Origin of the sequence: Kribbella pratensis (assembly GCF_004366075.1) — a bacterium.
Lineage (GTDB): Bacteria > Actinomycetota > Actinomycetes > Propionibacteriales > Kribbellaceae > Kribbella > Kribbella pratensis.
Genome location: NZ_SODU01000001.1, coordinates 677,943 through 793,285 on the forward strand (window position 1 = coordinate 677,943; position 115,343 = coordinate 793,285).

Consider the following 115,343-nt stretch of genomic DNA (forward strand, 5'->3'; position numbering starts at 1 on the left):
ACGGTCCTCGCCGACCCGGAGGGCAACGAGTTCTGCGTACTCGAGCCTCGACCGGTCTACAGCGACACCGGCCCGATCGCCGCTGTCGTCGTGGACTGTGCCGACCCGCGAGCGATGGCCCGGTTCTGGTCCGAGGCCATGGACTGGACGCTCCACGAGTCGACCGACAACTCCGCCGTACTGCGTTCCGCTAAGGGTGTCGGGCCGTACCTCGAGTTCATTCGCACTCCCGACGCGAAGGCCGGCCTGAACCGCGTCCACCTCGACCTCCGCCCGTACCCCGCCGACGACCACGCGGCGGAGGCGGACCGGCTGCGCTCGCTCGGCGCCACCGACCTGGACATCGGTCAAGGTGAGGTCCCCTGGACCGTTCTGGCAGATCCCGAGAACAACGAGTTCTGCCTCCTCACTCCTCTCTGAGCGCGGCGGTCGCGGTCGCGTTCTTGCGGGCCCTGGGCTTACGGGGCTTCGTGCGGTTGCCGTTGCCGTTGCCGTTGCCTGAGGATTCGGGCTCAGGATCGGGCGCGAACGGGACGAACGGCATGGTCAGCGGAAGCGCTGCCAGCCGCATCAGGAGCAGGACATTGTCGTCGCCGGCGGTCTTGTTGAGGCGGAGACGCCCACAGTTGGTGCACCGGTGGATGAGGACCCAGCGGCCCTCCCCGCGAACCGTGACCGCGATCGGCTCCATGCCGCCGGCACAGTCGGCCTTGCGATCACCCGGCACGTTGCGGTCGAGATGACGCGACCACAAGCAACTCGGGCAATGATTGCGATGGGTAGTTCCGGGGGCGTCGAGGGAGACCTCTACGCCGCAATGTTCACAGCTGAACGAACGTGCGAATGCCAAACCGAAGAACCTTTCAGAGCAAAGCTGCAGGACAGAGCAGACATACGCTTCCCTCCTCCCGGTCCGCACCGGCTGATCCGGCGCACGTCCCCACAGCAGACCAGCCCACCTCCAGCACCGTCAAACAAATAACCGCTGGGCCCGGCTTGACCTTGACGCAGGGTCAACCCCGCAGGGTTGGCTTCATGACAGTTCAATCGGCCGGTGAGCCGGCGATTCGGGTGCAGGGTCTGGAGAAGGCGTACGGGAAGAAGGCGGTACTGCGTGGTGTGGACTTCGACGTCGCGCGGGGCAGCATCTTCGCGCTGCTCGGCTCCAACGGGGCGGGCAAGACCACGACGATCAGGATCCTTTCCACGCTCCTCAAGGCGGATGCGGGAACGGCCGCCGTCAACGGGTTCGACGTCGCCACGCAGCCGGCCGACGTACGGGAATCCATCAGCTTGACCGGGCAGTTCGCCGCCGTCGACGAGATCCTCAGCGGCCGGGAGAACCTCGTACTGGTCGCGAAGCTGCGGCACGTCAAGGACCCCGGCGCGGTCGCCGATGACCTGCTCGACCGCTTCTCGCTGACCGAGGCGGCCGCTCAGCGAACAGCGACATACTCGGGCGGAATGCGCCGTCGCCTGGACATCGCGATGAGTCTGATCGGGAACTCGCCGGTGATCTTCCTCGACGAGCCGACCTCGGGGCTCGATCCCGAGGCGCGGATCGAGGTGTGGCAGACGGTCAAGGAGCTGGCCGGCCACGGTACGACGGTGCTGCTCACCACGCAGTACCTGGAAGAAGCCGAACAGCTCGCCGACCGGATCGCGATCCTGCACCAGGGCCGGATCATCGTCAACGGCACCCTCACCGAACTCAAGCAGCTCCTCCCACCCGCCAAGGTCGAGTACGTCGAGAAGCAACCGACCCTCGAGGAGATCTTCCTGTCAGTCATTGGAGACCAGCGATGACCATGAGTACTTCGTACTTCGTCGGCGACACCGTCGCCCTGACTGCTCGGACGCTGCGCCACGTCACCCGCAGCCTGGACACCATCATCACGACCGTCATCACGCCGATCGCGTTGATGCTGATGTTCGTGTACGTCTTCGGCGGCGCGATCGACACCGGGTCCACGGCGTACGTGAACTACATGCTCCCCGGCATCCTGCTGATCACGATCGCGTCGGGCGTGGCCTACACGGCGTACCGGCTGTTCATGGACCTGGCGACCGGGATCTTCGAGCGGTTCCAGTCGATGCCGATCGCCCGCTCGGGCGTGCTGTGGGCGCATGTCTTCACCTCACTCGTCGCCAACCTGATCTCACTGGTCGTCGTGGTGGGCGTCGCGCTCGTGATGGGCTTCCGCTCGGGTGCCGGCGTGCTGGCCTGGCTCGCGGTGATCGGCATTCTGTTCCTGTTCACCCTGGCGCTGACCTGGCTCGCGGTGATCCCCGGGCTCACCGCGTCGTCGGTCGAGGGCGCGGGCGCGTTCGGGTACCCGCTGATCTTCCTGCCGTTCGTCAGCTCGGCGTTCGTGCCCACCCAGACCATGCCCGGCCCGGTGCGCTGGTTCGCCGAGAACCAGCCGGTGACATCCATCGTCGACACGATCCGCAACCTGCTCGCGCAACAACCCGTCGGCAGCAGCATCTGGGCCGCGCTCGCCTGGTGCGTCGGCGTCCTCGTCGCGGCGTACGTGCTCGCGATGGTCGCCTATCGCCGCAAGATCGCCTGAGGCATCCCTGAGGGAACATGGACCCATGCTCACGATCAGCCAGCTGGCGGCGTACGCCGGCGTGACGGTGCGGGCAGTGCGCCACTATCACAAGATCGGGCTGCTGCCGGAGCCCGCACGCGACCACTCCGGGTACCGGTCGTACAACTCCGCTGCCGTCGTACGCCTGATCCGGATCCACACGCTCGCCGATGCCGGCGTACCGCTGGCCCGTGTGCAGGAACTTCTCGACGCCACTCCCGCGAAGTTCGAGGACGGCGTACAGGAGATCGACAAGTCGTTGCGCGCCGAGATCCGGCGGTTGCAGGTGAGCCGCCGCCGGCTCGCCAGACTTGTCGCCGGCGACCACCTTGCGCTCCCGCAGACCGTTGTGGACTATCTCGACCGGCTGCGCAGTTACGGCGTCAGCGAGCGCTACATCGTCATGGAGCGCGATGCCTGGATCATGATCGCCGCCCAGGTACCGGAGGTGATCGACGCCGTGATCGCCGCGAAGCACGAGCAACTGGACGATCCCGATGCCCAGAAGCTCTACAGCCTGGTGAGTCAGGCAGTCGACAATCCGGATGGCGAGGCCTTGCTGTTCGAGATCGCCGACATCCTGGAACGCATGTACATCCGTGCCTTCGAGGCCGGCCAGCTGGGTGACGAGCCCTTCGACGACCAGCTCGTCGAGCTGCTGGACGCAGTGATGCTCGAGTCCGCACCCGAGGCCGCGCGGCTGCTCACGATCCTGGAGGAACGCGGCTGGAAAGGCTGGACCCGCATCGAGCGCGTGCCCACCGACAGACTCGAAGCGCTACGAGATCCTGGCGGCAGCGTGGAGCGCGAGACCGTCGGTGGCTGCGATGTCGGCGCGGAACCAGCCTGCTGAGTCGACGGTGTACGTCGGACCGGTGCAGCCGCCCGCCGAGTGGTCGCCGTGGAAGACGTCGCAGTACACGCCGGCCGGAAGCTGGGTGTGGAAGCTCCGGCCGGTGAGCGCTGAACTCTCGTCGTTCAGGACGAGGTAACCCTTGTCGCCACGGCCGAACGCGATCGCGTCGTTCCCGTTGTCCCACCACTCGGTCACGGCGGTCCCCCGTACGGCTTGTGGAAGCCGACCATGTTGGCAATCACCCGCCACTCGTGCTCGCACCGCCAGCGGTTGCTGAAGCACGTCGTGTCGATCGTCCGTCCGCTACCGGTCGACGGCGGTCCCTCGTCGTTCGACATGTACTCGTAGCTCGACATCACCTTCGGCGTCCCGTACGTCCAGGCCAGCATGAACGCGTTCGCCATCGCATAGCGGCCGTTGTCGCGGAACGTCAGTACGCCGCTGCCGCGCTGGGTGTCATGGTTGTCGGTGAACACCACGGCACGATCTGACGCCAACGGCTCCGCGAACGTGCGCAGGTAGGCGAGGCGCTCGGTGTTGAAGATCTTGGCGAGATCCTTCCCGTACCGGAACTCGAGCACGTCGCCGTTCCCGACGTACTCGTCCGGGGTGATCGGCTCGCCGGCGCCGTAGATGACCTCCTGGTACAGGTACGCCGGACGCGCCAAGCGGGACTTGATCGCGGCGATGTCCGCGGCGGGCATGTGCTTCGAGGCATCCAGCCGGAACCCGTCGACGCCGATCGACAGCAGGTCGTTCAGGTACGCCGCGATCCGGCCGCGAACGTAGTCGGTACCGGTTGCCAGATCGGCCAGGTCGACGAGCTCACAATTCTGTACCTCGTACCGGTCGCCGTAGTTGACGATGTCGTCGTTCCCGTTGCGTCCGCAATGATGGAAGTCCTGCGTCTGGTACGTCCCCGGGTAGTCGTAGTGCGTGTACGACGACCCGGCGCTGCCGGTGCCGCCCGACGAGCCACCGGTCATGTGGTTGATCACGGCATCGACGTACACCTTGACACCGGCCGCGTGGCAACTGTTGACCATGGCGACGAACTGGCTGCGCGTGCCGCGGCGGGTGCTGTCCAGCTTGTAACTCACCGGCTGGTAGTCCTGCCACCACGGATACCCGGACCCCGGCAGCACGACATGCTCCTGCGGCGGCGAGACCTGCACTGCGCCGTACCCCTTCGGGCCGAGTACCTGCCCGCACTCCCGCCCGACCGACGTCCAGTTCCATTCGAACAACTGGACGATGACGTCCCGGTCCCCCACCGGCGCCGCCTGCGCACTCGCCCCGCTCAGTCCGGCCATCGACAGACCCAGCAACAGGACCAGTAATTTGCGCATCATCGGACTCCCTCGGGGCGGCGGGTACCTCATCAAACCACGGGGGCCGGTGGCTCCAAGGGGGTCCCGTGTCGCAGAGTCGGCGAAAACGGCGCATACTTGAGGTCTGATGCTGCCCTATCGCGCGACGACGCGTCGTCACCTGTCCACCAGTCCTTTCAAGGCCCAGGTTTCTGACTCGCTCAAGAGTTACGAAGTCGGTGAGCGGGTCTCTCACGACAGGGAAGGACTCGGCCGCGTCCATTCAGTCGAAACTGATGGCACGGTCGTCATCGACTTCGGGGCCGGACGGCTCCTGCGAGTCGTCGCCCCCTTCTCCAAACTCCACTCCCTCGGCCAGGCCGACGCCTGATCCACGCACGCTGCCCCTGACCCTCCCAGGTCAGTAACTCCGCGTAACCCAGACTCGCGGCTATTGCGACCCATCGCGTATCAGTCGCCGTTCTCAGCCCTCTTATAGATGAGAGGGGGTGGAGCAAATGGCGATTCTCCTGAAGCCGCCGGCCGACGGGCTCACCTCGGACACGGATGTCTCCTTCCACTACCGGGTGCGGGTGCTGCTGCTGATTGTGGGCGTCGGCGTCCTCGCGGTTGCGACTGTGCTCTTCGGAGACCGTGTCGGAGACGACGGGTTGCCGCAGGCGGTCTGGGTCGCAATCCTCGGGCTCGCCATCTTGGTGGTGGTCGTTCTGTTCGCCACCAACCTGCAGCGCCACCTGCGTGCCGTACTGCGCTGGCTCGCTCTGATCCTGAGTGCTCTTGCCGCAGCACATTTCGGCGACGCGGCGAGTCTGAAGGGCACGGCGAGGTCGATCGTCGACATCGAACTCGCCGGCAGCAGCGAGGCCTGGACGGCCTGCGGATGCGGTGATGCCTTCACGAGGGCCGTTCAACAGGACTTCTGGTTCATCGCTTCCTACGTCTTCCTGCTCGGCCTGCTGGTGTGGTGGGCCGGCAACTACTTCCGGCTGCCGGCGCTACGGCAGGCGCGTACCACGGTCGTCATCGCTGTCGTCGTCGCGGGAGCCTTCGACGTCGCCGAGAACATTTTGATGCTCACCGCGGGATCGTCGAACGGGCCCTGGCGGTTCGTCGCGGTCTGCGCCTGGGCCAAGTTCACTTTGCTCCTCGTCGCCATCGTCTACACCGCGGCAGGCGCCTTCGCCTGGTGGGCGACTCCACGCTGGGTCAGACTCGCCTCTTTGAAGCTGCCGACGTACGCCCAGAAGGCAGCCGGCATGAAGCCGTCCGAGGAGGTCGCCCAAGCTCCGGAGGGCACCCAGATGACACGCGCCGAACCCCCGCGCGGAGCGGCGAAGTACGGCATTGCGCTCTCCGGCGGCGGCATCCGGGCGTCGTCGATCAGCCTCGGCGCACTCCAGGCGCTCGACGGTGAGATCCTCAACTGGTCCGGGGCACGCGCGGTCACCGCCGTGTCGGGCGGATCGAACATGGCGGCCGGCTGGAGCATCTCGCGATCCAGCCTCCAGGCGACGGATGACGAGAGCCGTGAACGAGAGCGCCTCCGCCAGGTGGCACCTCGCCCGTGGCGGCAGCAGGAGAACGGGTGGCTCACCCCTGAGGAGCGCCATCTCGTCGACAACCTCGGGTACCTCGGGTCGAACCAGCCTCGAGGATCCGACACCGACCCGGCAGCCGCGAAGGCGACCAGGCAATCCGGCCCTGAGGGCAGTCAGACCTCCACCAAGGCGTCCTACCGGCCAGCCGTGTTCGCAACGGTGATCGCCGGGCTGACGGTCAACCTGGTGGTGCTGCTGAGCATGGGCTGGGCCATCACACGGCCTGTGGGCTGGGCATTGCGCGGCCTCACGAGCCAGGGCGGCGAGCTGCCGAGCGGCGCGATGCACCAGCTCGTCAAGGACCATTCGCTCGCGCTGCCCGGGCTCATTTTCCTCGCCGCCGGATTCGTCGTCCTGATGCTGTGGGTCCTCGCCGGTCAGTTTCTCGTCGGTTACGCCCAGAACAAGCTGGCTCCGCGCGTCACGCTGCAGACGCTGAAGAGGGCGTCGTACAGCGCGCTCGGCCTCGGCGCGTTCCTCGCACTGACGTTGTGGGGCTTCGTCGAACTGGTCGGCGCGGTCGCCCATCTGACGTTGCCCACGCTGATCGCTACGGTCGGTGCGAGTGCCGGTGTCGTCGGCTCGGTCGTCCGCATCCTCAGGAAGCCGGCAGCGCGCTTCGCGCCCATGCTCGGCGGCTTTGCCTTCGTCCTGGTCGCGCTGGGTCTGACAGCGCTGGCGACGTGGAACGCTGCCAAGCACGAGGTGACCTGGTCCGGGCACGATCTGGTGAGCTGGCAATCCGGCTGGAACTGGGTTCTTGCGCTGGCCATCCTCACTGTCGTGCTCCTGGGGCCGAGCTCGGAGAGCTGGTCGCTGGCGCCGTTCTACCGAGGCAAGCTGCGTCTGGCCTACGCGACGTACCGGACCAAGAACGGCGAGGAGGACGTCCGTGTGCAGCCGTACGACAACGATGCCCCCGGTACGGACGAATCCAAGCATGAACCCGGCCTGTTTGCCTTCAACTACGACGACACAGCGGTGCGTACGCCGCTGGTGGTGTGCACGACCAGCACAGTGACCTCGCGTGCGGTCCGCACCCGCTACGGCACTCCGGCTCTGAGCGTGACGTTCGACCCCGAGCGGACGATCTTGCATCTGCCTCAGGACGGACGTGGCAACACGTTGCAGTTCGCCGCGTCCACCCGGGTGCTCGACCGACTCGGCAAGAAGCTGCACAAGCGGATCACGACGATGATGGCGGTCGCCATCTCCAGCGCGGCGGTCTCCCCCGCGATGGGCCGCTACCAGATCGGGCCGACCAGCATGCTGCTGGCCTTCTTCAACATCCGGCTCGGCGTGTGGATCGCCAACCCGCGGTTCATCACCCAACTCGAGGCCGCCGGCCTGGACAAGGAGCTCGAGCTGTCGTACCCATGGACCGGCCTCGGGTACCTGTTCAAGGAGTTCTTCGGGATCCACGACCTCGACGATCCTTACCTCTACCTGACCGACGGCGGCCACTGGGAGAACACCGGACTCGTCGAGCTGCTCCGGATCCCCGAAATCACCGAGATCGTCTGTGTCGACGCCGACTCGGGACCGGGTGACGCGACGAGTTCGCTCGGCAAGGCCATCGCGATCGCCCCGAGCGAGTGCGACATCCGGATCGATATCAGCCTGGACCCGCTCCGGGCCACCCCGAGCACCTCGCGCGTCCCGGCGTACTCGCCCCGGACCGTCAACCTCGGGTTCTTCACCAAGGGCGCGGGATCGTTCACCGACCAGACCCCGGTCGGCGTCCTCTGGTACGCCAAACCCGGCCTGGCCAAGGAGATGCCCGCAGCGTTGCTCGCATTCCACGAGCGGTACCCGACCTACCCACGGGAGTCGACCCTGAACCAGTTCTTCGACACAGCCAGCTTCGTTGCCTACCGCAACTTCGGTCGTTACAACGCCCGCCAGATCCTGCTGGCGCGCCGAAAACTTCAGGAGGCCCTCGACGAGCTCCTCCTGATCACCGAACCCGTCCTTCTCGACAAGCGGCTGAAAGCGATGGCCTGCGACACAGAAGGCCACTGGGCCATCGCCGAACTGTCCCGCGCCGCCCACGGCGCCGCCGCCACCCCAGCTCTCATCGCCGCCTACTGCCGCGCAGTAAGAACCTCCCTCGTCGAACCCGCATGACCGACCTACCCGCACGTCACAGCGAGTGCGGCGAAACGCTCAGCCGGTCATCGGGGCGCGCGATCGCCACCGAGATCGCCGCCGAGGTGTCAGCCGAGGTATCAGCCGAGGCCGGAGCGGGCTATCACGTTGGTGATGCCGATGTGTACTGCGGTGAAGCCCCCTTGGAGGAATGACTCGGCGAGCTCGGCCGCGGGCTGGTCGGGGTAGTAGCGGTCGGCGATCGCGGTGGCGACGCGCTTGATCCGGTCCGGCTCGGCGGAGATCCGGGCCTCGCCTTCGATGGTGACGAAGCTGTAGGGCTGCTGATCGTCGCTGATGCAGACCGCGACGCGCCGGTCCCGCGCCATGCTCTTGCCCTTGACGCTGCCGGGCGAGAGGGCGAAGGCGAGTTCGTCGCCGTCGAGCACGAAGCAGATCGGGGTGACGTGCGGCCGGCCGTCGGCGCGGGTGAGCGAGAGGTGGGCGAGCCTGGTGCCCGCGGTGACGAAGGTACGCCACTCGTCGGCGGTCATGGTGGTCATCGGGTCTTCCCTTCGTTCGGGCTGATGGGCGATGGGGTGCGGAATCCGGTTTCCTTGCCGAAGGCAAACACCTGCGTCAGCTCGACGGCGTACACATGCCGCGGATCCTCCAGGAGGCTGTCGGCCGGATCGTGTGTGTCGCCATACCCTCTGACCCTAGGGTCGATCGGTGCATCGAGAAAAGCGATGGTTTTCGATGATGTTGATCGCCTCAGGCGTTGATCATCCCGCCGTTCGGCCTTGCTACGGGAGAACTCACAGGCTTAGTATCTGCGTATGCGCGCAGATACGCAGTCACGCAAGCAGTCGCCGGACGACGATCACGTGGCGCTGGCCGTGGAGGTGTTCCGGATGCTGTCCGATGCGACCCGGGTGCGGCTGGTCTGGGCACTGCTGGACGGTGAGAAGTCGGTCAACGAGCTGGCGGACGCGGTCGGGAAGTCGCCGGCCGGTGTCTCGCAGCACCTCGCCAAGTTGCGTCTGGCGCGACTGGTCCGGACGCGCAAACAGGGCAACCAGGTCTTCTACCGAATCGAGAACTCGCACGCCGGCCAACTGGTCGAGGACGCGATCTATCACGCCGAACACTCCAGCGGAGGTTTCCCCGACCACCACCGCCCCGTCGGCGCCGTACCCGACGCCGAGTCCGCCGCGGGCGCCCGACCGGCCCGAAGGACGAAGATCCGATGAGTACGGCGGACCACGAGCACAGTCACCCCCACGACAAAGCCGACGCCCAGACCCCACCGGCCGGACACACCCACGCAGCGCACGACACGAAACCGGACGCCGCCGCACACGGACACGGGCACGCGGAGCACCAGCGCGACGCGAAACCAGACGCCGCTGGACATGGTCATGGTCACGGGCATGCCCACTACGACGGCTTGCTCGGCAAGGTGAAGGAGATCTTTGTTCCGCACTCGCACGACAGCAGCGACAAAATCGATTCCGCGCTCGAGGCGAGCAAGGAAGGCATGCGCTGCCTGAAGATCAGCTTCGTCGGCCTGATCGCGACCGCGCTGATCCAGACCGTGGTCGTGTTCCTCACCAACTCGGTCGCACTGCTCGGCGACACCCTGCACAACTACGCCGACGCCCTCACCGCGATCCCCTCGCGATCGCCTTCATCCTCGGCCGCCGCGTCGCGACCCGCGCGTACACCTATGGCTTCGGCCGCGCCGAGGACCTGGCCGGCATCATCGTGGTCGTGCTGATCGCCGCGTCGTCGGCGTACGCCGGCTATGAGGCCGTCATGCGCTTCCTCCACCCCAGCGACGTGCGCAACGTCGGCGTACTGATCGCCGCCGGTGTGATCGGGTTCCTGGGCAACGAGATCGTCGCGCAGTACCGGATCCGCACCGGCCGGCGGATCGGCTCGGCCGCCCTGATCGCCGATGGGCTGCACGCCCGCACGGACGGCTTCACCAGTCTGGCCGTGGTCCTCAGCGCAGTCGGCGCCTGGCTCGGCTTTCCGTTGGCCGACCCAATCATCGGTCTACTGATCACGATCGCGATCCTGTTCGTACTGCGTGACGCCGCCCGCGAGGTGTACCGGCGCCTGATGGACGCCGTCGACCCCGCACTGGTCGACCAGGCCGAAGAGGTCATCCGCTCAACCCCAGGTGTCGTCGAGGTCACCGGCGTCCAGCTCCGCTGGGTCGGCCACGCCCTCCGCGCCGAAGCTCGCATCGCGGTGGACTCGGACCTGTCGCTGATCGAAGCCCACCACCTCAGCCACCAGGTCGAACACGACCTCGTCCACGGCGTACGGCGCCTGACCACCGCCACCATCCACGCCGAACCCTCCCCCACGACGCAACCGCAGCCCACAACCTCGTCAGCCACCACCACTAACCTACTCAGCCGCCGTCCGGCCTCAACCCAGTGTGTTCTCCGCTCGTGCCATGTCGGCCTCGATGCGTTCTGGTGAGAAGCCTTTCAGGATTGACTCGTGCACCTGGTCGACCATCCAATGCGCCTCGTAGCTGCGTCTCGTCTCCGGGCTGAGGTGCGCGAGCTTCTCCTCGACCTGCTTCATCTCCTCGGCGCAGACCGTCCTCCGGCCGATGCTGCCCCAGTGCAGCCCAAGAAGCGCGTAATACCGATCGCCGCGCACCGCGCCGCCGTTCCAATCGACCACACCGCTGACATTGCCGGCGTCGTCGAACAGCACGTTTCCCGGCGTGTAGTCGGTGTGCACAAGATCATCGCCCTGCATGCGAACGAGGCGCCCACCGTCAATTTCGAGCAGCCGCCCCAACAGCCGCCGGCCACGCTCACCATGACGGCCCACGGTGTTCTCGAACGTGCTGACGCTGGCGGGAAAGGCCCTTGGCTGCGGGACCTCTGGATGGTCTCGTAGCACCCCCGCGAAACGGTCGTTCATCGCGACGAACGCAGCAGCCGTGGTCGAGTTGAGTTCACCCACATGACGGCCAGGCAGCCTCTCCTGCACAACAGCGACGTACCCATCAGAAAGCTCCAGCACTAGCTGGTGCTCTGGAACGGGCAAGCCCTGCCCTCGTAGGTCGTTCAGCACACTCGCCGTCTGCCGCATCACGGCCAACGGCGTCCGAGTCCGTGTGAGCGCAGATTCACGCCCATCCGCCCACGCAACAAACGCCGCGCTGCTCGATCCACCCACCTGGTCGGCCAGCCCGGTCAGCACCAGCCCGCTGCCCGTGTGAGCGTTCACCTCTTCGATGACCGCAGTCGGCGCCCACGGATTCTCCGACAACCGAAACTCAAGCCTGTGCGACATCTTCACGCCCCTTCCTGTCCGGAGGGACCTGAAGGCGGGCCTCTCGCATCTTGACATGCCGCTGCAGGAGCCGCAAACACGTCAAATCCCCAGCGGGGTCAAGAGCCGAACAGTTCGGTCATCCGGCGTGTCAGGTCGTCGGGCGTTACGTCCTCGATGTGTGACGCTACGGTCCAGCCGTGTCCGAACGGGTCGATGATGTGGCCGTCACGGTCGCCGTAGAACTGGTCCTCCGCCGGGCGCTGCAGCGTCGCGCCGAGCTCCACAGCCCGCGCGATGACCGCGTCGACGTCCTCGACGTAGATGAAGAGCGAAGCGGGCGAGCCTGGCAACCCTTCGGATGGCGGCGCGGCGGTGCCCCGCTGGGGATCCTCGTCCTCGACGATGACGACCGAGTCGCCGATCTGGATCTCCGCGTGGGCGATGGTCCCTTGCGGACCCGGGAAGCGCATGCGCTCGGTCGCGCCGAACACCGAGCTGTAGAACTCGAGCGCCTTGACGGCGCCCGCAACGGTGAGGACGGGCGTCACCCGGCGGTACGTATCGGGGATCGGGTTGGGCTTTGCTGCCGGTGTCATCTGGTCATCCTCCGAAGGTGCTCTCTGCTGTATCCGGGCAGCTCGAATGCCGCCCTCTGTCAGTGAGACGATCGGAGGTACGGCGCATCCGACACGTTCTCGACCAGCCAGCGGGCCAGCGGGCGCAACTGGGAGAACGCAGCGAGCACCTGATCCGCCGCGGCGGGGGTGTGAATCCATTCCTCACAACCGAGCGGTCGCGTCGCGATGACCGACTTGTGCCGCAACAGCTCTGCCCGCGGATGATCAACGGGATAGCCGCGTAGCGGCCGCTTCAACAGGTCGCCTGAGATGACGTACCCCTCCCCCTCAAGCTTCCGCACAATGGCAACCAAACGCGGACCAGAACCGTCGTCCGCCACCGCAGCGCGATAGCGCTCGATCTGCGCCGACGGCGCATACCACCACGCCAAGCTGACCTCTAGCCCGTCCAGATCGAACCGAACTCCGAGCTCGACGTTCCGACCCAGCCGCACAATCGCACTCTGCCGTTGCCAGGCCCGCACCAGCACATCGCCGTACCCCCAGACCGAAAAGTCCTCGTACGCCGAATCCGCATCAGCCACCACGTTGAGCAGATCAATCATCGGCCGCCGAACCAGTGCCTCCCGATCTCGCCGACATTGCCGCCTTACCTCTGCCGAAGGCTCCCCTTCAAGCTGCAGCAGCACGTCGAAAGCACCCCGCGGCCACCCTTCGAAGTCCACCCAGGCAGCCTAGCGAGCCGTCATCGGTAGCGGCGCGACTTGTTCTCCGTCTTCGATTCGCCGGGGTGCCATTCGGCGATCCACGGGCCGGTTCCCTCCGAAGGATCCACGATGCCGTCCTCGAGCCAGGTGTGTTTCCCGTCGAGCACCTGCCGAGCCAGCCCTCGATCGGCGTCGTCAGTGTTGCTCCACAGCTGCTCGAACAGGTGGTCGACCCGGAGCCGCGCCTGCTCGCAGAACACCGCCGCCAGCTCGTACGCCGACTCACCCTCAGCGGCGCCGCGTAGCGTTGCGGCCCGCGAACAGGAGGCGGCCATCGCGAACAGTTCGGCGCCGATGTCCACGATCCTGGCCAGGAAGCCCTGCCTGTACTCGAGCTTCGCCTGCCATCGACCCATCCCGTAGAACGTCTGCCGCGCGAGCTTGCGCGACGACCGCTCGACGTACCGCAAGTGCTTCGCGAGCGGCCCGAACTCTCGGTACGACCTGGGATCGGATCCCTTGCCGACGGCGAGCTGCGGCAGCCATTTGGCGTAGAACCCGCTCGCGTTCACCGCCGCCCTCGCCTTTGCCTGGAGATCTGCGTCCGGTGAGGCCAGATCGCCGGCCGCGGCCAGGTGTGCGTCGACCGCCTCCCGGGCGATCAGCAGATGCATGATCTCGGTGGAGCCCTCGAAGATCCGGTTGATCCGCAAGTCACGCAGGATCTGCTCCGCCGGCACCGCGCGTTCACCCCGGGCCGCGAGCGAGTCGGCGGTCTCGTACCCGCGTCCGCCGCGGATCTGCACCAGCTCGTCGGCGATCCGCCAGGCCATCTCGCTGGACCACAGCTTGGCCAGCGCCGCCTCGATCCGGATGTCCTTGGTGCCCGCGTCGGCCAGGTTCGCCGACAGGTCCAGTACAGCCTCGAGCGCGAACGTGGTGGCCGCGATGAACGAGATCTTCTCGGCCACGGCCGCGTGGGCGCCGATCGGCCGACCCCACTGGACGCGCTCCACGGACCATTCCCGCGCGATCTTCAGGCACCACTTGGCGGCTGCGGTGGTAGTCGCCGGAATGGACAACCGACCGGTGTTCAGGGTGGTGAGCGCGATCCGCAGGCCGGCGCCTTCCCGTCCCAGCCGGTTCTCGACCGGCACCCGGACCTGGTGGAAACGAGTCACGCCGTTCTCGATCCCGCGCAAGCCCATGAACGCATTGCGGTTCTCCACCGTGATCCCCGGCGAGTCGGCCTCGACCACGAACGCGCTGATGCCACCCGGCTCGCCGTCATGCTCGGGTACGCGCGCCATCACCACGACCAGCTCGGCGATGACGCCGTTCGTCGTCCACAGCTTCACTCCGTCGAGGAGGTAGGCCGTACCGTCGTCTGTCGGGGTTGCGGTCGAGGCCATCCGCGCCGGATCCGAGCCCACATCAGGCTCCGTGAGCAGGAACGCGGTGACCGCACCGGCAGCGCAGCGGGGCAGGAACCGCTCCTTCTGCTCGTCGGTGCCGAACATCTTCACCGGCTCCGGCACCCCGATCGACTGATGTGCGGAGACGAGCGCGCTCATACTCGGATGCACCGACGCGACCAGCATCAGCGCCTTGCCGTAGTACGACATCGGCAGGCCCAGGCCGCCGTACTCGGTAGGGATCTTGATCCCGAAGACGCCCAGCTCCGCGAGCCCTCGCAAGTACTCGTCCGGGATCTTCGCCTCTCGCTCGATCAGCAGGCCGTCGAGGGTCGCGCAGTACGCCGCCAGCCGGGCGATGAACTCATCGCCGCGGGCAGCGTCGTCCGCCGCGATCGCGTGCGGTTGCGGGTGGATCAGCGACAGGTCGAAGTCGCCGAGGTACAGCTTCTTCGCGAAGCTCGGCCGGGTCCACTCGGTCTCCCGAGCCGCCTCCGCTACCTCTCGGGCCTCACGCTCGCCGACCTGCCGTGTCGTAGCCGTCACGGGTATCCCTCCTCGCCTGAGGACTCCTAACTACCCGTTAGTACCCCAAACGAGCTCGTGGCAACTCAGAGGCCGACCATCGCCATTCCGGCCGGGTTGTAACGGTCCCCCTGGACACCGATCCGAGCAGCGAGAGCGTCGAGATCGGCGATCTCGTCGGCCGACAACGCGACCTGGGTCGCGCCGGTGTTCTCGTCGATCCGCGGGCGGCGACGGGTTCCGGGGATGGGGACGATCCACGGGTGCTGGGCCAGCAGCCAGGCGAGGGCGATCTGGCCGGGCGTGCAGCCCTTCGGTTCGGCGAGGGCGCGGACGTAGGCAACCAGTGCCTCGTTGGCGCTCAGGTTGCCGGCCTCGAAGCGCGGGACCCGCGAGCGGATGTCGTCGGCGGTGAACTCCGTCGACGTACTCACGGTGCCGGTCAAGAACCCTTTGCCCAGCGGGCTGAACGGCACAAAGCCGATCCCGAGCTCGGCGCACGCCGGCAGCACCTTCGGCTCCGGGTCCCGCGTCCACAGCGAGTACTCGCTCTGCACAGCCGTGACCGGATGTACGGCGTGCGCCCGGCGAATCGTGTCCGCACCGGCCTCGGAGAGCCCGAAATGCCGAACCTTGCCGGCCTGTACGAGTTCGGCCACTGCCCCGGCGACATCCTCGATCGGTACGTCGGGGTCCACCCGGTGCTGGTAGAACAGGTCGATCACGTCGATCCCGAGCCGCTGCAGCGACTCGTCCGCAACCCGCCGGATCTGCTCGGGACGCGAGTTCGTCCCTGTCATCTTGCCGTCCTGGATGTTCCACCCGAACTTGGTCGCGATCACGACCTGGTCGCGCAGCGGCGCCAGGGCCTCGCCGACCAGCTCCTCGTTGACGTACGGCCCGTACACCTCGGCCGTGTCGAAGAACGTCACCCCGGCGGACTCCACGGCGTACCGGATCACACCGATCATGTCGTCGCGATCACCAGGGTTCGGCCCGTAGCTCTGCGACATCCCCATGCAGCCGAGACCGACCGCGGAGACCTCCAGACCTTGACCGAGCGTCCGTGTGTGCATGATGCCTCCTCAGGCCTCGGGGATTTCGATGCTGCCGAACCCTCGCGTGATGGTCTCCGGCGCCGGGCCGCCGCGGATCCCGGTCTCGAGGGCGTCGATCGCGGCGAGCTGCTCGCCGGTCAGCTCGAAGTCGAAGACGGCGATGTTCTCCGCGATCCGGGACGGGGTGACCGACTTCGGAATCGGCTGCCGCCCTTCCTGCAGGTGCCAGCGCAACATCACCTGCGCAGGCGTACGTCGGTGCGCCGCGGCGATCTCCAGGATCGTTGGATCCTCCAGCGTCGACCCCTTCGAGCCGCCCCGGTAGAAGGTGATCCCGCCGATCGGCGACCATGCCTGGTTCAGGATGCCCCGCTCGTTGTCATAGGCAAGCAGCTCGGGCTGCTGGAAGTAAGGGTGGATCTCGAGCTGGTTGACCGCCGGCACGACCCCGGTCCCGGCCAGCAGCCGGTCCAGGTGCGGCGGCATGAAGTTCGACACGCCGATCGCACGAACCTTGCCGTCGGCAAGCAACTTCTCCAGTGCCTGATAGGCGCCGATGGTGCGCTCGAAGTCACTCGGAACCGCCTGATGCAGGATCAGCAGGTCGATCTGCTCGACGCCGAGCTTCCCGGCGCTCTTGTCGAACGCGTGCAGAGTCTCGTCGTACCCGTAGTCGACAACCCAGATCTTCGTTTCCACGAACACGTCGTCCAGGCCCGAGCGCCGGATCGCCTCGCCGACCTCACGCTCGTTGCCGTACGCCGCCGCCGTGTCCACGTGCCGATACCCGACCTCCAGCGCGGTCTCGACAGCCGCGATCGTCTCGTCGGGCGGCGTCTGGAAGACACCGAACCCGATGGCCGGCATCTCCACACCGTTGTTCAACTTGATCGTCGGGACGTTCATGCCGCCACCGTAGGGCCGCACGCCGCGGCCAGGGAGTCACTGCCGTTCCAGGTACTGCCAGTGCCCCCTTGGTCCACCTACGCACGATGGCTTGACGTGGCCCGGTTTCCAGCGTCCCATGAGCTAAGGCAACGAGGCGCTGGGCCCCGGCCGGAGAGTTGGACAGGGTGAAGCTGCCGCGGATAGTGACTCCGTAGAAGAGCCATGTCCGGGCGCGCGCGAGCTTCTTGGACCATGAGTCCGCTCAGGCTGCGCCTACCGGCGGAACTGCGCCGCACCGTCGCGGCCATCGTTCTGGTCGGAGCGGCCTACTATCTCGGTGCGCGTCTGGGCCTGAGTCTGTCGCTGGTCGAGCGAAACGTCACGCCGCTGTGGCCGCCCAGCGGCATCGCGCTCGCTGCGTTCCTCGTTCTGGGTAGGTCGATGTGGCCGGCGGTCGCGCTGGCAGCTCTGGCCGTCAATCTGCCGATCAGCGCCGGTCCGTTGCCCGCGCTGTTCACCGCCGTGGGCAACACCCTTGCACCACTCGTCGCGGCGATCGTCCTCGAGCGCGTCGGCTTCCGGCGTCACCTGGACAGCCGGCGTGATGCGTTGGCGATCGTCTTCCTCGGTGCGCTCGCAAGCATGACGATCAGCGCGACCATCGGCGCCACCACGCTCGTAGCCTCGAACGCAATCAGCATCGATCAGCTCGCCGGTGCGTGGGCGGTCTGGTGGACCGGCGACGCGATGGGAGTGCTCGCCGTCGCGCCGTTCCTTTTGTGCATCCCTTTGTTCTGGGAGCTCGAGCCGTGGCCCGCCGCGCGCTGGCTCGAGGCCGCGGCAATCCTCGTGCTGACTACTGTGCTTGCGTTGTGGACTGCGTCCTCAGGCCTGTCATTGTTGTTCCTGGTGCTGCCGTCCCTGGGCTGGGCCTCGTGGCGTCTCCAGTTGCGCGGAGCCGCACCAGCCGCGCTGACAGCCTCACTGATCGCAACCTGGTCGGCCACACACGAATTCGGTCCCTTCGCGGGTACGTCGCTGCTGGAGAAGATGCTGACCCTTCAGGCGTTCAACGCCACCGTCGCGCTCACGTCGTTCTTCCTCGCCGCTCTCGTGACCGAGCGGATGCGATTTGCCCGCGCGCTGATGTCAGCGGCTGCGGACCTGGAGGAGCGCGTCAAGACTCGCACTGCGCAGCTGACGGCAACCAACGACCGGCTGCGCCGCGAGATTCACCAGCGGTACGAGACCGAACAGCAGTTGACCCTGGAAGAGGCGCGGACCCGGCGCGAGCACCAGATCGCGGAAACGCTGCAACGCAGCCTGCTCCCGGACCGGATGCCGGACATCCCTGGCGTGACCGTGGCCGCCCGCTACGTCCCAGCGACCGCGGACCTGCATGTCGGCGGCGACTGGTACGACGTGATCCCCCTCCGCGGAGGCCTGGTCGGTCTTGTCATCGGCGATGTTGCCGGGCACGGCCTGCAAGCCGCGGCCGCCATGGCACAGCTGAGGACGGCGGTCCGGGCGTACGCCGTACACGATCCATCACCAGTAGCGGTGATGAACGGAGTGCACGAGCTGGTCCATCAGCTGCCAATGGCCGAGATGGTGACCTTGCTCTATGTCCTGTATGACCCGGACGCCGGCACGATACGGTTCACGAACGCCGGACATCCGCCCGCCCTCCTGATCGACGGCGGAGACACGCGGTACCTCGAGGGTGGACTCGCCCCGCCGCTCGGCGTACTCGCGCAATGGGACTATGCCGAGGCAACCCAGGCTGTGCGGCCTGGAGCCACTCTGCTGCTGTACACCGACGGGCTTGTCGAGGAGCGCACTCTGTCGATTCAGGACGGACTCGATCGGCTGCTCGCCGAAGCGTCCGGAGGTCAGGCCGACCTCGAGGCTCTCTGCGACCACGTCCTGTCGGTACTCCCCGAGAGCGGCGACGTCGCCGACGACATCGCACTGGTCGCGCTCCGGCCATGGCCTGACACTGATCCGCGGCCCTGACGGCACAACAATCCTCATGCGCCGCAACGTGGTAGAGCCGAGGTCGGACGTCCGAGCGGCCTGGCGTTGGCCGGGCTGCGAACTCGACGTACACCGTCACATCGGCGGTGGTTGGTCCAGACCGAGGCGCGCAGCGATGGCCGCTGCTTGCACCCTGGTCTGTACCCCGAGCTTGTCCAGGATGTGGGTCACGTGGACGCTTGCGGTCTTGGGGCTCATGTAGAGGGCCTTGCCGATCTCACGATTGGTGAGCCCATCGGCCAGCAGTCCCAGGACCTGCCGCTCGCGGTCTGTCAGCGCGGGCCGACCCGCCGGGCCCGGCACCGGCTCCGGCTGATCGTCGGCCGTGGTGTCTCGTCCCGTGTCGATGCGCGCGAGTCGGGCGAGTTTGCCGATCTGCTCGAGCAGCGGAGCCGCGCGGAGGCGTTCGGCAAGGTGCCGCGCCGCGCTGAGTTGTTCGGCGGCTGTACGCCGGGCAGCGGCGCCGGGTCGGCCGGCGAGGACCGCCTCGGCGGCGCGAAGGCGTGCCTGCGCCTCCTCGTACGGCCGCCCGAGCGCGGACCATTCCCGCGCCGCGATCAGCCACGGATCAGGGTCGAAGCCGCCGACGGCGCGCGATCGCTCGCCATCGATCACGGCGGACACGGCCGCTCGGGTCCTGCTCTTGGTGACGCCGCCGAGTCGCGACACCAACTGCTCGAGGCGATCCGGCGCACCGACGGCCGCGGCCGCCTCGAGACCGGTGAGCAGGAGCTCGACCTCCACATCCTTGTCCGCGCTTGCGTGCACCGTGCCGGCCACTGACAACGCCAGTTCGAGCGCCTCCTCCGCATGGCCGGTCTGCAACAGCAGGCGTGTTCGGGCTTCGCCGTACCCTCCAACGAACAGTGGTTGATCACGTTCACGCAGGGATGCCGCCTGCAGCAGCGACTGCTCCGCCGCCGCGATGTCACCGCGGGCAAGGTGTACGTGGACCGCCATCACCTGGAAGAAGCCGAGGTCGGACGGTGCAGACGACTCGGGCATCCAGGCAACAGCCTCGTCCCACCGCCCGGACTCGTAGAGCGCCTGGACAACGTTGCCGTCCATGAGGTCTTCCAGCCAGTGCCGGCCCAGCATCAGCCGACGCACACGCTGCCCGACGAAGCCGGCGACCTGGATGGCTCGGTCCGGGTCACCCAGCCGCAGGTAGACATCGGTCAGGCCGGTCCCGGCCATCGCGAGATCCTCGGGTTCGGCCAGCTTGTGCGCGATCGCCAGTGCCGTCTGGTCGTGTCCGAGGGCTTGGGAGAGCAGGCCCTGGAGACTCGCCCTCATGCCGAGCAGCGCGTGAGCCTTCCCGACCGTGCGGATGTCCGAGTACTTCGTTCCGAGGTCGAGCGCGACCCGCGCCGGCGCCTCCGCCTCGTCCCACCGTGAGCAGGTGCCGAGCGCCATCGCCTCGCAAGCGCAGATCCTGGCCCACGTCGGCTCGTCGTCGACGGACGCCAACCGCTGAGCGAGCTCGACGTCGCGCAGTGCCTGCTCGGTATCCCCCACGGTGGTCCCAAGCCAGCAGCGTGTCAACGCAGCGCGCAACACGTCCTCGCGCGTAGTGGACATGGCTGTCAGATCGCCTTCCAGCAGTGCAGTAGCCGAGGCCGTTTGACCAACAGATCCCAGGTGCGTCGCCGCGGAGACGAGCAACGGCAATTTCTCGGGTACGCCGGCCGGCACCTTGCGGACCGAGCCCCACAAGGACGCGGCCACGGCGTACCAGTGACCCGCTTCGGCGATCGCATACCCCTGCTCGGCCGCCATGGCAGCCCGCACCGACCAGACAAGCCCGCGGTCGGGGTCTTCAGCGCGGTGATACTGCTCAGCGACTTCCGCGACTGCGACCGCGCTCGGCCGGCCGGGCAGCACCGCTTCCAAGCACCTCGCCAGCCTGCCGTGCAGCTGTCGCCGATCACGTGACAACAACCCCTCGTAGGCGACCTCGGCCAGCACGGGGTGACGGGCCATCGATCCACGTCCGGGCTCGCGCACCACGAGGCCTGCCGCGCACGCCTCCCAGACAGCGTCTGCGTCACCGGAGGCTGCGGCGAGCAACTCGTCGTCGGTCAAACCTCGGCCAAGGGTCGCGGCGGCAGCGACCACCATGCGTGCGGGCAACCCGACGGCATCCAGCCTCGATACCAGTACCTGGCGCAGCGACTCCGACGGTTCGGCACCACTGCCGGCCAGCTCGGCGTTGAGATAAGGGTTGCCAGCGCTGCGCGCGTACACCGCGGCCACGACCTCAGCGGAACACTCCGGAAGTTGACGAACGGTCTCCTCGAGAGTCAGCGGGCGGAGGTGTACGTCGGTGACCGACAGAAGGCGCAATTGTTCTCCGAGCCAACGCATGTGCTCGGGGTCAGGGTCCTCGTCCCGCCAGGTCAGCAGGACCAGCAGACCCTTCGGGGGGAGGTTCCGGCTCAGGTGCGCCAGGAAATCCAGGGTCGACGTATCCGCCCAGTGCACGTCCTCGACCACAAGTACGGCGCCGCCTTCGGCGATCTCGCCCACCGTACGCATCATGGACTCGACGGCCCACGCTCGACCCGCCGCGACGGACGTGAACACCTCGCCGTCGGTATCCCGGCCCACCCCGAGCGCCGCGTCGAGTCCGCCGTACGCCACCGCACCGGACAGCGGCGCGCAGGCACCGCTCAGGATCCTCAGCCCGGCGGAAGCAGCATCCGCCACGGCGGCACGCACCAGTGTCGTCTTCCCGATCCCCGCGTCACCGCGCACGATCGCGACGGCCGACACTCCAGACAGTCCAGCCGTCAGCTCCCCCAGCAGCGCGAGCTCCCTCTCGCGCCCGATCATCGCCCCACCCACTCCCCCATCATGCGCCCGAACAGAGGGGCCGGTAAGGCATCGGCAACGGCCGTCTAAGGAAACACCGCGGCGACCCGCGCGCGGATGCCCGATGTGCTGAACACTCCCGCCGACGGACTGTGGTCGAACCACCAACCTCTCCACAAGGAGAAACCATGAACCACAAGCGCATCATCATCACCGCACCCGTCCTCGCCGTCGCCGCGCTCGCGTTCACATCGGCGGAGTCGAACGCCAAGGACCTGCCGTACCCCGCTCCCGCCGCGGTCGCACCGCACGATCCCAACCCGTCGACCTACGCGGTCCCGACCCAGCCCGCCGCCACCACCACCATCGTCTCGGACGACAACGCAGCCGAAGCATTCCAAGCCGGCGCATCAGCCCTCGGCGGAGCCGGCATCGCCCTCGCCGCCATGTGGCTCTACCGACGCCGCCACATCCACACCGCCTAGAAGCGCTCCAGATCCAACCCCGGATCACCAAAGCCAACTGCCTAACTGGCGTATCCCATGGTCCAGTGACTGTTGACCAGGCAACGCCGCCGTCACAGGCCAATCAGGAAGAGTGCGCCTGCGGCGAGCAATCGGCTGCCGGCGAGCATCCGGGGCCGGACCTCCAGAAGCAGGGCACAAGTCTGTCCGATGCCTCCTGTAGCGTCGCCGGCGAGTTCGGACCCAGGACGACGGCGCAAGGGAGACCAGGATGGCCAGCCCCGGGACAGCGGACACGACGGAGGGGTCAGGGACGGCTACGGCTTGGTGCTCTGTGGTCGCGGCACAGTACAGGTCAACCCTCGATGACCTGGCGATCGTCCTGCGCGGTTGTCCAGATGCCCTCTGGGAGGCAAGCATCTACGAGGTAAAGAAGACCGACCAGTGGGCGTGGCCTCCGACCGATCGTGACGGGCAACCGTTCGATGACCCAGCGGTCCGGGAGTACAAGCTCCAGGCCTCCTCTGCCGTGTGGCGAACCGCCTCCCACGCGCTCTGGTTCACCGACCTCGACCTGTCCACCACCGAGACTGATTGGGCACCGCCAGCCCCGTTCTCGCGCGGCGACGAGGACGGCTACGTTGTCCCGCCGACGTACTCTCGCGACCAAGTGTTCGCCTACATCGACCGCTGTCGGCGGAAGGTCGACACGCTCTTCGCAGACCTAACCGACGATCAGGCCGCCGCGCACCTCGCCGAGCCGCACCGAAACGGCGGAACGTCGCTAGCGGCCGTCCTTGTTCAGGGCGTCGTCCATCTCCAGCTCCACTCCACCCAGATCCGCACATTCCTCAGAAGTCACGGCATCCGCTGCGAAGATGAGTAACCCACGCAAATGTCTGCGGCCGGTATCGGCGCCAAGTCGATGCCAGCGGCGTACGGCTGGACCAGCCCGGCGCGCGATGCCGGTGGGGCGTCGGCGATGCTGTGGGCATGGAGTACGTGTCCAGAGTGCCGCGACCGCCGCTGGACGGGCTGATCGACGACCTCTACTACCTGGAGGGAGCGCCGCCGTACGCCCGCCTGACCCTGCCGCCGATGCCGGCAGCGTTGCTCATCGTCAACCTCGGGGCGCCGTTCCGCATCCGCGCCGGCACCGACATCGAGACGACCGAGTACGCCGACGGCTGCGTGGTCACCATGCCCACCCGCGCGTTGGAGTTCGGCTACCCACTTCCGACCCGGTCCGTCGGCGTACACATCAAACCGTGGGGGCTGGCACCGTTCCTGCCGATGCCCGCGGCCGAGCTGTGTGACCGGCCGGTGACGGTAGAGCAGGTGTGGGGCCGGGCCGCCGTTGCTGAGCTGCAGGACAGGCTGGCCACTGCGGACGGCCCGCACGAGATGCTGACGCTGCTCGAGGAGGAGCTCATGCGACGGCTGTGCGAGACCGCCGGCCTGGGTCTGGTCCGCCATACGAGCAGTGTCATCGCGGCGACCAGCGGGGCGGTGGCGATCGGCGACCTGAGCGTGGCAGCCGGTGTCAGCAGCACTCATCTGACGCAGCGGTTCAAGGAGCTCATCGGCGTCACGCCGAAGCGGCTTGCCCGCACCTACCGCTTCGCCGCCGCCGTGTTCACGATCGACCCCGCCGGACCGATCGACTGGGGCGACCTCGCCGGTCGCGCGGGCTACTTCGACCAGGCCCACTTCGGACACGAGTTCCGGGAGTTCACCGGGCTCACGCCGACACGGTACGTCGAAGTCCGGCAGCGATTCCTGCGCGAACATCCCGGCCACGTGTTCGAAGGCTGGCCACTCCCGGCCGATTGATTTCTTACAAGAATGACAGCTCACGACACGCTAATTTGGGGACACCCTGAAGCAGAGGAGAGTCCCGTGGGCAAGGTGGTCATGTACAGCTCGGTGTCGGTGGACGGCTTCATCGCGGACGAGAATGACCAGCCCGGACCGCTGTTCGACTGGTTGTCCAGCGGCGACGTCCCGTTGGACGAGAGCGGCGTACTCAAGGTGTCGCAGGCGTCCCACGACTACACCCGGGCGTACTGGGACCAGATCGGGGTAACAATCGCCGGCCGCCACGTCTTCGACCTGACAGACGGCTGGGACGGCAAACCTCCAAGCGGGATCGACCACGTAGTCGTCGTGACACACCGACCGGCACCCGACGGCTGGAACCCCGAGGCACCGTTCCACTTCGTCGACGGCGTCGCAGCAGCCATGGCCAAGGCACAGGACCTAGCAGGTGACCGCACCGTCGAGGTCGCCGCCGGCAACGTCGGCGGCCAGATCCTCGCCGCAGGCCTGATCGACGAGATCCGCATGGACGTAGTACCCGTAGTCCTCGGCTCCGGCAAACCCTACTTCGGCCCAGTCAACGCACAGCACCTCTTGGAGAACCCCGACACGGTGATCCAGGGCAACCGAGTACTCCACCTCCGCTACCGCGTACGCCACTGACCGCACCAAGCGGCTATGCGAAGAAGCCCACCGCGAACACCGACACCAAGTCAAACCTCCAGCTGCGTTCGCGCATCGCCACCCCTGATAGGCCAGCCGACGCCGACTCACCCCAGCACCTCACCCGCGACAAAGTCCAACTCACGACCGGCAGTTGCGAACCAACCTCAAACCACGCCCTGCCCGCGCGAACACCCACCGGATACGCATGCCTGAGATCGCACGGGCGATCACCAACCGCTGGCTGTCGGACGTGCCTTCGAAGAAGGTGTAGATCTCCTCGGTGCTCGCCAGAACAGCCCAGCCCGAAGCACCGATCCGTCCCTGACCTGCGGCTTTGCCACTCGGCATTTGCCGTCGGTTCCCAATGCTTGCCGACGTCCCACGGAACTGTCACGGAGCACCGACCACCCTCGTTGCGACGATCATTCGAACCCAAGCTGCCTCCAGGCCCGCCCCAAAGCCAGCCCCGGCACCGACCGCAGCACCGACACCCACTACCGCGTGCTCCACGACATCTCAGACCCCGCCGGCAAACTCACCCTGCGCCGCGCCGGCCGCCTCCACCACATCCCCATCGGCACCGAACACGCCGAAACCCCCGTCCTCAAGCTCGTCGACGACCTCCACATCCGCATCATCAACGCCGCCACCGGAGAACTCCTCCGCGAGCTCACCCTCGTCCCCACCCGCGACTACCAACCCCCTCGGCCGACCCCCAGGACCACCCAAAAACAGAAAACCGGACCCCCGATAAGGGTCAGGTCTCTCCGGTATCTCCTGAGAGATCACACAAGCGCCGGTGAGGGGACTCGAACCCGTAACCCCCGCTTTACCAGGCCATGCCTGTCGTCGTGCCGCACCACTACCTGAAAGTTGCCGTTGACCTGCTTACTCCTGGACCCGACTCAGCGACATCGCCATGGCAACGCGGGAACTCATGACGAAGGACACAGCAACCCAGGGCGCGAGTACTTCCCCTGACAACGCTCCGCGTAGTGCAGCAGGCAGCCTCGATCCAGACCGCTCCGGCAAGCCACTGTGGCGCTGACCATGATCCGGTTCATCGGCAGCAAACAGGTCGTCGATGCCGCCGACCGATGTGCCGACGTGATCCTGAAACTCGGTGACACTGTCCACGTCGGCACCGCCGCACCTGACCGGGTGGAGGAGCTCCTGACGAGATGAACAAACGTCGCCACCGCTGTTCGACGTCGCGGGGGACCGAACTCGACGTCGACCCGCAACCTTTCGCGTGTTTCAGGGCTCCGTCGCAGCCGGGGTCCAAGGGATCGCACCGAGCAGCTCCAACTCCGGGCTGGTGTTGCCGGGCGACGTCCGGCAGGTCCCCGACATCGTTGTGCAGGGGTTGACGGGCGCCTTACCTTGTCACGATGCCCGCGACGAGGTTGATGGTCGCGGCGAGGATGACAGTTCCGAAGGCGAACGAGAGTAGGCAATGCCGTAGTACGACTGAGCGGATGTCTGAGCTGGCGACGCTCGTGTCGGAGACCTGGTAGGTCATGCCGAGGTTGTAGCTGAAGTAGAAGAAGTCACGGTAGGCAGGCGATTCGTCGCTGTTGAAGTCGATGCCGCCGGCGGGCTGGCGGTAGTAGAGGTGCGCGTAGCGGGCGGCGTACACCATGTGCAGGACGGCCCAGTTCATGAAGACGCCGGCGAGGCCGATAGCGGCGGCAGAATTCTGGCTGTGCGAGTCACCGAGTACAAGTAGTAGGGCGATGCCGGTCAGGCCGCCGAGTGTCGCCGCCACCACGGCCAACTCCTCGACGGCCGGCCGGAAGTCCTCGCGGCCGACGAAGCGGTGTGTGGCGTCCGATGTCATCGGCCACAAGACGAGTACGCCGGTGACGACGAACGCCGCAGCGATCGCCGCGATGCCCGACAGCACTCCCAAGGGCAGGTTCCAGATCAGCGCGACAACTGCTCCGAGGACGCACCCGGCGACAAGCGACACGAACAGCCGGGAAGCCGCCGTCGTCGGCAGGCCGCCTCTCACCATGGTCTCCGCGTCTTCACGGAATCAGTTGACGATCGCGATGTTGTTGATCACCTCGGTGACTCCTGGGGAGGCCCAGGCGGCCGAGGCGGCTTCGAGGCGTTCGGCCAACGAGGTCGCCGTCCCGCCCAGCACCACCGTCGTCCCGTCGATCTCGACCGTGATGCCCTTGGCATCGACCCGCGCATTGCGCTGCAGAGCGTCGACGATCGACTGCTTGACGTCGGGAGCGATGGGTTCAGTGATCACAAGCTCAACGTCGTTCGTGACGCCCTTCACCGACTCCATCTTGCTGACCACGGACACGGCCTCGTCGCGCTGGTGCTGCCAGCTCGCCGTGCCGGTCAACGTGACCCAACTGTCAGCGACCTTCGCGTCGATCGTCGACGGCACGCCGGCGTTGAGAACCAGGGCCTGCAGTACGGCGCCACGCAGGTCCGCATCGTCTCGTGATGCAGCCTCCAGTGGAGTCACCACCAGGTCGTTGTGTACGCCGGTGACTCCGGCGACATGCTGTACGTCGTTCTGTGCCTCGAGCTTCTCGCGCAGGCTGCCGACCGTGCCGCGCAACGTCACGACACCGCCCTCGACGGCGGATACGATCGCGACGCTGTCGACTTTCGGGTCGTAGAAGATCGCGTCGTTGACATCACGTTGCAACTGACCGTCAGTCATCTGCGGCTCCCGTCTTCTTCGGTTGGATGTCGCGCGATCGAGCTTTCCCTGGATAGACGCGCTCCTCCGGCTCCTCGGTGAGGGCCGCCACCGCCGTGGCACATTCCCGGCGGTGTTCGTCGGTGCGGGCGAGCAGACACGACAGCAGCAGCCGGATGTCCGGGTCGTCGCTACCGTCACGCAAGTCGCGAATGGCCGGACGGTGATCACTCTCGGCATGGGCGTTCGCAAGGAAGTCGGCGAGCAGGTTCTGCCGATCGGTCGTGCCCGCCTGACGCCACGGATTGGACAAGGCACCGGCACTCGCCGGCTCCTCAGGCTGCCGACCGGCCATTGACACGAGCACGCTCTCCAGGTCGGTTCCGCCCATCACGGCCGCGACCATCGGGTTCGCCCGTATTACCCGGTCAACGGTTTCCGCGGGTGCGCCTTCCAGTAGTCGCGCAATCATCGTGGCGAGCATCTCGACCATCGCGACCTGATCCACGCCGAGGTGAACGAGCGTGTCGCGGTAGCGGCCGGGAACCGGCGCGGTCCAGCCGCTCAGGTAGTGGGTGGCGACCGTGATCTCGTGATACTGATCGGCGAGAACGTGTTCCAGGCGGTCGGCGTACCGGAGATCAGGCCGGTCGGGCCGGCAAGCAAACTGTAGATCGCGTCGGTGGTTGAACATGTGCTGCTCCTGCGGTTCTGTTGGCCGGCCTGCCGGACCGGTGGGTCAGTGGACGAATCAGTTGCTCAGGGCATCCTCGAGCCAAGGACGCAGTACGGCGGCCGGCGCGGCACCGATCTGGGTGGCGACCGCTTCCCCGGACCGAAACACCATCAGGGTCGGGATGGAACGGATGTCGAACCGGCGCGACAGTTCCGGCGCATCGTCGGCGTTGATCTTCACCAGCTTGATGTCGCCGGCCTTCTCGGTGGCGAGTTGTTCGAGCACCGGGCTGACCATTCGGCACGGACCGCACCACGGTGCCCAGACGTCGACCAGAACCGGGATCCGGGACTGCTCGACAACCTTCGCGAAGTCCTGGTCGCCGGCGTTGACGACCCAGGGCAACGGCTTGCCGCACTTGCCGCAGACCGGCTTCCCGTCGCCGGTCGCCTGCACCCGGTTCTTCTGGCCGCAGTGCGGGCAACTGATGATTTCGGCTTCCGCCGTCATAGCCCCTCCTTCCTCAGACGTCCGGTCACCCGTTCCACTTGGCGCAGGTCGTCGCAGACGATCGCCGTGTACTGGACGGGGGAACCTCCCTGTCGTTGTGGGTTACTCAGCCGCGGCTTGTGGTGGGTTCTGGACGTCGACAACGAGTTTCTGGCCGTCGAGCGAGACCTTGACGACAGCTCCGTCGACGACGTCGCCGGTGAGCAGTGCTCGGCCGACGCGGGTCTCGACCTCGCGGGCGATGAAGCGGCGCAGCGGGCGCGCGCCGTACACCGGGTCGAAGCCTTGTTCGGCGAGGAAACGCAGCGCGTCGTGGGTGACGTCGAGGGTCATCTGCTGGTCGGCGAGCCTGGTGCGCAGGTCGCCGAGCATCAGTTCGGCCACTTGCTCGATCTCGGGCAGCGTGAGCGGCGTGAACAGCACGATGTCGTCGACGCGGTTCAGGAACTCCGGCCGGAAATGATGCCGCAGATCGGCCATCACGGCGTCCCGGGCGTCCTCCTTGATCTGGCCGTCCGGCGTGACGCCGTCGAGCAGGTACGACGACCCGATGTTCGACGTCATGATGATCACGGTGTTACGGAAGTCGACCGTCCGTCCTTGCGCGTCGGTCAGCCGTCCGTCGTCGAGCACCTGCAGCAGCGTGTTGAAGACATCCGGGTGCGCCTTCTCGATCTCGTCGAACAACACGACGGAGTACGGCTTACGGCGTACCGCTTCGGTCAGCTGACCGCCTTCGTCGTACCCGACGTACCCGGGCGGCGCGCCGACCAGCCGACTGACCGTGTGCCGTTCCTGGTATTCGCTCATGTCGATCCGGACGATGTTGTCCTCGGAGTCGAACAACGCCGCCGCCAGCGCCTTGGCCAGCTCGGTCTTCCCGACGCCGGTCGGCCCGAGGAAGATGAACGACCCGATCGGCCGTCGCGGATCCTTGATCCCGGACCGGGCCCGGATGATCGCGTCGGCCACGACGTTGACGGCCTCGTCCTGGCCGATCACGCGTTCGTGCAGGATCTCGTCCAGCCTCAGCAGTTTCGCGCGTTCGCCCTCCTGCAACCGCGTGACCGGGATCCCCGTCCACCGGGACACGATGGAGGCGATCTCCTCGTCGGTGACCACCTCGCGCAGCAGCCGTCGGCCGCCTCCCTGTTTGGTGGCGAGCTGGTCCTCTTCGGCCAGCAGCCGCCGTTCGAGCTCGGGCAACTTGCCGTGGCGGAGTTCGGCCGCCTTGTTGAGGTCGTACTCGCGTTCGGCCTGGTCGGCGTCGTGGCGCAGTTGTTCGATCTGCCCGCGCAGGTCCTGGGTGCGGTGCACCACCTGGCGTTCGGATTCCCACTGCGCCCGCATCGCGTCTGACTCGGCGCGCAGGTCGGCGAGTTCCTTGCGAAGTTCCTCCAGCCGGGACTCGCTGGCCGCGTCCTCTTCCTTGGAGAGCGCCGCGTCCTCGATCTCCAGCCGAGTGACTTTGCGGGTCAGTTCGTCGAGTTCGGCCGGCATCGAGTCGATCTCGGTCCGCAGCATCGCGCACGCCTCGTCCACCAGGTCGATCGCCTTGTCCGGCAGGAACCGGTCGGTGATGTAGCGATGACTCAGTACGACGGCGGCGACCAGCGCACCGTCCTGGATCTTCACGCCGTGGAAGACCTCGAGCCGTTCCCGCAGGCCGCGCAGGATCGAGATCGCGTCCTCGACCGACGGCTCGTCGACCACCACCGGCTGGAACCGGCGCTCCAGCGCCGCGTCCGGCTCGATGTGCTTGCGGTACTCGTCGAGCGTGGTCGCGCCGATCATGTGCAGTTCGCCGCGCGCAAGCATCGGCTTCAGCATGTTGCCCGCATCCATCGCGCCCTCGGTCGCGCCGGCGCCGACCACCGTGTGCAGCTCGTCGACGAACAACAAGATCCGTCCCTCGGCCGCCGCGACCTCGCTGAGCACCGCCTTCAGCCGCTCCTCGAACTCACCGCGGTACTTCGCTCCCGCCACCAGCGCCGCCAGATCGAGCGCAAACACCGCCCGATCCTTCAGTCCCTCCGGTACGTCGCCGTTCGCGATCCGCTGCGCCAGCCCCTCCACGATCGCGGTCTTCCCGACGCCCGGCTCACCGATCAGGACCGGGTTGTTCTTCGTCTTCCGCGACAGGATCTGGATCGTCCGCCGGATCTCCTGATCACGCCCGATCACCGGATCGAGCCGCCCAGTTCGGGCGTCGGCGACGAGTTCGCGGCCATACTTCTCCAACGCCTCGTAGGCCGCCTCCGGCATGGCCGACGTGACGCGCTGGTTCCCGCGAATTGCGGTCAGCGCCTGCAGGAACTTCTCCCGGGTCAGGCCCTGTTCGCGCGCCCGCCGTCCCGCTGCCGTCTCTGCGCCTTCGTCGAGCAGCGCCATCAGCAGGTGCTCGACCGAGACATACTCGTCCTTCAGCCGCTTCGCCTCGCGCTCGGCGGTGTCGAACACCTTCGACAGGCGCTGCGTGACGTACACCTGTCCCGGTTCGGCGCCGGGCCCCGTCACTTTGGGGCGCCGGCTGAGATCGGACTCGAGATCAGCGCGCAGCCGGTCCGGGTCGGTGCCGGACTGCGTGAGCAGCCGGGGAATCAGTCCGTCGGGCTGATCCAGCAGCGCCAGCAACAGATGCTCGCCGTCGACCTGCTGGTGCCCGAAACGGAGCGCCTTGGTCTGCGCGTCGTGCAAGGCTTCCTGCGACTTCTGCGTCAGGCGGTTCATGTCCATGATCGGCCTCCGGAATGTTTGGCACGAAGTGCTGATTCCTGGGCGGCGAGCCGGTCGAGCAGGTCGATCACCAGCCCGACCGCGGCGTAGTTGAGAGAGAACGCGGCCCGCAGCCGCTGGATGCGGGCCACGGCCGCGACATCGGCGTACGAGAACCAGAGTCGACCGGACACGTCCCGCGCGGGTTCGAGCAGTCCGAGGGCGACGAACCGCGCGACCAGATGCGGATGGACGCCGGTCAGCCGCGCGAACGCCTCCAGATCCAGCAGCAGCGGCCGGGCCAGTGCGTTACTCATCGCTGCCTCCTCGGGTCGAAGGTCGTGGCGGCGGCGAGCTGCTCGAACAGGTGCTGTTCCTCGTCGGAGAGCTTGTCGGGCATCACGATCCGGATCTCGGCGTACAGATCACCGGGCGCCCGTTTCGCCGGCAGGCCGCGGCCCTTCAACCGCAGGCGTTTCCCGCTCGACGTCCCGCCAGGGACACGGAGCTTCACCTCGCCGCCTGGCGTCTCGAGCGCGACACGCGCGCCGAGCGCGGCCTCGGAGGCGGACACCGGCAGGTCGACATAGATGTCGCGGCCTTCGACTCGGTACCGCTTGTCCGGGAGCAGCCTGACCACCATGTACAGGTCGCCCGCCGGCGCGTCGCCACTCCCCTGACCGCCCTGACCGGCCAGCCGGATCCGCTGACCGTCGATCACCCCGGCCGGGATCGAAACCTCGACCGTACGTTCGCCGTCAGGGCCGGAGATCGTCAGCCGCCGCTGCCCACCGTTGTAGGCCTCGGGGACGGTGAGCTCGAGCTCGACCTCCTGGTCGGCGCCCGGGATCGGTCCCCACTGCCGCCGCCCGCGGCCCCCGAACATGCCGCCGAGCAGGTCCTCCAGGTCCACGTCCCCGGCGCCGTCGCCCCAGCCCGGAGACCCGCTCCAGCCACCCCGGCTGCCGGTCGCCGCCGGGCCGTCCTGGCCTGTCCACCACCCGCCGGGCGCACCACGACCGGCTCCGGCGCGTTGCGCTCTTGCCCACGCCTCCGGGTCGACATCGGGCGGGACCCTGCGGAAGTCGTCGCCGAACGCGTCGTACCGTTTCCGCTGGTCGGGGTCCGACAGTACGTCGTACGCCTCGGAGACCTGCTTGAACTTCTCCTCCGCGCCGGGGTCCTTGTTGATGTCCGGGTGGTACTGCCGGGCCAGCTTCCGGTACGACCGTTGCAGCTCGTCGGCCGTCGCATCGCGACCCACTCCGAGCAGTTCGTAGAAGTCGGCCATGGCACTACTGCTTCGCGACGACGACCGAGGCCGGCCGGAGGGGCTCGTCCGCGGTCCCGTATCCCGGCCGGACCACGGCGATCACCGTGCCGGGTTCGGCGTTCGGGTCGGCGATCGTGCTGACGGCCTCGTGCACGGCCGGGTCGAACGGCTCACCAACCGGGTCGAACCTCGGATACCCGAGCCGGCCCAGCGCCGCGACGGCCTGCTCGTGGACCGCCTTGATCCCTTCGACGACCGCCTCCGCGCCGCTGTCGGCGTGTTGCAGAGCCAGCTCGAGGTTGTCGACGACCGGCAACCAGGTGGCCGCAGCCCGAGAACGCTCGGCGGACCGTTCCCGGTCCAGGTCGCGCTGGTACCGCTTCCGCAGGTTGTCCAGGTCAGCCGCCGTACGACGCAACTGATCGTCGAGACGAGCGATCTCCTCATCCTTGTCCGGCTCCTCGTCGACGACGGCTGCCGATTCTTCAGCTGAGGTGGCGGCCGTGTCCGACTGCTCGCCCGACATCAGTCGACCGTGAAGTCGGCGTCGATCACGTCGTCGTCCGCGGCCGAGTCCTGCTTACCGGACTGGCCGGGCGGCGGGCCATCTGGGGACCGGCTGGCCAGCAGGCCCTGGTACACCTGCTGCAACTCCTGCGTGAGCGGCCGCACCCGGTCGAGCCCAGCACCTTCCTTCACCGCCTGCCGCGCATCGGCCACCAACGTCTCCGCACGAGCCTTCTCGTGCACCGCGACCGTGTCGCCGAGCTCGGTCAGCCGGCGGTCGACCTGGTAGGCGACCGCGTCCAGCTCGTTGCGCGCGTCGACCTCCTCGCGCAGCCGGGTGTCCTCGGTCCGGTGCTGTTCGGCGTCCGCGACCATCCGGTCGACCTCGCCCGGATCCAGCGCCGAGCTCTCGGTGATCGTGATCCGCTGCTCGACCCCGGTGTCCTTGTCCTTCGCCGACACGTTCAGGATCCCGTTCGCGTCGATGTCGTACGTGACCTCGACCTGCGGCTCACCACGCCCCGCCGGCCGGATCCCCTCCAGCCGGAACCGTCCGATCACCCGGTTGTCCGCGGCCCGCTCCCGCTCGCCCTGCAGGACCACGATGTCGACCGCGTTCTGGTTGTCCTCCGCCGTACTGAAGGTCTCCGTCCGCCGCGCCGGGATCGTCGTGTTCCGTTCGATGACCTTCGTCATCATCCCGCCCAGCGTCTCCACACCCAGCGACAACGGCGTCACGTCGAGCAGCAGCACGTCCTTCAGCTCACCCTTGATGATCGCGGCCTGCGTCGCGGCGCCGATCGCGACCACCTCGTCCGGATTCACGGTCATGTTCGGGTCCTTGCCACCCGTCAACCGCCGGACCAGCTGCTGTACGGCGGGGATCCGCGTCGACCCGCCGACCAGGATCACCTCGTCGATGTCGTTCGCCGTCACCTTCGCGTCCGCCATCGCCTGCTGCACCGGCCCCAGGCATCGCTCCACCAGATCATGCGTGATCTCGTCGAACGTCGACCGCATCACGGTCACCACCAGATGCTTCGGACCCGTCGACGTCGCGGTCACGAACGGCAGGTTCACCTGCGTCTGCGACACCGACGACAGCTCGACCTTCGCCTTCTCGGCCGCCTCGAACAACCGCTGCAACGCCTGCGCGTCCTCCCGCAGATCTACCCCCTCGGTCTTCTTGAACTCGTCCGCCAGGTAGTCGACCAGCCGCCGGTCGAAGTCGTCACCACCCAGATGCCCGTCACCCGACGTCGACAACACCTCGACCACACCGTCACCGACCGTCAGAACGCTGACATCGAACGTGCCGCCACCCAGGTCGAACACCAGAACGGTCTCGTTCTCCTGCTTGTCCAGCCCGTACGCCAGCGCCGCCGCGGTCGGCTCGTTGATGATCCGCAGTACCTCCAGACCTGCGATCTTCCCGGCGTCCTTGGTCGCCTGCCGCTGCGTGTCGTTGAAGTACGCCGGAACCGTGATGACCGCCTCGGTCACCTTCTCCCCCAGGAACTTCGACGCGTCCTCGACGAGCTTGCGCAACACCAGCGCGGAGATCTCCTCCGGCGCGTACAGCTTCCCCCGTACGTCGAACCGCACCGACCCGTCCGGCCCCTCGACCACATCGAACGACACCGCGGTCATCTCACTCGTGACCTCGTCGTACCGCCGGCCGATGAACCGCTTCGCCGAGTAGATCGTGCCCTTCGGGTTCAGGATCGCCTGCCGCCGCGCGAGGTTACCCACCAAACGCTCACCGTCATCGGTGAACGCCACCACCGAGGGTGTGGTGCGGGATCCTTCGCTGTTCGGGATCACCGTGGGCTGGCCGCCTTCCACGACGGCGATCACCGAGTTGGTGGTGCCCAGGTCGATACCGACTGCCTTCGCCATGTCCGTCTCCGTCCGTCTCGGTCGTCCGCCGGCACGGTTCTTGTTGCCTCAGGCATCAGCCCGTGCCGGGATCCTCAGGCACGCTGGAACGCTACCGCCGGCCGGGCAAGCCGGCGGTAGATCGCAGTGGGATTTGTTCGACGTTACTGCTGCCGTTGTCCGGCGCGCCAGAAGTCGGCGTCGGTCGACTGCCGACACTGTGTTGGACCGGCCAACGGCCAACAACCCACTGTCGCGGGTCAATGCCTCCTGGCCGACGGTGTGCTGAGATAGCAGAAGAGCACGACCTGTCATGAGAGCGAGGACATGAGCGACAACCAACCGACCGACCTGGCTGATCTCGCCGCCTGGGCCGAGTCACAGTTGCCCCAACTCGCGGAGAACGCTTGCACCGCGATCCTGGCCCGGGTGCCCTTCTACCACGGTGGCGCGGTGGTATCGGTCGCCGACCTGCGCCGCTCGGTCGGCCATAACCTTCGGTTCCTGGTCAGCGCCCTCCGCGCGCCCGAGGAACCGCGCGATCTCGCCGCTCCACGAGACACCGGGCGTCGGCGCGCCCAGCAGTCTGCGCCGTTGCCCGAGGTACTCCAGGCGTACCGGATCTGCTTCGCGACCCTCTGGGATGCCCTGGTCGCGCACGCCCGCGAGAGCCGTGGCCAGTCAGCGGTTGACGCCCTACTGTCAGCGGCCAGTCTGATCTGGCAGTTCACCGACGAACACGCACTCGCGGTCACCGAGGCCTACCGCGCGGCAACCGCAGAGATCCTGCTCGCCCGCCAGCAGCGCCGGGGCGCGCTGGTCGAAGCTTTGCTCACTGGTCAACCAGGACCCGATGGTGGGCCTTGGGAGGCCGCATCGCTGCTCGGACTCCCACCAGGCGCGCAACTGATCGTCGTCGCCGCCGAAACCCGTGGCTTGGCCGAGGAGAGCCTGCCCGGGATCGAACGCCGACTGTCCGATCGTGGTGTGGTCTCCGGTTGGCGATTGACCCCTGCCCTACAGCTGGGGCTAGTGGCAGTCCCCCTCGAGCAGCAGGACCGAGTCCTGTCCACACTGCGCGAAACCGTGACGGCACGGACCGGAGTGAGTCCGCCGTACCCGTCGTTGTCGGACACCCCGCGAGCCCTGCACCTGGCACGTACGGCGCTCAGCGCGGTTCCGGCGGGTCGCGCCGAGGTGCGCCTGTTCGACCCGAGCCCGCTGGCCGCACTCCTGGCGTTGGACCCGGCTGAAGGACGGCGGATCACCCAGGCGGTTCTCGGAACCGTACTCGCACTGCCGTCCGACGACCGCGCCATCCTGCTGGAAACGCTCACTGCCTATCTGAATCACGACGGCTCGGCCGAGCACGCCGGCCGTGTGCTGCACTGCCATCCGAACACAGTTCGTTACCGGCTCCGTCGACTGCAAGAACTCACCGGACGTTCACTGTCGGACCCGAACGACGCCGCCGAGCTGGCCGCAGCGTCGTACGCCGTTCAAATCAGCCCGGATGCAACCACCACCCACGGCCACAACTGACGAGCCGACGGCCGTCCGGACGGACGACCGGATCGGAGAGCTGTCGCGAGGCACAACATCGTTCGTCGGCGTCCACAACGTCTCGGCCCGTCACACCCTCGGGTGCAGACTCGTAACTAACCTCAAAGCAGTCCTGATCCGCGAGCAGGGAGCACGGTAGCGATGAGCGACGACACGGTGGACGACGTCCGCGCAGGCGGCGATGGACCGACGACCGACCGGGAGTGGTCGCAGAAGGACTACCACCACCCGGCCGCCGGCTGGGGTGCGGCGTTGTCGGTAGCCCGGGTGCTCGGCCGAGAACACACGGTTGTATCCGGAACCCGCGCCATGCTCACCATGAACCACGAGAGCGGCGGATTCGACTGTCCCGGCTGCGCCTGGCCCGACGCCACCGACGGGCTGAAACTGGACATCTGCGAGAACGGCATCAAACACGTCTCCTGGGAGATGACCCCGAAGCGCGCGGGGCGCGAGTTCTTCGCCGAACACACCGTGGCCGAGCTCGAGACCTGGACGGACTTCGCGCTCGAGGACGTCGGCCGGCTGACCGAACCGATGGTGTACGACGCTGCGACCGATCACTACGTACCGATCGAATGGCAGGCGGCGTTCGACCTCATCGGCGCGACACTCCGGGCCCTGGACAGTCCGGACCAAGCGGCGTTCTACACCTCCGGGCGGCTGAGCAACGAGGCCACGTTCCTCTACCAGTTGATGGCCCGCGAGTACGGCACCAACAACCTGCCGGACTGCTCGAACATGTGCCACGAGGCGTCCGGCCGCGCACTCCAGGCCGCACTGGGCACCGGGAAGGGCACGGCCGATCTCAAGGACTGGGAGTCCGCCGAGGCGCTGTTCATCATCGGCGTCAACGCGGCTTCGAACGCCCCGCGAATGCTGACCGCACTGTCCGACGCGTATCGTCGCGGGGCGCAGGTCGTGCACATCAATCCGCTGGTCGAGGCCGCGGCCCGGCGGACCATTGTGCCGCACGAGATCGTCGACATGGCCCTGTTCAAGTCCACACCCACGAGCACGCTGAATCTCCAGGTCCGGCCCGGGGGCGACCTCGCCCTACTCCGCGGAATTGCGAAGGCCGTGCTGGAGGAGCACCGGACCGATCCGAAGGCGCTCGACGAGGTCTTCCTCGAGCGCCACACGCACGGCTTCGAAAAGTACCGCGAGCTGTGCGAGGCAACGGAATGGAGCGACCTCGAACGGCAGTCCGGCCTGTCCGAGACCGACATCCGGCGTGCGGCCGAGATCTACTCCCGGTCCAAGCGCACTCTGATCAGCTGGTGCCTCGGCGTCACCCAGCACGAGCACGGTGTCGACACCGTCCGCGAGATCGTCAACCTCCTACTGCTGCGCGGAAACCTAGGACGAGAAGGCGCCGGACCGTCGCCGGTACGCGGGCACAGCAACGTCCAAGGCAACCGCACCTGCGGGATCGACCACCGCCCCACGCCGCAGTTCCTCGACCGACTCGCCGAGGCCTGCAAGATCGAACCACCCCGCGAGCACGGCCTGGACACAGTCGACGTTGTCGCAGCCATGAACACAGGGACAGTCAAGGTCTTCGTCGGGATGGGCGGCAACTTCGCACTCGCCGCGCCGGACACCGCCTTCACCGCTCAAGGGCTGCGACAGTGCGACTTGACAGTCCACGTCAGCACCAAGCTCAATCGCAGCCACCTCACGCACGGGCGGCAGGCGCTTATCCTCCCGTGTCTCGGACGGACCGAACTGGACATGCAGCAAGGTGGCCGGCAATCCACCTCGGTCGAGGACTCGATGAGCATGGTGCATCTCTCCACGGGCAGGAAGCGCCCGGCCTCGCCGTACCTGCTGTCCGAACCTGCGATCATCGCGGGGATGGCCCGCGCCACGCTGCCCGAGAGCTCGACCCCGTGGGAGTGGTACGTCGACGACTATGACCGGATCCGCGATGTGATGGCCAAGGCGCTCGACGGATTCGAGGACTTCAACCGCAGAGTCCGCCGGCCGCTCGGTTTCCGCCTCCGCCAACCTGCACGGGAACTCGTCTTCCACACCCCGTCGGGACGAGCCGAGTTCTCCACCGCTGGGCTCCCCGACGTGATCCCCGCATCGGACGACGTACTGGTGCTGCAGACGATGCGCTCGCACGACCAGTGGAACACCACGATCTACTCCGACAACGACCGCTACCGCGGCGTGAAGAACCTGCGCACCCTGATCCTCATGAACGCCGACGACATGCGCGCCCGCGGAATCAGCGAAGGCGATCTGGTCGACATCACCGCGACCGCGCGAGACGGAACGACGCGCTCGCTGCATGAATACCGGGCATTGACGTACGACGTACCTCGTGGCAGCGCTGCCGGCTACATGCCCGAGATGAACGTACTGGTCGCGCACAACGACTACAGCCGACAGAGCGATCAACCCTTGATGAAGAACATCATGGTCCGCGTCACCTCGTCAGGTCAGTGAACGCGACGGCGGACGAATTGTCCTGACGGACAGCTGCCTTTGGATCAGTCGCTTTCCAACGCCTCCGCGGCGCTCTTCAGATTCTGTAGGTCCGACTCAAGTGCTGTCGTCGCGGTCGGATCGAAGGACTGCTCCGCGGATTCGGCACCGAGCGCGTCGTCGGGTTCGCTGGCCTTCGCGGCGTCGAGTTCGTAGTCCGCATCCTCGGCCACAACACTCGGGTCGGTGGTGACGGCCTTGACCTCGTTACTCGGATCTCTCGTCATGTCATCAGGCTAATCGAGGGCCACCTCCCTGCGATTTGTAGCCTTGAACAACGCGATCTGTGCGTCCGGACAGACATCGTTTGAACGGTCACCTGCTCGTAACGCTTCCTGCTTGCTGGTCGTTTTGAACAGCGTCGGGGAAAGCTCGTCAGGGGCGGGGCTAAGCGGGGGCCCGCCCCTGGCGTTCCTCCCGGTTCGCGCGTGACCGTAGTCTCGCCAGCTGACCCCAAGCGGCCCGGGTCGCGATCAGCCGAGCGCGGCCGGGGATTCTGCGTGCGGGATGAGCAGACGTGGGCTGCCGGAGCCGTCGGCGGGAACCACCCAGACGTCCGAGTCGCCGGTGCCGCGCGGAATGGAGTAGCCGATGGTGTTCGCGTCCAGCCATGCGGGCTGGTCGTCCACGCTGCGGGCTTCGGCGAGCGGTGTTCTCGTGCCTGATGCCAGGTCGAGTACGGACAGTCGCCATCCCTTCGCGGGGTCCCCGTCGATCGCCGACTTGAAGGCGATGCGTGTTCCGTCGGGTGACAATGATGGGCATTCGACGTTCTTCGCGATGGTTCGCACTGTCTTTGCCGCGATGTCGCCTTCGACCAGGTATCGATTCCCGCCGGTGGACATCGTCGCGTAGAAGAGATTGTCGTCGGCGGCGAAGGTGATGCCCCAGAAGTTGAGGTCGGGAGCGGTGTAAGGGTGCCCGTCCAGCGTCACCGACAGGAATTCCAGCGAGTCGACCATATCGTCGGACCTCAGGTCGATCAGCCCGGCGCGGGTGGAGAAGCGGCCGTGGTTGTACGAGTCGCCCGCAACGAATACTGTCCAGGCCACCAGTCGCCCATCGCCGGACACCCGGGTCCGGTTCGGTACGCCGACCAGGGGAATCGCCTTCTCCACGTTCAGGTTCCGGTCCAGGATGGCGATCTGGAACGTGGTCAACGCACCGTCTTGTCGCAGGCAGGCGCCGGTGCCTGCGGCCGCGTACACCCGCAGACAGCCGAGTGCGGAAACCGAGCGTGGCCCGTCCGGATCGTCCTTCGCCACCAAGGCCAGGTGCCCCTTGCTGTCCGGTGCTGTGCTGCGGAACATGATCCGCGGCCCCACGAGGCTCAGCGCATTGGCCGCAGCCACCGTCGTGTGCTCGCGCGCGCTCGTGAGTACGCCGTACCCGACCGCGACCATGGCCAGCACAACGGCGCCGACCAGGGCGAGCACTATCCGCCGTGTCATGCCGGCTGCTCCTCGTCGGCGTCGGTGGACGGGATTCCGCGCAGGAGCAAAGCAACCGCGAACACGGCCACAGCAACCAGCACCGCAGCGATCCGTATCGCACTTGCCGGTCCCCACACCGTCCACGCCAACCCGAACAGCACCGACGACACCAGGTACGCCATCGCCTGCCCGGTCTGGATCAGCGCGATCCCCGTCGTACGTACTCCGGTGGGCAGTACCGGTCCGGCCAGAGCGATCAGTACGCCGTCCGTGGACGCGTAGAAGAGCCCGTACAGCGCGAGCACGACAACCAGCAGCGGCCAGCCACCGAACGGTCCGAACAGCAACAGGTAGACCAGCATCAGCGCGGTGTATCCGGCCAGCACGACCTTCTGCCGACCGATCTTGTCGGCGAGCACGCCCAGCGGCGTGGCGAGCAGCAGGTAGGAGAGATTGGTGCCGACAGCAAGTAACGGGAACCAGCCGACACTCAGGTCCTCCCGCCGCTGCAGCAACAGGTAGACGAAGCCGTCGCCGATGGTCACCATTCCAGCCAGGCACGCGGCCAGCACCAGCCGACGTACCGGCGCAATCCGCAGCAGACCGCCCAGCGATGAGAGCGCCACTGTGCCCTTCGACGGCTGTTCGCCGCCGCGGTCCCGCACGAACAGCACCAGCACGAGTACGCCGAACGCCGCAATGCAGAAGCTCGCCACGAACACGGCGTCGTACGCCTGACCCGTCGCCGCCAGAATGCCCAACGCCACGAGCGGCCCGGCGAACGCTCCGACGGTGTCCATCATCCGATGCACACCGAACGCGCGGCCGTACAACTGCGGCGGCGTGGACAAGGTGATCAGTGCATCGCGCGGCGCCGTCCGCAGGCCCTTGCCGGTGCGGTCGATCGCGATCACCGCGCCGATCACGCCGACGGCGTTGCCTGCGGCCGGCAGGCCGAGTTTCGCCACCGCCGAGAACCCGTAGCCGAGTCCCGCGATGAACTTGCGCCGGCGTGTCCGGTCTGCGACGTACCCGCCGACCAGCCGCAACAGCGCCGTCGCGCCGGTGTAGGTGCCGTCGACCACGCCGTACACGGCAGGGCTCAGGTGCAGGCCGATCATCAGGTACACCGGCAGCACCGCGGTCACCATCTCGGAAGAGATGTCGGTGATCAGGCTGACCGCGCCGAGTGCGAAGACGTTGCCACTCACGTGGAACAGCGATCGTCGACGCGACGGGTGCGCGGCGTGCGGACGGTCGATCGAGGACAGGTACACGAGGATCACCTCCGTGGCGATGTCGGACCCCGCTCGCGGACGTGCCGCGAGCGGGGTCGATGATCAGTTCCAGACGTTGGTGATCTCCGCGGCCGAGTTCAGGTGCGTCAGCCCGTACGCGCTCTCGATGGTGCTCAGGACGTTGTAGTGGTTGATCTGGTTGGAGAAGGTGCCGACCTGGGTGTGCGCGCCGACGAACGCGGTGAAGATGTGGTTCGACGAACTGCCGTTGTCCTCGTCGAACGTGATGATCAGCAGGCTGTTGTGGGTCTTCGCCCAGGACGCGTACGCCGTCAGGTTGTTCTTCAGCCAGGTGTCACCCGTGCCAACCGAGCAGTCGTGCATGTCGTTGCACATGTTCGGGCTTACGAACGACACCGTCGGCAGACTGGCGTAGTTGGTCGAGCTCGGGAAGACGGAGTACCTCAGGTTGCTGGCCGCCGGTACGTTGCTGAAGTTGACCCAGCCGTTGTGCTTGCGCCGGTACGTGCCGCTCGAGCAACCGGTGTAGCCGTCGGACGGCATGCTCTCCGAGTAACCCTTGAAAGACTTGCCCGCGCCGATCAGCTGGTTGCCGAGATTGTTCCCGCTGAAGGTGTGCGGGCAGCTGTCGTCGGTGATGCCCTGCGTCTTTCCCGTGAAGATCGCCAGGTAGTTGGGCTCGCTGGGGTGCGTCACGCCGTACGCCTGCGTGAACTTCGCGCCCTGGCTCGCCAGGCTGTTGAACGTCGGGGCACTGGAGCTGCCGTTGATCTGCGAGTACGCGTGGTTCTCGAACATCACCAACACGATGTGGTCGAAGACCGGGACGCTGGTCGCCGCTTGCGCGGGGGACGAGCTACCGTGGACAACCGTCACCGAAGCGATGACGCCGGCCGCCGCACAGACCACGGCCGCGATGCGCTTGCGTATCACGATTCCTCCTCACACGATGGGCCGGCCCTGACTAAGCATCAGAGCCGCGACCAATCCTGTGAGCCGACAGCCGCCCTGAGCCCAATACAGCGAGCACCCGAGATGTGCGCGAGGTAAACAAACCACGCTCACTCTCAGAAACATCCCCGTCGCACAGCGAGACACCACACGCAGCGCGGGCGAGGCTACCGAGCACGCCAAGCCGCACCGTCCTGCCGACCGAAGATCCGCGCGCCACCCTGTGGGACTCACCACTGCCTACCGGATCAGCCACTAGGCGCGGGTCAGTCAGAGCGGGCCCTGTCCGGCAGTCGTCCCCGGTCAGGCAGTTCAAGACAAGTCGGACCCCAGGCGCTCACGCCACTGACGTACCGACCACGAGTCAGGCGGCGCAGCGTCAGGGGCCGGCGAGTTCACGATCGGGGGTACGACGGGCGACCAACCGCTGCGCGTTCACCTGGTCGCCGTCCCCCGTCACGAACGCCAATCGCACCGGCGCTCCGGAGTCCTCGACAACAAACGCCGGTGAAGTCCCGTCCGGACGCGGCCGGCACGTCCTTGCCCAATCGCTGAGCGCGGCGATCACCAGGTTGAGACTGCGGCCGGTCTCGGTCAGAACGTACTCGTCCCGCGCCCGCGCGCCTTCTTCCCGATACGTACGACGGGTCAGCAGACCCTCGTCGATCAGGAACGTGAGCCGCTGGGTCAGCAGATTCGGGGCGATGCCAAGTGCCTCGCGGAACTCCTGGAACCGGGTCGATCCCGCGATCAGCGCCTCGCGCAGGATCAGCAGCGTCCAGCGGTCGCCAAGCACTTCGAGGCTGCGCGCGATCGAGCAGGTCGAGTCCTTGCCTAGCGACTTTGGCATGTCGTCCCGCCTTTCGAGCTGAGTTATGAAACTATACCCAGAAGATGCTAGGTTCAGAAAATCAACTCAGCTACGCGGCGGTCTGCCGCAGCACTTGGAGGATCCGTGCGATCGCTCAGTGAGCGCGCCAGTTTCTGGACAGCCGGCGCGGTCGTCGCGCTGGCGCTGTGGACCAGCGCGTGCCCGACGATGATCTACCCGCTCTATCAGGCAGAGTGGGGGCTCACGTCGACCACGGTGGCCTGGATCTTCGCCGCCTATCCGATCGCACTGATCCCTGTCCTTGTCATCTTCGGGAACCTGTCCGACCACATCGGCCGGCGGGCGGCGATCCTGCTGGGCCTGGCCGCCGAACTTGTCGGCGTACTGCTGTTCGTCCTGGCCACGGACGTCACCCTGTTGCTGGTCGGTCGCGCCTTCATGGGGCTGGGCGTCGGCCTGTCACTCAGCCCGGCGAGCGTGGCCATGGTCGAGTTCAGCACAGCCGGCGCCGACAAGCGCGCCGGCGCGATCGGCACCGCCGTCTCCGCCTTGGGCATCGCACTGGCGATGCTGGTCGGCGGCGGGTTGTCGCAATACGCGCCGTACCCGCTCCGGCTGACCTTCGTCGTACTGGCGCTGATGATCCTTGTCGTCGTCTTCTTCGCCCTCGGGTTGCCGCGGCACACACCCGACGAGGCGCGATCGCGCTGGCGGATCCGCGCGATCGTCATCCCACGCGGCAATCGCGGGATATTCGCGGCCGGCTCGATCGCGTTCGCCTCGTCGTTCATGCTCGGATCGCTGGTGCTTCCGCTCGGCGCCAAGATCGCTCATCAGCTCGCGCGTTCGGACAACGCCCTGCTCACCGGTGCACTGCTGTCGGTCTTCGCCGTCTCGATCTCGGCCACCGCCCTGCTGGCCAAGAGACTGGACCTCTGGACCGCCGTGATCGTTGGCGCCGTCTTCTCATCCGGCGCGGTGTGGCTGTTCGTCGTCACCGGTACGACGCACTCGATCGTGGTCTTCTTCCTCGCCTCGGCCTGTGCCGGAATCGGATACTCCTTCGACTTCGCCGGCGGGCTGACCATCCTGAACCGGTACGCCGCGCCACACCACCGCGCGAGCATGGTCTCCGGCGGTTACCTCCTCGGCTACATCTCCCAGGGCATCGGCGCTCCGGCCCTGGGTGCGATCGTCACCGCCAACGGATTGATGACCGCACTGGCCAACGGCGCGATCGCGTTCAGCGTGGTCTTCGGCATCTCACTGATCGGCGCCACCGTCGTCCGCAGGTCTCTGCGCGAGGCGGCTCCACAGGAACGCGCCCTCGAGACCGCCTCCACCGACTGATCCGCATGACGCACCGCTTCCCGGTGGGTCACGCGAATCAGGCACCGTCACCTCACATCGCGAAAGCCAACCGGCCTACTCAAAACAGTTCAGTAGAGAGCGTTCACCGAACTCGTAGAAACAGGACTCGTCGTTGCCCAGCTCCTCCGCTCCTCACAGCTGGACAACCCACCCGCGCCACCGGCTCGACCAGTTCAGTGAAGGTAACGGTCCCACTTCACCTCATACCGTGACCCGCCCTGCATCGCCCCGGGCCGGGGATCTGATCGACCGACCGCGCAAGCGCAACCTCGACCGGCCCGGCCAGCTCGGCCGGGATCCGCACCTGCGCGGTCTCAGTCCGACGACGCGCGGGACTCATCGCTACTCCAGCCGCGGCAGCCCGTCCAACGCGGCCACACAACAATCCGCGGGCTTGTCATCGGCAGCGGCACGGCGCGGCCGACGACGACGAGCTCACCGATGTACACGACGTCGGGGTGGCTGATCGGTCCGAGGACTCCGCCGACGCTCCACCGAGTGGGTCGAGGTGTTGCCCGCCGCGATGAGGGTCGAAGGACTCGTCGTCAAAGGCGCAGCCTCGCGCTACACGCCGGGCCGCCGCGACGCCCGGGTCAAGGTGAAGCACCGCGAAACCCGCGAGGTCGCCTCGTTACCAGCCCCGCGAAGGCCCGAGCCAAGGGCGGCCGAGCGTCCCGCCTCCTACGCCGCGTTCGACTTGGTCACGGTGAGCGGCGTCGACCTGCGCACGCAGCGCTGGATCGTCCGTCGGCAACGGCTCGAGCAGCTGTCCAAGGGTTGGGTCCCGCCTCTGCAGCTGACACCTGTCACCGAGGCGGCTTGGAACAGAGTTGATCAGGGCACACGGCGACGCCGGAACACTGCTCGATCCCACCGGGCTGATCCGGTCTGTCGTCCCATCGCCGGCTCGGGCGAGCCGGCCGCCTCGACGAAGCCCTCGCCGCAGCCAAACAAAGCACTGCCATCCGCCGGCAACTCGCCGACGCGAACCCCACCGCCCACTTGCCTACCTTGCTGGAACACTGAACAACCTAGGCATCCTGCTAGCCGAAGACAGTCGCAGCGCAGAGTCCCCAGCAGCAGCAGATGATGGATGTTGCCCGGAACAACCAGTTCCGCGATCTCGGCATGTTCCCGGTCGCCCGCGCGAAATGCTGGGCGCCGGTGATCGTGGCGTCGACCATGAAGTACCGCCGGTCCTGGCAGCTATTCGACCGGTTCGAGATCACCACCCAGATCCTGGGCTGGGACGAGCGAGTCTTCCATCAGGAGCAGGTGTTCACGCGGGTGAGAAATTTTACGCCCGCGGGCTAGGTGTCCGCTGTCGCTGGTCCATGGCGGCATCATCCAGCCCGGCAGTGACGAGTACCGGGTAGGGGAGAAGGTTCGCAGCGGCGGCCACATGCGGCCCTCGCGCCCGCCCAGGTTCCGGAGCAGCGTCGAGGATCATGAATCCTGGCCGGGGACGAGGCCAGATCGGCGGAGGCAGAACCACGTTGGTCGCCCACGTGCTTGATTACCTCACCCGCTACGAGGAGCGCTATCAGCTTGACGTACGGCTGGTCGGGGGCCGCGGATAGTAGGCAATACTTCGGCGCTGCTGATGGATCGGGCCGAGACGGATCTAGTTCAGCAGAGCGACCAGCCGGGCGAGCGGCTTGAGGAGCTCTCTGCGGTCTGTCAAGCGCCGCGGGCCGACCCAGAGCTTGGGGGTCCGGCTCGAATTCATCCAAGAGTGCGGCTAATGCATCCAGCCGTCGGCGCTGATCCGGATCGACCACGGCGACCCGGTCGCGCGGCGTCAGCGCAAGGTTCATGGCTCGGAGAGCCGCCGCGAGAGTCTCCGTTTCGGACTGCGAAATCCACACCGCCCGCAGGGGACTCCGCTCCCGGCCCGCTGCGAACAGCCGGGGCCGGGTGCTGTAGCGGGGTTCGACCGCCGGTACGGCGCATGCGTCCAGCGCGTCCCGCCGTACTGCCGCTGTCCGTTGCAACGCAGCCAACGCATGGCCTTCGGTCGAGTACTGCGGGTAGCAACCGCTCGCTCGTTTCGCCGCGTCCCAGGGTCTCCAGCAGATTCTCGGCACGTCGGTACAGCACCGCGACCTCCCGGTCGTCGGGCACCAACCGCCAGTTCATCCCCGATCTCCAGTCCGATCGAGTGACTAGTGGCGGTGGCCTCGGCGCCAGGCTCGGTAGCGAGCGAGGATCAGCATCTCGTTCATCCGGGTCTCGATCGACATGCTGCCTCGCGACTGCGGCGAGGGGACCTGCGTCGGCGTCGCGGTGGCTGGGTGCCGCTGGAGACGCCTGAAGTGTCGTCGATGCATGGCCGTCCCCTCCTCGGGCAGGCGAAGGTCTCCCTTCCAGTTTGCGCCGCGATCCGCTTGCTCGTCACCTCCGAGATTCGCTCCGCATCTGCGCGTTCGCCTCGGCGCCGAGGAGGATGGCGAGTGCGGTGAGGTAGAAGAACAGCAGTGCGGCGATCGGGGCGCTGATCGGGCCGTAGATGTTGACGGTGTCGAAGGCGTAGCGCAGATAGAGCCGTACGGCGGCTGCACCTGCGAGCCAAATGGCAGTGGCGACCGCGGCGCCGGGCAGGTGATCGCGCCATCTCGCGCGCAGCGGTACCGCGTAATGGTAGAAGGTGACCAGCGCCGCCAGGGACAAGACGAGCAGGCTGGGCCAGTAGGCGAGCTGGAGCACGGTCTGCGCCAGATCGTGGCCGGTCGGCGGGAGGACCTGGATCAGGGTTTGTGGACCGACGAGCAGCAGCGGCAGCAGGACGACTCCGATCACCACGCCGGCCAGATACATGCCGAGCGCCAGGACCCGGCTGGGCGCCGCACCGCGCTCGCTGCGCTGCCCGTAGGCGATGGCGATCGCGTTCACGTAGCTCGCTGTCGCAGTCGAGCCGGCCCACAGCGCAAGCAAGAACCCGGCCGATGCGACGTCAGCGCGCCCATTGGTGAGCACCTCGTCGACCAGAGGCCGGACAAGACTGTTCACGGTCGCAGGAGTGAGAGCTTGCGACGCGATCTCAATGAGTCGCGGTTCGATCTCCGTCCCGAGATCCACGCCGAACGCGCTCCCCAGGTAGCCGACCAGGCCGAGCAGACACAGCGCCAGCGGCGGCAGCGACAGCAGCATCCAGAAGCCGATCTCCGCCGCCATCCCGAGCACCCGGTGTCCCCACGCGCTCTGCACCGCGGCGCCGATCACCGCACCCGCCCGTGCCGGGGCTGCGGTCAGTCGTTGCCGCCATCGCATGCTGTCGCGGTTGTCTGTTGCCACCAGGCGACCCTCCGAACCAATGCGCTACGAGCGCGGTGTGCGGGGTTCGCCGGATGACCGATCGTCGGCCGAGCCGCGGTGGACGCGGTCGCGCAGCCGGGGCACCAACTGCCGCAGGCCGGGCAGGCGGCCGTGATGGGCGGCGGTCTTGTGAGCTCGTGGGGCGCCCGCAGAGATCGTGGGTGCCAGTGGGCGAGCTCGCAGCGTGGCAGCGCTCGGCGTACCCCACGGCTCTAGCATCAGATGGTGCCGCAGATAGAGAACTGTCTCGCGTGCGATGGCAGCCAGCGGCAGCGCGACCAGCGCTCCGGCGATGCCGTGCAGGTGCCCACCGAGCAGCAATGCGAACATCACCAGCAACGGGTTGATACGCAGGCTGTGGCTGAAAACCTGCGGCGCGACGATATGCCCTTCCAGCTGTTGCAGCACGACGAACAGCAGCAGCAGCCACAAAGCCGTCCACAGATCGCCCTGGAACAACGCCACCAGAATCGCGGGCGCCGCACCCAGAACCGGCCCCAGGTAAGGAATCAACTCCATCAGGCCGTAGAACACACCGAAGAACACCGCGTACGTCTTGCCGGACGGGAAGATGCCGAGAGCCCCGAACACCCACAAGGACACCCCGGCACTGAGCCCCATAATGAGGCTGAACGCAAGCTGCCCCCGGACGTAGCCCGAAACCGCCTGCTGCACCCGCGCCGGGTAGTCGTCGTCAACGGCATCGTCTCCGGACGGCATCACCTGCCGGGTCAGGGCACCGATCCGGCCCGCGTAGATCAGCATGTAGATCGTGACGACCAGCGTCAGAATGAGTACGAAACCAGCTTCGACGACTGTCGTGACCAGATCTCGGGTGAACGCGACGACGTCTCCCGAGCCACGCAGTACCGAGGCCTGCAACGTGTCCAGCGCGGTCTCGCCCGGGCGCTTGATCTGGATGCCGATCCCCCGCTGATCCAGCCACTGCTGCAGATTCGCCAACGATCCGTTGGCCGAGTCGATCAAACGGGGCAGATCGTCCTGGAACGCCGCCAACTGCACGGCAACCTGACGGACCAGCAACGCGACCGCGCCACCCATCACTACGAAGAAGCCGAGGAACACCAGGACGATGGCGATCCCGCGCGGAACGCGCGCCCGCTGCAACCCCACCACCAGCGGATTCACGATCAATGCCACAACGGCAGCAACCAGGAAGATCATCAACACCGGCGCCGCCGCACGCGCGAGCGCCGTCAACGCGAACAAGGCCACCGCCACCACGATCGCCTGCACCCACCGCGGCACGACCACCGGCTCGACAGCAACCGAATCGGGAGCCGGCGACGGCGCCGCAGGCGGCTCGGCATCGTCTGCAGGCATCGGGTCCGGACGCACGGCGTCAACCGAATCATCCGGGATCGCTGCCTCCTGAGCGTCGGCGCTGCGTCGCGCGGAAATCCCGGGTGCGTTGTCGTCGTCACTGCGTCCGGTCGTCATGCCCCGCCTCCCCTGCCGCCGTACCGCGGGGACCGCCGCCTCGGCCTCCGGTTCGCGGGCCCTGAGGCTGGCTGCTTAACCCCAGGACCCTCACGAACCGCTCACAAGTCCAGTACCCAGGCGCATCAGCAGGTTAACGAGAGCGTGGAACCTACTGGCGCCAAAGGAGAACGCCGTCGCCTTCGCCCGCTCCTCGAATGCCTCAGACAACCTTCTACCCGGCTGCCCGATCGTCACCATCCACGACCAGACGCGCCAGCCGCAACGGCCGGATCACGCGGCCTTCGAAGGGCTATGTCAGTGGTTGGCGCGGGCCGCGAGCAAGGTGAGGTCGCCTACGACGGCGATCGATTCGACGCCGTGGTCGGTCGACGCGACTCCCGGGACGCGAGGCAGGTCGACGCGGATCTTTGCCAGGGTCTCGGTCGGGGTCCAGGAGCCGGTTGTGAGGTCGACGTAGAAGGTCGCGTAGCCGGATGTCAGCGTGGCCACCTGCAGACTGGCTCGTCGCTCGGCGTCCTGCACCGGATACTCCTTGGTCGTGTGGAAGACGGCGACATTCGTGCCGATGGTGGGATTCTTGATCTTGACCTCCACCGTGCCGAGCCTCGCAAGACCCAGGCCGAGCTCACCCACGTCGGGTGTGGTCAACCGCGGCGCCGCCTCCTGGGTGTCGGTCACGTCGTACGTGAGCTTGCCGTCGCTGATCTGTGGACTGCTCATGTAGTTGCGGGTCAGGGTCGCGAGCTCCGCGTCGGTGTCCCAGCGGACAGCGCCGCTCAGCCGCGGATCCGGCGACAGAAGTACGTAGTCGATCGCGCCGTCGACGATGCCGTCGTCGCCGGAGGCCGCTTGATCAGGCGGGTCGATGCGAAGCTGAATCGCGGTGCCGGTCCAGCTGGGCACGGTTGCCAGGTCGGCGACGTACTCGACGAAGCCGGCGGTTGTCGGACGCACGGTAAAGGTCACTTTCTTCGACTCTGTCCAGGTCGGATCCGCGGCGGTCCGGAAGTAGACCTGGCCGTAGGTTCCCGTGGTGGCGTTGCGCAAGCCGATCTTCACGTACCTCAGCCGGCCCGCGTCGAGCGTGAGGTCCAGCGCGCTCACGATGCGCGCGTCCGGTCCGGACAACCGGTACTCCAGCACGTCGCCGGGCGCGGACACGGTCGCGTTGAAGCCCGCGGTCCAGCCGTCGAGGGACGTGTCGAAGTCCCAGAGGTGATGGTTCTCGCCGGGCGCGCCCAGCGCCTGCGTCGTGGAGGATCCGCGATAGATCGGTGCCGCACCGGTGTTGTTGATGTACTCCGGCGCAGTGAAGTCGCCGGTGATCGTGCCGACGTTGACGTTGCGCGAGCCGGCGAGGATCGAGACTGGCGTGCGTACGGAGATACCGGTGGTGTCGTGAACCGTCAGGCCCGTCACAGTGACGCCGTTGGCCTTGTTCAACGAACGGCCGACTTCCACCAGGTTGACCGGCGTGGCCGATGTGACGACGGCATCGTTGCCGGAGACGACGATGTCGCGGCCCAGTTCGGCCCGGACGATCGGCGTCGTGACGCCGAGGAAGTGATTGCCGATGATTCGGAAGTTCTCTGCGGACTCGTCGGTGGCGGTAGGGACGATGTCGCCGCCGATCTCGGTCACCGGGCGCTGGAAGACGTTCTCGAAGATGTTGTTCTCGACCCGGACGTGGTTGGCGATCGGGCCCTCGCCACCCTTGGTCGCCACCGTGGTGATGCGCATCGCCTGGGGGACATCGACGAATGTGTTCCCTGTGATGAGGCCCGGTCCGTCGGGCAGGATGCCCCGGCCGCGGTGGTTTTCGAAACGGTTGCCGCGGATCGTCACTTGGTCGAAGACCGCAGCTGTGTCCAGGAACAGGTCCCCGTTCTGCATTCCGGCGATCGGCGTCACGAACTCAACGACGTTGCCGTTGACCTTCTTGACGGTCGCGGTGCCGCGCCGGGCACGGGTCAGCACGTCGTAGATCTCGACGACGTCGTTCACCTCGACGATCTGCGGGGACTTGATCCAGACCTTCGTGTCGGGTAGATCCCCGGGCCCCGTGCAACCCGTATCCGTAGCGGTACAGGAGGTCTTGATGCCGTCCGACGTACGGCTGGTGTAGTGGATGGCGTCGTCACCGCTGCGGGCGAACTTGGAGTTCTCGATCCGCAGCGTCCCCTTGCTGTAGCCGGAGAGGTGTACGGCGTCGCGAGTGGAGCTGAGCAGGCGGCCGTCGCCGGGGACGGATCTGTAGTTGCGCAGCGTCAGGTTCTCGATGCCACCCGACCACAGGCCCATGAATCCGGACGCGTTGTTCACGACGTCCTGCACTGTGACGGACTGGGCGTTCAAGAAGCGGAACGAGATGGCCGTCCCCACGGCCGTGGCGAAAGCGATCCGCTGACCGGAGAAGAACTCGTTCCTCGAGTTGTTGTAGTAGTACAACCGCCATGTCCGGTCAGTCGCCGACAGTTGCGTTCGCCAAGGCGACACGGACGTGCTGGGAGTGAAGTAGCCGACCGTCAGCCGATGCTGCCGATCTTCCGGGAATCCAATCGTCTGCCGCCGATTGACCTCTGTCAGGACGGACGGAGGAAGGCTTCGCACGCTCGCGATGGCAAAGTAGTGAGTAAATCGGGAGTTGGGGCCCGGAAGTTCATCGCTTCCGGGTTATATGGCCAGGTCGGAGAGCCGGTGAGGGGATTCGAACCCCTACCCCCCGCTTTACCAGGCCATACCTGTCATCGAACTGCACCATTACCCGCAAGTTGCCGTTGACCTGCTCACTCTCCATTGGAGAGTTAGCAGTTGCTGGCGACTGTGCTCAGCATGTTTCATCCAATCCGGTGAGTAAAACGGTGAGTAGCGCGGGCACGAAGGGCATCTGCATGGACACCCTCGCCGCTCGCCGCTACCCGTCGATGGTTGTGCAGAAGTCCAACGGGTCACACGCAGGTTTGGCGAGACGGCGAGGACGGGCTAGTAGGCGCCGTCGTTGCCGATGACGGCTCGTAGCGTCTTCCACATGATCAAGAGATCGAGCACGAGCGACCAGTTGTCGACATAGCGCAGGTCCAGGTTGACCGACTCTTCCCAACTCAGATCGCTGCGCCCACTCACCTGCCAAAGCCCAGTCAGACCCGGCTTGACGAGCAGCCGCCGGTTGACGTCGGTACCGTAGATCGCGGCCTCCTCTGGGCGAGGTGGACGCGGGCCGACCATCGACATCTCGCCGCGGAGCACGTTGAGCAGCTGCGGCAACTCGTCTATTGAATACCTCCGCAGCACTCGACCGACTAATGTGATTCGTGGATCTTCACGGAGCTTGAAAAGCACCGAGTTTTCGCTGGGTGCGTGATCCCTTCCAAGCCGTCGACCGGCGTCGACATACATGGTTCGGAACTTCACCATAGAGAAGGCTTGGCCAGCGAATCCAATTCGCGTGTCCCGATAGAATGTGGGGCCCCTACTGCTGAAACGAACCACAAGGGCCACGACGAGAATTAGGGGTAGCAGAACGACAAGCATCAGAGCTGCAACGATCCTGTCGAACACACTCTTCAGAAACAGCGGCCCACCGCTGACCGACGGGCGTTCCAGATGAAGGAGCGACATCCCAGCAACTGGCCGGATGGAGATGCGCGGACCTGCGACCTCAACTATGCCCGGCGAGACGATCAGCTCGACACCCCGCTGTTCCAGGGCCCATGAAATCCGACGCAATGACTGTGCGCCGAGCTCGGGATCTGCTGCAACAACGACAACCTCCGCTGCGCATCGATCAACTGCCGCGATGACATCCGAGTCATCATCCCCCCGTGATCCTGATAGGCCCGCAAGCGAGCGCCGCGACGCAGGCTCCCCGCGTGGGTGGCAAGCAGCCACGACAAGGTAGCCGTCGGCGGGCCGAGCCTCTAGGTATCGACGAAGAAGCGTCACCTGACTCTCGTGTCCTACGACAAGCACGCGGCGCATGCGACGACCCTGGTACCGCCTCCGGCTCAGGTCGAGGTGCAGCGAGTATCGCAGTATCAATGACATGAACATCATTGCCGGCACCGACAACTCTACGAAGCCGTGGGCGACGTCGCTTCGGGACGTGTACGCAGTGACCGCCAGGATCGCAAGGACACCAACACCTGCTAGGAGTACCGAGCGGAACTCCTCGGGCCCCGTGCCAAAGAGTCTGGATTGATAGCCTTTGGCTACCCCAATGGCTGCGACCCAGATGAGCGGCAAGAGGCCTGCAACGAGTAGGCGCACCGCATACGGCTGGGGGCTCAGCTGCACGATGAACGGGATACAAACGCCGATAAGCGCGGCTATCAGATCACCGCCCAGCGCCGTCCATCGATAGATGCTGATCCACCTAGGCTCGACGCGACGCCGAGATAGCGGAACAACGGCTGGGACCTCCTCCGGGACGACCCAAATTGGTCGCTCGCGGGCAGGTATCTCCTGCGATTTCGTCTGTTCTCCTTCGGGCGCCAGGAGTGTTGCGAGGCGGGCGACAGTCCGCATCGTAGCGGGATGATCCTCGCCAAGAATCCGCTCCTGGATCGGCAACAGTTGCCGGTAGAGGTCGCTGGCAGCATCCGATTCGCCCATCTGCGCGGTGAAGTAGGCCAGGTTCGCGCGGCAGGTCAGCGTCTCCGGATGCTCCTCACCCAACACACGCCCAAACGTCGGCACCAACACGGCGAATCGATCGCGAGCGTCACCCGGCTCGCCAGCCCTTCCAACATAGTCAGCGAGGTTCGCGCGGCAGGTCAGCGTCTCCGGATGCTCCTCACCCAACACACGCCCGAATATCGGCACTAACACAGTGAACTGATCGAGCGCAGCCTGGATCTCGCCACCCTGTCCGAGCAGTTCTGCGACCTTCGCCCTTGCCGAGAGCAGGACTGCGGATTTCGAGTCCAACGCAGCGATGGCGCTTTCGATGGTCCGCGCTTGGGTAAGCGACGCGCTGGCGAGGCCTGTCGCGGCCAGGTAGTCGGTTGCGCGTAGCGCGGCACGTGCGGCATGCGTCAGACTTTGCATCTCGATCGATTCGCTCCGCGTTAGCTCCATGAGAACGTGCATCGTGTGAGGTGCCAGGGCTTGCCAGGTGGGCCAGGCCGAGCGCTCCGATACTTGATGGTCCATACGACCGGTCGCTAGGTCCAGCAATTTGGATGCGATCCGCAGCAACTCACCAGTTTGCTGTTCGCGATCAATTGCGTGGAGGTTCGCATCTCTAAGCAGCGGATGCAGTCGGAGCGTGCTGACCGACCAGGCTGGCTGGGAGTCGCGAGTGTCGGACGAGAGCTCAAGCAGGCTCTGCCCCGACAGCGCTTGCAGTAGACCCCTCAACTTCTGAACATCGATGTCCTTGAACAAGGACGACTCCCACATTGCAGCGGGATCCAGGATCAGGAAGTAAGGAAGCGGCGCGTCCGCAAGCACTGATAGGAGCCTCAGCAAGATGCGCGCGTTCGTGTACCCACGATCCTCCAACTGTCTGATCGACAGTGCGAAGGCCCTGTTCATGACCCCGCGCGCTGCAGGGTTGGCGAGGGGCTCCGAGTCGAGGGCGGCTCGATAGCCGGCAAACGTAGTGATTCCCCCAGGAAGCGGCACACTGATGGCCTCTGAGAGGTGCCGACCGACGACTGTTAGGGCGAGCGGGAGTCCACCAAGTCGTTCGGACAATGCCGCAGCCTCCTCATGGCTACCAGCGCTGTCTCCAGCGGCCCGGAGCAGCAATCGCGCACCCACGCCAGGCGGCAGCTCCTCGATTTCTTCAAGCTGAGTCCAGCTGCTCCAGACATGCGGCCGACGATCACGCGTCGTCACCAGCACCGCGCCCCTACGGCTCATTACAGGACGAAGCCATCCTCGCCCTCCGGCCGGAAGCTCCCCCGGAGGAGCGAGTGCGTCTATGTCATCCGCGTTGTCGATCACCAGCATCCAGGGACTGCCCCGGTAGGCGTTCAGGAGGCGCCACAGGACGTCCGGTGCGTCGGTCGTCCATTGGCGGTCCAGATCATGCGCGGGGACATCCAACTCTCCAGCGAGCAGTTGGGCCAACTGTCGCAAACCGGTCTGTAGTCCTGCCTCGTCAGCGGCCGATATCCACCACACCTGTACGCCCCGCTGCGTGACTCGGTTCGCTACCCGCAACGCGATCGCGGTCTTGCCACAGCCAGGCATTCCGCTGAGGACACGTGTCCTCGGCCCAGCTCGATTTCTCCATGAATAGAGATCCACTAGGGCTTCCAGCAGGTAGTCGCGACCGTAGACCGGAGCCGCCGTCGTAACGTCTGGAGGCCTCAACGAGTTGAACCCAGGTGCCGCAGCCGCTGAGTGACCGGTCGACAATTCATGAGCGAGCGCGCGGCTCTGGCGCGCTTGGAGGATCGGAACGACGATCGCCACAACCAATGATGCGAAGCCTACTGCCAGTCCGTACGGACTGCTCAGCTGATCACGGGTGGATACATCTGCGCCGAAATAGGTGCCTACTGCCGGGGCCCACCACCTGGAAGAAATCGCGACCACGCCCAGGGCAGCGAACACCAACCAGATCCAGCGCGCACGGATGCCGTAGGCACGCTTCCACACCGCTGTCAGCTCAGACACCCCCACCGCGTCGACCGACCTTGATTAGCCGACCAGAATTGCCTCCCACACCACCCCGGTGCCGGTATCTTGCCCGATCACCACCGCTCACGGTAGACGTGTTACAAAATGCGCGAGCCACGATCGTCAACATCGACGATCTGGACACGCCGCCTTGGTTGCTGCGTCCTGCGGCAACATCAGACGGATGGCTTGGCCGGGGCCATTCCCGGCATCGAGCCGATCCAGGTGTCAACGGCGCGCCACATCTGCCGAAAGACCCCCGCTCCTGCTGCCGCATCGAGGGATGCGGTCGTAACCACGGCCTGCGGATTGAAGGCTGCTCGACGGCATGAACGGCGCACAAGTCCTACCCAAGCCGGATCCTCAAGGCAGTTGGCGTTTCCATCGCGGTGAGACCTCTCCATTCATCCGGCCCTTCTAGGGACGCACGGACCTCGTGCACAGGCCACTTCGCGGCTGCGACAGCGGTCACGGAGCGAGGCGATCTCCAGTCGACGTAGAAAAGACGTGCAGGGCTTTCGGGTCGGCGGCGAGCCGCAGACTGGTGCCCTTCTCACAACGTTGGCGGGCGTCTATCCGAGCGACGATCTCCAAGCCGATGTTCTCTGCCGTACCGTGCAGAAACGCCTCGGCCCCGAGTTCCTCCACCATGGCGACTCGCACTTGCAGGCCCAGCTCACCGTCCGAGACGATCCGGAGGTCCTCGGGCCGGATGCCCACGGTGATCGTCGTTTCATCCCCTGCTCTCGTCACCGCTTCACGCAAGATCGGGACCACATAGTCACCGAACCTGGCTCCGCCTTCGGTGATCTCGGCGTCGATCAAGTTCATCGCCGGAGATCCGATGAAGCCGGCCACGAACTTGTTCCTCGGATGGTCGTACAACGCGAGCGGGCTGTCGACCTGCTGCAACACGCCGTCGCGAAGGACAGCCACCCGGTCGCCCATCGTCATCGCCTCGATCTGGTCGTGGGTGACGTACACCGTGGTCACCCCGAGCCGGTGCTGCAGCTCAGCGATCTGCGTACGGGTCTGCACCCGCAGCTTGGCGTCCAGGTTCGACAGTGGCTCGTCCATCAGGAAGACCTGCGGATTACGGACGATCGCGCGGCCCATCGCGACCCGCTGCCGCTGACCACCGGACAGGGCCTTCGGCTTGCGTTCCAGATAGTCCTCCAGCCCGAGGAGCTTGGCCGCGTCGGCGATCCGCTTGGCCCGTTCCTCCTTGTGAACGCCTCGGATCTTGAGCGCGAAGCCCATGTTGTCCGCGACCGACATGTGCGGGTAGAGAGCATAGTTCTGGAACACCATCGCGATGTCCCGATCTCTTGGCGGCACGTCGGTCACGTCACGCTCGCCGATGAAGATGGAACCGGCGCTGACCTCGTCCAGCCCGGCAAGCATCCTCAGCGCCGTCGACTTTCCGGATCCCGATGGCCCGACAAGGACCATGAACTCGCCGTTCTCGATCTCCAGGTCGAGTTTGTCGACGGATGGCGCTTCGCTCCCCGGATAGATTCGGGTCGCGGACTTGAAAGACACAGAGGCCATGGATGATCGTTCCTTTCGCCGGCAGTCGTTGGCGATCGAGGAGGAGAAGCCGAGCGGCCGCGCGGCTCGGCCCAAGGGTGTCGATCCGAGTTGCACAGGCGTTGCGGTGCAGATTCTGCAAGCCGGGTGCAATGAGGCCCGGCAGCTTGGCGATATGACGGACTTGCTCGATGATCTGGTACGGCGTGGGGTGTCTGTATGGCTCGATGATCTGGATCGGACAGCCTTGCTGGACGGGACGCTGGAGCGGCTGATCCGGTGCCGACATGTGTCGGGAGTGACAACCAATCCGGTCATCTTCGCCCGGTCGATTACCGGTTCGGCGGCGTACGACGCGCAATTGAACGAACTGCGGCTGCGCGGTGCGTCCGGCGACGAGGCTCGACGGGCACTGACCGCCCGGGACGTGCGCACGGCGTGCGACCTGCTTCGGCCGCCGTTCGACGAGGGCGGCGACGGACTGGTGTCGATCGAGGTCGATCCTCGGTTCGCGTACGACGCCGACGCGACCCTGGCGGACGCCCGCGCGCTCTGGTGGCAGGTGGATCGACCCAACCTGCTGATCAAGATCCCCGCGACGAAGGCGAGTCTGCCGGCAATCGGGGCCTGTCTGGCCGAAGGGATCAGCGTCAATGTGACGCTGATCTTCTCCGCCGAGCGGTACGCCGAAGTCTTCGACACGTTCGTCGAAGGCATGACCCGCGCGGCCGAGTCGGGGCGAGACCTGCGCCGCATCGTTTCCGTCGCATCCCTGTTCGTCTCGCGCGTCGACACCGCGGTGGACAACCTGCTCCGTCCAACCCAACGGTTCGCCGAGCTGAGAGGACGGGCGGCACTGGCCAATGCGCGTCGCGCCGCCGAGATCTTCGCACGACGCATTCAAGAACCGGGGTGGCTTGAGCTGCGTGCCGCTGGCGCGCGGCCCCAGAGATTGCTCTGGGCATCGACCGGTGTCAAGGACCTCGCGTACGACGCCACCCGCTACGTCACCGGTCTTGCCATACCCGGAACCATCAACACGATGCCAATGGCCACTCTCGAAGCGGTGGCGAAGCAAACCACGGCTGCCTCCAGCACCACATGGCTCGACGCGGCTACGGAGTTGAAGGCCCTGACCGACGCGGGGATCGAACTCGATCGCGTCATGGCACAACTCGAGACCGACGGCGTCGAGGCGTTCGTCGAGGCATGGGCGGCACTTGGTGCCACGATCGCGCACCGCCTCGCTGCACGTCCCTGACTTCGTGGCCAGATCAGAGGGAATCGAGGCCAGATCTGTGGACATCAATGCCGAACGTCCCGCCGTTGGTGACTCATGTTCCATGACACGAAAGGAAACGAGTATGTCCGCATCCCCCGGGTCCGCCCCGGCAGAGACGACCGGCCCTCCGGACGCGACGATCGGGCGCCAGGCGCTGGTCGCACTCGCTCTCGCGTCCGGCCCCGTTGTCGCTCTGGGCTTCACGCGCTTCGCTTACGCGCTCCTCCTGCCGGCGATGCACGAGGTGATGCACTGGAGCTACGCGCAGGCCGGTGGAATGAACACTGCCAACGCACTGGGCTACATCATCGGCGCCGCAACTGCCGCCCTCCTGGCCCGGACCGTTGGAGGCCGTCAGATCTTCCTGGGGACCCTAGCTGCGAGTGCACTGGTTCTCCTCGCCACCGCCGCGACCGCGAGCTTTCCGGTGCTCCTCGCTCTGCGCTTTGTCGGCGGCTTCACCACCGCCGTCACGTTCGTCGTCGGATCCGTGCTCGCCTCGCACATCGTGAGCGGCGCGCTGCAACGGCGATCCGCCTTGATGGTGGCTGTCTACATGGCCGGCGTAGGAATCGGCGTCGTCATTTCCGGCGCTGTCGTGCCGGCCGCGCTCGGATCCGGTCCATCCGGCTGGCGACTCGGCTGGCTGCTGATGGGGGCCATCGCAGTGGTCGCCCTGCTCCCCGCATGGCTTGGCACTCGGTCCGTCGCTCCACCAGGGGGCACCCACTCAGCCGTTCTCGAGGCCGATCAGCTGCGCCGCCTGGCCCCGACCTTCGTCTGGTATGTCCTGTATGGCGCCGGCTACGTCAGCTACATGACCTTCGTCATCGCGCTGCTGAAGTCGCAAGGGCTCGGCGGATCGATGATCGCCTTGTTCTTCGTCGTGCTCGGCGTCGCCTCCGTAGTTGCGACCCTGACCGTCTGGGGTCACCTTGCGGGTCGGCTCCGCGCCGGGCGAGCTCCCGCTCTGGTCGCCGTCGTCGTTTTCCTCGGCGTACTGCCGGTCCTGCTGCTCCCAGTTGGTGTCCCGGCGGCCGTGCTGTCCGCGGTGATCTTCGGCGCCAGCTTCATGGCCGGGCCCACCGCCGCGACCGTCATCGCCCGCCGGATGCTCCCCCGCGGAGCCTGGACCGCCGGCATCGCGCTGCTGACCGTGGCGTTCTCCGTCGGCCAAGCGATCGGGCCGCTCGTGTCCGGCCTCCTCTCCGACGGCGCAGGTGGCATCAGTCGCGGCTTGTGGCTGTCAGCCGGGCTGCTGATCCTGGCCGCCGTCGCCGCACTGTTCCAGCGCGACCACCACGCCGCCTGAAAGGACCTGCCATGTTCAAGTGCATCCTCGCCGCAATCGACAACTCCGACCGCACGGACAGGGTGATGGAGGTCGTCGGGCACCTTGCCCAAACGACCGGCGCCGCCGTACACCTCGTGCACGCCGACGAGGCCGAGGCGGTCTACGACCAGGTCGTCGACCTGGAGGACGACCGTTCCGCGCGCAGCCTGGTCGATCGCGAGGTCGCCCAGCTTCGCTCGGCGGGAATCGTCGCCACCGGAGACGTGATGGACGTCCTGCACGAGGACGTCGCAGAACTCGTCCTGACCCGCGCTCGTGAGTTCGGCAGTGATCTGATCGTCCTTGCGCCACGCCATCACAGCCGGTTCGCCGCACTACTCGGATCGAGTATCAGCCTCGAGGTCGCGCTGCACTCCCCTACGTCGGTGTTGCTGGTCGCATGAGCGGACCCAGGATTGTGGTGGTCGTGTACGAGGGCGTCCGGCTGCTGGACGTCGCCGGTCCGGTCGAAGTCTTCACGGTCGCCAACGAGCACGGCGCGGCGTACGACGTACGCCTCGCCTCGCTCGGTGGACGCGACATTACGACGACCGGCGGCGTCCGGTGCGGCGCCGACGTGGCTCTGGAGGACATCGACCACGAGGCCGCGGTACTGCTCGTGCCAGGCAGTCCGGACCTGCAGGCCGACGAGCGACTCCTCTACCAGGTACGACGCCTTGCGCCTAAGGCGGATCGGGTCGCCTCGGTCTGCGCCGGTGCCTTCGTCCTCGCCGAGGCCGGGCTGCTCGACAACCACCGCGCAGCCACCCACTGGGATCTGGCCGACAGACTGGCTCGGCAGTTCCCGGCCATCGAGGTCGACGGTGACGCGATCTTCGTCCAGGACGGCAGATTCCTCTCGTCCGCCGGGATCACCGCAGGCATCGACCTCGCCCTCGCCATGGTCGAGGCCGACCACGGCGCCAGGTTGGCCCGCATCGTTGCCAAGCAACTCGTCGTGTTCATGCAGCGGCCCGGTGGACAGTCGCAGTTCAGCGTCCGTCTCCGAGCCGACTGCCGGGGGTGCGAAGATCTGCGGCCCGTGCTCGATTCGGTCGTCCTCGATCCTGCGGGCGACCACCGGCTGGCCGCGCTGGCGGCTCGGGCCGCGGTCAGCGTTCGACAGCTCACCCGGATGTTCCGCGACCAGGTCGGCACGACGCCGGCCCGCTACGTCGAAGAGGTCCGGCTGGAGTACGCCAAGAACCTGCTCGAGACCGGCGACCAGCCGATCGAAGTGGTCGCGCGGCGATCCGGGTTCGGCTCGCCTGAAGCACTGCGGCGTGCCTTCGTCCGCACTGTTCGGGTGACGCCGACGGCGTACCGAGCAGGCTTCAGGACCACTGGAGCGCGTCCATGAGGATGACGCTTTTCTTGCGCCACATGACCCTCAGGTCCCTCTCGTCACCCGCCCTACTCACCGGAATCTGTTCGTGTCCCACCAGATACGACAACCGGCGAAGAAGAGGCCGACCATGACGATGTCCCTGCGGTTGCTCGGCGGGTTCGAGCTGCTGGCCGGCGAGCCGGCGAACCACATCGGCCTGCCGAACGGACGAGCCACCACGCTGCTCAAGCTGCTTTCGGTACGGCGCAATCGCGCCGTACCGATGGACTCGGTCGTGGAGGCACTGTGGTCCGGCGAGCCACCGGACACAGCAGTCCAGATCGTCTCCTCGTTGGTCAGCCGGCTCCGTCGTCGCGTCGGTGACGATCTGCAGCGGCTGGAGGACGGCTACCGGCTCGACACGAACCGATGGACGGTCGATCTCGACGAGGCCATCCAGCTCGTCCAAACGAGTGAACGGCGACTGAACGCCGGCGAGCCGGCGCTGGCCGACGCCGCCGCTCGACGAGCTGTCAGCATGCTGAGCCTGGAGCTTCTCGCCGGCTCACACCCTACCGACTGGCTGGCCCGTGCCCGGACCGAGAACGACGCATTGCTCAGGCGCGCCCGCCGGCTTGCCTGGCGAAGTGCCGACGCACTTGGCGACCACGACCGGGCGCGAGCATTCGCGGAGGCGGCGATCGCCACCGACAGTCTTGACGAGGCGGCGTACCGGGCGCTGATGCTGGCGCAGTACCGCTCGGGCGAGCCTGCTCTAGCGCTGCGCACCTATGCGCGACTTGCCGAGGAACTCGAAGAGCAGCTCGGCACCTCACCCGACGCCGCGACGGACCAGCTCCATGTCACGATCCTTCGCGGCGCACAACCGGCGCCACACTCTTATACCGCCGCGACGGTCTTCGTCCCGCAAACCCGAACACTCGTCGGCCGCGACGACGTACTCGACCGTGCCGAGGGCCTCTGGCACGAGGTTGTCGCCGGCACAGAACGAAGTCTCCTCGTGCGCGGCACCCCCGGTTCGGGCCGGACTGCGGTCCTCGCAGAAGTCGTCCGCCACGCCCGTACGACAGGCGGCGCCGTCCTCTCGGCAACGTGCTCGGCGAGTACCCGCCCGCTGACCCTGCATCCGATCGCCGCCGCACTCAGGTCGTACTGCGCGACGACTCACCCCGATGTGGTCCGGGCGACCCTGTCCGGCTTCGAGAACATCGCATGCCAACTCGTTCCGGACCTGGCCGAGTCGGTGAGGACCGACCGCCTGCACGATCTCGGGCCGGAGCTGCAGCAGACCCGCCTGGTGGAGACAATCGTGCAGTTCGTCGCGCAACTGGCGACGCAGCAACCAGTCCTCATCGCGATCGACGACATCGACCAAGCTGATCGGCTCACGCTTTCCACGCTCGCCGCCCTGAGAGAACGACTTCGCGAGTCCCCGGTCGCGATCCTCGCAACTTCCGAACTCGGCTGGCGGCCGCCGACCTTCTCCCCCACGTCGACTGTGTGTCTGACCCCGCTGAACCGTTCGGCGACTACTGAACTCGCCGAACGGGCACAACTTGGCCGTCTCGGCGACATCGTGCATGCACTGACCGCCGGTCACCCACGTTTCGTCGTCGAGGCGCTCCACGCCGCGCGTCGTGGTTCAAGCCTCACCGACGAGCTGCCGCCGTCGCTGGTGGCCGTCGCGCTCGACCGGATCGAGCACGCCGGCAGCGAGGTTGTCGACGCCCTGACGGTGGTGGCAGCGCTCGGTCGGCGATTCACCGGCGCAGAAGCCATCGGCCTTCTGCCCGATCGAGGGGTCGCAGTGCTGCGTCACGCCATCACGGCCGGTCTACTGGTGGCCGAGGGCAACCACCTCGCCTTCGAGAGCGAGCTGCTCCGTGCAGCGCTCTGCACCGCCACCCCGGTTCCACTCCGAACCGCCCTCGGCCTCGACCCGGCTGCCTGTGTCCCTGTGGTGGCCGGAGCAGCCTGACGATACCCGTTGCCACTCGCAACCATCCCGGATTCCGCCGGGTCCAGCCCACCCATTGAAAGGAGGCGTCATGTCTGACGCCAGTTCTCATCCACAACAAGGCGCGCGCCCGTCGTACCGTCGTACTGCGGGCGTACTCGCCGCCGGTGCGCTCGCGGTCACCGCCATCACAGCCGGCACCGCCTCGACCGCAGGAGCTCAGACTTCCTCCGCCGACATCACCGCGTCTGCACCTCACGAGTGGAGCCTTCAGCGTGACCTACGCCGCGATGTCGAGGCATACCTGACAAAGTACGGCGCGAACGAGCACGCGTCCGCAGTCGGACTCAGTGTCAGCCTGCCCGGCCGCTCGAACATTGACGTCACCGCCGGCACGATGAGCTTCGACAGCCGGCGGCCGGTGCCGGGCGATGCCGTGTGGCAGATCGGCAGCAACACCAAGGCCTTCACCTCGGTCATTCTGCTGCAACTCGAGGCCGAGCATCGCCTGTCGATCGACGACCCACTCGGCAAGTGGCTGCCGCAGTATCCACAGTGGCGGCACGTAACGCTGAGGAGCCTGCTCAACATGACCAGCGGCATCCGGACCTACGACGAGACGCCGGAGATGCTGAGCGCCTACGCGGCAGACCCGAACCGGTACTTCAGCCAGGCCGAGCTCGTCTCGTACGCTGCTGCCACGCCGCCGGCCGCGAACCCCTGGACGTACTCGAACACCGGCTACATCCTGACCGAGATGATCATCGAGAAGGTGACCGGGAACAGCTACTCCCACGAGTTGTACTCGAGGATCATCAACCGGTTGCAGCTCAAGGACACCTTCTACCGTCCGCACGCCTACCCGCGATCGGTGACGGCCCGGGAGCCCGCGGGCTATTTCCACGTCCACGGATTCGGTCCGCTGGAACCCTTCTACGACACGGATGTCAGCAGGTACACCATGTCCTGGACGCGGGCCGCCGGCGGAATCTTCGCGACCCTGCACGACATGACGGTCTGGGAACGCGCCATGTACTCCGGCCAGATGCTGCCGGCGAAGCAGCAGGCTGAGCTGCTGAGCCTGGTGTCGGTGGCCACCGGCAAGCCCATCGACACAACCTCCGCCAAGGACCCGGCCGGCTTCGGGCTTGGTGTCCAGCAGAGCACCACCAGCCGCTTGGGTACGTTCTGGAACTACCAGGGCGGGACGCTCGGGGTCCGTACGCTACACGTCTATCTGCCGGAATCGAAGGTCATCATGGCGATGGGCGTCAACAGTTATCCCGAGCAGAATGCAATCAACGACCTCGCCTTCGCGGTCCACGCGACGTTGAAGGCACACGGTCTGATCAAGTGAGGTCCACGGCTGGCGGCCGATCCGCGGGATCCGGCCACCAGTCGTGTTCCTAACGCGCCCTGCGGCGGGAAGCCCACCAGGCTGCCCGCCCCAGCAAGGCCGTCAGCGCCGGGACCAGCAAGAGCGACATGACGAACGCAGAGATCAGTACGCCGAAGGCGACCGCGAAGCCGATCTGCTGCAGAATCGTCGACCGCGTCAGAGTCGCGAAACTCCCCCAGGATCAACCCGGCCGCAGCCACCGACGGACCGGCGTAACACGATCGACGTTACTGAGCCGCCTGCGAACTTGTTGATCTCGGCGACTTCCAAAAGCCCACCGCTCTCGTTCGGACGAGTACCTCGGCCGGAGCAAGAGTGCCGAGCGGGTAACCGGGTCGCGAGCTCGTCGGGCCCGGGCCGACTCCGATCCGGCCGGGTACCGCGTCAGCTCATAGTTGGCTCGGCCACCGCGACGGCCGCCGTACGTCGGCATCGGTGAGCGGTTGCCCGTCGGCGCGGGTAACCACGAGCTGCGCGCTGACTCCCCGAGGCTCCGGGAACGCCTTGTCGGCGATGTCCTTGGCGCGTGCGGACTCGTAATGGTCGGGTAGGAAGTCGGTTTGGGCCGACGTACTCGTCTCCCAGTGCTGGAACTGGGAGACACGCTGACCCCGGTGAGGCCGCGATCACCAGGACCCAGCCGACGATGACGCCGACCGGGTGCGAACCCACTGGCCGAGTCGAGTAAACATGACGGCCCCCCTCGGGGACGGGCTGACCTGATCCGGTCCAACGTCATGCCGCCACTTGCGGGGTGATTGCACGACGGGACGGCCTGCAATCGCAGTGCAAGCACGAGATCCACACTCGCAGTAAGCCACGGAAGGGGACGACGCGATGACATCGCACCCGCTGACACCGACACCGCACACCTCGACCGACGACCTCGGGTTCGTCGCCGAACTCGCCCAGCAGTTCCGCGTCGACGCGATCCGGATGAGCACCGCCGCGGGATCCGGTCATCCGACGTCGAGTCTCTCGGCTGCCGACCTTGTCGCCGTGCTCGCAGCACGGCATCTGCGCTATGACTGGGGAGAACCGTCGAGTGCCGGCAACGACCACCTCATCCTGTCGAAGGGGCACGCTTCTCCCCTGCTGTATGCGCTGTTCAAAGCGGCCGGCGTCGTCACGGATCACCAACTGATGACCTCGTATCGCCGCTTGGGCTCGCCGTGGGAGGGGCACCCGACGCCGGTACTGCCGTGGGTCGACGTAGCGACCGGCTCACTTGGCCAGGGACTCCCGGACGCGGTAGGCATCGCGTTGGCCGGAAGACACCTGGAGGACGCGCCGTACCGCGTCTGGGTGTTGTGCGGCGACAGCGAACTGGCCGAAGGATCGATGTGGGAGGCGCTCGACAAGGCGGCGTACTACAGTCTGTCGAATCTCACCGTGGTGGTGGATGTCAATCGCCTGGGGATGCGCGGACCGACCGAGCTCGGCTGGGATCTACGGGCTTACGCTCGCCGGGTAGCGGCATTCGGTTGCCGGCACCTCGAGATCGACGGCCATGACGTCGGCGCGATCGACGCCGCCCTGCAGGAAGCCGCGGATCTCGACCGGCCGACCGTCGTGCTCGCGCAGACCCGCAAGGGACACGGGTTCAGCGGATTCGAGGACACCGGCGGCTGGCACGGCAAGCCGTTGGCGCCCGAACTCGCCGAGCGGGCCATCATCGAGCTCGGCGGGAATCGCGATCTCGCCCTCCCCCAACGCCTCCCGGTTCACCGACCCGTGACGGCGAAGCCGGATCGGCCGGTCGTCCTGCCGCGATACCCGGTCGGCGCGAACATCGCGACCCGCATCGCGTTCGGCGACACGCTGGCCGCACTCGGCACAGCCCTTCCCCGCCTGGTCGTCGTGGATGCCGAGGTCGGCAACTCGACGCACGCGGATGCCTTTGCCGCGATCCATCCGGAACGTTACTTCGACGTCTTCACCGCCGAGCAGCAGATGGTTGCCGCGGCCATCGGTCTCAGTGTGCGCGGATACATCCCGTTCGCGGCAACGTTCGGCGCCTTCCTCACCCGAGCACACGACTTCATCCGGATGGCCGCGGTGTCGCGGGCGAACATCCGGCTGGTCGGAACGCACGCCGGAGTCGAGGTCGGCCCGGACGGAGCATCGCAGATGGCCCTCGAGGATCTGGCCATGATGCGCGCAGTGCACGGCTCGACAGTGCTCTACCCGAGCGACGCCACCAGTACGTCGCACCTGGTAGAACTAATGGCCCGGTGCGACGGCGTGGTCTACCTTCGTGCAACGCGCGGCGCCTACCCCGTCCTCTACGAAGCAACCGAGACCTTCGAGGTCGGCGGGTCGAAGCTTCTGCGTTCATCGACCCACGATGAGGTCGCACTGCTCGGCGCCGGCGTAACGGTCCACACTTGTCTCGAGGCCGCCCAGTTGCTCACCGACGAAGGCATCTGCGCCCGTGTGGTCGACCTGTACTCCGTGAAGCCGATCGACAGCCACACCCTGCAGGAGGCAGCGAAAGCGACCCGAGGACGCCTCGTCGTCGTGGAGGACCACCACCCTGAGGGCGGCTTGGGCGATGCCGTGCTGGCTGCCCTCAACCACACCGGCACCACGGCACACGTCGAGCATCTCGCCGTCCGGACCCGGCCGGGCTCCGGCAGTCCTGCCGAGCTGATCGACGCGGCGGGACTGTCGGCCCGGCACATCGTTGCCGCAAGCCACCGACTGCTCGACGGCGCCGTGCCATGAGCGCGATTCATGAACTGACGCCGAGCCTGACGTGCGTCATCTCAGCAGGCGTGGACCTCGCCGACCGCCAGGCGCTCCTCGACCTGTTCGCACGCAGTAGCCCACGGACCCGGCGTGACCGCTTCCACCACGCGTTGTCGGTCTTCCCCGCGTCGTACCTCGACGACATCCTCACCGGGCGCCAGTTCGCGGTCGCGGCCCGGGATGCCTGCCACCCCGAGAACTTCGGCAAGGTGTTCGGCCTGGCCTCTGCCGCCCCCGTCGAACCCGGCACAGCGGAGTTCGCCGTCTGGGTCGACGACGCCTGGCAGGGACGCGGCGTGGGTTCGCTGCTGACCCGGGCGATCCTCGAGCAGCTTGCTCGTTCCGGCGTACGTACAGCTATCGGCATCGTCGAGCCCGGCAATCTCGCCGTACGACGGATGATTCAGCGGATCGCCCCGCAGTACAGCATCCGCGCGGAGGCCGACGTCCTGGTGATCTCCGTGCCACTCGCGCTCTGAGCCCTTGTGCAACGTGGATGCAAGTGGCCGCGCGACGATCCGACTGCTGGACACCCCAAGCCCTCGATCGTCCAGCCGAAAGGGTGACAGACATGACTGTGCTGGGAACCGGGACGACCACTGCCGGCCGAGTCGACCGCCGCCACGATCCGGCCAGGGATCGCCGCCGCATCGTGCTCTACGCGCTCGGCCTGATCGTGTTCTACATCGGGGCGATCGTCGCGTTTCACCCGCCGATTGGCGATCGCCACGTGCTCGAGGGCGGCCTCAGTTATGCGGTGATGCTGGCGCCGACGATCGGAGCGCTGCTCGCGTTGATCGCCGGGCCGGGCGTGATCCGGTTCGGCCGGCCGACGTGGTGGATCCTCGCCGGCTTCCTGCCCAGCCTAGTCGCTCTCGTGGCGAACCTGCTCGCGTCGGCGCTCGGATGGATCGAGCTTCGCGAAGGGCACTTGCCGACCCTGCTTGCCGTCGCCGTCCTGCTCAGTCTGTACGCGTGCATCGCAGCGATCGGCGAAGAGGTCGGATGGCGTGGCTTCCTCTGGCCGTTGCTGCGCCGGCGGTACCCGTTCCAGGCGAGTGCGGCGATCATGTTCGTGGTGTGGTGGATCTACCACGCCCCACTCGTGCTGCTCGGCTGGTACGGCTTCAAAGGCGGACTGCCCGCGTTCAGCGTCGCGCTGGCGGGATCGGTCCTGTTCGTCGGTGTCCTCACCGATCGATCCCGTTCGATCTGGCCGAGCGTACTCACCCACGGAGCGTGGAACGGTCTGGTCGCGGCCTACTTCAGTACGACCGGCGCCATCGAGGACGGTACCTTCAGCGGACCGCGCACGCTGCTCGGCGAGTTCGGCTGGCTGGCTGCCGGCGGAATGCTCGTCCTGGGCGTCGCCAGCGCCTCTTGGCACCTCCGCAACCAGCGGTACGCGGGCACCCTCGACCGCTGAGCCGCATCACGTGACCACGTGATATCCGGCACCCCTCCTGCCACTTGGGCCGGCCGCTCGGTCGGTCCACAGGGTCGACAGGATCACGAACACACGCGATGTGCCTGCAACCCGAGCCGACGACTCTCGAATCGTTGCCGCAGTCCCGGCACCCGAGAATTGAGGAGGCTCAGTCATGTCCGAGCAGACACACGAAGTCGCTGTCGTGGTCCAGAGCGGGGTTCTGCCATTCGACGTGGCGGCCGTCGAGCAGGTCTTCGCACCAGCCGCCGAGTCTGGCGGTCCGTATCGCGTCCGGGTGTGCAGTGATGAATCCGGTCTGCTCGCCGGCAGCGGCTCGTACAGCGTCCACGTCTCCCACGATCTCTCCGTCCTGCCGGAGGCCAGGACGGTGATGGTGGCGGGGGTGGCGGAGCCGACACATGGGGTGTCACCCAAGATCGCGTCGGCTCTCAGATCAGCATCGGATCGTGGCGCCCGCATCGTCGGAATCGGCACCGGGGTCTTCACACTCGGCCAGGCCGGGCTCCTGGCCGGACGCCAAGTGACCACGCATTGGCGGTACTCCGACCTGCTGCGGCGTACCTTTCCGAGCGTGCGGGTCGATCCCGACGCGCTGTTCGTCCAGGACGGGCGATTGTTCACCAGCGCCGGACTGGCCGGTGGAATCGACCTCTATCTCGAACTCGTACGCCGGGATCACGGCGTCTCGGCGGCGACCACGTCAGCCCGGTACGCCGTGATCGCACCGCCTCGTTCAGGAAACCAGACTCAGCTCGTCGATCGCCCGGTTCCGCTTCGGCCACGCACCGGACTCACCGCCGTACGAGCCTGGATGCTCGAGCACCTCGCCGAACCGATGACGCTCGACGACCTGGCGGCCCGGGCCTGCTTGAGCCGTCGGCAGTTCGCCCGGGTCTTCCGGTCCGAGACCGGCGTCAGTCCACGGCAATGGGTACTCACCGAGCGTCTGCGCGAAGCGTGCCGCTTGCTGGAGAGCACAGCGGAACCGGTCGACGTCGTCGCTCGGCTGTGTGGCTTCGCCACTACGGCATCGTTCCGGATGCATCTGCGGCGCGAGACCGGCATGAGCCCCTCGGCCTACCGGTCGAGGTTCGAGACACGTCCTGCGGTCGCATCCTGACCGCCGGACAGACTGCTCAGTCCGTGCCAGGGACCGAAGGCGACTGTTCGGCCGCGAACCGGGCCAGTGCGACCCGCGAGCGCAGGCCGAGTTTGGCGAGGCTATGACGCATATGGGTGTCCACGGTGTACGGCGAGATCCACAAGCGCTGCGCGATCTCCTTGTTCGTCGCTCCTTCCGCGGCGAGTTCCACGACCCGCAACTCGGCCGGCGTGAGACTCGCCCACCCGCTGACCGGCCGGCTACCACGGCCGCCGGGCCGCCCGGATCCCTCGACGACCTGGTCGGCCAAGGAGTCGGCGCCCACAGCGCGCAGCGAGGCTGCGACCCGGTCACGGTCGGCGCGCTTCGGACGGCGACCGGGCAAAGTCACGACGTCCAGAGCAGCCAGCGCCGCGGCGAGTTGCCGGCCAGACTTCTCGAACCCGTCGGCCGCAGCCCGCAGCAGGTGCGCGTCGCCGGCCCGGAGGCCCTCGGATTGATCTCCCGCCGCCTGCCACGACGCGATACCTGGGTTGAGCGCCGCGAGCTCACGACATTTCCCGACAACGGTGTCGGCCTCCGCGGTCAGACCGGCCGTCACCAAGCAACGGACCAGCGACGGCCCGTGGAACGGATCGAACACCAGTTGACCGTACGAGTCGGCTAGCGCCGCGATGATTGGCGCGACCATTTGGCGGGTCGCGGTGGCGTCTTGGCCACCACCGATGAACAGTCGCACCAGTTCGAGATGCTTCATCCCGTACGTGTTGTCCCGCGGCGTACCGTCAACGCGTTGGAGCAACTGACGCGCCGCGTCCGGTCCTGCTTCGAGCCACGTCGTCATGGCAGCACCGGCGTACAGCTCGGCCGCGAGTTCGCGGCTACCACCCGCCTCCATCGCCGCGATCCCCGCTTCCGCCTCGGTCCTGGCCTCGCCGATCTGTCCCCGGGCCAACAGCAGTCGCGCAGAGCTCGAGCTGACGGCCGGTAGGTCTCGGGCGCCGGTTGAGCTGTTCGAGTCGCGCATCAGGTCCCGGCAGAGGACTTCCGCATCCTCGAGCCCGTCCGCCGCGGACAGGCTGCGCGCCAGCCAGACCCTCGCGTCGATGCCCTGCCAGGCGGAGCCCGACGGCTGGACCGCCACGGCCTCCTGCGCGTCGTCGATCGACTCGCGGAACCGCCCGACGAACCGCAGCGCCATCGACCGCGATGCCAGCGCTGAGGTCAACGCACCTCTGTCCCCGAGTTCGCGGGCTTTCCGGATCGAAGCGGCCAACTGGTCGACGGCGTCACCCGGCTGGCCACCGAGCACCCGGGTACGTGCCCACGCAACCTCCAGTCGCACCCTCCCAGCGGCGGAAATGTCATTGCGATGCAGGACTGGCCGGATCGCGGCGAGGGCTTCGGTGGTCCGGCTCTGACGCCACAGCGCATCGGACAAGGCGGCACGTCCTCTGGCCTCGCTGTCACCGTCGATGCCCCGTGCGACCGCCCGTGACAGCACATCGCGGGCTTCGTCCAACTCGCCGACCTGGGTCAGGACCATCGCGACCCGTGGCGCAGACTCCAACCATTGTCCGGCGTCGTCCGCACTGATATCGAGTGCCCTCCGCGCCAGCTCGGCGGCCTGTCCGGGCGAGGTCGCCACCAGGCGCTCACTGGCGCTGGTGACGGCTGCGGCGAGATCCGCATCGCCCGGCCCGACCCCGGCCAGCAAGTGACTCGCGACATCGACGGGCGACTCGCCTCGGTCCAGCAGGATCGATGCCACGTCGCGATGCACCAACCGCACCGCCTCGGCCGGCAGGTCGGCGAGAACCGCCTCACGCAGCAGTTCGTGCCGAAACACCAACTGTCCGGCACGCTCGGTGATCATGCCCTCGTTCAGCAGCGGCCGCAGCGAACGCAGGACTTCCGGGGCTGTCTCCTTCGTGACCGCGGCCAGATCGGCGACCCGGAACGCACGCCCCAGGACGGCTGCGACCTCGAGAAGCTCAATGGCGTCTGCCGGCATCGCCGCAACCCGTGAGCGGATGGCCTCGCGCACGCGATCCGGCAGCGTCAGCCCGCCGTCCGTTCCGGCCTCCGACGCAACGCGGCCCTCCGCGAGATAGCCGTTGACGAGCTCGCTGAGGAGCAGGGCATTGCCACCGGCAGCGTGTGCCAGGCTGAGCAGCGCCGCCGGCGGACGGGCCCCGAGCAGGTCCTCGACCATCTGCACTGCATCGGTGTCCGCGAGCGGCCGCAATGTCAGAATCATTCCGCCGTGGCGCGCGATGCTGCCGCGCAACCTCGACAACCGCGGGAGCGGCTCGGCGCGAGCGGTCAGTAGCCAGGCGATCGCACTGCTCTCGAGCGATCGGCTCAGCAGACGCACAGCGTGCAGGCTCAAGTCGTCCGCACGGTCGACGTCGTCGATGATCACCAGCAGCGGCGTCGTACCGGCGGCTCGTTCCAGTTGGGACTGGATCTCGTTGAGCAACCAGATGTCTGCCGGACGTGATGCAGCCGTCTCGTCGAGCAGTGAGCCCGCTCCGGACAGCGCGTCCGCCGCCGTCAGCCCTCGGAGCAGAGTGCTCAGCGGGCTCATCAGATCGATCTCGTCCGCGTTGATGCGGATGATCCGCTGACCCCGCCCGTGGGCCAGAACACTCACCTCGTCCATCAGCCGGCTCTTGCCGACACCGGCCTCTCCCAGGACCAGGGCCGACACCCCCGAGCCCATGTCCAGCCGGTCGAGCAGGTCCGCCAGTCGCGCGGTCTCCGGCGCGCGGCCTCGCAGCGGTGTCGCCATCGGGAACCCTTCACACACTCGCCCGGCGGGCCTGAAGACGCCTTCCCCCGATCCGTCCGCCACGGGAATTTCAGATTGGCAGGTCTCACCCGGATCTGTCACCCCCAGCCGCCGGTGAAGTACTGTCAGAAGGTTTCGGGCAGCTGACTGCACGGTCCGATCTGGGGGCGGTCCGAGGTGGGAGGAGCGGTTGAAGACCGATGCGGGTGACACACGACCGGGCACGATCGGCCCGGGCGTCGAGCAAGCTGCGCCGAACCTCCACAGCTTCAGCGGAGCCGGTCTCCGGCCACGGCGGCACATTGCGCCCGCCATCCGTCGGCTGCTCGGTCCGATTCTCGTGCTCGCCCTGTGGTGGGCGGCCGCAATCGCAGGCCACGGACGCCGGCTTCCCGCGCCGGATGCAGTCCTGGCGACCGGCACCGATCTCGTCCGATCGGGGCAGCTGCCGGACGCGATCGCTGCCTCTTTGCAGCGTGTGGCGACGGGCGTCGCTCTCGGGGTTTCCGCAGGTCTGGTCCTGGCGTTGCTGTCGGGTCTCTTCCGGATCGCCGAGGACCTCATCGACGCACCGGTGCACATCCTCCGCGCGCTGCCGGCACTCGCGCTCGTACCGCTGGCGATCCTTTGGTTCGGCATCGGCGAACTGCCGAAAGTCCTGTTGATCGCCTGGGCGACGTGCTTCCCCGTGTACCTGAACACCTTCGCCGGTATCCGTTCGGTCGACCGGTCGTACGACGAACTCGCCCGCTCGCTCCAGCTCGGCCGCTGGACCGTCGTACGACGGATCGTCGTGCCCGGCTCATTGCCGGGTTTCCTGGTCGGCCTGCGGTACTCGCTCACCCTCGGGTGGCTGGTGCTGGTCGTGAGCGAGCAGATCAACGCGTCGAGCGGCCTCGGGCAACTGATGACCGAAGCACGCCAATTCTTCCGCACCGACGTGATGTTCGTCTGCCTGGACAGTTACGGCCTGCTCGGCTGGCTGTCGGACCGCTTCGTGCGCACCCTCGAGCGCCACCTACTGGCCTGGCGCCGGGAATACCAGAACCGATGACCTCGTCACGCGCTGTGCCGATGATCACAGCCACAAGAATCCGTCGTTCGTACGGCGATCGCGCAGTGCTGGCCGGGGTCGACCTCAGCGTTGATCGAGGCGAGTTCGTCGCCGTCATCGGCCGAAGCGGCGCCGGCAAGACGACTTTGCTGCGCATCCTCGCCGGTCTCGACGACGAATTTCTCGGCGAGGTCGCCATCTCCCCCAGGCTCAGTGTGATGTTCCAGGATGCCCGTCTGCTGCCATGGCAACGGGTAGCCACCAACGTGACCCTTGGTCTGCGCGGCGGCGAGGCACCGGCGGCGGGGGCTCGTGCCTTGGCCGAGGTGGGACTGGCAAACCGGGGGCGTGCGTGGCCCCGCGAACTGTCGGGCGGTGAAGTACAGCGGGTGGCGCTCGCGCGAGCCCTGGTTCGGAGCCCGGAAGTCCTTCTCCTCGACGAGCCATTCGGTGCTCTGGACGCGCTCACCCGCTCCCAGATGCATACGTTGCTTGCCGACCTGGTTGGACGGCATGCCACCACCACCCTCCTGGTCACCCATGACCTCAACGAGGCGCTCGTACTCGCCGACCGGGTTCTGACGATGAACGGCGGCGTCGTCACCCATGAATTGCCAGTGCCGGCTCCCAGACCTCGAGACCGTGACACCGCACAGGTCGCCGCGCTGCGCGCACGGTTGCTCACCAGCTTGAGCACCCAGGTCCAAGAGGGTTCGAGATGAAGTCCTGTCGGACCAGACGCCTCATCCTGCTGGCTCTGCTCCTTGTCGTGAGCCTCACCGGGTGCTCCCCCGACACCCCTGACCCGGTGACTGGGACACCGAACGTCCTGCGCATCGGGCAGATCCGCTCGAATCTGCGCCCTCTCCTCGAGGCGGCCGGACAGATCGAAGCTTTGCCGTACGCCGTGACCTGGAGCTCCTTCGAGAGCGGGCCACCGGCGATCGAGGCAGAGAATGCCGGCTCCGTGGACATCGCCTACATGGCGGACACACCGCCGATCTTCGCCCAGGCCGCGGGAGTCGCCGTGCACATCGTGGCCATGACGCGGGCACCGGGCGGCGCACGCAACATCTCACTGCTCGTCAGACACCAGTCGCCGGTCCGGACGGTCGCCGACCTGCGCGGCAAGCGCATCGCGATCGTCCCGGGCACCATCACGCAGTATTTGCTCGTCGAGGCGTTGACGGACGCGGGCCTCAGCTACGACGACGTACACCCCGTCAGTTTGCAAGCGCCCGAGGCGATCACCGCCCTCCGGCGTGGCGATGCGGATGCCGCGGTACTCGTCGATCCGCTCGCCGCCACCGCCGTGGCTACAGGCGTCGCCGACATCCTGAGGACCGGTGAAGGACTGCTCTCCGGATCGAATGTCCTCGTCGCCGCCGACGCGGCGCTGACCGATCCCCGTAGCGCGGACGCGATCGGGGACTTTCTCCGACGGACGCAGGCCGCGATCGAGTGGGCCGCGAACAACGAGACAGCCTGGGCCGCGGTCTATGCCCGCATCAACAAACTGTCCCCGCAGGTAGCGCGCGACACGGTCCACCGTGGCTCCACGCACCTCGTGCCCATCGACGCCGCTGCGATCGAGGCCCAGCAACACCAGGCCGACGTCTTCCTCCGGCTGGGCCTGTTGCCGGAGAAGCTGGACGCCGCGCGACAGTACGACGATCGCTACAACCACCTGTTGTTCGGCGACCTGAACCACAGCACACCGACAAGGTAGCGAGCACGGCTCACTTCAGCCGACCTCGGCGAGGGTCCGTGGTGTGCGGTGCAAGGCGCGTGCAACCAGAGCGGAGATGGTCGGCACGCGGTGGGGCGTCAAATGCGTTCCAGGTGTCAGGCCCAGACGGGTGGTCCGCCGTTCGACGTCCGCACCTCGCCTGCCGGGTGTTGCCTTACCCGATCGGAGCAGCCGATGAAGGTTCGTAGATCTCCCGTGACTGGTGCCATCGCCCTGTTCGCCGCCCTCGTCCTGGCCACGACGGCGCCAGTCGGCGCGTCGGCCGGCGGTCATACCGGAGACCTGGCCCGAACCGACAACTCGCCAGAAGCGCCAGCGCCGGCAGGGCTGGACCGCTTCTACCGGCAAACGCTGACCTGGAGTCCATGCGCCGGAGCGCCGGCGCTCCAGTGCGCGGCGGTCACTGTGCCGCTGGACTATGCCCATCCGACAGGGCCGACGATCTCGGTAGCGATCTCCAGACTGCGCGCGGGGCGCCGCGACGTACGGCGCGGGATCCTACTGATCAACCCTGGCGGGCCTGGTAACTCCGGGCTGCTCCTGCCGCCGCAGCTGGCTGCCGCCATGCCGGCCGACGCGCGCGACCGGTACGACCTGATCGGTTTCGACCCGCGGTCAGTCGGCCGGTCGAACCCGATCAGCTGCGGGCTGACCGCAGCCGAGCAGAACTACCTGTTGCTGCCGCCCCAAAGCTTCGCAGCCGATGTCGGCCGGCAGGCAGGAATAGCGGCCAAGTGCGCGCGTGCCAACGGGCAGTTCCTGCGCTTCATCACCACCCGCAACACTGCTCGGGACATGGACGTGATCCGCGCCGCCCTCGGCGAGCGAAAGCTGTCCTACCTGGGCTACTCGTACGGCACGTACCTGGGCAGCGTCTACACGCAGATGTTCGGCACACACGCCGACCGAATCGTGCTGGACAGCAGCGTCGACCCGGACGTGGTCTGGCAAGGACTGACCCGTGCGATGTCGCCGGCGGTCGAAGTCGGCCTGAATCGCTGGGCCGCATGGACGGCCGCCCGCAACCAGCAGTACGGCCTCGGTGTCAGCGGGGCGGCGGTGCGGGCGCGATTCGACCGGCTACTTGCCAGCGGCAACCGTGTGCCCCTCCGTGTGGACGACCTGACCCTGACCGGCGAAGACCTCCGGGCCATCGCGTTTGGGGTGATGTACGACGACCGGCTCTACCGGGTGCTGTCCGACCTGCTGCACGTCGCGGTGAACGGCGGGCGACTGCACCCAGAGGTCCATGACTACGTCGCGGGGAACCTGACGCCGCCACCGGACGACAACGCCGTCGCCGCGCAACTGGCGATCATCTGCGACGACGCGTCCTGGCCGCGCGATCTCGATCTGTATCGTCGGGAGAAGATCCGCGACGGGCACCGGTACCCCTTCTACGGAGCGACCGCCGCCACGGTCAAACCGTGCACCTTCTGGCCGTACCGGCCGCTCGAGTCGGCCACGCCGATCGGACCGGGCAACGAGGCGCCGAGCATCCTCATGGTCCAGTCAGAACTCGACACCGCGACTCCAGCCTCCGGGGCGCGGCGCCTGCACCAACTGCTGCACAACTCCCGGCTGATCACCCTGGCCAACGCTCAGAAACACATCGTGTACCTGACCTACGGCAACCCCTGCGTCGATGCGACTGTCACGCGGTACCTGGTGACCGGACAACTCCCAGCCGCCGACATCACCTGCACCAACACGGCCTCCACATTCGGGACGGAACGCCGCTGATGCAGGCAACTGTGCTCCTGAGAGTCCGACCGTAAGGACGAACCGATGAGTGAACTGCTGTTGGTTCGCCACGGCGCTGTCGCCGCGCACACCCATCATGTCCAGCTCGCGGCACAGCCTGACCTACCGCTGAACGACGCGGGCGAGGAGCAAGCCCGCGCGCTCAGACCCTACCTGCGTAATCGCCGCTTCGGTCGCGTGCTGTCCAGCCCGCTCTCACCGGCGCGCCAGACCGCGGCGCTGGCCGGCCTTGAAGCCGAACCAGACGAGAACCTGATCGAGTGGTGCTCAGTCACCAGCAGCCAGACCACGTCGGCTAAGCCCGGACTGGGTGACCGCTGCGGAACGATCCGGTTCGATACGAGCGCACCGATCACTATGTCCGGCGAGGCTACTCACGCACCGACCGCGCGGGCGGATCACGTCCTCGCCGAGGCAGACACCGTGCTTGCCGACGGCAAAGATGTGGTGCTCGTAGCCAATGCCAACATGCTGCAGATCCTCGCCGCCCGGTGGCTCGGGTTGCCCGCCCTGGCGGCGCCCCGGCTGTCGCTGGCGACCGGATCCCTGAGCGTCCTGGGCAGTCGCCGCGACAACCGGGCTCTGCTCCTTTGGAACTTCCTCCCGCGCGCGTGGCCGCCGCTATGAATGCACTCGACGCACGCCGCCACAGCCAAGGGAGGCTCATTCTCGTCCGGCACGGTGAAACTGCATGGAGCCGGACCGGCAGATACACCGGACGGACCGATCTCCCGTTGACTCGAGAAGGCGAGCGACAGGCTTCGACGCTCCACCCGTACCTAGCCGGCCGGGAGTACGGCGCAGTACTCACCAGCCCGCTGAGCCGCGCCAGGCGCACGGCGGCGCTGGCCGGGTTCACCGCCGAGGTCGAACAGAACCTCGTCGAGTGGGACTACGGTCCACTCGAGGGCCGCACCGAGCACGAGATCACCACCGCGGTCGGGCGATACTGGAGCATCTGGGATGCATCCGCGCCGGACGGGTTCGCACCCCGGGAACCTCTAGCCGAGGTCGCGACCCGCGCCGACCAGGCGCTCGGACGGGTACTTCCGGTCCTGGAGACCGGTAGCGACGTACTCGTCTTCGCACATGCACATCTGCTGCATATCCTCGCCGCCCGGCTGCTCCAGCTGCCATCCAGGTCCGCCGCCAAGTTCGCCCTGTCGCCCGCATCGGCAAGCGTGTTCAGCTGCCGGGACAGCGACTGGGCAGTGGTCGGGTGGAACTTCACTCCGTGGCGATGCCACGAAGCCACCCGACCCCAACCGCTGCCTACACGCTGATCTGGCTGCGATGTCCGCGGACAGTGCCCACGAGCAGGACCAGGCCGGGAATACCGATGACGCCGCCGAGGGCCAGTGAGCCGATGCCGATCTCGAAGAGCCACGGAATTGTCAGTGCGTACCTCACTTCGGTGGTCAGGCCTGGCGAGGCGTCGTGGTTCATGATGACCACGCGGTAGTTCCCATTCGTCACATTCCAGGTCAGCTGTGGCGACCCGCCGTCGGCCGACGCCACCCAGAACGACTCGTTCCCGGGCGGCGGCGGGGTCGCGGTGCCCTGTGTGTCGGCGGCATGCAACTTGTAGGGCCACAGCTCCAGACCGCGCACAGTACGCACGGCAGCGCCGGACAGGTAGCTCTCGGCCGCGGCATCCGGCGCCACTCCGATGAACACGGGCTTATCGGCGGAGCGGACGTTGATCCGCAGGGTGAAGTCGCCGAACCCGTGGGGCACCGCGCCCGGCGAGATGTTGGCCGCACGGGCCACCAGCGCACGGCTGCCGGCCGTCACCGGGTGATACCCGGTCCGCATGGTGTCGTCGGGACCGGCAACCGCGCTCAGGATCGCCCCGCTGACGGCGAGACAGCCGCCGATCACAAGCATGGTCACGCCTAGGGCGGCCCGCAGGACCTTGTTGGTCATGTTCGTCTCCTCACGATTGTGATTGCGCGGCCGAACGAGCCGCGTCCAGACGATCTGCCGGAGCCTTGCACCTGCGTTGCGTGCGGGGCTTGCGCTGATGCGAACGCCGCACTTCCGACAGCTGGCCGTGCAAGTCGCCTGCAAACGCCGCCGCGAGGATCTGGACGTCAAGGATTTGGACGAGGTCACCAACGCCGACAGGGAAGGACCGACGATGGACACAGCAAGACGCGGTGCCGGCAGCGCCCGACAAAATCGCGGACAGGCACACCACAAGCAAGTCCCGTGGCGGATGGTCATCACGTTTGTCGTCCTGAGCTACGGAATCGCCTGGGCGTTCTGGGCACCGGTGTGGCCGGATGCGCTGCAAGCTCTGAAGACCTGGCGGACACCGACGAACTATGCCGGTGGTAGCTACGCCCCGCTGGGGATGTTCGCACCGGCGGCCGCGGCGCTCATCATGCGCCTGTTCATCAGCAAGGAAGGCTTGAGGGGGTCCCTCGGCCTCGTCCGGCCATGGCGCTACTACATGCTGGCCATCTTCGGACCGATCGTTCTGGTGAGCTCCACGATCGGGATCTCGGTCGCCAGCGGCCTGAGCCAGTTCGACCCAGGCACCGAAAAGCCGTTCTGGTACGTCTTCGTGCTGCTTTTGGTGATCGGAACTCCGATCAGCACCGTGCTCGCCCTCGGTGAGGAATACGGATGGAGGGGCTATCTGCTCCCGAAACTGCTCCCGTTGGGCGAGGTCAAGGCGTCAGTCATCGTCGCTCTGATCTGGGCTCCGTGGCACCTGCCCCTGCTGCTGGTGGGACTGAACTATCCCGGCAAGAACCCGCTCGGCGTGCTGTTCTTCATGTCTGTCCTCGGCATCGGCCTGTCCCTCCTGCTCACCCGGCTGTACGTCGCTGCCGGATCGAGCGTTCTCATGGCCGCCATCCTCCACGGCAGCCTGAACTCCTTCTCGGACCGCCTCTCGGACAGCGCGCACCTGTCCGGCGACCCCTTCGTCGTCTCAGTGGGCGGCATGATCGGCATCGGCGTGATCGCGGTCGCCGTGATTCTCGTCTATCTGCGACGCCGAGCGGCCGGCTCCGACACTCCTCAGCCTGGGACCGGCGGAACTGTCGACTCGACTGCCAGGCACCAGGAGAGCCCTCACGACCAAGCGCCACCACAGCTGTGACCCGGGTACCGCCAGAACACATGCAGCCCCGACGCCTACCGAACAAGGCGACGAGAAGACAAATGCTCGGGCGGCTGCGAAAACGCCGCCTGCACCGCATCGCCCGCAACCACTGAATCGGCTCCCACGTAAGCTGGGCGCCTGACGGCCTGGCGAGTCAGGCGGTCCGGAGTTGTTCCACGAACCAGCTGATCGCCGCTACAAGGGCAGGTCATGGGCAGGTCTTCTCGTAGGGCCGATTGCCGAAAGCCCGCATCCACTCCTCGTGGGTGAGGTTGCGACCGGCCATACTGCAGGCGAAGGTCATCAATCGATCGATGCGTGTGTCCCACCGGTATATGTGTCCGTCGTACGCGGCGATGGTGACGATGTCGTTGCCCTCGGTGAAGATCGGTGAGACGAGGGCCGGTTGGCCGCCGGTTGCTGTCGCGACGGTGCCGAGGAGCTCGAGGGTGTTGCTGTCCCAGAGGCTCACGGTGCCGTCCGACGCTCCCGACACGATCCTGGTGCCGTCGGGCGAGAACCGGACGAACTCACCAATGCCGTCATGGCCGGTCGTCGGTGCGTGCAGCGCGGCTCTGGCTGTCACATCGATGACCACGAGCTCGCCACCAATCCCGGTAACGGCGATTTTGCGGCCGTCTGGTGAGAACGATGCGTCGAACAGGTTGAGCATCACCTCACCGTCTGCCACGAGCTCGCCGGTCGTGACGCGGATGACCTGCCATCGTGCCTTGGAGGCGTCCGGGGAATGTTCGAACAGCACCATACGCTGGCCGTCTGGCGACGTCGCGGCGCAACAGTACTGGCCCGGCCAGTCATACCACTTGGTGTCCCCGCCGACATCGATGGCTGTGCCGCTGGGCCGCAGACCGTGTGCGTCGAGCATCGTCGTCCGGCGGTCGATGTCGGTGACGGCGATGCGGTTCCCGCGCTCGACGTACGCAATCGACTCGATCTCCCTCTCGATGACCTGGCGCCGCAGGATCAGTCGGTTCGTCACGGAGTCGATGATCGTGATGACGCCCGACCGGTCGACGGCGGCGAAGTGCCGGCTGTCCGGATGCCAGGCAACCAGGGACCTCACCGTGTCGATGTCCAGTCGCACGGGCGCGGTTCGGGCGCCGGTGGTCGAGTCGGCGAAACTCACCCAGGTGGCCGCGGCATCACTCCAGACGTACGCCGTGCGCCTGCCGTCTCCCGACGCGAGGACGTGCGCATACGTGCGCGTGGGCATCCGCTGGCTGCCCTGCAGGTACGCCTGGTGTCCGTCCAGGTCGTACGCCCGGACGATGCCCTCGTCGCCGCCGGTGTAAAGGGTCCGGCCGTCCGGACTGAAGCCGACACCCCACAAGATCTCGAACGACTTGATCCGATGGCGGGGCCGGCCGGTCGCGACGTCCCAGACGATCGCCTCGCCGTCGTGCGAGACGGAGCCGAGCACAGTGCCGTCGGGCGAGAAGGTCAGTGCGCGCGGCTCGTCAATGTGGTCGGGTAGCAGCTTGACCGTCCTGCCTGTGCGCGCGTCGACGAGCCCGATCACGCTCGGATCCGTGTAATCCTTGTTATGCAGCTGGAGAGCGATCAATGCGCCGTCACGGGTGACGTCGATGCGCATGAAGCCGGTGAGATCGGGGCGCCGCCAGAGCTGTGCCCCCGTGGCGACGTCGTACGCCCTGAGTGGCTGCATGCTGTACAGGACGCGGCCGTCCGGGCTGAGAGCGATGCCCTGAATCCAGTTCGGTAGGTTCACTCTGCGGGGGAGGCGGTTGGTCGCCTCGAGGTCCCACACGAGTGCGAACCCCGGATCCGATCTCGCCGCAGGAGCGTTGCCGATGCTCTGCTGGAACGAGGCCGCGAGGTATCGTGCATCGGCACTGAATGCCGACGCGTTGTGCTTGAGATTCTTCGTGCTCTCGAACGCGAGCGGCGGCGACACCTCCTCCAGCGTATCTCCGTCCAACAGCCGGAGGAGCGGCTGACCCGGCGGTGGTGGCGCCTGCGGCGGGTAGATCGTCGACGCGACGACGAACCTGCCGTCCGGGCTGAAGCGGGCGTCGCCGTACACCGGCGCGTCCTTGTCCGGTCCGAGGACTACGGTCTTGAGTACGCTGCCGGTCGCTGCGTCGTACACATGGAACCGCGCGTCGTCGTCACCGGAGACGATCCGGCGCCCGTCAGGGGATACCGAAATGCCTTCCACATCATCGCCGCGGCCGGGAAACGACCGGACCAGCAGCGGGCGCATGCTCACCGCCGCGAGCAGGTTGGCCCGGGTTTCCGCGGAGTCGTCGAGGCGCGCTCCGTGCGCCGCGAGCAGCAGCGAGTGGCTGATGCCTTCGGTGAGGAGTGCTCGCGTCCCGACCCGACGTGCGAGCTCGCTGGTCGCCGCACGCTGAGCCGCTGTCGCCTGCTGATCGCCGCGTTCGGCCTGGTTGACGGCCACCAGGCCGGCGATGAGAGCGCCGACCAGAAGCGCCGCTGCCGTGCTTAACGCGGCGCGAAGGCGTCGATTGATGCGGATCTGGCGCCGCGCGATGTCCTCGGCGGCATGCAGCTCGGCCTCAGAGACCCGCTTGCTCGCGGTGAGGAAGTCCTGCTCGGTGGCGGTCAGCATGGGCTGACGGTTGTCCTGCCAATCCAGGGCCTTGGCCAGGCGTACGCCGCGATACAGCTCGCTGTCCGGCCGGTCGAGACCCGCCCAGGCGTCGGCGGCGACCGCCAAGTGGTGCAACACGCGTTGGCCTTCGAGATCGTCGTCGAGCCAGCCGCGCAGCCGGGGCCAGGCCCGGGCAAGCGACTCGTGGGCGAGCTCGATTACTCCGTCGTCGCTGGTGACCAGCCGAGCGTCGATCAGCAGGTCGATGATCGCGTCGTTCGCAGGGCTGGTGACAACCAGGCGCCGGGGAAGTCGGCTACGAACCGGCTCGCCTTCAGGGCCGGGCGTGACGAGACGCAGCAATAGGTCGCGCAACACCGGGCGCTGCTCGGCCGGGATCCGCTCGTAGGCCAGTTCAGCCGACTGCGCGACGGCGCCACGGATCCCGCCCGTGTCGCGGTAACCGGCGACTGTAAGGGTCCGGCCCTCGCGGCGCCGCCAGGCCTCGGCCAAGGCATGCGACATCAGCGGTAGCGCGCCAGGTTGGTCGGCGATCTCGGTGACAAGCAGGTCCACCAGCCCTGGCTCGACCACGAGCGAAGCCAGCCGGGCCGGTTCCTCGATCGCGGCCCGCAGGTCCGGTTCGGTCATGGCGGCCAGCACGTACATCCCGTCGGCCACCAGACGTGCGAACCCAGCATGCGACGAGATGTCGGCCATCCGATCCGCGCGGAACGACACGATCAGCGGCGCCACGGCAGCGTGTGTCGTTAGCGCCGTCAGAAACCTCTCGCGCTCGGAGAGGTCCTGACACAGCGAGAAGACCTCCTCGCACTGGTCGACCAGCAGCGCCGGCAGCGAGCCCCGACCAGGCATCACGGAGGCAAGTGTGGCGACCGGGTGCACGCCGGGCGTCATCACGACGACGGTCTTCCCGTCGCGCCGCAACGCGGCAGCGACACCAGCGCGCACAAGCGACGACTTACCGCACCCGGACGGGCCGACCACCGCCACCACCGAGGTGTCGGCGAGCTTCAGCAGGCAGGCGGCGATGTCGGCGTCCCGGCCGAAGAACTCGTCCGCGTCGTGCACGTCGTACGGCTGCAGGCCTCGGTACGGACAGTCCGGGCTCGATTCCGGCAACGCACTGGCCACCATCAGTGAGGGGTCTTGGTGCAGGATCGCCTGCTCCAGTACGTCGATCTTCGGCCCTGGATCCAGGCCGAGTTCACGATTCAGCACGTCGCGCAACTGACGCAGCGTCCGCAGAGCCTCAGCCTGCCGGCCGGACTGGTACTGCGCCGTGGCAAGCAGGATCCACCGCCGTTCCCGCAGCGGCGCCTCCGCCACCAACGTCCGCGCTTTGGCCAGCACCCTTTCGTGCTGACCAGACCGCAGCGCCGAATCCACGTACAGCTCCTCCGCGGTCTCGCGCAGCTCGGTCAACCGGGCGGCCTCGATCCGCCCGGGATCCCACCCCTCCAACTCGGCCAGTGGCGGGCCCCGCCACAACCTCAACGCGTCGGCGAGAACCAGCGCGGCCCGCTCCGGATCGTCAGCGGCCAGCAACTCATCGGCGCGGCCGACCGCGCGCTCGAACCGTTGGGCGTCGATGTCGTCGAGCGGCACCGCGAGCCGATAGCCCAGCGGTGTGGTCTCGATCGTGTGACTGCCGAGCAGCTTGCGGAGCCGGACCATGCAACCCTGCACGACCTTCGACCAGGTCGCAGGTGGCTGGTCTTCCCAGAGCACGTCGGCGAGTGCCTCCGCGCTGACCACCTCTCCTGGGTGTACGGCGAGAGCGGCGAGCACGGCGCGATCACGTCGTCCGAGAACGGCTTCTTCCCCCTCGATCGTGAGCGGGCCGAGAACGGCGATACCCACATCTCGACTCTCGACCTGCCGCCACACCTGGTCAAGGGCCGCGTTACCGCGGTGATACCGCCGTTTGTCGCCGCGTTACCGCTGTGCGCGACAAAGGCATCACCGACCGCCAGGCGTACCCGGACTACCGGTACAGGAAGTCCCGCCTGGATGCTCGAGAGGAGCGCAGCAGTCATGTCTGCACACAGCACCAAGAACGCAACCAAGACCGCATGCAAGACCATCCTCGTCCGGCTGGCGCTGAGCACCACCGCGACCGCGGCGCTACTGGGGGCGGCGGCCGCGCCAGCGAGCGCGATCAACCAGGACCCCGGCGGATCCGGGGTGGTGCTCCCGACGCCTGGGCCGCCTGCCACAGGGCCCTCCGGCGGAGTCGACGCGACGTCGGCAGCACTCGGGGCCCTCGGCGGGATCGCGCTCGGCGGGGCCGGACTCGCCGTCACCCTCGGCCTACAGCGCCGCCGCGACCACACGGCCACCCGTCCAGCCTGACTAGCGCGAGCCCACAAGCGATCGCCGACGCAGACCGTGCCAGTGATCCCTGCGCGGCGCCATCGTGTTGTACACAGCAGAATCGGTGCGAAACGGACTTGTAGTGCGCTGGACCGCCGTCCGGGACCACCTCACAGGATCTGGCAACACGACTAGACGACCTCATCACCAATCCCCTGCTGCAGATCAGTCCACCATCGACAGACCTTCCGTTTCCTTCGAGTCAAGGTCGAGGCGTGTGGTTAAGGTGCATGCTCGGCCTCGGACACGCACCTTATCCACAACCGTCGGCGACGAAGGAGCGCCTCGTCGACAATCTGCACCACTTGGTGATGTAACAGCGAAGCCAGACGGCTGACCACGAACCACTTACCGACAGTCCGCGGAGCTAGTCCAGGCCCAGGCCGAAGCGCCGCTCGGCATGAGGTCGTGGGGTTCAGGCGCTTGTTTATGCGTGGTGGCCTTCATAGGCGCGTCAGATCAGGCAGCCCACGTGGGCGTCCCGCTTCATTGCTGGCAAGCCAGGCCCTCATTCTGCGACAGCTCAGACGTTGAACCTGAAGGTTTGACCTGTCGACTGAAAGGTGCCAGGGCGATGGCTTACGCGAAGGATCTGTGGACTCATCCGGTGAAGCAGGCCGATGGCACGGTCGTGCGGGAGCGGAGCAAGAGGTGGGGGCGCGGGAAACGGTGGATGGCAGGCTGGCTGGATCCGGAGGGGAACGAGCGGACGAAGGTGTTCAGCACCAAGGTGGCTGCCGAGCGGCATGGGGCGGCTATGGAGACAGATGGCGCGCGTGGGGAGTACATCGATCCGAATGCCGGCAAGGTGCGGTTCGAGGTGGTTGCCGACCGGTGGCTGAAGTCGCGGGTGGTGGATCCGGCAAGCGCGATCAGGTATGAGTCGTCGTTGCGGCGCATGTTGCGCCGGTCTTCGGGAAGCGGCAGTTGAGCAGCGTCCGTCGGCGCGGCATGTGGATTGCGTCAAGGCGAGATCTTCGGGCTTGCCGAGGAGGATATCGACTTCGACGCGATGGTCATCCATGTACGGCGACAGGTGAAGAAGCTAGGTAGGGCCTTCGTGTTCGCGCTGCCGAAGAACGACGCCGAGCGAACGGTGTCGATGTCCGAAGGAACCGCACGGACACTCCGAGAGCACATCGAAGCAACGAAGCCTCGGCCGTACGCCCTGCCGTGGGAAACGCTCGGCGGGAAGCCTTTCACGGTGAAGCTTGTGTTCCGGTGGACAGACGACAAGCACATCCGGGCTCGCACCTACGACGAGCTGGTCTGGAAAGCGGCACTCGCCCAGGCGGGCGTGATTCCAATGCCGGGGAAGGACGCTCGGGGACGTCGGCAATACACGACCAGCCGCGACACCGGCATGCACGCGCTGCGCCACTACTACGCGAGCATCACTCTGGCCGACGGCGTCAACATCAAGGAACTCGCCGAGTACCTAGGTCACGGAGACCCAGGCTTCACTCTCCGGCTGTACACCCACATGCTTCCGTCCTCGCACGAGCGAGCGCGGAAGGCGGTGGACGCCCGACTGGCCCGCCTCTTCTCCACGTTCTCCGACGGAACTGTCACGGAACAGGCCGCCGATCGCTCACCCACTGCAGCTTGGGAGCCCGACGGCGGAATCTATCCGGAAGGGCCGGGAATCAGTCTCTGACCTGCGGAAACGTCAGCGGATCCGCATGCCGGAGATGGCGCGCGCGATCACCAACCTTTGGATTTCGGAGGTGCCTTCGAAGATGGTGTAGATCTTGGCGTCTCGGTGCATTCGTTCTACGGGGTATTCGCGGGTGTAGCCGTTGCCGCCGAGGATTTGGATGGCTTCTTCGGTGACTTTGACGGCGACCTCGCCGGCTTTGAGTTTGGCCATGGAGCCTTCGCCGTGGCGGTAGTCGGGGGTTTCGCCGCGCATGAGGGCGGCGGACATGTTGGCGGCTCGCCAGACCAGCAGGCGGGCGGCGTCGATCTCCATGGCCATGTCGGCGAGTTTGAAGGCGATGCCCTGGTTGTCGATGATCGGGCGGCCGAACTGTTCGCGGGTTTTGGCGTAGTCGAGGGCCACCTCGTAGGCGGCGCGGGCGATGCCGATGGCTTGGGCGCCGACGATGTGGCGGGTCATTTCGAAGGTCGCCATCGAGGCGTTGCGGCCCGCCGAGCCAGAAGCACCCGCCCCAGACGCGGCAGTCCCAGCGGCGGCTCGGGCTTCGTGGGCTCGGGCGATGCGGGCGTCGAGCTTTTCCTTGCCGCCGAGGACGTTCTCGGCGGGGATGCGGACGTTGTCGAAGAAGACGTCGGCGGTGTGGGAGGCGCGCAGGCCGTGTTTGCGGAGCTTGGTGCCCTGCTCCAGGCCGCGAACCTCGGACTTCGGTACGACGAAGGCCGCCTGACCCTTCGTACCGAGGGACGGGTCGACGGTCGCGACGACGACGTGGATGTCAGCGATCCCGCCGTTCGTCGCCCACGCCTTCTGCCCGTTGATGACCCACTCGGACGTGCGCTCGTCGAAGACAGCCCGCGTACGGATCGCGGACACGTCGGACCCGGCACCGGGCTCGGACGAGCAGAACGCGGCAACCCGTACGTCGTCCGGCGTGCCGTAGCACCGCCCCATCCACTGGCTCCACTGCTCCGGCGTGCCGTTGGAGAAGATCGCGGACGACGCGAGGCCGGTGCCCTTCAGCGACATCGCGATGCCGGCGTCGCCCCAGAACAGTTCCTCGTGGACGAGCGGCATCAGCAGACCGGTCGGGTCGACGAACAGGTTGATGTTCATGTCGAGGCCGTAGATGCCGACCTTCGCGGCTTCCTGGATGATCGGCCAGGGCGTCTGCTCGCGCTCGTCCCATTCGGCCGCGGCGGGCCGGATGACGTCGGCGGCGAACGTGTGCGCCCAGTCCCGGATCTCGCGCTGGTCGTCGTTGATCGCCAGCGAGAAGGTGCTCCAGTCCGGCTTCGAGCGCTCGGCGCCGAGCTCACCGGCCAGAGACATCACGTCTGCGGAGACAACAGGGTCGCTCATCAACTTCCTCACAGAACCGGGTCCAATGTTACCGACGAGTGTAACTGTCGTTTGCACCAACGGGTACCACTGTGGCTAAGATCAATTCATGAGCTCCGCGCTGCTCGCGATCGGACGCCGCCGCACCACGGCGGAGCGTCGGCGCGACCGCGAGCGGGACATCATCCGCGCCACCCGCGAGCTCTTCGACGAGCGCGGCACGATCGACGCCCAGATCGACGATATCGCCAAGCGGGTCGGGATCAACAAGGCCCTGATCTACCGGCACTTCGCCGGCAAGGAAGAGCTCTTCGCGCTCACCCTGGTCAACTACCTCCAAGAGCTCGACGAACGGCTGCAACAAAACGACGGTCCACGAAGAGCGCCCCTCAACCGCCTCAAGGCCCTCAGCGAGACGTTCGTCGACTTCTGCCTGGAGTACCCCGCCTTCACCGACTGTGCGATGAGCCTGCTCAGAAGGACCGGCGAGGAGTTGTTCGGCGAGATCACCGAGCCGGTAATGGTCAAACTGGGTACGGCGATGGCCGCGCCACTGGGCCGTATCGCGGTGATCCTCGAAGCCGGTCAGCGTGCGGGCGTGTTCGACGAGGTCGACACGGCGTACCTGGCGAACCATCTCTACACGCAGACGCTCGGATCGTTGCACATGGCAAGGGTCGGGCTGATCGTGTCGGGCAGCCAACCGGGCCACCCGGTGGTGCATCATGCCGATGTCGGCACCGTCCGGTCGACCGCGATCACCGCGACACTCGCCACCGCGGTGGGACGGAAAGCCCTGACAACCAAGAAGACCCGCTCCGCTAGAGCAGGAGACATATCGTGACCGAACCGCGCAAGGTGGCCGTGGTCGCCGGCAACCGGATTCCGTTTGCCCGGCAGGACAAGACCTACCGGCACGCCTCCAACTCCGACATGCTCACGGCCGCCCTGAACGGTCTCGTCGACCGCACCGGCCTCGGTGGTCAGGAGGTCGGTGAGGTGGTCGCCGGAGCCGTCCTCAAGCATGCCCGCGACTGGAACATGGTGCGCGAGGTGGTCCTCGGGTCCAAGCTCGCCCCGACCACCCCGGCGTACGACATCCAGCAGGCCTGCGGCACCGGTCTCGAGGCGGCCATCCTGGTCGGCAACAAGATCGCCCTCGGCCAGATCGACGCGGGCATCGCGGGTGGTGTCGACACCGCGTCCGACGCCCCGATCTCGGTCAACGACCGCCTGCGCAACATTCTGCTCGACCTCAACCGCGCCAAGACGTACCCGGACCGCTTGAAGGTCCTCGCCCGCGTCCGCCCGAAGGACGTCGTACCGGAGATCCCGCGCAACGCCGAGCCGCGCACCGGCAAGTCGATGGGCGACCATGCCGCGCTGACCGCGCTCGAGTGGGGCATCACCCGGGAGGCGCAGGACGAGCTCGCGTACAACTCCCATATCAACCTCGCGAAGTCGTACGACCGTGGTTTCCAGAACGACCTCATCACGCCGTACCTGGGCCTGGAGAAAGACCAGAACCTGCGTCCCGACACCACGCTCGAGAAGCTCGCCAAGCTCCGGACCGTGTACGGCAAGGGCGAGACCGCGACGATGACGGCCGGCAACTCGACGCCGCTGACCGACGGCGCGTCGGCCGTCCTTCTAAGCACCGACGAGTGGGCGCAGGAGCACGGACTGCGGCCACTCGCGTACCTGACCCACTCCCAGACCGCCGCGGTCGATTACGTGAAGGGCGCCGAGGGTTTGCTGATGGCCCCCGCGTACGCCGTACCGCGCATGCTGGCCCGCGCCGGGCTGACCCTCCAGGACTTCGACTACTACGAGATCCACGAGGCGTTCGCGTCCCAGGTGCTGTCCACCCTGAAGGCGTGGGAGGATCCGATCTTCTGCAAGGAGCGGCTCGGCCTGGACGCGCCGCTCGGGGAGATCGACCGGGACAAGCTGAACGTGAACGGCAGCTCGCTCGCCGCGGGTCATCCGTTCGCGGCGACCGGCGGGCGGATCGTCGCCGCGCTGGCCAAGCAACTGGACGAGAACGGTGGCGGGCGGGGCCTGATCTCGATCTGCGCCGCGGGCGGCCAGGGTGTCGTCGCCATCCTCGAGAAGTAGGAGCTGAGATGACGGATCGCTACCAGACCTTCACCCGGACGCCGCTCGGCAAGACGCTGGTGAAGAACCTGGGTCTGCCCGACCCGGCGCCGCTGCCCCGCTGGACCGAGGGCTCGCCGGTGATCGACGGGCCGGTCGTCTTCGGCGCGATCGGCGAGACCGACGCCGGTAAGGCGATCCAGGCGCTGCTGCGCGACATCGGCGCCTCGTTCAGCACCGTCACCGAGGGCGTCGCGTCGAGCACGATCCGGCCGAAGGCGATCGTCTTCGACGCGACCGGTGCCACCTCGACCGCGGACCTGACCAGCCTGCAGCGCTTCTTCTCCCCCGTCGTCCGCCAGCTCGCCCCGGCCGGTCGCGTCATCGTCGTCGGCCGTACGCCGGAGCTCGCGAGCTCCCCCGAGCAACACATCGCGCAGCGTGCCCTCGAGGGCTTCACGCGAAGCCTCGGCAAGGAGGTGAAGCGCGGCGCCACGGTCAACCTCGTGTACGTCGCCCCGGACGCGCACGAGCAACTCGACTCGACGCTCCGCTTCTTCCTCTCCCCCAAGTCGGCGTACGTCGACGGCCAGGTCGCCCGGATCGGGACCGGACCGCTGGTCAGCAACGACCCGAGCCGTCCGCTCGCCGGCCGTACGGCGCTGGTGACCGGAGCGGCCCGTGGTATCGGAGCCTCGATCGCGGACACGCTGGCCCGCGACGGCGCGACGATCATCGGCGTCGACGTACCGCAGAACGCGGACCCGCTGCGCAAGGTGATCTCCAAGATCGGCGGGACCGAGCTCCTGCTCGACGTCACCGCGGTCGACGCGGCGCAGCGGATCGCGGCGCACGCGCAGGAGCAGCACGGTGGGCTCGACATCGTCGTCCACAACGCGGGCATCACCCGTGACCGGCGGCTCGTCAACATGCGCACCGACGCGTGGGACGCCGTACTCGACGTGAACCTGCGCGCGCCGGAGCGGATCACCAAGCACCTGGTCGAATCCGGGGCGCTCCGCGACGGCGGCTCGATCATCGGGGTGTCGTCGATGGCCGGGATCGCGGGCAACAACGGCCAGACGAACTACGCGACCTCGAAGGCCGGCGTGATCGGTCTCGTACAGGCGTTGGCGCCCGCGCTGGCCGAGCGGCAGATCCGGATCAACGCGGTCGCGCCCGGGTTCATCGAGACCGAGATGACCGCGAAGATCCCGTTTGCGATCCGCGAGGTCGGGCGGCGGATCAACTCACTGCAGCAGGGCGGTCTGCCGATCGACGTGGCCGAGACCATCGCCTGGTTCGCGGATCCGGCCTCGGCCGGCGTGACCGGCAACGTGGTCCGGGTCTGCGGCCAGAGCATGTTGGGCGCCTGAGATGCCGACCCGACGGTACGACGACTCCCCCGGGCTCGGCTCGCTCTACGCGCGCACCGTCCGGGCCACGCTCCGACGGGCTGACTACGAGCCGGACGCGGACGGGCTGACGCTCGAGCTGCCCCGGTCGGCGATCGACCAGGACCACTTGACCGCGTATCGCGAGGTGACCGGCTTCGCGGCGGGTCCCGCGCTGCCGCCGACGTACCCGCATGTCCTGGCGTTCCCGCTGCACCTGGACCTGATGTCCGACCCCTCGTTCCCGTACAAGCCGATGGGGATCGTGCACCTGTCCAACACGATCACGCAGAAGCAGCCGATCCCGCTGCACGCCGAGCCGGCGATCCGCGTGCACAGTACGGCGGAACGGCCGCACCCGAAGGGCACCGTCTTCGACGTGATCAGCGAGGTCTTCGTCGACAAGGAGCTGGTGTGGAGCGATCTCACCACCCTGCTCAGCCGCTCGTCCGGGACGGAAGGCGCGCACGCCGATCTGCTGACCGACCCGGTGCTGAGCCCGAGCGCGTGGTGGGACCTGCACGGCAACCTCGGCCGCCGGTACGCCGCCGCGTCCGGCGACCGGAACCCGATCCACCTGTTCAAGCTGACCGCTCAGGCGTTCGGGTTCCCGCGCCAGATCGCGCACGGGATGTGGGCCAAGGCTGCCGCGCTGGCGTCGCTCCAGCGGGCCGGCGCGTTGCCGGACGCGTTCACGGTCCGCGTGGACTTCCGCAAGCCGTTGCTGCTGCCGTCCCGGGTCGGGTTCGGCTACCAGCAGACCGGCAAGACGGTCGACTTCGCGCTGTACGACGAAGGGCACGACGTGACCCACCTGATCGGCCAGCTGCAGGAGAACTGAACCGCCAGGCCATCACAATCGCGCTCCTCGGCCGAGCTTCACGCTCATAGCTCGCCGCCGTCGGCAATTGCGATGGCCTGGGGATCCGCAGCTGCCCGGATCCGATCCAGCACCTCGCCGATCGGGGCCGCATCCCACCGCCGACCGTCCCGCTCCCGGACCGCGAGCTGGCGGGCCTCGGCCTCGCGGGAACCGATGACGGCCTGGTACGGCGCCAGCCGGTTCTCGCGGATCCGGGCCCCCAGACTGCCCTCGTCCGCGTGCGCGATCTCGACCCGGAGCCTGCGATCCGACGCTCGTCGGGCGACCTCCGCGGCGAGTTTCTCCTCGTCGTCGGAGATCGGCAGTACGACGACCTGTACCGGGGCCAGCCACGCCGGGAACGCGCCGCCGTGTACCTCGATCAGCTGAGCAACCGCTCTCTCGATGCTTCCGACGATCGCCCGATGCACCATCACCGGGCGATGCTTGTTGCCGTCGGCACCGATGTACTCGAGCCCGAACCGCTCCGGCTGGTGGAAGTCGATCTGGACGGTCGACAGGCTGAACTCGCGGCCCGCCGAATCCTCCAGCTGGATGTCGATCTTCGGCCCGTAGAACGCCGCGTCGCCCGGCGCGTCCTCGTACTCGACGCCCGCGTTCTCGAGCACCTCTCGGAGCAGCTCGACGGCCTGCGCCCAGCTCGCCGCGTCGCCGACGTACTTGCTGGCCGGGCTGTTGAACTCCGCGTCGTCCGATGGCAGCGCGAGGACGTAGCGCGATAAGCTGATGCCCATGTCGGCGTACGCCTGCTTGATCAGTCTCAAGGCACCGGAGGCCTCTTCCGCGACCTGGTCGAGGCGGCAGAAGATGTGGGCGTCGTTGAGTTGCATCGCGCGGACCCGGCTCAGGCCGCCGATCGCTCCGGAGAGTTCGGCGCGGTACTGCCCGCCGAGCTCGGAGTAGCGGAGTGGGAGTTCGCGGTAGCTGTGTGAGCGGGATCGGAACATCAGCGCGTGGTGCGGGCAGATGCTGGGTCGCAGGACCAGTTGCTCACCGCCCATATCCATCGGCGGGTACATGTCCTCGTGGTACTTGGCCCAGTGGCCCGAGATCTCGTACAGCTCACGCTTGCCGAGGACCGGTGAGTAGACCTGCTGGTAGCCGGCTCTTCGTTCCACCTCGGCGACGTAGCTCTCCAACGCGTGCCGTACGGCGGCACCGGCGGGCAGCCAGTAGGGCAGGCCCGCGCCGATCAGCGGGTCGGAGTCGAACAGGCCGAGTTCGCGGCCGAGTTTGCGGTGGTCGTACATGATTCCTCCATGGGTTGAGGCGAGCCACCCACGGAGCACGACAAAGCCCCGGGGCACTCGCCCCGGGGCTTGGTCAGACAGTCAGGTGTCAGCGCGCCAGGACGAGGTCCGGCGTCGTCGTGACTACTGCGCGCTGCAACATGTCTTCACGGTATCAGAGGAAACGGGAAAGGAAAGCACGAGTTCGTTCGTGCTGCGGATTGTCGATCACCTGCTCCGGCGTGCCCTGCTCGACGACCTGGCCGGCGTCCATGAAGACGACCCGATCGGCGGCCTCGCGGGCGAAGCTGATCTCGTGGGTGACGACGACCATCGTGAGACCGGCGCTGGCGAGACGCTTCATCGTGGCGAGCACCTCGCCGACCAGCTCGGGATCGAGCGCCGACGTCGGCTCGTCGAACAGCATCAGCTTCGGCCGCATCGCCAGCGCGCGGGCGATCGCCACACGTTGCTGCTGACCGCCGGACAGCTGGCGCGGGTACGCCTTCTCCCGGCCCGCCAGTCCCACCTCGGCGAGCAGGTCGACGGCCCGCGCGGTCGCCTCCCGTCGCCCCTCCCCGAGGACCGCGATCGGCGCCTCGATGATGTTCTCCAGTGCGGTCATGTGCGGGAACAGGTTGAACTGCTGGAACACCATGCCGATGTCCTTGCGCCGCCGGGCGATCTCGTTCGGCGACAGCTCGTGCAGCCGGCCGTTGCGTACGTCGTACCCCACATCACGGCCGTCCACCGTGATGCGGCCGGCGTCGAGGGACTCGAGCAGGTTGATGCACCGCAGGAAGGTCGACTTGCCGGATCCGGACGGGCCGAGGACGACCACGGTCTCGCCCGGCGTCACGTCGAGATCGATCCCGGACAGTACTTCGGTGTGCCCGAAGCTCTTGCGGACGCCGCGCGCCTGCAGGACCGCCGTACTCATGCCGCACTCCCCTTCGGACGGATACGCAGGAAGTCCCAGAAGCTGGGAGCCTGATGCCGCGCGCCGCGGTTGTAGTGGCGTTCGATGAACGACTGGACGACGTACAGGACCGAGGTGACCGCGAGGTACCAGAGGCAGACCACGATGAGCATCGGGATCGTCTCGAAGGTCCGGTTGTAGATCGACTGCGCCGTGTAGAGCAGGTCGGAGAGTGCGATCACGCTGACCAGCGCGGTGGCCTTCACCATGCTGATCACCTGGTTGCCGGTCGGCGGCACGATGAAGCGCATCGCCTGCGGCAGGATGATCCGCTTCATGATCCGGGAGTTCTTCATCCCGAGCGCCTGACCCGCCTCCCGCTGACCGGGGTCGACGGAGAGCAGACCGCCGCGGACGATCTCGGCCATGTAGGCGCCCTCGTTCAGCCCGAGACCCAGGATCGCTGCCAGCAACGGGGTGATCAGGGTGTTCGTGTCGACGCTGGCGAAGACCGGACCGAACGGGATGCCGAGGTTCAGCTTGGGCAGCAGCGCGGACAGGTTGTAGAAGAAGATCAGCTGCACAAGCGTCGGCGTACCGCGGAAGAACCAGATGTACAGTCCGGCGGCGCCGCGCAACAGCGGGTTGGCCGAGATCCGGCAGACCGCGAGGAGTACGCCGAGCACGACGCCGATCACCATGGCGACGACCGTCAGCATGAGCGTGATGCCCAGGCCCCGGACGATCGACTCGGCCCGCAACCAGCTCCAGACCACGTCCCAGCCGAAGTTGTCGTTGGTGATCAGCATCTTGACCAGCTGTGCGGCGAACACCAGTACGACGAGCGCCGACAGCCAGCGCCAGGGGTGTTTGCGATGCGCCGCGTTCCGGACGTCGAGCTCCAGGCCGGCGGCCGGAGCGTCCTGCACCGTGGTTGCCATGGTCAGCTCTTCCCGAGGTTGAGGCCGGGTTTGGCCAGCTTGTTCTTCTCCAGCCCCCATTTCGCCATGATCGCGTCATAGGTGCCGTTGGCATGCAGTTTCTCGAGTGCGGCGAGCAGTACGTCGGCCAGCGGCGACCCGATCGGCACGAGCGCACCCTGGAACAGGTCGTCGAAACCGTTGCTCTTGCCAACGCCGGCCAGTTCCAGCTTGCCACCGGACTGCGCGACGAAGTAGGTCAGCGGCGCCTGCGAGGAGAAGAACGCGTCGGCCCGGTTGGACTGCACCGCGAGGATCGACGACGGCTGGTCCTTGTACGACTGCACCTCGACCGCCGGCTTCCCGGACGCCACGCACTTGGCCGACTGCGCCTTGATGACCTTCTCCGCGGATCCCGCTGCCTGTACGGCGATCCGCTTGCCGCACGCGGTGTCCAGGCCATCGATGCCCTTCGGATTCCCCTTGTGCACGGCGAAGACGACGTACTCCTGGACGTAGTCGATGAAGGTCGCCTGCTTCTGCCGTTCGACGAAGTCGCCGGTCGGGCCGAGATCCAGGTCGTACCGCTTCGCCTGCATCCCTGACAGGACGCTGGCCAGTCCGTCCACGGTGGTGTGCTCGATCCGGATGCCGAGCAGCTGGCTGATCGCCTGGGACAGATCGGCGGTCGCGCCCTCGATGGACGTGTCTTTGTCGGTGCCGACGATCACGTACGGCGGGAACGAGCCGTTGTTGACGGCAACGATCCTGCCGGCGGTCTTGATCTTCTCCGGCAGCTGGTCGTGCAGGGCCTTGTCGACCTGCTGCTGCGGGATCGCGGCGGCAGGTGCCTTCGCGTTGGCGTTGGTGCTGGTGTCGACCGGGTCTGCGGTGCAGGCGGTCACGCCGAGCAGACTTGCGGCCAGTACGGCGAGAGTGGTGCTGCGGGGGATGGACACGACTACTCCTACGGCTTCAGCTGGTGGGGACGGCTTCGACCGGTCGAGGGGTGGGGCTGACGGAGAAGCGCCGGTTGATCAGGACCGGCAGGCGGCGGCGAGCGTCGGTCAGACGCTGCCGGGAGACGACGGCCGTGATGGTGGCCGGCTCCTCTGCGGCTTGGGCGAGCGGGACACCGAGCGGGTCGACGATGAGGCTCTGGCCGATGTTGCGCTGACCGCATTCGCCACTCGCGACGACGTACACGGTGTTCTCGAGCGCGCGGGCGGTGACGAGGGTCTGCCAGTGGTGTTCCTTGAGCGGGCCTCTCACCCAGGCGGCCGGCAGCACGAGTACGTCGGCGCCGTCGAGGGCGAGGAGGCGGGACAGTTCGGGGAACCGGACGTCGTAGCAGGTCATCAGGCCGACCTTGAAACCGTTGACGTCGATCAGTTCGGGGACGACGTCGGCCGGGGTCACGTTGTCGGACTCCAGTTGGCTGAACGCGTCGTACAGGTGGAGTTTGCGGTAGAGCCCGGTGATGGCGCCGTTCTTCAGGACGACGAGCGTGTTGTAGGGCTTGTCGTTGGCGGACTTCTCGTGGATACCGACGACGACGGTGAGTGGGAGGCCCTCGGTCGCCTTGAGCAGGCCGGTGACGAACGGGCCGTCGAGCGGCTGGGCGTGCTCGCGGATCCGCTCACGCTCCTCGATGAAGCGCGCGAGGACGCCTTCGGGGAGCACGAGCAGGTCGACGCCGTCGGCGTCCGCCTGCTTGATGAGCTGAGTCGCCGTGTCCAGGTTCTCCTGCCAGTCGATGCTCGCGACGAACTGCGCGGCCGAGACGTTCAGCGTACTCATGCGATCTTCTCCAACGGGTCGATCTGGTAAGGAAACAGGTCTTCAGCGGGCACCGGCTGCGCGAGCAACTCCTGGTCCACGAGGTGGTCCTGGAAGGCGGCGACCATGCGGCGGTCGGCGGAGACGCCGTACGGCATCCAGTCCGGTCCGAAGGTCCTGGTGGTGACGCCGATTTCCTCGTTGTGCCAGGGGGTGATGTCCATCAGCTTGTTCCGGCGCTGGAAGCTGAGCTGCTTCGCCTGCTCGAACAGGTCGATGAGCTGCTGAGCGATCTCCGGCCGCTCCTCCAGCACTTCCTTGCGCAGGGCAAGCAAGTGGATGCCGGGGATGTAGCCGTGGCGACCGTAGTACTCCCGCTCCTCGGCGCGAGTGTCACGGAACAGCGTGCGGTACGGCGAATCCTCGGCATGGAATCCGGGTGGCATGAACGGCGTCATCACGGCGTCGAGCTCCTTGTCCAGCAGGAGATCCACGAGCCGGGCGCCGTCGGCGGTGTGACGGATGTTGTTGCCGACAGCAACTCCCCCGATGCGGTCCACGACCGGGTGGGCCGCGGTCAGCGGGCCGACCTGCCACTCGGCGTCATGGATGCCGACGCCGGCCTCGGCGAGGATCGCACGGGTCCAGGTGTTGCCGCTGTCCGGCCAGCCGGTCAGGCCGATCCGGCCGCCCTTCAGGTCCGCCGCCGTCTCGGCCGTCGCGTCCCGCCGCACGATGATGCAGCGATGCCGGAAGCCGCGCATCAGGAAGATCGGCAGCGCGACCACCCGGTCGTCCCCGACCGCACGGGCGCGGACGTAGCGGCTGAACGAGGTCTCGCCACCGTCGTACTCGGGTGAGCCCCACAGATCCGGCGTCGCCTCCAGCCGGGTGACGGTCGGGCCGGGGACGTCGCCGAGGGCCAACGGGATCACATGGTCCCAGTGGCGTACGCCGAGGTGAAGCTTCACGCGGTTCGTTCCTTCGATGCCGGGACGCTCTCGTGGGGTCCGGGTCGGATGCGCGACGTCGCTGTCGCGAGCTCGATTGTTCGGTAGCCTATGTTCAGCGCGATCGCCCGAACAATGCATTGAAATGTTACTGATCAAAAACTGGGGGAAGGCATGGCCGAAGACGTTCCACCGCAGGACGGTCCGGCGGTGTCGTCGGCCTGGCTCGCCGAGCAGATCACCGAGCCCAGCGCGGCGGGGATCGCGGCGGCGATCTCCCGGCTGGTCCGGCACGGTGAGCTCGAGCCGCAGACCCGTCTTCCGACCGTACGCGCGCTCGCTCCCCGGCTGGACGTCAGCCCGGCGACCGTGTCCGCGGCCTGGGCGACCCTGCGCAAGCAACGCGTCGTCGCCGGAGGCGGACGGCAGGGCACCTGGGTGCTCGGCGGACTCGCGGTCCCCCGGCCGACCCGCTACGAGAACATCTCCCGTCTCTGGCCGGACCAGACCCTCAACCTCACCCGCGCGATCCCGGATCCGGCCCTGCTGCCGGACATGGCCGGCGCGTTCGTCCATGCCCTTCGCGACCCCGACCTGCACTCCTACGAGGTGGTCTCGATCAGCGGGCCGCTCCACGCTGCCGCTTCCCGGACGTGGCCCTTCGAGACCGAGAACTGGATGTGCGTGAACGGCGGCTACGAGGGTCTCCTCCTGCTCATGCGTACGACGGTTGTCCCCGGCGAACACGTGGCGATCGAAGAGCCCGCCACTCCTCGACTGCTGGACATCCTCGACAACGTCGGCGCGCGGCCGGTGCCGGTCGCGACCGATGCGGAGGGGCCGGTCGCGGCATCGCTGCGAGCGGCGCTCCAGCACGATCCGGTCGCGTTCATCTACGAGCCGCGGAGCAGCTCACATTTCGGCGCCTCGGTGACGCCGTCGCGCCGCGACGAGCTGGCGGCGTTGCTCGCCGGCACCGACACCCTCGTGATCGAGGACGACGGGCTCGGCGAGCTGAGCTCGTTCGAGTACCACGGAGTGGGCGAAGTGCTGCCGGATCAGAGCGTGCTGGTGCGGAGCTACTCCAAGTCGCACTCCCCCGATCTCCGTCTCGCCGTGATGGCCGGCGCCGCCGAGCCGATCGAGCGGGTCCGCGTCTACCGGCAGTTCGGATCAGGCTGGACGAGCCGCATGCTGCAGAACGCGCTCGCCTGGCTGCTCGACGACGAGCCGTCGAAGACCGCGATCGCCACAGCGCGTACGGCGTACCGGGAACGCCGTGACCATCTCACGGAACTGCTGGCCGCACGCGGTGTCCAGGCGACCGGCGTCGACGGCCTGGCGATCTGGGTGCCGGTCCGCAGCGAACACGAGGCACTCCTCGTTCTCGCATCACACGGCATCGCCGTCGCCGGTGCGAGCGCCAGTTGGACAAAACCCGGCCCACCCGCCATCCGCATCGCCACCGGCCTGCCCATCCCCGAGGCCGATCGGGTAGCCGACGCCGTCGCCCGCGCCGTACAGGCCCGGTAACCCGCGACTAGCTCTCGAGGTCCAGGCCGACGGGGCGGATGAGGCCTTCTTGGGCGACGGATGCGACGAGGCTGCCTGCCTCGTTGTAGAGGCGGCCGGTCGCGAAACCGCGGGCTCCGGAGGCGGACGGCGACGACTGGTCGTACAGCAGCCACTCGTCGGCGCGGAACGGCCGGTGGAACCAGAGGGCGTGATCGAGCGAGGCCGGCTGGATGCGGCGGTCACCGATGACGATGCCGTGCGGGAGCAGGCTGGCGCCGAGCAGCGTCAGGTCGCTGGCGTAGGCCAGCACACACGCGTGCAGCGCTGGATCGTCGGGCAGCTTGCCGGCGGCCCTGATCCAGAACTGCCGGCCGGTGACTCCGGCCAGTCGTACGTCGAGGGCCGCCCACTCCTTGTCCCAGTCGGCCGCCGGCCGGCCGGACCGCGCCTCGAGGACGGTCGCCAGTCGCGGTGCCTCCTCCGGCGGTACGGCGTCGTCCGGCATCGGATCCTGGTGATCCAGACCGGCTTCGGGTCGCTGGAAGGACGCGGACATGTAGAAAATCGGCTTGCCGTTCTGCGACGCCACGACTCGACGGCTGCTGAACGATCCGCCGTCGCGGGTCGGCTCCGGGCGGTACACGATCGGTACGGACGTGTCGCCGGCGCGCAGGAAGTAGCCGTGCAACGAGTGCACCACACGCTCCGGGTCGACCGTTCGGCTCGCGGCGGCCAGCGCTTGTCCTAGCACCTGACCGCCGAACACCCGTTGCATCGAGGTCTGCGGCTGACGACCGCGGAACAGGTCGACGTCGATCATCTCCAGGTCGAGCAGCTCGACCAGATCCTCCAGCGACTCAGGCATGCCTCATCCTGACAGCCCCGCCCGCCGCGCAACGCCGTACCCACTGTGCAAACCGTCACGTGCGCCCAACGCCCCGTCCCCATTTGCCTGGCAGACCCATCAAATGGGGGGTTCCTGACCCTGGCTAAGGGTCACAAACCCCTCACTTGATGGGTCCACCAGGCAAATTGATGGGTCTGCCAGGCAAATCAGGGTGCTGCGGGGCGACTGCGGGGCGTTGGCGTGACGGTGCGGGGGGCGGGGGTGCGGACAGTTAGTCGTTGTCTTCGCGGTTGAGTTCGGCGAGGAACTGTTCTACTTCCGCGCCTAGTTCGTCGGCCGACGGAGTGGAGTCGGCGAGGAGGCTCTTGCGGGTGAGGGAGCCTTCGGCGGCGTCGTACTGGGTTTCGAGGGCCTTGACGACTGCGCTGGCGTCCTCGGAAGCCTCGACCTGCTCGTCGACCAGCCGGCCGGTGACGGCGGCTTCGTCGAGCAGGGCCTTGCTAGGGAGGAGCAGGCCGGTCGCGGCCGAGATCGCGTGGACGAGGGCCAGTGCGGCGCCCGGGAAGCGGTTCTCGGCCAGGTAGTGCGGCACGTGGACGGCGAAGCCCATCGCGTCCTTGCCCGCCTCGCCGAGGCGGACCTGGAGCATCGTCCCGGCGCTCGCGGGCAGCAGCATCTCGCCGTCCCAGATGTTCGAGCGGGTGACCAGCTCGGGCCGCGTCGCGTGCGCCGTCAGCCCGAGCGGCCGCGTGTGCGGAACACCCATCGGAATGCCGTGCACACCGACCGTGAGCGTCACGTTGTAGAGCTCGTTGAGCTGCCGGATCGCCCCGGCGAACCGGTCCCAGTGGTTGTCCGGCTCCGCGCCCTCGAGCAGCAGGAAGTCGACGCCCGCGTCGTCGGTCACCAGGTGCAGGCTGAGGTGCGGCGGGGTGTAGTCGGTGAACCGGTCCTCGGCGAACGTCACCTCGGGCCGCCGGGCCCGGTAGTCGTGCAGCAGGTCGACGTCGAATCGCGCGAGCAGCCGGTGGTCCAGCACCTCGAGCAGGTGGTCCGCGGTCACGCGGCCGGCCTGGCCGGCGTCCATGAACCCGTCCAGCGAGTGCACCAGGACCTTCGGCGTCGCCGCCGGGCCGGTCGCCACCGACTCGTCGACGATCTCGTAGAGGTCGTCCGGTCGCAGCATCGTCGTCTCCTTCGCAACTTCTTCCAACAGACTGACAGGCAGTTCTACCTTTCCCAACGCCGCGATGTCGCGGAGTAATTCCGAGCCTGGGGAAGTTGCCGGAAAGATTCAGGATGTTCCAAGACTCGGCGGTCGGCGAGACAGCGGCGGAAAGCGCTTGCTAGGTTATCGTCGTGAGCCCTGAGCCGAACTCCGCCCTGACCGTCATGCTGGCGATGAACGACGCCAGCCGGGACCGCGTCCTCGTACCGCGGGTCCGGCAGCGCCTCGAGGCGGTCGCCACTGTGCTGCCGGTCGGACCCGGGTCCAGTTTTCTCGCGGATCCCGCCGTACGGGCGGCTCTCCCGGACGTCGACGTACTGCTCACCGGGTGGGGCTGCCCGCGGATCGGGCCGGACGTTCTGGAGGCGGCGCCGAAGCTGCAGGCGATCCTGCACGCGGCCGGCTCGGTCAAGGCGATCGTCGATCCGGCGGCGTTCGACCGCGGGATCCAGGTCTCGTCGGCGGCCACGGCGAACGCGCAGCCGGTCGCCGAGTTCACGGTCGCGGCGATCGTGCTGGCCGGGAAGCGGGCCTTCCGGCTCGCGGCGCAGTACCGGCTGGAGCGGCACAAGGCCGATCCCCACGGGATGCCGGGCAGCTACGGTACGACGGTCGGCCTGTTGGGGGCGTCGCGGATCGCGAAGATGGTCGCGGAGCGGCTGCGCGGGTTCGACCTCGAAGTGCTGATCAGCGACCCGTACCTGACCACGGACGAGGCCGCGGCGCTCGACGCGGAGCTGGTCGACAACGACACGCTCTTCCGCCGCAGTGACATCCTCAGCGTGCACGCGCCGCTGCTCCCGGAGACGGTCGGCCTGGTGGACGCGCGGCTGCTCGGGTTGCTGAAGGACGGCTCGTCGCTGATCAACACGGCCCGCGGCAAGATCATCGATTCCGAGGCGCTGATCCGCGAATGCGTGACCGGCCGGATCGACGCGATCCTCGACGTCACCGACCCCGAGCCGCTGCCGCCGGACTCGCCGCTGCTCGACCTGCCGAACGTCTTCGTCACGCCGCACGTCGCCGGTGCGGTCGGCAACGAGATCGCCCGCCTCGGCGAGCTCGCGGTCAGCGAACTCGAACGCCTCGCCGCCGGCCGGGCCCTCGAACACGCCATCAGCCCCTCCGAAATCGGGAGACTCGCATGACCCGTTTGATCCTGCCGGACACCGACCGTGAGCTGTCGCGTCAGACCGGATGGGTGCGGGCGCACTGGGAGGCGCTTGCGGACCATCTGCTCGACTCGCTCGTTCCGTACTTCTCCCCCGGCGCATCCCTGGTCGAGCTCCCGGGCCGGCCGAGCCGGTCGGGTACGGCGTCCGATGCGCTGGAGGGGTTCGCACGGTCGTTCATGCTCGCTGCGTTCCGGATCGCCGGCGTTCAGGGCAAGGGCTGCGAGGAACTGATCGAGCGGTACGCGCGGGGCGTCGCGAACGGCGCCAACCCGGACCACCGCGAGGCGTGGCTGCGGCTCACCCCGAGATCGCAGCAGATGGTCGAGGCCGCGGCGATCGCGGTGTCGCTGCACGAGACCCGCGAATGGATCTGGGACCGCCTCGACACGCGGGCGCAGGAGCACGTCGCGGAGTGGCTCGGCGGCTTCAACGGGTCGACGACCCACGACAACAACTGGCGGCTGTTCCAGGTCGTCAGCGAGCAGTTCCTCGCCTCGGTCGGAGCGCCGTACTCGCAGGACGACATCGACGGCGGCCTCGACCGGATCGAGGACTGGTACGTCGGCAACGGCTGGTACTCCGACGGCGACGGGCAGAACTTCGACAACTACATCGGCTGGGCGATGCACCTGTACCCGGGCCTGTGGGCGCGGATGGCCGCCGTGACGCCGGGAGCGCAGTACGAGGACCGGCTCAAGCTCTACAAGGAGCGGATCAAGCTCTTCCTCGAGGACGCCGTACACCTCGTCGGGAACGACGGTGCACCGATCTACCAGGGGCGGTCGCTGACCTACCGGATGGCGGCCGCGGCGCCGTACTGGATGGGCGCGATCCTCGACTCGACACCGTTGACGCCGGGTGAGACGCGGCGGCTGTGCTCAGGGATCGCGCGGCATTTCGTGCAGCACGGGGTGCCGGACGAGCGTGGGGTCCTGACGCTCGGGTGGTACGACACGTTCCTGCCGACGACGCAGCAGTACTCCGGTCCCGGTTCGCCGTACTGGGCCTCGAAGGGTTTCGTCGGGCTGATCCTGCCTCCGGAGCACCCGGTCTGGGCAGACCCGGAGGACTCGATTCCGCTGGACGACGCGGACCAACTCCGAGCGATGCCTGAGCCGGGGTGGATCGTGCACGCGAGCCGCCACGACCAGGTGGTGCAGCTGGTGAACCATGGGGCGGACCACGCGCCGGTGGCCGAGCCGCAGGGCGTCGAGCCGGCGGGCGATGCCCACTACAACCGGCTGGCGTACGCGAACCACGCGGGCCCGGACCTGTCGGATCACGAGCCGCACGTCGACAACCTGATCTCGCTGGTCTCCCCCGAGGGTCTGGCCAGCGGGCGCGGGCGGATCCGGCGGCTCAGCGTGGACGGCAGTACGGCGTCCTCGTGGCACAACGCCTGGCTCGGCGACGAAGGACCGTGGGCGATCGAGATCACGTCGGTGGTGCACAGCGGCTGGGAGATCCGGTGCGCCCTGGTCGAAGGTCCTTCCGGAGCGCTGGTGCGAAGCGGCGGATTCGCGGTCGCGGGCGATTCTTTGCCGGAGGCAACGGTCAGTGAAAAGGCCGCCTCCACACGGAATGCAGACAGGTTGGTGTCGGCGGTGGTCGGCCTGCACGGGTACGACGAAGCGGGCGTGCATCGTGGGCTCGGAGTGAACCCGTACGGCGCGCACTCGGCGACGCCGTACCTGACGGCACCGCATCACGGGGAGCCGTTGGTGCTCGTGAACGCCGTACTGCTGACCCGCGACGCGCTCCGGCCGGAGGCGCTTGCCGAGGGCATCGATGTCGCCGTCGACGGTACGACGGTGCGGATCAGCCTGCCCGGAGGCGGTACCGAGGTGGTCGAACTGGGACGGAAACGCGCCGGTTAGGTCAGGCTCGCCAAGGGTGTGCATTCGGCGGGCGGCCGTTAGATTGACGGAATGAGCACGTACGAGAAACTCCTGCAGGAACAGATCCGTAACGAATTCACGGCCGCTCAGCAGTACGTGGCAGTCGCTGTCTGGTTCGACGACCAGGACCTGCCGCAGCTGGCCGCGCACTTCTACAAGCAGTCACTGGAAGAGCGCAACCACGCGATGATGATGGTCCAGTACCTGCTCGACAAGGACATCCGGCCGCACATCCCGTCGGTCGGCGAGGTCGAGAACGACTTCAAGACCGCGCTGGAGCCGCTGGAGCTCGCGCTGGCGCAGGAGATCACGGTCACCAAGCAGATCGAGATGCTCGCGCGCACAGCCCGTGACGAGAGCGACTACATCGGCGAGCAGTTCATGCAGTGGTTCCTCAAGGAGCAGGTCGAGGAGGTCGCCGCCATGAAGACTCTGGTCAACGTCGCCAAGCGCGCCGGCGACAACCTGTTCCACCTCGAGGACTACCTGGCCCGCGAGACCGTCGGCGACGCCGGCACCGACCCCACGGCCCCGACCGCCGCGGGCGGAACGGTCTGACCTACCAGCTGCCGCCGCCACCTCCACCTCCACCGCCGCCGGAGGAGCCGCCGCTGAAACCGGACGAGCTGCCGCCGCCACCGCCGGAGCTGGACGGTGTGGGCGGCGGGCTGAAGGTGTTCGCGACGGTCGCGCCGACCGCGCCCGCGGTCCAGCCGGAGGTGTAGTAGGACGGGCCGGAGTACCAATACGGGTCGGGCGGGATGCGACCTGCGGCGACGAGCTGCTCGCACACCTTCTGCCACCGGTCCGCAAGACCGAAAGCGATGGCCCAGGGCAAGTACTTCGAGAAGATGTCCTCGCCCTCCTCGAAGCGCAGCTGGTCCGCCTCGGCCGTGGCGAGGTACTTACGGAAGCCGATCAGCTGGTCGGCCACCGCGCGTCCGGCCGGGTTCCGTTGCCCGCGGCCCCGGATCGCGATCCAGGTGCCGATGGCAACGATGACCGCGATCACCGGGACCGCGACGACGACCGCCCGGCCCAACCCGCCGGTGGCGGCGCTGACCACGGTGCCCATCAGTCCGGCGCCGACGACCCAGATCCCGATCATCGCCGTACAGGCGCAGCCGAAGCCGTTCTTGAACGCCGAGCCGCCGCCGGCCCGCGGCATCCGCAGGTACCACTCGCGAGCCCTCACCTGGTCACGGAGTGCCTTGATCATCTCGTTGTGCGCGTTCCGCATGGTGTTGTCACCCACTGCTCCGCGCTCCAGTTGCACCTCCATGCCTGGCTGCAGTCCCGGGTACAGGCCGAGCATCAGTGCCTGTTCGTGGGGTGCGGTCGCGGCCGCCGGATTCAGCAGCACCGCCTTCTGCGACGATCCGTCGTTGTCGATCCGTACGCCGCCGCGCACCGCCAGGTCGATCAGCGTCGCGGCGGTCTCGGTCGTGTTCGCCTTCGCGTCGATCAGCAGACCGCCCTCGGCGACCGGGATCCGCGGCGGCGCGAACGCCACCGGGATCTGGTCCTCGGTGAGGTCGTCCTTCACCGGCTGCGCGGCGATCCCGTCCGGCGGGAACGCTCCCGGCGGCATCCCGGCGTACCGCTGGTCCTTGTTGCCGAACTTCGCGTAGAGCGCGGCGAGCACGATGGCGGCCACGGTCGCGAAACCGGAGCCGATCAGCGACGGCCGGGACACCCCGTTGCGCTCCAGCCAGCTCGGCGGGTCGACCAGGATCGGGGTGTCGTTCTGGACGGCGCCGGCGGTGATCCCGGCGACGATCGTCATCCCCTCGCCGCGGGCGAGGTTGGTGCCGCCGAAGACACCCTGGTCACCGCTGACCGTGCTCGTGCACTGCTGCGTCGAGCCGGCCTGTCCCTGGAAGCAGTCCGTCTTCTGCACCCCGCCCGGCACGGTGACGCTGATGTCGACCTGCTTGATGTCCGCACTCCACGCGGTGCCGGTGGCGTCCCAGTACAGCTCGCTGTGGTCGTCGAAGTGCCGCAGCGCGCCACGTACGTCGTACTTGATGACGTACGTCGCCTCGTACCCGGAGATCGTCTCGTCGGCCGAGCCGATCTTGATCTGCAGGTCCTTGTAACGGCCCTTGTTCGATTCGAACGTCTTCTCGGTGAACTCGTCCGGGGCACCCGAGGGCGACGAGACCTTGATGTTCGAGACCTGGTACACCTGGTCCTTGGAGTCGTCGTCCTTGTAGGGCTCACGGGTGACCAGGTCGCGGTAGATCCCGTGCCGGCCGGTGCTCCCGAACGTGTAGTCGATCGTCTCCGTGACGTGCAGCACCCCGTCCGCGGAGACGTTGTAGTCGATCTTGAAGTTCTTGATCTCGTCCCCGGCGTCCGCCGTACCCGCGCTCGCCGGTACGGCGAAACCGGCCAGCGCCAGGACGGCGACCAACGTACTGATGACGACCCCGAGTGCCCTGGAGCGTGTCTCCCGGTCCCACGCCGTAGCGAGCCGAGTGCCGCGCAGTAGGCGTGGGATCGGGAGACGCGCTCTAAGCATGCCGCGACCCTACCGACGGCCAGGGTCCTGGGTTGTATGCCCGACACGAATCCGCGAGCTGAGGGGCCTTGTGCGAAGTGTCGGTTAGGGGAATCGTGGGTGGACCAGGAGGAACGTCATGGCAGACAAGGCGAACACTTCCCAAGGCACCGGAGCCGCGCCCGCTGTGGACAGCCCGGCAGCCATCCGCAACGTGGTCCTGGTCGGCCCTTCGGGCTCCGGCAAGACCACCCTCGTCGAGGCCCTGCTGGTGGCCTCCGGAGTCCTGAACAGACCCGGCACCGTCCTGGACGGAACCACGGTGTGCGACTTCGACGACGCCGAGATCCGGCAGCAGCGTTCGGTCGGCCTGTCGCTCGCCTCGCTGCCGCACGACGGCGGCCAGGGGAAGGTCAAGATCAACCTGATCGACACGCCCGGGTACGCCGACTTCGTCGGTGAACTGCGGGCCGGGCTCCGCGCCGCCGACTGCGCGCTGTTCGTGATCTCGGCGAGCGAGGGCGTCGACGAGCCGACCCGGACGGTCTGGCAGGAGTGCGACCAGGTGGGGATGCCGCGCGCGGTCGTGATCACCAAGCTCGACCATGCCCGCGCGAACCACCAGAACGCGCTGTCCACGGCGCAGGCCGCGTTCGGCGACAAGGTGCTGCCGCTCTACCTGCCCGCTGGTGACGGGCTGATCGGGTTGCTCTCCCAGTCGTACTTCGAGTACGCCGGCGGCAAACGTTCGGTCGCGGCGCCGGACCCGTCGTACGCCGGCCAGATCGAGGAACTGCGCGGCACGCTGATCGAGGGCATCATCGAGGAGTCCGAGGACGAATCGTTGATGGACCGGTACCTCGGCGGCGAGGAGATCGACCAGAAGGTGCTGATCGACGACCTCGAGCGCGCGGTCGCGCGCGGCTCGTTCTTCCCGGTGATCCCGGTCTGCAGCGCTTCCGGGGTCGGCACGCTGGAGCTGCTCGAGGTGATCACCAGCGGTTTCCCGTCGCCGCTCGAGCACAAGCTCCCGGACGTCTTCACCCCGCACGGGGTCGCCCGCCAGGGTCTCACGTGCGACACCGCCGGACCGCTGCTCGCCGAGGTGGTGAAGACGACGTCGGACCCGTACGTCGGGAGGGTCAGCCTGGTGCGGGTGTTCTCCGGCACCATCAGGCCCGACGCGACGGTTCACGTGTCGGGCCATTTCACGTCCTTCTTCGGTGATCACGACGGCGCGTCGCACGGGCACGAGGACCACGACGAGGACGAGCGGATCGGCTCGCTGTCGTTCCCGCTCGGCAAGACGCAGCGCCCGGCTGGGCAGGTGATCGCGGGTGACCTGTGCGCGATCGGCCGACTGACCCGCGCGGAGACCGGTGACACGCTCTCCGACAAGGCGGATCCGCTACTGCTGCGGCCGTGGAACATGCCGGAGCCGTTGCTGCCGATCGCGGTCCAGGCGCACGCCAAGACCGACGAGGACAAGCTCGGCGCCGGGCTGCAGCGGCTGGCGGCCGAGGATCCGACGCTGCGGATCGAGCAGAACCCGGAGACCCACCAGATCGTGCTGTGGTGCATGGGCGAGGCGCACTCGGACGTCGTACTGGACGCGCTGTCGAACCGGTACGGCGTGACCGTGGACACCGTCGAGCTACGGGTGCCGCTGCGGGAGACGTTCGGCGGGCCGGCCAAGGGCCACGGGCGGCACGTGAAGCAGTCCGGCGGGCACGGTCAGTACGCCGTCTGTGACATCGAGGTCGAGCCGCTGCCGGGCGGGTCGGGGTTCGAGTTCGTCGACAAGGTGGTCGGCGGTGCGGTGCCGCGGCAGTTCATCCCGAGCGTCGAGAAGGGCATCCGGGCGCAGATGGAGAAGGGCGTCGGGGCCGGGTACCCGATGGTCGACATCCGGGTCACGTTGCGCGACGGGAAGGCGCACAGCGTGGACTCGTCCGACATGGCGTTCCAGATGGCCGGCGGGCTGGCGCTCCGCGAGGCCGCGGCCGCCACCAAGGTCGCGATGCTGGAGCCGGTGGACCTGGTGTCGGTGCTGGTGCCCGACGATCTCGTCGGCGCGGTGATGAGCGACCTGTCCGGGCGTCGCGGAAGGCTGCTCGGGACCGACAAGGTCGGCGAGAACAGGACGCTGGTGAAGGCCGAAGTACCGCAGGTGGAGATCACCCGCTACTCCATCGACCTCCGCTCGCTGTCCCACGGCTCGGCGTCGTTCACCCGCGAGTTCGCCCGCTACGAGCCGATGCCGGAGTCGATCGCGTCCAAACTGAAGTGAGTCAGGTGCTGTCTGGTGATCCAGACAGCACCTAACTGAGGCGGCGGCGTACGTCGCGGGACTTGAGGTACGCCGCCACGTCGTCGTACCGCTCGCTCTGGTTGGCGAACTCGATGTACGAGCGGACGCGGTGCAGCCAGTCGAGCGTCGACGGCTTCACCGCGGTCAGCGCGTCGGTGAGGTGCCGCATCGCGAGCGGCGGCTCGCCACCGCTCGACAGCGCCTCGTCGATCACCTTGTCGACGCCGCGCTCGATCAGCGCGCGCAGGTCGGCGCCGCTGAACATCGCGGTCTGCCCGGCCAGTGCCTTCAGGTCGAGGCCGTCGGCCGGGACGTCCTTGGTCAGCACGGACAGGATGTCGGCGCGGGCCGGCTCGTCCGGCGGCGGCACGAAGATCACCCGGTCGAATCGGCCGGGGCGGAGCATCGCCTCGTCGACGTCCCACGGCGCGTTGGTCGCGGCGAGCACCAGCAGGCCCTCGTTCTCGGAGCCGATCGCGTCCAGCTCCTGCAGCAGTACGTCGACCAGCCGACGCGCCTCGGACCCTCCGTGCTTGTGCCGTGCGAACGCCAGCGCGTCCAGCTCGTCGAGGAACAGCACGCACGGCGAGTTGGCGCGGGCACGCTCGAACGCGGCGTGCAGGTTGCGCTCGGAGACCCCGAGGTACGGGTCCATCACGTCCTCGATCCGGACGTTGACGAACGGCAGTCCGCACTCTCCCGCAGTCGCTCGCGCCAGCAGCGTCTTGCCGCAGCCGGGTGGGCCGTACAGCATCACGCCGCCGCCGGACTTCCGCCCGTACTTCTCGTACAGCTCCGGCCGGCTCAGCGGGAGGATCACCATCCGGTGGATGACCCGCTTGATCTCCTCCATCCCCCCGACCTGGTCGAAGGTGGTGGTCTCCTTGGGCGTGTCCGGGATCAGCGGATCCTGCTCGTCCTCCGGCCCGACCTTGATCCGTACGCCGCTGCGCTCGGCGATCATGCCGTCGACGAGCTGCTGCAGCCGCCCGGTCCCCTCGACCACGCCGCGCTGACGAGCCGCTTCGAGCAGGTTCCGCAGCAGTGCCAGCCGCCCGTTCGCAGCGGCCAGCTCACCGACCGGCACGAACTGGTCATCGGGTAGCCCGTGCTGATCCAGCAGTACGACGTACTGGTCGAGCGCCTCCTCGACCTCACCGGCTGCCGCGAGCGACTCCGCAAGGACGAGCCGCAGCAGTACGTCGTCCGGCGCCGCGTCGACCGCCTTACGCAACGCCTCGATCCGCTCGCCGGTCATGGGGCCTCCTGCCCTGGACTGAGGAGCGGAGGGAGCGAAGCGACCGGAGCGACGAGGGAAGGGCAGGAGTAACAGCCCCATGACCCCCGCGCCGGAGGCGCGGCATTCAACACAGTCATGATCCCCATTTCCTGTTGATCCAGCGGCGGACCAGCGGGGGGACCACCCAGGAGTAGACGCAGAAGCCCAGCCAGACCATGGCGAACGCGAACGACAGCGGCGCGAGCCCGGCCGCGCGGAGGCCGTAGATGACCGCGACCGCTCCGATCCAGACGACCAACGGATTGATGCGGGCGAACGGGCGCAGCGGAACCATCAGCGGATGGTTGAACAGCTTCGCCTCGCGGGCGGCGGCCCGCAGATCGGCGTCACCCGGTTGCGAGGCGGCGGCCGACCGCAGCGAGTTGTATCCGGCTCGCGAGTCGCCGGTCAGCATCGACGCCGTACCGTGCAACGCCCGCGCGTTCGGGTCCTCCGGGTCGTACGACAAGGCTTCGGTGCTGTGCCGGTGCATGTCGCGGTCCTTGCCGAGCGCGAACGCCACCTGCGCACGGGCCGCCGAGACCGCCACGCTCTCCGGCGCGTGCGACGCCGCACGCTCGACCAGGGCACTCGCCTTCTCGGCCTGCCCAGCCGCCAAACAGACGTGGGCGTACCCGAGCAACAGATCCGGATCGTTCGGATCGAGGCTCAGGCCCTGCAGGAACGCGGCCTCGGCCTCAGGCAGACGGCCCTCCGAACGCAGCGCGGACCCGAGAACGTGGAGCATCGCGGGGAACGGGCCGTGCTGGGCAAGGCCGTCCCGCAGTACGTCGACCGCCTCGGCGTCCCGCTGCAACGCGTGCAGGGCGGCGCCGCGGAACAGGTACGCCCGGTAGTCCAACGCTGCATCACCGGACAGCCCCTGCAGCTCGTCGAGCACGCGCTCGGGGCGGGCGATCTGCAGCCAGTGCGCGGCCATCCGCAGCCGTGCCTCACTCGGTTCGTTCACAGCACCACCGTCACCAGGAAGAGGATCAACGCCTCGGCGATCGCGCCGCCGATCGTCACCGCGATTCCCCAGCCCCACAGGGATCCGTAGTCCGCGCCCCGCAACTGGAACGCGCGGTCCATCGGACGTTGCAGCCGCAGTTGAACCAGGCAGCACAGTACGGCGACCACGCGGATGCTCACCCGGAGACCCGACGTGACGCCGGCGTCGTCGTACAGCAGGACGAACACGCCGATCACCGCGAGCAGGCCGACCAGCCCGGTCAGCAGGATCAGCCGGCGCTTCGCGGCGTCGACACCGAGCCGGCCCGCGTTGAGGAAGGCCACGGCCGTGGACGCGAGCACGCCGCCGAAGAACGCGACGTACGTCTGGGACAGCAAGCGCCACGGGCGCGCCGACATGTCCAGGCCGGCGCCGACGGTCGGGCGCAGGAGTTCGTCCGGCATCGGGCTCCAGGTGCAGATGGGCAGTGCAAATGGGCAATGCAAATGGGCAGGGTTCGGCTCGCGCAGTGTATAGCCTGGGCCGATGAGCGAGAACTGCATCTTCTGCGGGATCGTGGCCGGCACCATCCCCTCCACGCGGGTCGCCGAGACCGACCGGGCGATCGCGTTCATGGACATCAACCCCGGCACGACCGGACACCTGCTCGTGGTGCCGCGCGAACACTCGACCGATCTGCGCGAGGCCGCTCCCGAGGACCTCACCGCCGCGACCCTGCTCGCCCAGTCGCTGATCTCCCGGGTGATCGACCGCCTGGACGCCGACGGCGCCAACCTGCTGAGCTGCATCGGCGCCGAGGCGTGGCAGTCCGTCTTCCACACCCACCTGCACGTCATCCCCCGCTACAAGGACGATCCCCTCCAGCTCCCCTGGCACCCGACTCCCGGAGACCTGGAGGAGATCAACGCAACAGCCGCCAAACTCACCTGAGCCTCATAGCCCGGAGAAGAACTCGCGAAGGTCCTGGACGAGCAGGTCCGGCGCATCCTGGGTGGCCCAGTGGCTGCCGCGGTCGAACTCGTGCCAGGAAACGATGTTCGCGTGGTCCCGCTCGGCGAACCGGCGGAGCGGACGGAAGTCGAACGCGAAGCTGGCCAGCGCGGTCGGCGTGGTCGTCGGCTCCTTCGGATGCTCGGCGTGCTTGTCCTCGTAGTAGAACCGCGCCGACGACGCACCGGTGTTCGTCAGCCAGTAGATCGTCGCGTTGGTCAGGACGTGCTCGTCGGAGCAGGAACTGAGCAGCTGGGCGATCCACGCGAGCTGACCGGTCGGCGAGTCTGCCACCGCGTGAGCGATGTTCTGCGGAGCCTGCTCCTGCAGCTTCGCGTACGCGCCCAGGTTCTCGTTGAAGAACTGCAGGAACTGAAGGTACCCCTGCTCCTCCTCGGTGAGGTTCTCCAACTCCGCCGGGTCCCCGCTCGGGAACGAGAACAGCTGGGTCACGTGGACGCCGAGGACGTGCTCCGGGTCGACACGTCCGACCTCCGGGGACACGTAGGACCCGCCGTCGTTGCCGTGGGCGCCGTACCGCTCGTAACCGAGCCGGCGCATCAACTCCGCCCAGGCGGCGGCCACCCGGTACCTGTTCCAGCCGCGGTCCTTGGTAGGGCCGGAGAAGCCGAAGCCGGGAACCGACGGGATGACCAGGTGGAACGCCTGCTCGCCGTTCTGCGGGTTGGTCAGCGGCTCGATCAGGTCGACGTACTCCAGCGACGTGTTCGGCCAGCCGTGAGTGAGGATCAGCGGGATCGCGTCCGGGTCGGCGGACCGGACGTGGAAGAAGTGGACGTTCTGCCCATCGATCTCGGTGACGTACTGCGGGTAGGAATTCAGCCGCTCCTCCCATTTCCGCCAGTCGTACGACGTCAGCCACTGGCCGGCGAGCCGCCGTACGTAGGACAGCGGTACGCCGTACTCCCACTCGGGCGGTAGCGGCCCGGTCTGGACGGCGTCCGTGTAGTCGATGTCGAGCTCGTTCGCCCACCGGGTGCGGGTGAGGCGGTCGCGCAGGTCGTCCAGGTCCGCCTGCGGAATGTCGATGCGGAAGGGCCGGATCTCGATGTTGTTCGTCATGTCCTTCACGCTAGAAGCCCATTAGGCGGGTTAGCTTCCTAATTGCATGCGAGACTTTCGGACATGATCGAGACCTCGGCTCGGCTGCTGAAGCTGCTCACGTTGTTGCAGTCGCCGCGCGACTGGACCGGTGCCGAGCTGGCCGAGAAATTGCAGGTCAGCGCCCGGACGGTGCGCAGCGACGTCGAGCGGCTGCGGTCGCTCGGCTATCCGGTGGACGCCACCCGTGGATCCGTGGGTGGTTACCGGCTGGGGGCGGGAGCTGCGCTGCCGCCGTTGCTGCTGGACGACGACGAAGCCGTGGCGGTGACGATCGGGCTCCGGAAGGCCGCCGGCGTCGCCGGAGTGGAGGAAATCTCGCTACGGGCGCTGAGCAAGCTGGAGCAGGTGCTGCCGTCGCGACTGCGTCGGCGAGTCAACACTCTCGCCGGATACACAGTGCAGGTGCCGCCGGACGAGGTGG

At 67.3% G+C, this 115,343-nt stretch carries 98 protein-coding genes (2 of these 98 cut by a window edge); 50 read left to right on the forward strand and 48 right to left on the reverse strand.

Annotated elements, in window-relative coordinates; translation table 11 throughout:
* Window positions 1–420, forward strand: partial view of a VOC family protein gene (locus EV137_RS41285; RefSeq protein WP_134009884.1) — the 3' portion only. The gene continues 318 nt to the left of window position 1, outside the view; only the last 420 of its 738 coding nucleotides appear in the window; the start codon falls outside the window, past its left edge; it ends in the stop codon at window positions 418–420.
* Here EV137_RS41285 and EV137_RS03320 read toward each other — a convergent pair.
* Entirely contained in the window at window positions 407–919 is a 513-nt protein-coding gene (locus EV137_RS03320) for an RNHCP domain-containing protein (protein WP_238175066.1), read from the reverse strand. The two genes, EV137_RS41285 and EV137_RS03320, sit on opposite strands and share 14 nt — an antisense overlap.
* A 116-nt stretch (window positions 920–1,035) precedes the next feature.
* Here EV137_RS03320 and EV137_RS03325 point away from each other — a divergent pair, with 116 nt between their 5' ends.
* Genes EV137_RS03325 through EV137_RS03335 form a run of 3 tightly spaced genes read left to right on the forward strand, consistent with a single transcriptional unit; the run spans window position 1,036 to window position 3,447 of the window.
* Complete coding sequence (locus EV137_RS03325; protein WP_134126445.1) at window positions 1,036–1,806, forward strand: ABC transporter ATP-binding protein; 771 nt, start codon at window positions 1,036–1,038, stop codon at window positions 1,804–1,806.
* The gene (locus EV137_RS03330) at window positions 1,803–2,573 is read left to right on the forward strand and encodes an ABC transporter permease (protein WP_445991789.1); all 771 of its coding nucleotides are present in this window, start codon (window positions 1,803–1,805) and stop codon (window positions 2,571–2,573) included. Before EV137_RS03325 ends, EV137_RS03330 begins: the two co-directional genes overlap by 4 nt.
* Before the next feature lie 25 nt (window positions 2,574–2,598).
* Window positions 2,599–3,447, forward strand: a complete 849-nt coding sequence (locus EV137_RS03335; RefSeq protein WP_134126447.1) for a MerR family transcriptional regulator — start codon at window positions 2,599–2,601, stop codon at window positions 3,445–3,447.
* Here the strand turns inward: EV137_RS03335 and EV137_RS40950 are convergent.
* Window positions 3,373–3,645, reverse strand: a complete 273-nt coding sequence (locus tag EV137_RS40950) for an alpha amylase C-terminal domain-containing protein (RefSeq protein WP_202870802.1) — start codon at window positions 3,643–3,645, stop codon at window positions 3,373–3,375. The two genes, EV137_RS03335 and EV137_RS40950, sit on opposite strands and share 75 nt — an antisense overlap.
* Complete coding sequence (locus EV137_RS03340; protein ID WP_202870803.1) at window positions 3,642–4,799, reverse strand: alpha-amylase family glycosyl hydrolase; 1,158 nt, start codon at window positions 4,797–4,799, stop codon at window positions 3,642–3,644. Before EV137_RS03340 ends, EV137_RS40950 begins: the two co-directional genes overlap by 4 nt.
* A 109-nt stretch (window positions 4,800–4,908) precedes the next feature.
* Here EV137_RS03340 and EV137_RS03345 point away from each other — a divergent pair, with 109 nt between their 5' ends.
* On the forward strand, window positions 4,909–5,151 hold the full coding sequence (locus EV137_RS03345; protein WP_134009874.1) for a hypothetical protein: 243 nt from the start codon (window positions 4,909–4,911) through the stop codon (window positions 5,149–5,151).
* Window positions 5,152–5,278: 127 nt separating this feature from the next.
* Window positions 5,279–8,506: a hypothetical protein gene (locus EV137_RS03350; protein WP_134126449.1), complete on the forward strand. Its 3,228-nt coding sequence runs from the start codon at window positions 5,279–5,281 to the stop codon at window positions 8,504–8,506.
* 101 nt (window positions 8,507–8,607) lie between these two features.
* Here the strand turns inward: EV137_RS03350 and EV137_RS03355 are convergent, their stop codons facing one another.
* Window positions 8,608–9,030 carry a PPOX class F420-dependent oxidoreductase gene (locus EV137_RS03355; RefSeq protein ID WP_238175067.1) on the reverse strand — a complete coding sequence of 141 codons (423 nt, stop codon included), beginning with the start codon at window positions 9,028–9,030 and terminating at the stop codon, window positions 8,608–8,610.
* Window positions 9,031–9,306: 276 nt separating this feature from the next.
* Between EV137_RS03355 and EV137_RS03360 the strand changes: the two genes are divergently transcribed.
* The 3 genes from EV137_RS03360 to EV137_RS40960 are packed head-to-tail and all read left to right on the forward strand — an operon-like array spanning window position 9,307 to window position 10,963.
* Window positions 9,307–9,720 (forward strand): ArsR/SmtB family transcription factor, encoded by a 414-nt coding sequence (locus EV137_RS03360; RefSeq protein ID WP_134009868.1) that lies wholly within the window; start codon window positions 9,307–9,309, stop codon window positions 9,718–9,720.
* The gene (locus EV137_RS40955) at window positions 9,717–10,247 is read left to right on the forward strand and encodes a hypothetical protein (RefSeq protein ID WP_202870996.1); all 531 of its coding nucleotides are present in this window, start codon (window positions 9,717–9,719) and stop codon (window positions 10,245–10,247) included. The genes EV137_RS03360 and EV137_RS40955 overlap by 4 nt, the downstream gene beginning before the upstream one ends.
* Entirely contained in the window at window positions 10,160–10,963 is an 804-nt protein-coding gene (locus tag EV137_RS40960; RefSeq protein WP_238175317.1) for a cation diffusion facilitator family transporter, read from the forward strand. The genes EV137_RS40955 and EV137_RS40960 overlap by 88 nt, the downstream gene beginning before the upstream one ends.
* Here EV137_RS40960 and EV137_RS03370 read toward each other — a convergent pair.
* The 6 genes from EV137_RS03370 to EV137_RS03395 form a co-directional block, all read right to left on the reverse strand.
* Window positions 10,910–11,794 carry a phosphotransferase gene (locus EV137_RS03370; RefSeq protein WP_238175318.1) on the reverse strand — a complete coding sequence of 295 codons (885 nt, stop codon included), beginning with the start codon at window positions 11,792–11,794 and terminating at the stop codon, window positions 10,910–10,912. The two genes, EV137_RS40960 and EV137_RS03370, sit on opposite strands and share 54 nt — an antisense overlap.
* A 98-nt stretch (window positions 11,795–11,892) precedes the next feature.
* On the reverse strand, window positions 11,893–12,372 hold the full coding sequence (locus tag EV137_RS03375) for a VOC family protein (protein ID WP_134126453.1): 480 nt from the start codon (window positions 12,370–12,372) through the stop codon (window positions 11,893–11,895).
* Window positions 12,373–12,431: 59 nt separating this feature from the next.
* Window positions 12,432–13,079 (reverse strand): DUF2461 family protein, encoded by a 648-nt coding sequence (locus EV137_RS03380; RefSeq protein ID WP_134126455.1) that lies wholly within the window; start codon window positions 13,077–13,079, stop codon window positions 12,432–12,434.
* Window positions 13,080–13,099: 20 nt separating this feature from the next.
* The gene (locus tag EV137_RS03385; RefSeq protein WP_134126456.1) at window positions 13,100–15,022 is read right to left on the reverse strand and encodes an acyl-CoA dehydrogenase family protein; all 1,923 of its coding nucleotides are present in this window, start codon (window positions 15,020–15,022) and stop codon (window positions 13,100–13,102) included.
* Between the two features lie 65 nt (window positions 15,023–15,087).
* Window positions 15,088–16,077 (reverse strand): aldo/keto reductase, encoded by a 990-nt coding sequence (locus EV137_RS03390; protein WP_134126457.1) that lies wholly within the window; start codon window positions 16,075–16,077, stop codon window positions 15,088–15,090.
* Between the two features lie 9 nt (window positions 16,078–16,086).
* The gene (locus tag EV137_RS03395; RefSeq protein WP_134126459.1) at window positions 16,087–16,965 is read right to left on the reverse strand and encodes an aldo/keto reductase; all 879 of its coding nucleotides are present in this window, start codon (window positions 16,963–16,965) and stop codon (window positions 16,087–16,089) included.
* 234 nt (window positions 16,966–17,199) lie between these two features.
* Here EV137_RS03395 and EV137_RS03400 point away from each other — a divergent pair, with 234 nt between their 5' ends.
* Entirely contained in the window at window positions 17,200–18,963 is a 1,764-nt protein-coding gene (locus EV137_RS03400) for a PP2C family protein-serine/threonine phosphatase (protein WP_134126461.1), read from the forward strand.
* 96 nt (window positions 18,964–19,059) lie between these two features.
* On the opposite strand, the gene EV137_RS03405 is transcribed toward EV137_RS03400, so the two are convergent.
* Window positions 19,060–21,819, reverse strand: a complete 2,760-nt coding sequence (locus EV137_RS03405; RefSeq protein WP_134126463.1) for a helix-turn-helix transcriptional regulator — start codon at window positions 21,817–21,819, stop codon at window positions 19,060–19,062.
* A 167-nt stretch (window positions 21,820–21,986) separates the two neighbouring features.
* On the opposite strand from EV137_RS03405, the gene EV137_RS03410 reads away from it, so the two are divergent.
* The 5 genes from EV137_RS03410 to EV137_RS41740 all read left to right on the forward strand — a co-directional run bounded on the left by EV137_RS03410 (window position 21,987) and on the right by EV137_RS41740 (window position 25,931).
* On the forward strand, window positions 21,987–22,283 hold the full coding sequence (locus EV137_RS03410; protein ID WP_134126465.1) for a hypothetical protein: 297 nt from the start codon (window positions 21,987–21,989) through the stop codon (window positions 22,281–22,283).
* 250 nt (window positions 22,284–22,533) lie between these two features.
* The gene (locus EV137_RS03415; RefSeq protein WP_134126467.1) at window positions 22,534–23,148 is read left to right on the forward strand and encodes a DinB family protein; all 615 of its coding nucleotides are present in this window, start codon (window positions 22,534–22,536) and stop codon (window positions 23,146–23,148) included.
* 107 nt (window positions 23,149–23,255) lie between these two features.
* Entirely contained in the window at window positions 23,256–24,095 is an 840-nt protein-coding gene (locus tag EV137_RS03420; protein ID WP_238175068.1) for a helix-turn-helix domain-containing protein, read from the forward strand.
* A 66-nt stretch (window positions 24,096–24,161) separates the two neighbouring features.
* Entirely contained in the window at window positions 24,162–24,743 is a 582-nt protein-coding gene (locus EV137_RS03425; protein ID WP_134126469.1) for a dihydrofolate reductase family protein, read from the forward strand.
* Window positions 24,744–25,796: 1,053 nt separating this feature from the next.
* Entirely contained in the window at window positions 25,797–25,931 is a 135-nt protein-coding gene (locus EV137_RS41740; protein WP_255517728.1) for a hypothetical protein, read from the forward strand.
* A 193-nt stretch (window positions 25,932–26,124) separates the two neighbouring features.
* Here EV137_RS41740 and EV137_RS03440 read toward each other — a convergent pair whose 3' ends face one another.
* The 9 genes from EV137_RS03440 to dnaK all read right to left on the reverse strand — a co-directional run bounded on the left by EV137_RS03440 (window position 26,125) and on the right by dnaK (window position 34,994).
* On the reverse strand, window positions 26,125–26,763 hold the full coding sequence (locus EV137_RS03440) for a DUF1345 domain-containing protein (RefSeq protein WP_202870804.1): 639 nt from the start codon (window positions 26,761–26,763) through the stop codon (window positions 26,125–26,127).
* A 21-nt stretch (window positions 26,764–26,784) separates the two neighbouring features.
* Entirely contained in the window at window positions 26,785–27,435 is a 651-nt protein-coding gene (locus EV137_RS03445; protein ID WP_134009833.1) for a BON domain-containing protein, read from the reverse strand.
* Window positions 27,428–28,108, reverse strand: coding sequence for a manganese catalase family protein (locus EV137_RS03450; RefSeq protein WP_134009831.1), 681 nt, complete (start codon window positions 28,106–28,108; stop codon window positions 27,428–27,430). The genes EV137_RS03445 and EV137_RS03450 overlap by 8 nt, the downstream gene beginning before the upstream one ends.
* Window positions 28,109–28,165: 57 nt before the next feature.
* Complete coding sequence (gene trxC / locus EV137_RS03455) at window positions 28,166–28,600, reverse strand: thioredoxin TrxC (protein ID WP_134126475.1); 435 nt, start codon at window positions 28,598–28,600, stop codon at window positions 28,166–28,168.
* Between the two features lie 102 nt (window positions 28,601–28,702).
* Window positions 28,703–31,336 carry an ATP-dependent chaperone ClpB gene (gene clpB / locus EV137_RS03460; protein WP_134009827.1) on the reverse strand — a complete coding sequence of 878 codons (2,634 nt, stop codon included), beginning with the start codon at window positions 31,334–31,336 and terminating at the stop codon, window positions 28,703–28,705.
* A complete protein-coding gene (locus EV137_RS03465; RefSeq protein WP_134126477.1) occupies window positions 31,327–31,632 on the reverse strand; it encodes a chaperone modulator CbpM in 306 nt (101 codons plus the stop codon). Before EV137_RS03465 ends, clpB begins: the two co-directional genes overlap by 10 nt.
* Window positions 31,629–32,606, reverse strand: coding sequence for a DnaJ C-terminal domain-containing protein (locus tag EV137_RS03470; protein ID WP_134126479.1), 978 nt, complete (start codon window positions 32,604–32,606; stop codon window positions 31,629–31,631). The genes EV137_RS03465 and EV137_RS03470 overlap by 4 nt, the downstream gene beginning before the upstream one ends.
* A 4-nt stretch (window positions 32,607–32,610) precedes the next feature.
* Window positions 32,611–33,114 carry a nucleotide exchange factor GrpE gene (locus tag EV137_RS03475; RefSeq protein WP_134126481.1) on the reverse strand — a complete coding sequence of 168 codons (504 nt, stop codon included), beginning with the start codon at window positions 33,112–33,114 and terminating at the stop codon, window positions 32,611–32,613.
* Window positions 33,114–34,994: a molecular chaperone DnaK gene (dnaK, locus tag EV137_RS03480; RefSeq protein WP_134009819.1), complete on the reverse strand. Its 1,881-nt coding sequence runs from the start codon at window positions 34,992–34,994 to the stop codon at window positions 33,114–33,116. Before dnaK ends, EV137_RS03475 begins: the two co-directional genes overlap by 1 nt.
* Before the next feature lie 306 nt (window positions 34,995–35,300).
* Between dnaK and EV137_RS03485 the strand changes: the two genes are divergently transcribed.
* Both EV137_RS03485 and EV137_RS03490 read left to right on the forward strand, forming a co-directional pair.
* Complete coding sequence (locus EV137_RS03485) at window positions 35,301–36,515, forward strand: PucR family transcriptional regulator (protein WP_134009817.1); 1,215 nt, start codon at window positions 35,301–35,303, stop codon at window positions 36,513–36,515.
* A gap of 162 nt (window positions 36,516–36,677) precedes the next feature.
* The gene (locus EV137_RS03490; RefSeq protein WP_134126483.1) at window positions 36,678–38,993 is read left to right on the forward strand and encodes an FdhF/YdeP family oxidoreductase; all 2,316 of its coding nucleotides are present in this window, start codon (window positions 36,678–36,680) and stop codon (window positions 38,991–38,993) included.
* A 44-nt stretch (window positions 38,994–39,037) separates the two neighbouring features.
* Here the strand turns inward: EV137_RS03490 and EV137_RS03495 are convergent, their stop codons facing one another.
* The 5 genes from EV137_RS03495 to EV137_RS03515 form a co-directional block, all read right to left on the reverse strand.
* Window positions 39,038–39,259 carry a hypothetical protein gene (locus EV137_RS03495; protein WP_134009813.1) on the reverse strand — a complete coding sequence of 74 codons (222 nt, stop codon included), beginning with the start codon at window positions 39,257–39,259 and terminating at the stop codon, window positions 39,038–39,040.
* Window positions 39,260–39,505: 246 nt separating this feature from the next.
* Complete coding sequence (locus tag EV137_RS03500; protein ID WP_134126485.1) at window positions 39,506–40,483, reverse strand: TolB family protein; 978 nt, start codon at window positions 40,481–40,483, stop codon at window positions 39,506–39,508.
* A complete protein-coding gene (locus tag EV137_RS03505) occupies window positions 40,480–41,742 on the reverse strand; it encodes an MFS transporter (RefSeq protein ID WP_134126487.1) in 1,263 nt (420 codons plus the stop codon). Before EV137_RS03505 ends, EV137_RS03500 begins: the two co-directional genes overlap by 4 nt.
* 63 nt (window positions 41,743–41,805) lie before the next feature.
* Complete coding sequence (locus EV137_RS03510; protein WP_238175069.1) at window positions 41,806–42,657, reverse strand: alkaline phosphatase family protein; 852 nt, start codon at window positions 42,655–42,657, stop codon at window positions 41,806–41,808.
* 397 nt (window positions 42,658–43,054) lie between these two features.
* Window positions 43,055–43,525, reverse strand: a complete 471-nt coding sequence (locus tag EV137_RS03515) for a winged helix-turn-helix transcriptional regulator (RefSeq protein WP_134009809.1) — start codon at window positions 43,523–43,525, stop codon at window positions 43,055–43,057.
* Between the two features lie 105 nt (window positions 43,526–43,630).
* On the opposite strand from EV137_RS03515, the gene EV137_RS03520 reads away from it, so the two are divergent.
* Complete coding sequence (locus EV137_RS03520; protein ID WP_134126489.1) at window positions 43,631–44,857, forward strand: MFS transporter; 1,227 nt, start codon at window positions 43,631–43,633, stop codon at window positions 44,855–44,857.
* Window positions 44,858–45,964: 1,107 nt separating this feature from the next.
* Window positions 45,965–46,192, forward strand: a complete 228-nt coding sequence (locus EV137_RS03525) for a thioesterase family protein (protein ID WP_134126491.1) — start codon at window positions 45,965–45,967, stop codon at window positions 46,190–46,192.
* A 1,080-nt stretch (window positions 46,193–47,272) separates the two neighbouring features.
* Here EV137_RS03525 and EV137_RS03530 read toward each other — a convergent pair.
* The 5 genes from EV137_RS03530 to EV137_RS03550 form a co-directional block, all read right to left on the reverse strand.
* A complete protein-coding gene (locus EV137_RS03530; protein WP_134126493.1) occupies window positions 47,273–48,172 on the reverse strand; it encodes a YihY/virulence factor BrkB family protein in 900 nt (299 codons plus the stop codon).
* Window positions 48,173–48,196: 24 nt separating this feature from the next.
* Entirely contained in the window at window positions 48,197–49,450 is a 1,254-nt protein-coding gene (locus tag EV137_RS03535; protein WP_166679760.1) for an AI-2E family transporter, read from the reverse strand.
* Window positions 49,451–49,951: 501 nt separating this feature from the next.
* Entirely contained in the window at window positions 49,952–52,267 is a 2,316-nt protein-coding gene (locus EV137_RS03540) for a right-handed parallel beta-helix repeat-containing protein (RefSeq protein ID WP_134126497.1), read from the reverse strand.
* A 372-nt stretch (window positions 52,268–52,639) separates the two neighbouring features.
* Window positions 52,640–56,284 (reverse strand): exopolysaccharide biosynthesis polyprenyl glycosylphosphotransferase, encoded by a 3,645-nt coding sequence (locus EV137_RS03545; RefSeq protein ID WP_166679761.1) that lies wholly within the window; start codon window positions 56,282–56,284, stop codon window positions 52,640–52,642.
* 471 nt (window positions 56,285–56,755) lie between these two features.
* Window positions 56,756–57,838 carry an ABC transporter ATP-binding protein gene (locus EV137_RS03550; RefSeq protein ID WP_134126501.1) on the reverse strand — a complete coding sequence of 361 codons (1,083 nt, stop codon included), beginning with the start codon at window positions 57,836–57,838 and terminating at the stop codon, window positions 56,756–56,758.
* Here EV137_RS03550 and tal point away from each other — a divergent pair.
* The 6 genes from tal (at window position 57,837) to EV137_RS03580 (ending at window position 65,094) form a co-directional block, all read left to right on the forward strand.
* Entirely contained in the window at window positions 57,837–59,078 is a 1,242-nt protein-coding gene (gene tal / locus EV137_RS03555; protein ID WP_238175070.1) for a transaldolase, read from the forward strand. The two genes, EV137_RS03550 and tal, sit on opposite strands and share 2 nt — an antisense overlap.
* Before the next feature lie 103 nt (window positions 59,079–59,181).
* On the forward strand, window positions 59,182–60,411 hold the full coding sequence (locus EV137_RS03560; RefSeq protein ID WP_166679762.1) for a YbfB/YjiJ family MFS transporter: 1,230 nt from the start codon (window positions 59,182–59,184) through the stop codon (window positions 60,409–60,411).
* An 11-nt stretch (window positions 60,412–60,422) separates the two neighbouring features.
* Window positions 60,423–60,836, forward strand: coding sequence for a universal stress protein (locus tag EV137_RS03565; RefSeq protein ID WP_134126504.1), 414 nt, complete (start codon window positions 60,423–60,425; stop codon window positions 60,834–60,836).
* Window positions 60,833–61,792, forward strand: a complete 960-nt coding sequence (locus tag EV137_RS03570) for a GlxA family transcriptional regulator (protein WP_134126506.1) — start codon at window positions 60,833–60,835, stop codon at window positions 61,790–61,792. The genes EV137_RS03565 and EV137_RS03570 overlap by 4 nt, the downstream gene beginning before the upstream one ends.
* Window positions 61,793–61,907: 115 nt before the next feature.
* Window positions 61,908–63,758: an ATP-binding protein gene (locus EV137_RS03575; protein ID WP_134126508.1), complete on the forward strand. Its 1,851-nt coding sequence runs from the start codon at window positions 61,908–61,910 to the stop codon at window positions 63,756–63,758.
* Between the two features lie 70 nt (window positions 63,759–63,828).
* Window positions 63,829–65,094, forward strand: a complete 1,266-nt coding sequence (locus EV137_RS03580; protein WP_134126510.1) for a serine hydrolase domain-containing protein — start codon at window positions 63,829–63,831, stop codon at window positions 65,092–65,094.
* A 49-nt stretch (window positions 65,095–65,143) separates the two neighbouring features.
* Here the strand turns inward: EV137_RS03580 and EV137_RS41900 are convergent, their stop codons facing one another.
* On the reverse strand, window positions 65,144–65,296 hold the full coding sequence (locus EV137_RS41900) for an MMPL family transporter (RefSeq protein WP_134129334.1): 153 nt from the start codon (window positions 65,294–65,296) through the stop codon (window positions 65,144–65,146).
* A gap of 677 nt (window positions 65,297–65,973) precedes the next feature.
* On the opposite strand from EV137_RS41900, the gene EV137_RS03590 reads away from it, so the two are divergent.
* From EV137_RS03590 to EV137_RS03605, 4 genes are all read left to right on the forward strand, one after another.
* Entirely contained in the window at window positions 65,974–67,863 is a 1,890-nt protein-coding gene (locus EV137_RS03590) for a transketolase (RefSeq protein ID WP_134126512.1), read from the forward strand.
* A complete protein-coding gene (locus EV137_RS03595; RefSeq protein ID WP_134126513.1) occupies window positions 67,860–68,366 on the forward strand; it encodes a GNAT family N-acetyltransferase in 507 nt (168 codons plus the stop codon). Before EV137_RS03590 ends, EV137_RS03595 begins: the two co-directional genes overlap by 4 nt.
* A gap of 92 nt (window positions 68,367–68,458) precedes the next feature.
* Window positions 68,459–69,313, forward strand: a complete 855-nt coding sequence (locus tag EV137_RS03600) for a CPBP family intramembrane glutamic endopeptidase (protein ID WP_166679763.1) — start codon at window positions 68,459–68,461, stop codon at window positions 69,311–69,313.
* A 175-nt stretch (window positions 69,314–69,488) separates the two neighbouring features.
* Complete coding sequence (locus EV137_RS03605; RefSeq protein WP_134126517.1) at window positions 69,489–70,457, forward strand: GlxA family transcriptional regulator; 969 nt, start codon at window positions 69,489–69,491, stop codon at window positions 70,455–70,457.
* Between the two features lie 16 nt (window positions 70,458–70,473).
* On the opposite strand, the gene EV137_RS03610 is transcribed toward EV137_RS03605, so the two are convergent.
* Window positions 70,474–73,233 carry a helix-turn-helix transcriptional regulator gene (locus tag EV137_RS03610; RefSeq protein WP_166679764.1) on the reverse strand — a complete coding sequence of 920 codons (2,760 nt, stop codon included), beginning with the start codon at window positions 73,231–73,233 and terminating at the stop codon, window positions 70,474–70,476.
* 190 nt (window positions 73,234–73,423) lie between these two features.
* Here EV137_RS03610 and EV137_RS03615 point away from each other — a divergent pair, with 190 nt between their 5' ends.
* The 6 genes from EV137_RS03615 (at window position 73,424) to EV137_RS03640 (ending at window position 79,084) form a co-directional block, all read left to right on the forward strand.
* Window positions 73,424–74,287, forward strand: coding sequence for an ABC transporter permease (locus EV137_RS03615; RefSeq protein WP_202870805.1), 864 nt, complete (start codon window positions 73,424–73,426; stop codon window positions 74,285–74,287).
* 20 nt (window positions 74,288–74,307) lie between these two features.
* Window positions 74,308–75,009: an ABC transporter ATP-binding protein gene (locus tag EV137_RS03620; protein ID WP_202870946.1), complete on the forward strand. Its 702-nt coding sequence runs from the start codon at window positions 74,308–74,310 to the stop codon at window positions 75,007–75,009.
* A gap of 86 nt (window positions 75,010–75,095) precedes the next feature.
* Entirely contained in the window at window positions 75,096–76,016 is a 921-nt protein-coding gene (locus EV137_RS03625; RefSeq protein ID WP_166679765.1) for an ABC transporter substrate-binding protein, read from the forward strand.
* Between the two features lie 216 nt (window positions 76,017–76,232).
* On the forward strand, window positions 76,233–77,780 hold the full coding sequence (locus tag EV137_RS03630; protein ID WP_166679766.1) for an alpha/beta hydrolase: 1,548 nt from the start codon (window positions 76,233–76,235) through the stop codon (window positions 77,778–77,780).
* 45 nt (window positions 77,781–77,825) lie between these two features.
* A complete protein-coding gene (locus tag EV137_RS03635; protein WP_134126527.1) occupies window positions 77,826–78,428 on the forward strand; it encodes a histidine phosphatase family protein in 603 nt (200 codons plus the stop codon).
* Window positions 78,425–79,084: a histidine phosphatase family protein gene (locus tag EV137_RS03640; RefSeq protein WP_134126529.1), complete on the forward strand. Its 660-nt coding sequence runs from the start codon at window positions 78,425–78,427 to the stop codon at window positions 79,082–79,084. Before EV137_RS03635 ends, EV137_RS03640 begins: the two co-directional genes overlap by 4 nt.
* On the opposite strand, the gene EV137_RS03645 is transcribed toward EV137_RS03640, so the two are convergent.
* The gene (locus EV137_RS03645) at window positions 79,074–79,727 is read right to left on the reverse strand and encodes a hypothetical protein (RefSeq protein ID WP_134126531.1); all 654 of its coding nucleotides are present in this window, start codon (window positions 79,725–79,727) and stop codon (window positions 79,074–79,076) included. The genes EV137_RS03640 and EV137_RS03645 overlap by 11 nt on opposite strands.
* Before the next feature lie 292 nt (window positions 79,728–80,019).
* Between EV137_RS03645 and EV137_RS03650 the strand changes: the two genes are divergently transcribed.
* Window positions 80,020–80,913 carry a CPBP family intramembrane glutamic endopeptidase gene (locus EV137_RS03650; protein ID WP_166679767.1) on the forward strand — a complete coding sequence of 298 codons (894 nt, stop codon included), beginning with the start codon at window positions 80,020–80,022 and terminating at the stop codon, window positions 80,911–80,913.
* Between the two features lie 211 nt (window positions 80,914–81,124).
* Here EV137_RS03650 and EV137_RS03655 read toward each other — a convergent pair whose 3' ends face one another.
* Window positions 81,125–85,396, reverse strand: coding sequence for an nSTAND1 domain-containing NTPase (locus EV137_RS03655; RefSeq protein WP_166679768.1), 4,272 nt, complete (start codon window positions 85,394–85,396; stop codon window positions 81,125–81,127).
* 174 nt (window positions 85,397–85,570) lie between these two features.
* On the opposite strand from EV137_RS03655, the gene EV137_RS03660 reads away from it, so the two are divergent.
* The 3 genes from EV137_RS03660 (at window position 85,571) to EV137_RS03670 (ending at window position 87,566) form a co-directional block, all read left to right on the forward strand.
* Window positions 85,571–85,888 (forward strand): hypothetical protein, encoded by a 318-nt coding sequence (locus EV137_RS03660; RefSeq protein WP_134126537.1) that lies wholly within the window; start codon window positions 85,571–85,573, stop codon window positions 85,886–85,888.
* A 595-nt stretch (window positions 85,889–86,483) separates the two neighbouring features.
* Window positions 86,484–86,840, forward strand: coding sequence for a hypothetical protein (locus tag EV137_RS03665; RefSeq protein ID WP_134126539.1), 357 nt, complete (start codon window positions 86,484–86,486; stop codon window positions 86,838–86,840).
* A 27-nt stretch (window positions 86,841–86,867) separates the two neighbouring features.
* The gene (locus tag EV137_RS03670; RefSeq protein ID WP_134126541.1) at window positions 86,868–87,566 is read left to right on the forward strand and encodes a tyrosine-type recombinase/integrase; all 699 of its coding nucleotides are present in this window, start codon (window positions 86,868–86,870) and stop codon (window positions 87,564–87,566) included.
* Window positions 87,567–87,578: 12 nt separating this feature from the next.
* Here EV137_RS03670 and EV137_RS03675 read toward each other — a convergent pair whose 3' ends face one another.
* Window positions 87,579–88,928 (reverse strand): acyl-CoA dehydrogenase family protein, encoded by a 1,350-nt coding sequence (locus tag EV137_RS03675; protein ID WP_238175071.1) that lies wholly within the window; start codon window positions 88,926–88,928, stop codon window positions 87,579–87,581.
* Window positions 88,929–89,016: 88 nt separating this feature from the next.
* On the opposite strand from EV137_RS03675, the gene EV137_RS03680 reads away from it, so the two are divergent.
* Genes EV137_RS03680 through EV137_RS03695 form a run of 4 tightly spaced genes read left to right on the forward strand, consistent with a single transcriptional unit; the run spans window position 89,017 to window position 93,239 of the window.
* Window positions 89,017–89,751, forward strand: a complete 735-nt coding sequence (locus EV137_RS03680; RefSeq protein WP_134126543.1) for a TetR/AcrR family transcriptional regulator — start codon at window positions 89,017–89,019, stop codon at window positions 89,749–89,751.
* On the forward strand, window positions 89,748–91,025 hold the full coding sequence (locus EV137_RS03685) for an acetyl-CoA C-acetyltransferase (protein WP_133788391.1): 1,278 nt from the start codon (window positions 89,748–89,750) through the stop codon (window positions 91,023–91,025). The genes EV137_RS03680 and EV137_RS03685 overlap by 4 nt, the downstream gene beginning before the upstream one ends.
* Window positions 91,026–91,033: 8 nt before the next feature.
* The gene (locus EV137_RS03690) at window positions 91,034–92,380 is read left to right on the forward strand and encodes a 3-oxoacyl-ACP reductase (protein ID WP_134126544.1); all 1,347 of its coding nucleotides are present in this window, start codon (window positions 91,034–91,036) and stop codon (window positions 92,378–92,380) included.
* 1 nt (window position 92,381) lies between these two features.
* The gene (locus EV137_RS03695; RefSeq protein ID WP_134126546.1) at window positions 92,382–93,239 is read left to right on the forward strand and encodes a MaoC/PaaZ C-terminal domain-containing protein; all 858 of its coding nucleotides are present in this window, start codon (window positions 92,382–92,384) and stop codon (window positions 93,237–93,239) included.
* Window positions 93,240–93,283: 44 nt separating this feature from the next.
* Here the strand turns inward: EV137_RS03695 and thrS are convergent, their stop codons facing one another.
* The 6 genes from thrS to EV137_RS03725 all read right to left on the reverse strand — a co-directional run bounded on the left by thrS (window position 93,284) and on the right by EV137_RS03725 (window position 99,099).
* Window positions 93,284–94,531, reverse strand: coding sequence for a threonine--tRNA ligase (gene thrS, locus EV137_RS03700; protein ID WP_134126548.1), 1,248 nt, complete (start codon window positions 94,529–94,531; stop codon window positions 93,284–93,286).
* Window positions 94,532–94,685: 154 nt separating this feature from the next.
* Window positions 94,686–95,450 carry an amino acid ABC transporter ATP-binding protein gene (locus EV137_RS03705; RefSeq protein WP_134126550.1) on the reverse strand — a complete coding sequence of 255 codons (765 nt, stop codon included), beginning with the start codon at window positions 95,448–95,450 and terminating at the stop codon, window positions 94,686–94,688.
* On the reverse strand, window positions 95,447–96,370 hold the full coding sequence (locus EV137_RS03710) for an amino acid ABC transporter permease (RefSeq protein WP_134126552.1): 924 nt from the start codon (window positions 96,368–96,370) through the stop codon (window positions 95,447–95,449). The genes EV137_RS03705 and EV137_RS03710 overlap by 4 nt, the downstream gene beginning before the upstream one ends.
* Window positions 96,371–96,372: 2 nt before the next feature.
* A complete protein-coding gene (locus tag EV137_RS03715; RefSeq protein WP_134126554.1) occupies window positions 96,373–97,308 on the reverse strand; it encodes an ABC transporter substrate-binding protein in 936 nt (311 codons plus the stop codon).
* A 16-nt stretch (window positions 97,309–97,324) separates the two neighbouring features.
* On the reverse strand, window positions 97,325–98,149 hold the full coding sequence (locus EV137_RS03720) for a deaminated glutathione amidase (RefSeq protein ID WP_202870806.1): 825 nt from the start codon (window positions 98,147–98,149) through the stop codon (window positions 97,325–97,327).
* Entirely contained in the window at window positions 98,146–99,099 is a 954-nt protein-coding gene (locus tag EV137_RS03725) for a substrate-binding domain-containing protein (RefSeq protein ID WP_134126556.1), read from the reverse strand. The genes EV137_RS03720 and EV137_RS03725 overlap by 4 nt, the downstream gene beginning before the upstream one ends.
* 153 nt (window positions 99,100–99,252) lie before the next feature.
* Here EV137_RS03725 and EV137_RS03730 point away from each other — a divergent pair, with 153 nt between their 5' ends.
* Window positions 99,253–100,611 carry an aminotransferase class I/II-fold pyridoxal phosphate-dependent enzyme gene (locus EV137_RS03730; protein ID WP_134126558.1) on the forward strand — a complete coding sequence of 453 codons (1,359 nt, stop codon included), beginning with the start codon at window positions 99,253–99,255 and terminating at the stop codon, window positions 100,609–100,611.
* Between the two features lie 7 nt (window positions 100,612–100,618).
* On the opposite strand, the gene EV137_RS03735 is transcribed toward EV137_RS03730, so the two are convergent.
* Together EV137_RS03735 and EV137_RS03740 are read right to left on the reverse strand one after the other, a co-directional pair.
* A complete protein-coding gene (locus EV137_RS03735; protein ID WP_134126560.1) occupies window positions 100,619–101,458 on the reverse strand; it encodes an acyl-CoA thioesterase in 840 nt (279 codons plus the stop codon).
* A gap of 253 nt (window positions 101,459–101,711) precedes the next feature.
* Complete coding sequence (locus EV137_RS03740; protein ID WP_133788382.1) at window positions 101,712–102,626, reverse strand: proteasome assembly chaperone family protein; 915 nt, start codon at window positions 102,624–102,626, stop codon at window positions 101,712–101,714.
* Window positions 102,627–102,799: 173 nt separating this feature from the next.
* Here EV137_RS03740 and EV137_RS03745 point away from each other — a divergent pair, with 173 nt between their 5' ends.
* The 3 genes from EV137_RS03745 to EV137_RS03755 are packed head-to-tail and all read left to right on the forward strand — an operon-like array spanning window position 102,800 to window position 106,299.
* Window positions 102,800–103,816 (forward strand): hydroxyacid dehydrogenase, encoded by a 1,017-nt coding sequence (locus EV137_RS03745; protein ID WP_238175072.1) that lies wholly within the window; start codon window positions 102,800–102,802, stop codon window positions 103,814–103,816.
* A complete protein-coding gene (locus tag EV137_RS03750; protein ID WP_134126562.1) occupies window positions 103,813–105,720 on the forward strand; it encodes a DUF2264 domain-containing protein in 1,908 nt (635 codons plus the stop codon). Before EV137_RS03745 ends, EV137_RS03750 begins: the two co-directional genes overlap by 4 nt.
* Window positions 105,721–105,771: 51 nt before the next feature.
* The gene (locus EV137_RS03755; protein ID WP_134009752.1) at window positions 105,772–106,299 is read left to right on the forward strand and encodes a ferritin; all 528 of its coding nucleotides are present in this window, start codon (window positions 105,772–105,774) and stop codon (window positions 106,297–106,299) included.
* Window position 106,300: 1 nt separating this feature from the next.
* On the opposite strand, the gene EV137_RS03760 is transcribed toward EV137_RS03755, so the two are convergent.
* The gene (locus EV137_RS03760; protein ID WP_134126564.1) at window positions 106,301–108,265 is read right to left on the reverse strand and encodes a DUF2207 domain-containing protein; all 1,965 of its coding nucleotides are present in this window, start codon (window positions 108,263–108,265) and stop codon (window positions 106,301–106,303) included.
* A 118-nt stretch (window positions 108,266–108,383) separates the two neighbouring features.
* Here EV137_RS03760 and EV137_RS03765 point away from each other — a divergent pair, with 118 nt between their 5' ends.
* A complete protein-coding gene (locus EV137_RS03765) occupies window positions 108,384–110,534 on the forward strand; it encodes an elongation factor G-like protein EF-G2 (RefSeq protein WP_134009748.1) in 2,151 nt (716 codons plus the stop codon).
* A 31-nt stretch (window positions 110,535–110,565) separates the two neighbouring features.
* Here EV137_RS03765 and EV137_RS03770 read toward each other — a convergent pair whose 3' ends face one another.
* The 3 genes from EV137_RS03770 to EV137_RS03780 form a co-directional block, all read right to left on the reverse strand.
* On the reverse strand, window positions 110,566–111,813 hold the full coding sequence (locus tag EV137_RS03770; RefSeq protein WP_134126566.1) for a tetratricopeptide repeat protein: 1,248 nt from the start codon (window positions 111,811–111,813) through the stop codon (window positions 110,566–110,568).
* A gap of 115 nt (window positions 111,814–111,928) precedes the next feature.
* The gene (locus EV137_RS03775; RefSeq protein ID WP_134009744.1) at window positions 111,929–112,804 is read right to left on the reverse strand and encodes a tetratricopeptide repeat protein; all 876 of its coding nucleotides are present in this window, start codon (window positions 112,802–112,804) and stop codon (window positions 111,929–111,931) included.
* The gene (locus EV137_RS03780) at window positions 112,801–113,250 is read right to left on the reverse strand and encodes a hypothetical protein (protein ID WP_134009742.1); all 450 of its coding nucleotides are present in this window, start codon (window positions 113,248–113,250) and stop codon (window positions 112,801–112,803) included. Before EV137_RS03780 ends, EV137_RS03775 begins: the two co-directional genes overlap by 4 nt.
* A gap of 82 nt (window positions 113,251–113,332) precedes the next feature.
* Here EV137_RS03780 and EV137_RS03785 point away from each other — a divergent pair, with 82 nt between their 5' ends.
* Complete coding sequence (locus EV137_RS03785; protein ID WP_134009740.1) at window positions 113,333–113,737, forward strand: HIT family protein; 405 nt, start codon at window positions 113,333–113,335, stop codon at window positions 113,735–113,737.
* A gap of 3 nt (window positions 113,738–113,740) precedes the next feature.
* Here EV137_RS03785 and EV137_RS03790 read toward each other — a convergent pair whose 3' ends face one another.
* The gene (locus EV137_RS03790) at window positions 113,741–114,880 is read right to left on the reverse strand and encodes an epoxide hydrolase family protein (protein ID WP_134009738.1); all 1,140 of its coding nucleotides are present in this window, start codon (window positions 114,878–114,880) and stop codon (window positions 113,741–113,743) included.
* A gap of 63 nt (window positions 114,881–114,943) precedes the next feature.
* Between EV137_RS03790 and EV137_RS03795 the strand changes: the two genes are divergently transcribed.
* Window positions 114,944–115,343: the 5' end (the start) of a helix-turn-helix transcriptional regulator gene (locus tag EV137_RS03795; protein WP_134126568.1), read on the forward strand. The gene runs 563 nt beyond the window's last position; only the first 400 of its 963 coding nucleotides appear in the window; it begins with the start codon at window positions 114,944–114,946; its stop codon lies beyond the right edge, outside the window.

Bases quoted from the DNA above. Each gene is read 5' to 3' on its own strand.
- EV137_RS03325 (WP_134126445.1), top strand. From the start codon at position 1,036: ATGACAGTTCAATCGGCCGGTGAGCCGGCGATTCGGGTGCAGGGTCTG.
- EV137_RS03330 (WP_445991789.1), top strand. From the start codon at position 1,803: ATGACCATGAGTACTTCGTACTTCGTCGGCGACACCGTCGCCCTGACT.
- EV137_RS03335 (WP_134126447.1), top strand. From the start codon at position 2,599: ATGCTCACGATCAGCCAGCTGGCGGCGTACGCCGGCGTGACGGTGCGG.
- EV137_RS03340 (WP_202870803.1), bottom strand. From the start codon at position 4,799: ATGCGCAAATTACTGGTCCTGTTGCTGGGTCTGTCGATGGCCGGACTG.
- EV137_RS03345 (WP_134009874.1), top strand. From the start codon at position 4,909: ATGCTGCCCTATCGCGCGACGACGCGTCGTCACCTGTCCACCAGTCCT.
- EV137_RS03350 (WP_134126449.1), top strand. From the start codon at position 5,279: ATGGCGATTCTCCTGAAGCCGCCGGCCGACGGGCTCACCTCGGACACG.
- EV137_RS03355 (WP_238175067.1), bottom strand. From the start codon at position 9,030: ATGACCACCATGACCGCCGACGAGTGGCGTACCTTCGTCACCGCGGGC.
- EV137_RS03360 (WP_134009868.1), top strand. From the start codon at position 9,307: ATGCGCGCAGATACGCAGTCACGCAAGCAGTCGCCGGACGACGATCAC.
- EV137_RS40955 (WP_202870996.1), top strand. From the start codon at position 9,717: ATGAGTACGGCGGACCACGAGCACAGTCACCCCCACGACAAAGCCGAC.
- EV137_RS03370 (WP_238175318.1), bottom strand. From the start codon at position 11,794: ATGTCGCACAGGCTTGAGTTTCGGTTGTCGGAGAATCCGTGGGCGCCG.
- EV137_RS03375 (WP_134126453.1), bottom strand. From the start codon at position 12,372: ATGACACCGGCAGCAAAGCCCAACCCGATCCCCGATACGTACCGCCGG.
- EV137_RS03390 (WP_134126457.1), bottom strand. From the start codon at position 16,077: ATGCACACACGGACGCTCGGTCAAGGTCTGGAGGTCTCCGCGGTCGGT.
- EV137_RS03395 (WP_134126459.1), bottom strand. From the start codon at position 16,965: ATGAACGTCCCGACGATCAAGTTGAACAACGGTGTGGAGATGCCGGCC.
- EV137_RS03400 (WP_134126461.1), top strand. From the start codon at position 17,200: ATGAGTCCGCTCAGGCTGCGCCTACCGGCGGAACTGCGCCGCACCGTC.
- EV137_RS03405 (WP_134126463.1), bottom strand. From the start codon at position 21,819: ATGATCGGGCGCGAGAGGGAGCTCGCGCTGCTGGGGGAGCTGACGGCT.
- EV137_RS03410 (WP_134126465.1), top strand. From the start codon at position 21,987: ATGAACCACAAGCGCATCATCATCACCGCACCCGTCCTCGCCGTCGCC.
- EV137_RS03415 (WP_134126467.1), top strand. From the start codon at position 22,534: ATGGCCAGCCCCGGGACAGCGGACACGACGGAGGGGTCAGGGACGGCT.
- EV137_RS03420 (WP_238175068.1), top strand. From the start codon at position 23,256: ATGGAGTACGTGTCCAGAGTGCCGCGACCGCCGCTGGACGGGCTGATC.
- EV137_RS41740 (WP_255517728.1), top strand. From the start codon at position 25,797: ATGATCCGGTTCATCGGCAGCAAACAGGTCGTCGATGCCGCCGACCGA.
- EV137_RS03440 (WP_202870804.1), bottom strand. From the start codon at position 26,763: ATGGTGAGAGGCGGCCTGCCGACGACGGCGGCTTCCCGGCTGTTCGTG.
- EV137_RS03445 (WP_134009833.1), bottom strand. From the start codon at position 27,435: ATGACTGACGGTCAGTTGCAACGTGATGTCAACGACGCGATCTTCTAC.
- EV137_RS03450 (WP_134009831.1), bottom strand. From the start codon at position 28,108: ATGTTCAACCACCGACGCGATCTACAGTTTGCTTGCCGGCCCGACCGG.
- trxC (WP_134126475.1), bottom strand. From the start codon at position 28,600: ATGACGGCGGAAGCCGAAATCATCAGTTGCCCGCACTGCGGCCAGAAG.
- clpB (WP_134009827.1), bottom strand. From the start codon at position 31,336: ATGGACATGAACCGCCTGACGCAGAAGTCGCAGGAAGCCTTGCACGAC.
- EV137_RS03465 (WP_134126477.1), bottom strand. From the start codon at position 31,632: ATGAGTAACGCACTGGCCCGGCCGCTGCTGCTGGATCTGGAGGCGTTC.
- EV137_RS03470 (WP_134126479.1), bottom strand. From the start codon at position 32,606: ATGGCCGACTTCTACGAACTGCTCGGAGTGGGTCGCGATGCGACGGCC.
- EV137_RS03475 (WP_134126481.1), bottom strand. From the start codon at position 33,114: ATGTCGGGCGAGCAGTCGGACACGGCCGCCACCTCAGCTGAAGAATCG.
- dnaK (WP_134009819.1), bottom strand. From the start codon at position 34,994: ATGGCGAAGGCAGTCGGTATCGACCTGGGCACCACCAACTCGGTGATC.
- EV137_RS03485 (WP_134009817.1), top strand. From the start codon at position 35,301: ATGAGCGACAACCAACCGACCGACCTGGCTGATCTCGCCGCCTGGGCC.
- EV137_RS03490 (WP_134126483.1), top strand. From the start codon at position 36,678: ATGAGCGACGACACGGTGGACGACGTCCGCGCAGGCGGCGATGGACCG.
- EV137_RS03495 (WP_134009813.1), bottom strand. From the start codon at position 39,259: ATGACGAGAGATCCGAGTAACGAGGTCAAGGCCGTCACCACCGACCCG.
- EV137_RS03500 (WP_134126485.1), bottom strand. From the start codon at position 40,483: ATGACACGGCGGATAGTGCTCGCCCTGGTCGGCGCCGTTGTGCTGGCC.
- EV137_RS03515 (WP_134009809.1), bottom strand. From the start codon at position 43,525: ATGCCAAAGTCGCTAGGCAAGGACTCGACCTGCTCGATCGCGCGCAGC.
- EV137_RS03525 (WP_134126491.1), top strand. From the start codon at position 45,965: ATGATGGATGTTGCCCGGAACAACCAGTTCCGCGATCTCGGCATGTTC.
- tal (WP_238175070.1), top strand. From the start codon at position 57,837: ATGGATGATCGTTCCTTTCGCCGGCAGTCGTTGGCGATCGAGGAGGAG.
- EV137_RS03550 (WP_134126501.1), bottom strand. From the start codon at position 57,838: ATGGCCTCTGTGTCTTTCAAGTCCGCGACCCGAATCTATCCGGGGAGC.
- EV137_RS03560 (WP_166679762.1), top strand. From the start codon at position 59,182: ATGTCCGCATCCCCCGGGTCCGCCCCGGCAGAGACGACCGGCCCTCCG.
- EV137_RS03565 (WP_134126504.1), top strand. From the start codon at position 60,423: ATGTTCAAGTGCATCCTCGCCGCAATCGACAACTCCGACCGCACGGAC.
- EV137_RS03570 (WP_134126506.1), top strand. From the start codon at position 60,833: ATGAGCGGACCCAGGATTGTGGTGGTCGTGTACGAGGGCGTCCGGCTG.
- EV137_RS03575 (WP_134126508.1), top strand. From the start codon at position 61,908: ATGACGATGTCCCTGCGGTTGCTCGGCGGGTTCGAGCTGCTGGCCGGC.
- EV137_RS03580 (WP_134126510.1), top strand. From the start codon at position 63,829: ATGTCTGACGCCAGTTCTCATCCACAACAAGGCGCGCGCCCGTCGTAC.
- EV137_RS03590 (WP_134126512.1), top strand. From the start codon at position 65,974: ATGACATCGCACCCGCTGACACCGACACCGCACACCTCGACCGACGAC.
- EV137_RS03595 (WP_134126513.1), top strand. From the start codon at position 67,860: ATGAGCGCGATTCATGAACTGACGCCGAGCCTGACGTGCGTCATCTCA.
- EV137_RS03600 (WP_166679763.1), top strand. From the start codon at position 68,459: ATGACTGTGCTGGGAACCGGGACGACCACTGCCGGCCGAGTCGACCGC.
- EV137_RS03605 (WP_134126517.1), top strand. From the start codon at position 69,489: ATGTCCGAGCAGACACACGAAGTCGCTGTCGTGGTCCAGAGCGGGGTT.
- EV137_RS03610 (WP_166679764.1), bottom strand. From the start codon at position 73,233: ATGGCGACACCGCTGCGAGGCCGCGCGCCGGAGACCGCGCGACTGGCG.
- EV137_RS03620 (WP_202870946.1), top strand. From the start codon at position 74,308: ATGATCACAGCCACAAGAATCCGTCGTTCGTACGGCGATCGCGCAGTG.
- EV137_RS03635 (WP_134126527.1), top strand. From the start codon at position 77,826: ATGAGTGAACTGCTGTTGGTTCGCCACGGCGCTGTCGCCGCGCACACC.
- EV137_RS03640 (WP_134126529.1), top strand. From the start codon at position 78,425: ATGAATGCACTCGACGCACGCCGCCACAGCCAAGGGAGGCTCATTCTC.
- EV137_RS03645 (WP_134126531.1), bottom strand. From the start codon at position 79,727: ATGACCAACAAGGTCCTGCGGGCCGCCCTAGGCGTGACCATGCTTGTG.
- EV137_RS03650 (WP_166679767.1), top strand. From the start codon at position 80,020: ATGGTCATCACGTTTGTCGTCCTGAGCTACGGAATCGCCTGGGCGTTC.
- EV137_RS03660 (WP_134126537.1), top strand. From the start codon at position 85,571: ATGTCTGCACACAGCACCAAGAACGCAACCAAGACCGCATGCAAGACC.
- EV137_RS03665 (WP_134126539.1), top strand. From the start codon at position 86,484: ATGGCTTACGCGAAGGATCTGTGGACTCATCCGGTGAAGCAGGCCGAT.
- EV137_RS03675 (WP_238175071.1), bottom strand. From the start codon at position 88,928: ATGAGCGACCCTGTTGTCTCCGCAGACGTGATGTCTCTGGCCGGTGAG.
- EV137_RS03680 (WP_134126543.1), top strand. From the start codon at position 89,017: ATGAGCTCCGCGCTGCTCGCGATCGGACGCCGCCGCACCACGGCGGAG.
- EV137_RS03690 (WP_134126544.1), top strand. From the start codon at position 91,034: ATGACGGATCGCTACCAGACCTTCACCCGGACGCCGCTCGGCAAGACG.
- EV137_RS03695 (WP_134126546.1), top strand. From the start codon at position 92,382: ATGCCGACCCGACGGTACGACGACTCCCCCGGGCTCGGCTCGCTCTAC.
- thrS (WP_134126548.1), bottom strand. From the start codon at position 94,531: ATGTACGACCACCGCAAACTCGGCCGCGAACTCGGCCTGTTCGACTCC.
- EV137_RS03705 (WP_134126550.1), bottom strand. From the start codon at position 95,450: ATGAGTACGGCGGTCCTGCAGGCGCGCGGCGTCCGCAAGAGCTTCGGG.
- EV137_RS03710 (WP_134126552.1), bottom strand. From the start codon at position 96,370: ATGGCAACCACGGTGCAGGACGCTCCGGCCGCCGGCCTGGAGCTCGAC.
- EV137_RS03720 (WP_202870806.1), bottom strand. From the start codon at position 98,149: ATGAGTACGCTGAACGTCTCGGCCGCGCAGTTCGTCGCGAGCATCGAC.
- EV137_RS03730 (WP_134126558.1), top strand. From the start codon at position 99,253: ATGGCCGAAGACGTTCCACCGCAGGACGGTCCGGCGGTGTCGTCGGCC.
- EV137_RS03735 (WP_134126560.1), bottom strand. From the start codon at position 101,458: ATGCCTGAGTCGCTGGAGGATCTGGTCGAGCTGCTCGACCTGGAGATG.
- EV137_RS03740 (WP_133788382.1), bottom strand. From the start codon at position 102,626: ATGCTGCGACCGGACGACCTCTACGAGATCGTCGACGAGTCGGTGGCG.
- EV137_RS03750 (WP_134126562.1), top strand. From the start codon at position 103,813: ATGACCCGTTTGATCCTGCCGGACACCGACCGTGAGCTGTCGCGTCAG.
- EV137_RS03755 (WP_134009752.1), top strand. From the start codon at position 105,772: ATGAGCACGTACGAGAAACTCCTGCAGGAACAGATCCGTAACGAATTC.
- EV137_RS03760 (WP_134126564.1), bottom strand. From the start codon at position 108,265: ATGCTTAGAGCGCGTCTCCCGATCCCACGCCTACTGCGCGGCACTCGG.
- EV137_RS03765 (WP_134009748.1), top strand. From the start codon at position 108,384: ATGGCAGACAAGGCGAACACTTCCCAAGGCACCGGAGCCGCGCCCGCT.
- EV137_RS03770 (WP_134126566.1), bottom strand. From the start codon at position 111,813: ATGACCGGCGAGCGGATCGAGGCGTTGCGTAAGGCGGTCGACGCGGCG.
- EV137_RS03780 (WP_134009742.1), bottom strand. From the start codon at position 113,250: ATGCCGGACGAACTCCTGCGCCCGACCGTCGGCGCCGGCCTGGACATG.
- EV137_RS03785 (WP_134009740.1), top strand. From the start codon at position 113,333: ATGAGCGAGAACTGCATCTTCTGCGGGATCGTGGCCGGCACCATCCCC.
- EV137_RS03790 (WP_134009738.1), bottom strand. From the start codon at position 114,880: ATGACGAACAACATCGAGATCCGGCCCTTCCGCATCGACATTCCGCAG.